This is a genomic window from Yoonia vestfoldensis SKA53, from assembly GCF_000152785.1.
GTDB classification, from domain to species: Bacteria; Pseudomonadota; Alphaproteobacteria; order Rhodobacterales; family Rhodobacteraceae; genus Yoonia; species Yoonia vestfoldensis_A.
On record NZ_CH672414.1, the window covers coordinates 771,472 to 886,814 of the forward strand.

The window sequence follows — 115,343 nt, forward strand, 5'->3', positions numbered from 1 at the left end:
ACGCCAGCCTATGGCGCGGCCTTGCAAACAGGGGCTGCGCGCGCTGCGATTGTCTGGCCAGATGCGGATTGGCAGGCGCTTGGCCTGCAAGCCGCGATCATCGCGCCGCGCGCGCGGTTGGCGATGGCGCGTTTGACACAATTGATGGACCAGACACCTGCACAGACAGGGATCAGCGCGCAGGCGCTGGTCGATCCGACAGCGATGGTTGCGGCGGATGCCAGCATCGGCGCGTTTTGTGTCGTGGGTGCGGGTGCGGTGATCGGGGCAGGGACGTGGATTGCCGATCAGGTCAGTATCGCGCCCGGTGTGGTGATCGGGGCTGGTTGCCGGATATATGCCGGCGTGCGGTTGCAGGCCGGCGTGCGCTTGGGCGACAGGGTGATCCTGCAACCCAATGTGGTGATCGGCGGCGACGGGTTTTCCTTTGTCACCGCAGAGCCATCGAATGTCGAAATCGCCCGCGAAACGCTGGGCGACGCAGCTTTGCAGGCCCCCGATGACCCGACATGGCACCGGATTCATTCGCTGGGCGGCGTGCTGATCGGGGATGATGTCGAGATCGGTGCAAGCTCTACCGTGGATGCGGGAACAATCCGTGCCACACAGGTCGGGCAGGGTACCAAGGTCGATAACCTTGTGCAGATCGGGCATAACGTGATCGTGGGCGCGCATTGTCTGCTCTGCGCGCAGGCGGGGGTTGCTGGCTCTACCGTGATTGGTGACCGTGTTGTCGTCGGCGGCAAGGCGGGCATCGCGGACAACCTGAAGATCGGCAATGATGTGGTGCTGGGCGGCGGGTCCGTGGTGCTGTCACATGTGCCGGCAGGGCGCGTGATGATGGGCTATCCGGCGACGAAAATGCAGCTGCATATCGACAGCTACAAGGCGCTGCGCCGCCTGCCCAGGCTGTTACGCGACATTGCAACACGTCAATAAGTTGTTTCATTGACGCGCGACATTGCCTAAATGAGCAGCGACAGCCAGAAACGGAGTTCACCCCATGACGACCGATGACCGGATCATCGCCATCATCGCCGAACAGGCCATGCTGGAACCCGGAGATGTGACGCTGGATGCCTCGCTTGCCGATCTGGGGATCGATTCTCTGGGTTTGGTCGAATGTATCTTTGCGATCGAGGAAGGGTTCGACATCACGGTCCCGTTCAACGCCAATGACCCAACCGCCAGCGATTTTGACATCTCCTCGGTGGGGGCGATCATCGCGGCGGTCAAACAATTGCAAACAGACCAGGCAGGCTGATGGCGCGGGTCGTCATTACCGGCGCAGGGACGATCAACCCGATTGGCGGCGATGTGCCGTCCACCTTTGCCGCGATGCGCGAAGGGCGCTGCGGCATCGGCCCGCTGGACATTCCCGATGTGGAACGGCTGGCGATCCAGATCGGTGGGCAGATCAAGGGCTATGCCGAAACAGACCATTTCAACCGCCAGCAGATCGCGCTTTATGACCGGTTCACGCAATTTACCTTGCTCGCGGCTCGCCAAGCGGTGGGCCAATCGGGCCTGAAATTCACCGGCGCCTTGGCTGACCAATCTGGCGTGATCTTTGGCACTTCGGGTGGCGGGCTGAATACGCAGGACGAAAATTACCGCGCTGTTTACGAAGAAGGCAAAAACCGCGTGCATCCGTTCATCGTGCCCAAGCTGATGAACAATGCCGCCGCCAGCCATGTGTCGATGGAATGGAACCTGCGGGGGCCGACCTTTACCGTGGCCACGGCCTGTGCGTCATCCAACCATGCGATGGGGCAGGCGTTCAACATGATCCGCTGCGGTATGACCAAGGTCATGGTGACCGGCGGGTCAGAGGCGATGCTGTGTTTCGGCGGGATCAAGGCCTGGGAAGGGTTGCGCGTGATGTCCAAGGACGGGTGCCGTCCGTTTTCAGCCACGCGCAACGGCATGGTGCAGGGCGAAGGTGCGGGTGTTTTCGTATTCGAGGATTATGATCACGCCCGCGCGCGCGGTGCTGATATCCTGTGCGAAGTGATCGGTTTTGCGATGACATCGGATGCATCCGACATCGTGATGCCCAGCAAACAAGGGGCGGCGCGCGCCATTGCGGGGGCGGTCAGGGATGCGGGCGTGCCGCTGGATGCGGTGGGCTATATCAATGCGCATGGCACCGGCACCGCGGCCAATGACAAGACCGAATGTGCCGCTGTTGCCGATGTGTTTGGCGCGCATGCCGACAAGCTGATGATATCATCCACCAAATCCATGCACGGGCATCTGATCGGCGGGACAGGTGCGGTCGAACTGCTGGCCTGTATCATGGCGCTGCGCGACGGGGTGATTGCGCCGACCATCGGTTACGAAGAACCCGATCCCGAATGTGCGCTGGATGTGGTGCCAAATGTGGCGCGCGACGCCACAATCGACGTCGCGCTGTCCAATGCCTTTGCCTTTGGCGGGCTGAACGCGGTGATCGCGCTGCGCCGGTTCGCTTAGGGGATCACGGCCAGCGTGTCGAAACCGGCGGTAAAGCCTGCCAGCGACATGCTCAGCAAGAATTCCTCGTCCGGTGTTGCAGCCGGCACAAGGCGCAACGTGGCGGTTGATCCGGTTTTGAACGCATCAATATCGGTCTGGGTCAGGCCGATCCGCGCGACACAGCCGGCATCATTGCAAAAGCTGAACGGATAGCGGCGCGGTTCGCCTGCATCGACCGACAGCGTCAATTGCTGGGTCAATAGGGTCTCAAGTGGAGCGACGACATTTGCCCCTGCCACGGCCTGACCGCCTTCGGGCAGGCGGAACAGGTTGAATTCTGCCACGGGCGCGCCTTCGGCATTGGTCAGCAGCTGGTAAAGATTGCAGCGGTCATCCTGCCCTTCGGGCGCGCGAATACAGCGGACCTGCCAATCGCCCTGGGTGTCGGCGACATAAACCTCGCCCACCTGCGGGCCGACCGGTTCGCCCAGATCAAGCGCATCTGCGGCGGCTGGGGCGGTGGTATCATCCTGCGCCGTGGCCTGCGTGCCGATGGCCAGCAAGGCAACAAGGGTAAGGGCGGTGGTGGTCCTGCGCATGGGAATGATCCTGTTCTGTTTTGTCGCGATCTATCATGGCGCGCGGGGCGTGTCAGGGACAAAAACCGCATCAGTGGCGGGGTTCCGCCAGCGCCACCACGCGATACCACCGCATGAAAAAAGGGCCCGTTGCCGGACCCTTTATTTTTTCTCCCTGTCGGACTTGGCCGACGAATTGGACATACGCTACGCAATGGGCATGTCGCCGTCAACAGCTAATCCGACGCTTTTACATGGTGCTTGATTTGCAGGGGGGGGATGAAAAATGGCCGCACCCGAAGGCGCGGCCAGTCTAACAGGGAGAAGAGCAAGACCAGAAACCTGAGCTTGCCGATCCTCTATGGCAGGTAAAAGTTAACAATGTATTTTACCGACCACAAAATGCGACAGGCCGCGCACCACGGTCTGTTTGTCTAAAGCTTGCGGATCTTCAACGTAGCCAGCCGGTTTTCTTCTTTGGTCAGCACTTCGAAACGAAAGCCGTGAAAGGAAAACACCTGTCCGACCACGGGGATCATCTGTGCCTCGTGGATCACCAGACCCGCAACGGTGTTGGCCTCGTCGTCGGGCAATTGCCAGTCATGTGCGCGATTGAGATCGCGGATCGTGATGCCGCCATCGACGATATAAGCACCATCCGCCGTTGCCGCGATCTGGTCGGGTTCGTATTCGTCGAATTCATCCGCGATTTCGCCTACGATTTCCTCGAGAATGTCTTCGAGCGTGATCAAGCCCTCTAGGCCGCCATATTCATCAACCACCAGCGCGAAATGCGTTTTGCGCTTGAGGAAATTGCGCATCTGGTCGCCCAGCGTCGTCGTTTCGGGGACGAAATAGGGCGGCATCGCAACTTTCATCACGTCAAAGACCGCCAGACCCTGTCCGTCCACTTCGCCACCGCTGAGCAATTTATGCATCGCGCGCAACAGATCCTTGGCGTGGATCACGCCGACGATGTTTTCGGGGTTGTCCCGATAGAGCGGCAGACGGGTATGCTGGCTTTGCAAGATCTGCGCGAGAATATCTTGCGCGGGCAGAGCAGCATCGACCATTTCGATGCCAGAGCGGTGCAACATGACCTCTTCCACGGTGCGTTCGTTCAGGTCCAGTGCGCCCAGAATCCGGTCGCGGTCTTCTTTCTCGACCCAGCCTTCGGCATGGCCCAGATGCAAGGCGCCGGCGATTTCCTCGCGCACGGCAAGGATGTTGCTATCAGGATCTGTGCGCACGCCAAATAAATACAGAACACCGCGCACCAAAAACCGCACTGCGGTCACGGCAGGCGCAAAGACCAGCACGATCACGCCGATCGGGCGCGCCACGGCCGAGGCGACCTTTTCAGGGTTGGTGATGGCAAACGTCTTGGGCAGCACTTCGGCAAAGATCAGCACCAGCAGCGTCATGATCAGCGTGGCGGCGGCAACACCGTTCTGGCCAAAGACCTTGGTCAGGATCGCGGTCGCCAGCGATGTCGCCAGAATGTTGACGACGTTATTGCCCAAAAGGACCGACCCGATCAGACGTTCGTTATCCTCGGTCACCTTCAGCGCGCGTTGCGCACCCTTGGACCCTTTGTCGGCGGCGGATCGCAGCTTGCCGCGTGACGCGGCGGTGAGTGCGGTTTCAGAGCCGGAGAAAAAGCCGGACAGGATAAGCAAAACAACAATGGCCGCTGCCGTGGCCCAGAAAGTTGCGTCGAGTGTCGAGGGTTCCATTTCACGCTTTCAGATGGTTCAGCCCTATATTGCCTGCGCAAGCCGCCGCTTCAAGACTTGGTCGGCTTGGCAAGCGGATGGTGTTGCAAAACAAGATCAGTCAGGCGCTGGTCCAGCACATGGGTGTAAATCTCGGTCGTAGCGATATCGGCATGGCCCAGCATGGTCTGGATCGACCGCAGATCAGCGCCCCCCGCCAGTAAATGGGTGGCAAAAGCATGGCGCAGCACATGCGGCGTCACCCGTTCCGGCGACAGGCCCGCCGTTACGGCAAAGCCCTTGATCAGTCCGAAAAAGGCGTGGCGCGTCAGATGGCCCGCCTTGCCATGCGATGGAAACAGGAATTTCGACGCAGGCTTGCCCGCCTTTTGCGCGACCTCTTGGGCGGCATCACGTGCGGCCAGCCATGCGGCCATGGCGGCGCGGGCAGGCGGCGACAGCGGCACCAGCCGTTCCTTGCCGCCTTTGCCGCGCACCAGCAGCATCCGGGGATCGCCGCGCGCCGCGGAAACCGGCAGGCTGACCAATTCGCTCACCCGCATCCCCGTCGCATAAAGCAGTTCCATCAGGCAGCCATTGCGTAACCCGTCCCGCGGGCTGGCACGGGCGGCATCAAGCAGGCGGTCCACCTCGGCCAGATCCAGAGTTTTGGGCAGGCGTTGGGCGCGACCCGGGCCTTTGATTTGCAAGGCAGGATTGTCGGCGCGCCAGCCTTCGTCATAGGCAAAGCGGAACAATTGCTTGATCGCCGACAACCGGCGCGCGCGGGTGGATTTGGCCAGACCATCGGCCGCGCAATCAATCAGATAGCTTTCGATCTGGTCCTGCGTCACCTGCATGAAATGCAGGCCGCGGCTGGCCAGCCATTCGGCAAAGCCCTGCAGGTCGCGCGCATAGGCCAGCTGGGTGTTGGTGGCTGCGTCCAGCTCGGCGGCTTGGGCTTGCAAAAAGGTCTGCACCCAGCGTGCCATATTGCCGGGGCCTTGCGTCACGTCGCGCGGTCCAGGATCATCAGTTCCAGCGATGTGCGTCGCGCGACGTCATCCAGATCGAGCAGCAAGAACAGCGCCAATGCGTCGGTCAGCGACCGGGCTTCGCCTGCGAACCCTTCGTTGAACAAGGTGATGGCGCGCAGCATTGCCTCGCCGGTTTTGCCGTTGGCGACAAGGTTTTGCAATTCGACCGGGGCAGGCGCACCCGCGAATGCCGCCTGAATGGCCAGCGCGCGGGGGGCGCTTGTCGGCACGTCCTGCGGGCGGCCCAATGCAATGGCGATCAGAAATGGGTCAAAGCTGTCGCCCCCCGCTGCGGCCAACTTTTCGGCGACGGTGCGATACTGCTCGGACAAAAGCCCGGCGCGGTTGGCGATGTCATCAGCTTCGCCGCGCAGCTCCATATTTTGCAGGGCAGCGCTATAGAGCTTGGCAAAAGGCACTTCGGTGCGCGCCTGTTTCATCGCGTCCCACGCGGCAGGCAAGTGTTGTGAGACCGCCTGCGGATCGCCCGCGCTGATCGCGGCATCAAGCCGGATGATGGCAGCCGCCCGGTCCCAGATGCCGCCCGATGCAGCGGGCCTGCGCGCGGTATAGAAATTCTGCAACACGTTTTCTGGCACAGCGCCGTGGCGGGCCAGCCTTTCGGCGGCTTCCAGTTGGGCTTTCCATGCATTGTTGCCGCGCAGGTCCGCATGGGCAAAGGCCAAGGGCAGGCCGCGTGTGATCAAGGGCTCGCCGAAGGCTTCGAACAGGCGAAAGGTCAGCGGGGTGACATTGGACGGGGCGGCCAGCGGGGGCGCGCCTTCGAATAATTCTGGGTCAAGAAACCGTGCCAGCATATCGGCCTCTGACAAGGTGATATCGCCAAGCACGCGGTGCGTGTTCAGTGACAGGACCGCAACCGGCCATTGGCCACTGCGCGCAAGGCAAAAGATCCGCGCCGCATTCGTAGGGGATAGATCGGGTCTGGCGTTCATCACGCGACAGGCCGCATCTTCGGTGCCGGTCAAGAGCGACAGATCGAACCAGCGTTGAAATACCGGCGGCGTATCCGGCGTTGCCAGTTCGATCAGAGACTTGGCCTGTTCCACCGCCCCCAGCTCGACCAACCGGTCGACGCGGGCCAGAAACAGCGCCCCATCCGGCCCCGCACCCAGGGGCGGGTCGGCACGCGCTTGCATCAAGACTTTGACGAACGCCACGATCGCCGGCAACGAATCGCGCCGGTCGGCACGGAGCAGCGCGACAATGTCCTGCTCATTGCTGGCGGACCAGATATTATGCGGCAGGCCGGTGACATCCGATGGCAACAGGCCGACAGGGTCCTTGGACAGCCGGTCCAGCGGCATGACCGCGATATCGGGCGGCAACGCGCTTTGCACGACGGGTGGTTCATCGGGATTGACCGCGTTCACGGCCTCTTGCGACAGCCAGTCGATCGAGGACAGCGGATCGCGGGCAGCCGCCGGACCTGTCGTCAGCACCGCAAGGGCAAGAACCGCGCTAGTTTGCGTCAAGCGTGACAGGGCGCGTTACCTCCTGTGCCGGGGCTGCGAAATCCGACGGGAACACGACAGGGCCAATATAGGCATAGCCGACAAATCCGACCGCCAGAAGAATGATCAAAAAGATCAATAATTTCAAAAACCGCCACATTGCCCGCCCCGTTCTGCCATCGCTGATAAGTGGTCTGTGCGCCACATTCTGCGCTGTTTATATATGGTCTTTCGGGCAATATCACGCCATTCATTCACAAAACTTTTCAAGTCGGCAGGCGATGGCCGATCACAGCACGAAAGGAACGGCATGGCATCGGCGGCGGCATATCGGCTGAAGCGTTCCGTGGTGCTGGTGGGCATGATGGGGTCGGGCAAGACCGCGATTGGGCGGTCGCTTGCGTCGACATTGCATGTGCCATTCGTGGACAGCGACACCGCAATCGAAGAAGCCGCAGCGCTTAGCATCGCGGAAATCTTTGCCCGCGATGGCGAAGCGTTCTTTCGCCGCCGTGAAACCGAGGTGCTGCGCCGCTTGTTGGCGGGCGGCGCGCAGATCATTTCGACCGGTGGCGGCGCTTTTCTGGCGGCTGAAAACCGCGACATGATTGCGCGCGATGCCATTGCTGTCTGGCTCGATGCCGATCTGAACACATTGTGGGAACGTGTCCGGCACAAGGACACGCGCCCCTTGTTGCGGACGCCTGACCCCAAAGGAACATTGACACGCTTGCTGGACCAGCGCCGTGATGTCTATGCGCTGGCCGGGCTGCGGCTGCCTGTGGGCATTCACGCCTCGATCGACGACACGACGCAAGACGCGCTGCGTCTGCTGGCCACGCGCCCCGATTTTCTGGAGACGATCTGATGCAAACCAAAGTCCATGTCGATCTGCCCGGTCGGGCCTATGACATCCATATAGGCCCCGGCCTGATCGCGGATGCGGGCGCGCATATTGCGGCCTTTGGCGGGCGGCGGCATATCTGCATCGTGACGGATGAAAACGTGGCCAGCTTGCATCTGCCAGCCCTGCAAGGCGCGCTGGCAGCAGCGGGGCTGACATCGGATGCGCTGGTGCTGCCAGCGGGCGAGGCCACGAAATGCTGGGCGCAGCTGGAACGCGTGGTCGAATGGCTGCTGGCGCAAAAAGTCGAACGGCGCGATTGCATCATCGCCTTTGGCGGCGGGGTGATCGGCGATCTGGCGGGCTTTGCCGCTGCGATCCTGCGGCGCGGCGTGCGTTTCGTGCAGATGCCGACCAGCCTGCTGGCGCAGGTAGACAGTTCGGTTGGTGGCAAGACCGGCATCAATTCACCGCATGGCAAGAACCTTGTCGGTGCGTTTCACCAACCCGCGCTGGTGCTGGCTGATACCGATCTGTTAGGCACGCTGCCGCGCCGCGATTTTCTGGCGGGTTACGGCGAAGTGGTGAAATACGGGCTGTTGGGGGATGCGGATTTCTTTGACTGGCTGGAACAGGCCGCCCCCGGCATGGCGGCGGGTGATATGGCGGCGCGCGTGCGCGCTGTGACGCGGTCGTGCGAAATGAAGGCCGGGATCGTGCAGCGCGATGAAACCGAACAGGGCGAACGGGCTTTGCTGAACCTTGGCCATACGTTCTGTCATGCGCTGGAACAGGCGACCGGCTATTCCGACCGGCTGTTGCACGGCGAAGGCGTGGCCATCGGCTGCGTACTGGCGTTCGAACTGTCCGCGCGGCTGGGCCTGTGCAGCCAAGAGGACCCAAGTCGCGTGCGCGCGCATCTGCGCGACATGGGGATGAAGGTCGATATCGCCGATATTAAAGGCGATCTGCCCGATGCCGATGCGCTGCTGGACTTGATGGCGCAGGATAAAAAGGTGCAGGATGGCCAGCTGCGGTTCATTCTGGCGCGCGGGATCGGGCAGGCGTTCATCACCTCTGACGTGCCGCGCGATAAGGTGCGCGCGCTGTTGCAGGACGCGCTGTCGCCCCGCTGACGCCGCTATCTTCCAAGCAGAAATATCCCCGCCGGAGGCCGCGGCTCTGCCGCGTCAGCGATCCTCGCCGGTCAGAGAGATACCGTGCTTTTTGGCGAATACATAAAACAACGGCGCTTCCATGATCAACAGCGTGACAATGCTGAAAACCGCCCAATTGGCGGAAAACACCAGCATGTCAAAGGACAGGCCGCGCCCCCAGAACAGCGCGCCCGCGACCCCGACAGCCAGCACGCTCAGCACCAGATCGACGGTCATGATGCGCGCCAGTGTCTTTTCACGCAAGGACGGAAAAATCCCCAAATAGGCAACCCCAAGGATCGCGGCATTCAGGATCAGGATCTGTGTTTCCGGTGCAAATTGCATCAACGATCAGAACGGGATTTCGTCATCCATATCGCTGCCGCCCGATGGCGCGCCGCCGCCATAGCCACCGTCGTTATAGCTGCTACGCCCACCGCCGCCGCCACCGCTGCTGCCCGACCCGTAATCGCCGCCACCGGTGTTGCCGCCACCATCGCTGCGCCCGTCCAGCATGGTCAGCGTGCCACCCATCTGCACCACAACCTCGGTGGAATAGCGGTCGGCACCCGATTGGTCCTGCCATTTGCGGGTCTGCAACTTGCCCTCGATATAAACCTTGGAGCCTTTTTTCAGATATTGCTCGGCCACGCGCACAAGCCCTTCGGAAAAGAGCGCAACCGTGTGCCATTCGGTCTTTTCGCGGCGTTCACCGGTATTTTTGTCTTTCCACGTCTCGGATGTGGCGATGCGCAGGTTCGCCACCTTGCCGCCGTTTTGAAAGCTGCGGATTTCCGGGTCGGCGCCAAGATTGCCGATAAGAATGACTTTGTTGACTGATCCGGCCATGACGTGCCTCCTTCGATTCTATTGGCGCTTTTGTGACAGACACGGGGTGCCACAACAAGGTTAACGCTTGCTTGCGATCATTCATTCCGCCGCAATCTGGATCACCGGCTCCATCGCGGCCAGGGTGGCATCATCCAGATGGCATTTGATCTGGTGACCGGGGGCCAGCAGGCGCACAGGTGGGACCTGTGTGTCGCATAACCCCCCCGGCACCTGTGATTTCCAGCCACACCGGGTCTGGAACGGGCAACCGGGCGGCGGGTTCATCGCGGACGGAATTTCGCCTTCCAGCACGATATGCTTTTTGGTGACGCGCGTATCCGCGATCGGCACGGCTGATAGCAGCGCCTCTGTATAGGGGTGATAGGGGGGCGAAAACACCTGATCGGTGGTGCCAAGTTCGACCACATGGCCCAGATACATCACCATCACCCTATCGGCCAAATAGCGCACGATGGACAGATCGTGGCTGATGAACAGCAGCGTGGTGTTATGTTCGCGCTGAATATCCATCAACAGATCGGTGACCGCCGCCTGCACCGACACATCCAGCGCCGACACCGGTTCATCCGCCACCACGATCCGCGCATCCCCCGCAAAGGCACGCGCGATACCGACGCGCTGTTTTTGTCCGCCGGACAATTGGCGCGGCATCCGGTCGGCAAAGGCGCGCGGCAGTTTCACCAGATCCAGCAGCTCCAGCATCCGCGCGCGGCGCTCGGTATCGTTGGTGCCGATGCCAAAGATTTCCAGCGCGCGGATGATCTGGCGGCCCACGCTCATCGAGGGGTTCAGCGTGTCGAACGGGTTTTGAAACACCATCTGGATGTCGGCCACATTCTTGGTGCTGCGTTTTTCAATCGGCACATCGCCGATGGATATGTTGTCGAGCAGGATCTGCCCGTCGGTGGCGGTCTCCAACCCCATCAAGAGCTTGGCAAAGGTGGATTTGCCGCAGCCGGATTCCCCCACGATCGCCAGCGTTTCGCCCTCACGCGCCTCAAAGCTGAGGGTTTCATTGGCTTTCACAACCTTGCGGTCGCCGCCAAACAGGGCATTGGCAGCAACTTCGTAATATTTCTTGAGGTTTTCCATCTTCAACACGACCTGACCGGGGGCATGTTTGACCTTGGTCGCAGCGGCGGTGACAGGGGCGTTCCAGTCGATTTCGCGGTTGCGCAGACAGCGTGTCTGGTGCCGGTCGTCGCCGGCAACCCGCACCATCGGGATCATCTCCTGATCACAACGTCCGGGTTGAAAATAATCGCAGCGCGGGCCGAAATTACAGCCCTTGGGGCGTTCATGCGGCAGCGGGAAATTACCGGGGATCGCCACCAGCGGGCGGTCGTTCTTGTCGGCACCGGGCAGCGGGATCGACCGGAACAGCGCCTGCGTATAGGGGTGCTGCATGTCGTCGAACACATCCCCGATGCTGCCCCGCTCGACCGCCTCGCCCGAATACATCACGCAGATACGGTCGCAGGTTTCCAGCACGAGGCCAAGGTTGTGGCTGATGAACAGCATCGACGTGCCGTATTTGTGGCCAAGGTCCTTGACCAGCTGCACCACCGCCGCTTCGACCGTCACGTCAAGCGCTGTGGTCGGTTCATCAAGGATCAACAGCGACGGTTTCGACATCAGCGCCATGGCGATCACGATGCGCTGTTGCTGGCCGCCGGATAATTGGTGCGGATAACTGTTCAGGATGCGTTTGGGGTCGGGCAGCTTGACATCGGTCACAACCTCCAGCGCGCGGGCGTAAGCCTCTTTTTCGCTGACCTTGTCGTGGATCAGCGGGACCTCCATCAATTGCTTGCCGATCTTCATGGCGGGGTTCAGGGACGCCATCGGTTCTTGATAGATCATGGCAATCTTGCTGCCGCGGATCTCGCGCAGGCGGGCGGGGGACATGGTGTTCATCTCCTCGCCCTTGAACTTGATCGACCCGCCGACGATGCGCCCGTTGGCGCCAAGGTCCTGCATCACCCCCAAAGCCACGGTGGATTTGCCGCAACCGGATTCGCCGACCAACCCCAATGCCTCACCGGGCATGATGGTTGCCGAAAAATCCATCACCGCCGGAATCTCGCGCAGGCGGGTGAAAAAAGAGATCGACAAGCGGTCGATTTCAAGGATGGGTTCGGCTGTGGTCAGGTTGGCCAAATGTTTGGTCCTTTCGGTGGTGCCGTCCCGGGCTTGACCCGGGACCTCGTCTGAATTGTAGAGGTCCCGGGTCAGGCCCGGGACGGTGTCAGTCCTTCAGGCTTTCCTCGCGCAATCCATCCGCTAGCAGGTTCAACCCCAGAACAAGGCTCAACAGCGCCATGGCGGGTGGCAGGGCAGGGTGGATATAGATCAACAGCAATTTGCGGCCTTCGTTGATTGTCGTGCCCCAATCGGGGCTTTCGGATGACAGGCCCAGACCAAAGAAACCCAATGTCCCCAGCAGGATCGTGGTATACCCGATCCGCAGGCAGAAATCGACGATCAGCGGCCCGCGCGCATTGGGCAGGATTTCCCACAGCATGATATACCATGCCCCTTCGCCACGGGTCTGGGCGGCGGCGACATAATCGCGCGTGCGCAAATCCAGCGTCAGCCCCCGCACGATACGGAACACGGTGGGCGCGTTGACAAAGACGACCGAGACGAAGACCACCAGCACGGAAATATCGAATAAATCCGCCCATGCGGGCAAAAAGTCGATCACGGTGCCGCTTGCGTTGATCGCGGACAGATAAAGCCAACCTAGGCTACCCAGCACCGGCAGCATGATCGCGTTGCGCTTGGCCGGTTGCGTGTAATAGCGGGTATTGACCAGCACGCCGATAAAGATCAGCGGAAAAGCAAACAGGAACGCTGCCATATAAGACGGAATACCGGTCTGCACGATTTCCGGCGTGACCAGCAGGTAAAACAGCAAGATCACTGGAAAAGCCAGGATCAGGTTCGCCGCAAATGACAGCGCGGTGTCAAACTTGCCGCCGTAATAGCCCGCAGGCAGACCCAAAGTGATGCCAACCATAAAGGCAAAGATCGTCGCCAGCGGCGCGATAGCGATCACAAAGACTGACCCTGCCATGACACGGCTGAAAATATCGCGTGCAAGGTTGTCACCGCCTAGCAAGTAATGCGGGATCGCCCCTTCGGTTCCATCGGGGGCCACGACGCCGGGCAGGGCGTTTTTCAGCCCCGACACCTGGCGCAGATAATCATGCGTCACGATCATGTCGAAAATCCCGACGAAAACCGCGACATAGACCCAGAACAGCACCAGCGCGAGCCCGATCATCCCCACGGTGCTGTCAAACAGCTTGCCATAAAGCCCCAGCCGCCGCTTGAACCGGATCGACAGCGCAAAGGTCGCAACCAGCGCGATCCAGACCGGAAGCAGGCGGCGCGTGATCTCGCCCAAGATCCCCGCACTGCCATAGGGCATGACCAGCGGCACGGTGACATAGGCCAGCAGCAGCGCGACCAACGCCCAGACCAGATAGATCAGCGCAGTGTCCAGCGCGCCCAGTACCCCGCCGCGCCCTTGCAAGGTGCCATCAGGATTGGATTGCAAGGTGACAGCGGCGCTGCCCATCCGCAGGCCGGTCTGGACCACCAGCACGATGCCGCACAAGGCCGCCGTGATCGCCAGCGCCGGGTTCAGAAAAGCGCCAAGGCCGCCGGTCCATGATAAGGGGTCCATCAATGTCTTCCTTTAGGCAATACGGATGCGCGGGTTCAAAAACACATAGCCGATGTCGGAAATCAGCTGTGTGGTCAGCACCACGAATACCGAAACAATAGAGACACCCAGCAGCAGCTCGATGTCGTTGTTGCTGGCCGCCTGCACCAGCGTCCAGCCGAACCCTTTGTAATTGAACAGGGTCTCGACAATCACGACACCGTTCAGAAGGAACGGGAATTGCAGCATGATCACCGTAAAAGGGGCGATCAGCGCGTTGCGCAGCGCATGGCGCAGCACGATCTGCGAAAAGGCCACGCCTTTCAGGCGGGCGGTACGGATATATTGCGCGGTCATCACCTCGGTCATGCTGGCGCGTGTCATTCGCGCAATGTACCCCATGCCGTAAAGCGCGATGGTCAGGACCGGCAGAAAGAAATTCTCGAAATTGGCATCATCCATCGCGGCTGTCGCCGTGCCTTTGAACCATTGCATCCCAAAAGTCGCTGTCCCGAATACCGAGATGAACACGACGCCCGACACATATTCCGGTGTCGCGGTGGACAGGATCGACACGGTCGACAGGCTGCGGTCGGTGCGTGAGCCTTCGTTCATCCCCGCCATCACACCGATGATCAAAGCACCCGGCACCATCACCAGCATGACCCAGAACATCAGCTTGCCGGTCAGGCCCAGACGGGTGGCGATGATGCTGCCTGCATCTTCGCGGAAGACAGTGGAATAGCCCCAATTGCCTTGCAAGATGCCGCAGAAACGGGCCGCATCCACGATGTCCTGCCCGCCTGTGGCGCAGCGCGCGCGCATTTGCCCGTCAGTGCCTGCGATCACATAGCCCGGCAATACGCCCAGCCATTGGCCGTATTTCACCGGCAAGGGCTGCAGATAGCCGTTATTGCCCAGATAGCTCAGCACGGCATCGTCGGACATGCGGAAATTGCCTTGGGTTTTGGCCAGCTTTTCCAGATTGGGGAAAAGGTTGGTCAGCCAGAACACAATGAATGTCAGGCAAAGCGCCGTCAGGACCATGATCCCGATGCGCCGCAAGATGAAAGATACCATATAGGTCCCTGTCGCTGAATGTGATCAAGGCTGCGCGTTGCAAAAAGAGCCACCCCTGTCAGGGTGGCCCCTTTGTCAGATCACGCCGCGATGCCGATCTTGTAGATATGCGGCAGGTAGGCGATGTTCATGTCCCAGCCGACGAAACCGGGCTTGGCATGCCGATAGATCGTGCGCCAATAAGGCTGCAAGGTCACACCCTCATCGGTCATGATTTCCTGTAGCCGTTGCATCACGACGCGGCGGCTGTCGGCATCGGGGATCGCGTTAGCCTCGGCCAGCAGGGCATCGAATTCGGCATTGGCAAAGCCGCTTTCGTTCCATGCTTCGCCCGACCGGTAAGCCAGACCCAATGTCTGCGTGTCGATGGGCCGGTGGTTCCAGTCGGTCGAGGAAAACGGATATTCCGTCCAGTCACCCCAGAATGTCGCCCCCGGAATGACCGTGCGCTTGACGTTGAAACCTGCATCGCGCAGCTGGGCGGCCACGGCATCGGTGGTGTTCTTGCGCCAATCATCGTCGATGGAAATCAGGTCCATCTCGAAATCGGCCATGCCGGCCTCTTGCAGCAGTTCGAGCGCGCGGGCGGGATCATGCGGCATCGCCGGCACATCGGCCCAGGCGGGGTGCATCGGGCCGACATGCTGGTTGCGCGCGACTTCACCGCGACCGGCATAGCCCAGTTCCAGACAGACCGCATTATCCACCGCCATGGCAATGGCTTGGCGGACGCGTTTGTCGGCATAGGGGCGCACACCGTCAATTTCGGCGCGCTGGTTGGGACGGATGCAGATCGTCGAAGACGACGCGACCGAGGATTCCTCGAACCCGATGCTGTTGAAGATATCGACGAAATCGCCGACCGTCTCATAGATGATATCAACCTCGTCAGCCGCCGCTGCTGCCACCCAAGCCGATGGGTCGGTGCCGTAATCGATATATTCGATCCGGTCGAGATAGGCGCCCTTGCCTGCGGCATAGCCCCACCAATCGTGGTTTTCATTGCGCACCAGCGTGGCCTTGATCCCGACTTCGACGGTTTCTGGCAGGTATGGCCCGGTGCCGACAGGATTTTCCAGCATCGTATCGGGGTTGAAACCGGCTGGCGTGATCGCGGCCGGATAATCCGACATGCCCGCAATCAGCGTGATGTCGGGGGCGGGCAGGTTGAGCTGCACGGTGTGATCGTCGATCACCTCGATCGCGCCGTCGAGTGCTTGACCGGTTTCTGGATTGATGATCGCGGAAAAACGCGCGGCCATGGAATTGCCTTCGACGGTGGTATCGCACCAGCCGGCGATATTGCGCGCCACATCCTGTGCGGTAAACGGCGTGCCGTCATTCCATGTCACGCCTTGCCGGACGTTCAGCACATAGGTGGTGGCATTGTCGTTCACATCCCAGCTTTCCAACAGCATCGGCTGGAAGGTGCCGTCATTGTTGTATTCCACCAGATATTCGAGCCAGCCTGCCGTCACATAGGTGATCTGCGGCCAGTCAAAGGCGCGCGGTTCCTTGACGGCGCGTACTTCCATCTGCATGCGCACGGTGCCGCCTTGCTGCATATGAGCGTTGGCGCGGGCAGGGGCCGCCAGCCCCAACAGGCCATAGGCAGCAGTGACGCTGACGCCAATGGCGGTCGTGCGCGCCATGAATTCACGGCGGCTGAGCTTGCCTGCCTTTTCGTCCTGGGCGTATTGCAACGCGATTGGATGCAGCGACTGATCGTGCTTGGTCATGGATCTCTCCTTGTGAAAGCGAGCGTGATTTAATTGGCACCGGCATGGACCGTGCCTGCTTTGTGCAAACCCCAATAAGGCGGGTTGGCGCCATAGCGCCGCATTTGACCCCGCGCGTCAACAGTGGCGTGGCAAATAAATTGACAAAAGCGACATTAATCGGTCACAAAAACGACATATGCCGCGTTTGACACTGCAGGATCAAGCTGTTAACGCGCCATGCTGCGTTCGTTGGCGCGCCGAAAATCTGTCGGCGTTTGCCCCGATTTTTCCTGAAAACTGCGGGTGAAATAGGCCGCGGAATGGAATCCGAGCGTTTCCGCGATCTGGTTGATCGGGATTTGCGTGTCGCGCAACAGCACGCAAGCCTCGTAATGGATGCGGTCATGCAGCAAGGCCAGCGCGGATCGCCCAGCGACCTGTTGGCAACAGCGTGCCAGATGCGTGGGCGTCACCCCCAGTTCGGCGGCATAGCTGCCAACCCCGCGATCAAGCTGGAAATCCCGCGCGATCAGTTGGGTATATCGCGCCACCAGCTTGGCTGCGGCACTGTCGCGGCGGCTGTCGTTGGGTGTGGCCACCTGCGCGCGCGCCTGCCTGTCCACAAAGATCGCCAGCAAGCCCAGCCACAAGGCCGCAGCCCGCGGGTGTCCGGCCGGTTGCAATTCGCGTTCGATCTGGTCGAAATATTGCGCTGCTTCCTTTTGCAACCAGACATCAAGCAGCCGCAGATGCACCGGATCAGCTGGCCAATTGGCGGTATCGGGCAGGGTCAGGACATGGCCATGCACGGTTGGGCCGACCTCGATGCCATACATGGTCTGTGGCGGCAGATAGATCAGGTTGTTGGGGCCATAACCATTGGTCAGGCCCGCGACTGTCACACGACCTTGCCCCTTGGTGATCAGGATCAGCCGCGCGGTCGGATGGCTGCGCATCGCCTCGGTCCGCCAGCGCATGGCGGGGCCTGCATGGGACAAAGACGTCAGCGCCAACGCTGACGGGACGTTTTGCATCAAGCTCATGAACGTTGCCTTAGGGTTGTATTTTAACCCAGAATGTCGCCACATAGACTACCGATCAATTGGTTAAGATTGTGATAATTTTACTGTTGCAAAAATATCGGCATGATCCGCGTCCAAATGATGCCAGGCTTTGTGCCTTGCGCGGAACCATGTGCGCTGGCGCTTGGCATATTGCCGTGAGGCGATAATTGCAGCGTCGCGGGCCTGTGGCAGTGATATCTGGCCTTGCAGATGGGCGATCAGGTCTGGCGCGCCGATCGCCTTGGCGGATTGATGCGCGGGGTTCCAGTGCGCCAGCATGGCACGCGCCTCGTCCAGCGCGCCGGTGTCCAGCATCGCATCGAACCGCCGCGCGATGCGGGCATCCAGCCAGTCCTTGGGCGCATCCAGCGTGATGGCGACCGTCCGGTCCAGCGCCAACAGCGGCGCAGGTGTCGCATCCTGCCAATCCGCAAGGCTGCGCCCGGTGGCACGCCACACCTCCCAAGCGCGCTGCACCCGCGCCCGGTTTTGCAGATCAATCCGGTCGCGGGTCGCGTCATCCAGTGCCGCGATCAGATCGGGCAGGGCGATCTGGTCCGCCTCGGCGCGGATCACGTCAGGCGTGGCGGGAATATCGGCCAGACCGCAAGTGAGCGCGTGAAAATTCAACCCCGTGCCACCCACGATAATCGGGCGCAGCGCACCTTGCAGCAATGGCGCCAGATCGCGCAGCCAATGCCCTACCGAATAGGGCGCATCAAAAGGAACATGGCCATAAAGCGCATGTGGCGCGCGCGCCAGATCATCGGCGGATGGCCGCGCTGTCAGCACCTGCCAGCCTGCGAAAACCTGCAAGGCATCGGCATTGATGATCACCCCGCCTTGCTGCGTGGCAATCTGCAGCGCCAAGGCGGATTTGCCGGATGCGGTCGGCCCCGCGATCAAAACGGGTGTATCGGGTGCGATGGTGATCATCTGCATCCTATACCGTCCTGACGCGACAAGCGCCATTGAACCCCGCCACGTTTTACGACATTTTGCGCCAAACCGGCGCGACAGGGGAATTGCATGACCGATACACCGAAAACCACCTATAAACGCGTCATGCTGAAAATCTCGGGCGAGGCGCTGATGGGCGACACCGCCTTTGGCCTGCATCCGCCCACCGTCCAGCGCATCGCACGCGAAGTCAAATCCGTGCATGACCTTGGGGTTGAAATTTGCATGGTCATTGGCGGCGGCAATATCTTTCGCGGGCTGCAAGGCTCTGCGCAGGGGATGGAACGCACCACCGCCGATTACATGGGCATGATCGCCACCGTGATGAACGCGCTGGCGATGCAATCGGCACTGGAAGAACTGGGCATCCATACCCGCGTGATTTCGGCCATCACAATGAACGAGGTGGCTGAACCCTATATCCGCCGCCGCGCGGTGCGGCATCTGGAAAAGAAACGCGTCTGCATCTTTGCCGCAGGCACCGGCAATCCGTATTTCACCACCGACACGGCGGCGACACTTCGCGCCAATGAAATGAATTGCGAGGCGATTTTCAAAGGCACCAAGGTTGATGGCGTCTATGACAAGGACCCTGTCAAACATGCCGATGCGGTGCGTTACGATGTCGTCAGCTATGACGAAGTCTTGCAAAAGCATCTGGGCGTGATGGATGCCAGCGCGATCGCACTTGCGCGCGACAACAACCTGCCTATCATCGTGTTTTCACTGGATGAACCGGGTGGTTTCAAGGGTATTCTGGCGGGCGAAGGCACCTATACTACCGTGCGCGATTAACGGCTGTCTATACAATCGGGCGGCATTGGCTTAGATGAAAACAACGCCCCCGCGTGACGAAGGAAGAACACGAGCATGTCTGACGATTTTGAACTTGATACCGACGATCTGGCCCGCCGCATGGACGGGGCCATCGCCAATTTGCGGGTGGAACTGGCGTCCCTGCGCACGGGGCGCGCGTCAGGCTCGATGCTGGAACCGATCATGGTCGATGCTTACGGATCGCCCACGCCGATCAATCAGGTCGGCACCGTCAACGTCCCCGAACCACGGATGGTCACCATCAACGTCTGGGACAAGGCTTTGGTCGGCAAGGTGGAAAAAGCTATTCGTGACAGCGGTTTGGGGATCAATCCTCAGTTGAATGGCACGATCATCATGCTGCCGATCCCCGAATTGAACGAAGAACGGCGCCGCGAATTGACCAAGGTTGCAGGCAATTATGCCGAACAGGCCCGCGTTTCCATTCGCAACCTGCGCCGCGATGGCATGGACCAGATCAAAAAGGCCAAGTCCGACGGTCTGTCCGAGGATGACCAGAAATTCTGGGAAACCACCGTGCAGGAAATCACCGACGCCCATACCAAACTGGTCGATGAAACGCTTGAAACCAAGCAAGCGGAAATCATGCAGGTCTAAGGACCACGCAGAAGGGGCCGGAATGCGCCACGACATGGACCAGACCACCAAAACCGGCCCCGCGCATGTCGCGATCATCATGGATGGCAATGGCCGCTGGGCGCAGCAACGCGGCAGGCCGCGTCTGTTTGGTCATCACGCAGGTGCGCGCCGTGTGCGCGAGGTTTTGCAATCCTGCCCTGAACACGGGGTCAAATACCTGACCTTGTTCGTTTTTTCGACCGAGAACTGGAAACGCACCCAGACCGAGGTTGCGGGCCTGATGCTGATGTTCCGCAAATATATCCAGCGTGAGGCGCGCGCCCTTGTGGATAACGGCGTGCGGGTACGGTTCATTGGCGACAGGATCAGGCTGGACGACAAGCTGGTCAGCCTGATGGATGAACTGGAACTGCTGACCGCGGGCAATGACCTGATACATCTGACGATCGCGCTGAATTACGGCGGCCGCGACGAGGTGACCCGCGCCGCAAAGCGCCTTGCCTACGAGATCGAAATGGGCCGGCTGAGCCATAAGGATGTCGATGCCGAAACGCTGTCGCGGTTTTTGGACACGCATGTCCTGCCCGACCCCGATCTTGTGATCCGCACCAGCGGCGAGGCGCGGATTTCCAATTTCCTGCTCTGGCAATCGGCCTATGCCGAATATGAATTCGTCGATACACTTTGGCCCGATTTCACGGCGGCCGAATTCGGCCGGGTGCTTGCAAGATACGGACAACGCGAACGCCGTTTCGGCGCAGTGCAGGCCTGAACATGACCGGCCAGCCGCCAAATCCCACGAAATGGGACGATCTGAGCATCCGCATCGCATCCAGCGTCGCGATGACATTTATCGGCGCTATCGGCGTGATCTTGGGCGATGTCTGGTTCCAGATGCTGGTCGTTTTCGTCAGCGCGGTCATGGTCTGGGAACTCTGGATGATGATCCGCCCCACCGAGCCGACCACGGGGATGTTGCTCGCGGCGCTTGTCGCATCGGTCATGTCGGGGCATTTGGCCTATGACAGCCAATGGGGGCTGCTGTTGTTTCTGGTGGCACCGCTGATCGGTGCCACGCAATTGCGCACCGAGATCAAGACATTCTTTGTTTTTGCATTGGGCATTCAGCTTGCGGGCTGGGGGCTGGTGCATTTCCGCGCTGATTACGGCTTTATCTGGTTGTTGTGGCTGATGTCGGTTGTGATCGTGACCGATGTCTTTGGCTATTTCGCGGGCAAGGCATTCGGCGGGCCGAAATTCTGGCCGCGCTACAGCCCCAAGAAAACATGGTCCGGCACCGCCGCTGGCTGGATCGGGGCGGCGCTGGTTGGTGCGGTCTTCATGATATTCACCGATGTCGGGCTGGTCATCGTGCCGATTTCCATGGCGCTGAGTTTTGCAGGACAAATGGGCGATATCGCCGAAAGTGCGTTGAAACGGCGGATGGGGGTCAAGGACAGTTCCACCCTGATCCCCGGCCATGGCGGCTTGTTCGACCGGTTCGATGCGCTGCTGGGCGGGGCCTTGTTCATGCTGCTGGTCGCTGATGTGTTCGATATCCCCGGAGTCGCGTTTTGAGGCGGATCACCCTGTTTGGTGCCACCGGATCGGTCGGCCAAAGCGCGGTTGATCTGATCGCGCGTGATCTTGATGCCTATCAGGTCGTGGCCTTGACAGGTGGGCGCAATATCCAAAAATTAGCAAGTGATGCCATTGCCTTGCGCGCCGAACTTGCAGTGACGTGCCATGACGATTGTTATGCCGCGCTGAAAGATGCGCTGGCGGGCACCGGCATCGCCGTGGCCGCAGGTGACGCTGCGATCAAACAGGCCGCGATGCGCCCCGTCGATTGGGCGCTGTCCGCGATTATCGGATCGGCAGGGCTGGTGCCGGGGATGATTGCGCTGGATCATGGCACGACGCTGGCCTTGGCGAACAAGGAATCCCTTGTTACGGCCGGGCCTGTGCTGATGGCGCGCGCGCGCGCTGCAGGGGCGACGATCCTGCCCGTGGACAGCGAACATTCTGCCGTGTTTCAGGCGCTGGTGGGCGAAGATATGGCTGCCGTTGAACGCATCATCATCACCGCCAGCGGTGGCGCATTCCGCGATTGGCCCAAGGACAAGCTGGCAAGCGCCACATTGGCGCAGGCGTCAAGCCACCCCAATTGGGACATGGGCCAGCGGATCACGATCGATTCCGCATCCATGTTCAATAAGGCGATGGAACTGATTGAAACAAAAGAATTCTTTGGCGTGCCCTCCAGCATGATCGAAGTGCTGGTGCACCGTGAAAGCCTGATCCACGCGCTGGTGGGCTTCAACGATGGCGCGCTGATGGCCCATGTCGGCCCGCCCGATATGCGCCATGCCATCGGTTACGCGCTGCATTGGCCAGACCGGCGGCATCTGCCGGTGGAACGGCTCGATCTGGCCAAGATCGGCTCGCTGAGCTTTCAGGCCCCCGATGAGGACCGCTATCCCGCGCTCGCGCTGGCGCGGCAGGTGATGGATACGGGCGGTCTGGCGGGGGCGGTGTTCAATGCGGCAAAGGAACGCGCGCTGGATGCTTTCATCGCAGGCCAGATCGGTTTCTTGCAAATGTCCGCTGTCGTTTCTGGCACGCTCGACAAAATGTCATCGGGTGGTGGGCTGCAAATCCAGGAGATGACCCTAGATGATGTGTTAGAGGCCGACAGGCTGGCCCGCATTTACGCGGGCGAAATCACGACACAGATAGGATGACGTTTTGGACCTGACGCAATTCATGCCGGTTTTCGGCAATTTTGCCTTTATGATAATGGCGTTCGTCGTGGCCTTGTCGGTGATCGTGGCGATCCATGAATACGGCCATTACATTGTGGCGCGCTGGTGCGGCATCCATGCGGATGTTTTCTCGCTCGGGTTCGGGCCGGTGATCTATAGCCGGACCGATGCGCGTGGCACGGTCTGGCAGATCGCGGCGCTGCCCTTGGGCGGTTATGTCAAGTTTCTGGGCGATACCAATGCCGCCAGCGTCGGGTCGGATGGCAGCGTGGACGCGGCCGATGCGCGCCGCTCGATGGCGGGTGCGCCGCTCTGGGCACGCACATTGACGGTGGCGGCGGGGCCTGTGTTCAATTTCATTCTGGCCATCGCGATCTTTACCGGATCGATCATGTATCAGGGCCGGGTGGCGGACCCGTTCACTATTGGTGATATCCGGCCCTTGCCTGCGCAATTCCAATCCGATTTGCGGGCAGGCGATGTCTTGTTGTCGGTTGCGAATGTTGCATTTTCTGTTCCTGAACGGCAGATGTCGCTGCTGGATCTGCTGCCGGTGCAGGAACGGCTGACCTATCAGATCACGCGCGAGGGGCGCGCGCTGGCGGTTGAAGGGCCTTATCCGATGCCGCCGCTGATTTCTGCACTGGCGCCACGGTCGGCGGCAGATAATGCGGGGCTGCGCATTGGCGATGTGATCACGGCAGTCGATGGTGATCCGATCTTTGGCTTTCCGCAATTGCAGGACAAGGTGATCAGCGCCCAAGGCGCGCCTTTGAACCTGACAATCTGGCGGGGCGGGCAGGATCTGGACGTGACCCTATCGCCGCGCATCACGGATGAGCCGCAGCCTGATGGCAGTTTTACCCAAAGCTACCGGATCGGGATTGTCGGAGATCTGATGTTCACGCCGCAGACTGAATCTGTCGGGCTGATCGCGGCGGGCAGGCTGGGCGTCGAAGGCTTGTGGAACACCGCCACCACATCGCTGTCGGCCTTGCGCCATATCATCATCGGGCAGATTTCAACCTGCAACCTGTCAGGCCCCGTGGGGATCGCGGAAACCAGCGGGTCGATGGCGCGCCAAGGCACACAAAGTTTCATCTGGTTCATTGGCGCATTGTCGGCAGCGGTGGGGCTGATCAATCTGTTTCCGATCCCCGTGCTGGATGGCGGGCATCTGATGTTTTACGCCTACGAGGCCGTAACCCGCCGCAAGCCAAGTGACCGTGCGGTGCAGGTGTTCATGTTCATCGGTCTGGCGCTGATCCTGACGATGATGTCCTTTACCATCCTGAACGATACGATCCTTTGCCGCTGACCCTGTGACATAGACCGGCAAAGCGGCGCTTTGGTGGGCTTTGTCGTTTTGACATCGGGCTTTATAGCGGCTACTCCCTTTGCAAACGGGATGTCAGGACAGGCGGACGAAATGCAGGGATTTGGTGAGCGCAGAATGGCGCAGGGCGCAGCAACAATACGGATGGTTGCGACGGTGACAGGTCTGGCGGTTCTGTCCGCCGGTGCTGCGGGCGCGCAGGACTTTGCGTTTAACGTCGTGACGATCGAAGGCAACCAGCGCGTGGCCGATGGCACAATCCTGTCCTTTGCCGGGATCAGCGCGGGTGCGACCCTGTCGGCGGCCGACCTAAACACCGCGGCCCAGCAGATACGGGAATCTGGCTTGTTCGAGACAGTTGACGTGGTGCCGCAGGGTGGCACCCTGGTGATCCGCGTTGTCGAATTTCCCACGATCAACCGGATCAGCATCGAAGGCAACACACGCATCCGCGATGCCCAGTTGCTGCCCCTGCTGCAAAGCGAACCGCGCCGTGCCTTTAACCCTGTACAGGCCGAGGCCGATACCAATGCGATCACGCAAGTCTATGCGAGCGAAGGCCGGATCAATGCCGTGGTCACCCCGCGTATCATCCGGCTGGCCGAGAACCGCGTCGATCTGGTGTTCGAAGTCGCCGAATCCGGTGTGACCGAGATCGAGCGGATTTCCTTCCTTGGTAACCGAACCTATTCCGAAGGGCGGCTGCGCCGGGTGCTGGACACCAAACAGGCCGGTTTGTTGCGCGCCTTGGTGGCGCGCGATACATTCTCGCCCGACCGTGTCGCGCAGGACCGCCAGTTGTTGACAGACTTTTACATGTCGCGCGGCTATGCCGATTTCGAGGTGTTGAATGTCGATGTCACGCTGACGTCTGAACGCGATGCCTATCTGGTGACCTATAATATCCGCGAAGGTCAGCAGTTCAATTTTGGTACTGTCACCGTCAGCAGCACGATCCCCGGCGTCGATCCTGCCGTGTTTCAGGATGCGATCCGCACGCGTGACGGCGCGGTCTATTCGCCGGTGACGATCGAAACCGACATCACGCGGCTGGAACGGCTGGCAGTGCAGCGCAATGTCAATTTCGTCCGTGTTGAACCGCGCATCACCCGAAATGAGCGCGCGCTGACGCTGGATCTGGAATATGTGCTGGTCGAAGGGCCGCGGGTTTTTGTTGAACGGATTGATATTCAGGGCAATGGCACCACGCTGGACCGTGTGATCCGCAATCAGGTTGGCGTGGTCGAAGGCGACCCGTTCAACCCCCGCGAAATCCGCGATTCCGCGCGCCGTATTCGCGCGCTGGGGTTCTTTGAAAACGCGACTGTCGATACGCGGCAGGGGTCATCTGCCAATCAGGTGATCGTCGATGTCGGCGTCACCGAAGGGCCGACCGGCACGCTCAGCTTTGGTGCCAATTACAACACCGACACCGGCGTTGGCTTGCTGGCATCTTATGGGCAAAGCAATTTTCAAGGCCGTGGCCAGCAGCTTGATTTCGATCTCTCGACAGCCGAGACGAACCAGCGGCTCAGCTTTCGGTTTGCCGAACCGCAGCTTTTGGGCCGCGATCTGCGCGGCGGGCTAGAGTTTTCCTATCGCCAGACCAACAACGAAAACGCAAGCTATGACACGCAGAACGGCCGGTTCAGCCCTTCGCTTGCCTTTCCGGTCAGCGACAACGGGCGTTTGTCGGTGTTCTATGCGTTCAACTATGCCGACCTGACCAATGTTGCCACGACCAGCAGCCAGATCCTGCGCGACGAGGAAACAATCGGCGCGGTGGCGACCAATTCGCTGGGCTATGCCTATAGCTGGGATTCGCGCCGCGCGGGGATTGACCCCAATACCGGTTATATCCTGCGGTTCGGGCAGGAATTCGGTTTTGGTGACAGCCAGTTCATCCAGACCACCGCCTTTGCCGGTGCCGAAACCAAGGTCTTGAACGAAGAACTGACGCTGCGCGCCACCGTCGAAGGCGGCTATCTGGATTATACAGATGGTCAAAGCCGCGTGACCGACCGGTTTTTCCTTGGCAGCCGCCTGATGCGGGGCTTTGATGCCGGCGGGATCGGCCCGCGTGCGCGGGACGGCGATGATGCTATCGGCGGCAATGCCTTTGCCGTGGCGCGGCTCGAGGCGGAATTTCCGCTGGGCCTGCCCAGCGAATACGGCATATCAGGTGGTCTGTTTTACGATTACGGGTCGGTCTGGGATTCAGGCTATGCCGGTCAGGTCGATTACGATGACTTTACCGCACGCTCGGTGATTGGGGCCGCGATTTTCTGGACCACGCCGATTGGGCCATTGCGGTTCAACTTTACCGAACCGCTTGACGTGCAGGCCCGTGACAAAACCCGCGCCTTCGACGTCACGATCTCGACCAATTTCTGATGCGCCTGTGGTCGGCGATTGCGGTCTGGCTGTTGCTGGCGTTGCCTTTGGCGGCCCAGCAATCGGGGCCGCAGGTTCTGATTGTTGACAGCGACCGGTTGTTTCTTGAAACGCAATACGGGCGGCAGATCGCCAGCGATCTTGCCGCACGCACCGCTGCTGTGCAGGCTGAAAACGACGCCATTGTCGCTGCGCTAACCGAAGAAGAACGCAGCCTGACCCAGCGCCGGCCCGGCATGGACCCCGCCGCATTCCGGATCGAGGCCGCAGCCTTTGACTCCAAGGTCCAAGAGGTTCGGCGCGCCCGCGATGCCATGAATGGTGAACTGGCGGCCGAGGCAGCAAAGGCGCGCGACATGTTCGAAGAACGCGCGCAGGCCGTGATTGCAAATCTGATGCTGGAACGCGGCGCCACCTTGGTGATGGAACAGCGCAATGTCATTTTGTCGGTGCGCACGGCCAATATCACCGATCAGGCAATCACCCGCATTGACCAGGTCCTGGGTCAAGGCACGCCCTAGCCACGCTTGCCGTGCGCGCTGCCGCTTGCTAGTCAGGGCCAGCCCCGTTGTTCGGGACCCGCCAAGACAAGGAACCCTAAATGTCCGACCCCATCACCACCGCCGATATCCAGCTGATCCAAAAGATCCTGCCGCATCGCTACCCGTTTTTGCTGGTGGACAAGGTGCATAGCATCGATGGCACATCCTCGGCCGTTGGCATCAAGAATGTCACCATGAACGAGCCGCATTTTCAGGGCCATTTTCCCGGCAACCCGATCATGCCCGGTGTCACCATCATCGAGGCGATGGCGCAGACATCTGCCGTGATGGTCGGTGCGTCGCTCGGGCTGATCAACGGCGATCTTTTGGTTTATTTCATGGCGATTGACGGCTGCAAATTCCGCCGCAAGGTGGTGCCGGGCGATGTGCTGGAAATGCGGGTCGAAACCACGCGCGGCAAGCCCGGCGGCAAGGTCTGGCGCTTCAAGGGTGTGGCGACGGTCGATGGCGAACTGGCCGCCGAGGCAGAGTTTACCGCGATGATGGATCTGCAAGGCTGATGGCGGGCATTCACCCTAGTGCGGTTATTGCAGATGGCGCGCAGATCGGTGCCGATTGCAGTATCGGCCCGTTTTGCGTGATCGGTGCGGATGTGGTGCTGGGCGATGGCGTGACGCTCAAAAGCCATGTCGTTGTTGATGGCGACACACAGATCGGCGCTGGCACCGTTGTTTTCCCGTTTTCGGTGATCGGCGAAATCCCGCAGGATTTGAAATTTGCGGGAGAAAAGACCCAATTGCGCATCGGCGCGCGCAACCGGATCCGCGAACATGTCACCATCAATACCGGCACCGCCCAAGGCGGCGGGATTACCCGCGTCGGCGATGACGGCTTGTTCATGGCAGGCTGCCATATCGCGCATGACGCGCAGATCGGCAACCGGGTGATCATCGTCAACAGTTCCGCCGTGGCGGGCCATTGCGTGATTGAGGATGATGTCATCATCGGTGGTCTGTGCGGTGTGCATCAATGGGTGCGGATCGGGCAGGGCGCCATTATCGGGGCTGTCACCATGGTTACCGCCGATGTCGTGCCGCACGGCCTGGTACAGGGGCCGCGCGGGGTGCTCGACGGGCTGAACCTTGTCGGGCTGAAACGCAAAGGTGTGGACCGCGCCGATATCACCGCGCTGCGCGCCGCGTTCCAGATGCTCAAAGACGGCGAAGGCAATTTTCAGGACCGCGCGCGCAAGCTGGGCGATGAAACCGATAGCGCTTATGTGCAGGATATGGTGCGCTTTATCCTTGGCCCGTCTGACCGCAATTTCCTGACGCCCGGCTGATGCTGGCGCTGATCGCAGGTACCGGCGATCTGCCGCCCGCGCTGTTGGTGCGGTTGCCGGAACGGCCATTGGTTTGCGCCTTGCAGGGCTTTGCGCCGCAGATCACGCCCGACATCACCTTTCGCCTCGAACATCTGGGGTCGTTTCTGGCGGATCTGGCCGCGCGCGGTGTCACGCGCATCTGCATGGCGGGGGCGGTCAAGCGGCCTGCGATTGACCCTGCGCAGATTGATGCGGCGACTTTGCCACTGGTCGCAGGTCTACAAGCCGCGCTGGCCAAGGGCGACGATGGCACCCTGCGCGGCGTGATCGCGATCTTGGAAAACGCAGGCTTTGCCGTCGTTGCAGCACATGACCTCGCGCCCGATCTTTTGCCTGCCGCTGGTGTGCTGGCGGGCCGTGTGACGCCGCAATTGCGGCTGGATGCGGTGCTGGGCGAGCAGACGATTGCCGCAATGGGGCAGGCAGATATCGGGCAGGCCTGTCTGGTGCGCCTAGGCCACGTGATCGCGCGCGAGGATCAGGCCGGCACTGATGCGATGATCGCACGCTTTGCCCCTGCGGGTGATCCGCTGTGGGGCAGTGTCGATCTGGTGGGTGACCTGCTTGGCACCGCCGCCGAATGGCTGAGCGGGGCGGATGGCGTGCCTGTCGATGCGCGCGGCGCGGTGCTGTTCAAGGCCCCCAAACCCGCGCAGGACCGCCGCGCAGACCTGCCGGTGATCGGGCCAGATACAGCGCGCGGGGCAGTTGCCGCGGGTCTGTCGGCCATCGTAGTCGAGGCGGGGGGCGTCATCGTGCTGGACCTGCCGCAGGTCATCGCCACGCTGGACCGCGCCGGGGTCTGTTTCTGGGTCCGCCCCAAAGGTGGCGCATGAGGGTGTTCGTGATCGCGGGCGAGGCGTCGGGCGACAAGCTGGGCGCCGCCTTGATGGCAGGGCTGCGCCAGCTGCGCCCCGATGTGACGTTTGACGGTGTCGGCGGGCCGCTGATGCAGGCCGAAGGGCTGGTCAGCCGCTTTCCCATGGATGAACTCAGCGTCATGGGGCTGGCGGAAATCCTGCCCAAATACCGCGCGCTGAAGCGGCGCATCGCGCAGATGGCCGAGGCGGTCGTGCATACCCAGCCCGATGTGCTGATCACCATCGACAGCCCCGATTTCTGCCTGCGCGTGGCAAAGCTGGTCAAGGCGCGCAGCACGATCCGCACCGTGCATTATGTTGCGCCCACTGTCTGGGCATGGCGGCCCAAACGCGCAGGCCATATGGCGCATCATATCGACCATGTGCTGGCGCTGTTCCCGTTCGAGCCGCCCTTGATGCAGGCCGCAGGCATGGCGTGTGATTTCGTCGGCCATCCGGTGGTGACCGATCCGATTGCCAACGCCGATGACGCCGCCGCCCTTGGCGATGGCACCGTCGTGCTGGTCCTGCCCGGCAGCCGCAAAGGCGAGGTGAGCCGCCTTGCCCCCCGTTTCGGGCAGGCCGTGGCGCGGATCGCGGCGCAGGTGCCGGATGCGCGGTTCGTCATTCCCACGACGGCCAATGTGCATGATCTGGTGCAGGCGCAGGTGGCGGGCTGGCCTGTGCCGGTCACTGTGTTGCCGCCTGCCAGCCCTGACAAACCTGCGTGGTTTCGCCGCGCGGATGTGGCCCTTGCAGCCTCTGGCACGGTGTCGCTGGAACTGGCCGCCAATGGCACGCCGATGGTCATTGCCTATGACATGGCTTGGCTTAGCCGGATCATTATCAGCCGCATGTTGCTGGTCGATACCGTGACGCTGGTCAATCTGGTCAGCGACACCCGCGTGGTGCCGGAATTCATCGGTCAGGCGTGCCAGCCTGCGCCGATTGCCGATGCCGTGCTGGCGGTGCTGGCCAACCCGACCGCACAGCAGGCGGCGATGGACCTGACCATGGACAGGCTGGGTCGCGGGGGCGGGGCACCGGGGCTACGCGCGGCGCGCGCGGTGCTGGATCGCATGGCCACGACGCGCGCAAAATAAAGGCCCCACCACGGGGGCGGGGCCTTTGTTTTTGCCAAATGGCAGAATTTAAAAGCTATAGGCCAGTTTCAGCCCAACAGCGACGACGCTATTATCGGTGAATTCGGGGCTAAACGAACCAATTGCTGTGGTTGCATCGCCAACATTCACATAGCGCACGCCACCTGACACCTCGACCCCGTTGCCCATATCATAGGCACCGCCGATCTGAACGCTGGTATAACCATCGGTTGGACCAAGGTTGCTGACGACTTCGCCGGTGGATACTTCGTGGCCAATCGAAACAGATGCAGAGAACTGATCGCTCAGGCGTCTCCCGATGCCGATGTTGTACGTGTAAACATCATCTGTGTATGAAACCAGATTACCTGCCAGACTGTCAGTCAGGGCAAACCCATTCCAACCAACCCACCGCACAGAGCCGAACAACAATGTATCGGCGGCGATCCCTGTCTGGAAATCCAGATTATAGGATTCGGGCAAGGTCGTTGTCAGATTGCCCGCAGTACCATCCAGCGCAAGGTCGATTTCGCTGCTGTAGGTCAGCGCCACCCGCAGCGCGATATTCTCGCGTTCATAGGCGACACCGGCGACATAACCGCTGCCCGATCCGCTGGAATAAGTCGAAGCATATGCGGTTGGCAGCACCAATGCGACAGAACCTTCGGCGGAAACATTGCGCAGACCGACATGGACACTGTAGATCGGATCCAGCTCATAACGCACGAGCGCCGTGAACCCTTGGCTATCGACTATCGCCTTGGACCCAACGACCGGATATGGTGTCGTGTCATAATTCACATCGGCGCCAAAGGGCTGGTCGGAAATCAGTGCAAGCGATATCTGATCGTTGACCTGCATCTTCACGCCAAAGCCGAACTGCGTGTAATCAGGCGCCATATTTCCCGATTGTTGTGTCGTGGCGCCAAGCGCGACGCTGCCTGACACGCTGGGCCGCACTGACCCAAAGCTCAGCTCGACGCTGTTTCCATCTTCAAAAATAACGCCAATTCCTTGGCCCGAGCGGTCAAGCCCAGCAGCCTGCGCCATGGATGTTGTCAGCAATAAAGCTGCGCCAACGGTAAGTGCCTGTTTCATGGTGTCTCCCCCCTCATGAACAAATATTGTGCGAAAATCTTAGGGAGTGCCTCAAAGCTGCGCAATTTATGACGCTACGTCAACTTGAGCGTATGTCGTAGCGTCACGTGTTTGTGATTTGCTACGCTGTGGCGCGCCGAGCGCACCAAACGGACTATTTTTGTGCAACCGCGCCTGCGTGCCGGATATTGATGAAATTGCCTAGAAAAATGAGCGCCGCACCAGCAAAGACTAGCAATTCCAACGGTTCATCATACAGGATCATCCCCACAACCGCGATGGCGGGCAGGCGCACGAAATCCAGCGGCATGACGGTGCTGGCGGGGGCGATGCTCAGCGCCTTGGTCAGGCAGAAATGCGCGACCAGCCCTGCGATGCTGATCACCACGACCCAGGGCAGGGTCAGCGCCGATGGCACCGCGATGTCGCCGTCATAGCCGGCACTGAGCAGCCCGAAAATCGCCTGCGTGAGCGTCAGGAAAAACAGGATCGAGGTGATGCCTTCGGTCCGCGTCAGCTTGCGCGTGAAAATCGCGGTCAGCGCAAAGAACACCGCACACCCCGCCGCCGCCAGCAATCCGGGGCTCATATTGCCCGGATCGGGGCGCGCCACGATCAGGATGCCGGCAAAGCCGATCAGCGCCGCGATCAGCCCGATGCCGGTGAGCCGTTCTTGCAAGATCAGCGGCGACAACAGCAGCACCCAGATCGGCGTGGTGAATTCCAATGCGAAAACCTGCGCCAGCGGGATCGTGATGATGGCGTAAAACCACAGGTTCTGCCCGGTGAAATGACAGATATTGCGCATCAGATGCAGGCGCAGCTTGCGGAACCTGATCTGGCGAATGGCACCGGTATAAGCCGCGATGGCCAGAACGATGATGATGCCGATCAGGCTGCGGAACAGCATGATCTCGAACGTGTCAAGTTCCACGCTGACGCTGCGCCCCGCGATGGCCATGGTGGTAAAGGCGATAATCGCGCCGATCATCCAAACGGCGGCCTGTGTCGTGTTGCTCATCTTGAACCCTGACAGGGATATTTGCGCCTTGCGCGCCGCCCCCTTTTGACAGGGTCGGATGATTTTGCAAGCGCATGCATTGTGCGAAACGGCGCGGTGCAGGGGCGGTGATGGCTTTGAACCGTCCGGCGCGCCGGTTTCGCGCGATCATGATCTGCCAGGCTGGCTGCTTTCGTTGGATGGCTGTCATGTGTTGCATGACATCTCAGCGGCTTAAGCGGTTCTTAATCGCTGTGCGCGATAACACCCGAAATCTGATTGTTCGGTGTTAGAGGTATTTATGCGCAAACTCAGTTCTATTCCCCTGTCCCGCAAGCTGCCTGTCATCATCGCGGGCATCGGCCTTTCGGCTGCGATCGCGGTGTCTGCGCTCAGTTATTTTGACTTTCGCGATACGATGTTGAGGTCTGCCAAGGCCAATTTCGAAGTCCTTGCCGATGAACGCGGTCTGGCCGTAGAAAGCTGGTTGGGAGAGGTAAGGCGAAACATGCTGTCCTACGCGCGCACGCCAATGGTCGTTGACACGCTGCCGGCGCTGTCATCCTCTTTCGGGATGATGGGCACTGCGGACGATCTGCAAGCCTCCTACATCGCGAACAACCCCAACCCCGTTGGGCAAAAATCCTTGCTTGACCGGGCCCCCGAAGTAGTTCCCTACAATTTCCAACATGGTGTGTTGCACCCGTTCTTTCGCAATGTGGTGTCATCGGCGGGATATTCCGATGTGTATCTGCTGAATACGGAAGGTGACGTTGTCTATTCCTACGCCAAAAATCCCGATTTTGCGACCAGCGTTGAAACAGGCCCCTACAGGAACACCGGGCTTGGTCAGGTGTTCCGGGCCGCCCGCGACGGCAATGCCGGACAGGTCTATTTTACTGATTACACCGCCTATGGGCCCGGCGGTGGCGTTGTTGCGGCCTTTATGGCGACACCGGTGCAGAACAGCGATGGTGTGACGGTTGGCGTCTATGCGTCCCAGCTATTGACCGCCAATCTTGATGAAATTGTGAACCGCGAAGTCGGGTTGGGGGCCACGGGTCAGATCTATATCGTTGGCCCCGACATGAAGACGCGCAGCACGTCACGTTTTGCCGGCGGGCACAGACCTTTGTCTGACGTCAGTGGCCTCGATCAGGTCGCGGCTGGTGCGGCTGGCGCGGCAGAGGTGTTTAGCGGTGTGACCGGGATTAATGGGCGCCCGGTTATTGCCAAGGTGGTGAATATTGAAATCCTTGGCACGCCTTGGCGGGTTATCGGCGAACTGGACATGGCAGAGGTGCTGATCCCCGTGAATGATATCCGTGCGCAAATGGGTATTCTTGCGGTGGTCGTCATGGTGCTGGCCGCATTGCTTGGCTATCTGACGGCACGCTCGGTGTTAAACCCGCTGTCACGCCTGCGCGACGGTATGGGCCGTGTCGCGCAGCGCCAGTATGATTTCGTTGTGGCCGATACGGGCCGCAGCGATGAATTGGGCGTGCTGGCCACGGCGCTGGTCGAGTTCCGCGACAAGCTGCAGGCTTTCGATGCGGCCGATGAGGAACGCAAGAAAATCCAGGCAGAACAAGCACGCGTCGTTCAGGAACTCAGCAAGGCGATGGTGGCGCTGGCCGAGGGCGATCTGACGGCGGTCATTCATATGCCCTTTGATGAAAGCTATGAACAGCTGCGGCTTGACTATAACCGCACCGTCACCAACCTCAGCACGACCGTTGGATCGGTTGTCACCAGTGCCGTTGGTATTCGTGAACGCTCCTTGGAGATGAGCAGCGCATCTGACGACCTTTCGCGCCGGACCGAAAATCAGGCTGCGACGCTGGAACAGACTGCTGCCGCGCTTGACGAACTGACGGCCAGCGTGCGGTCCGCTGCCGATGGCGCGCGTGAGGTGGAATCTATCGTCGGTAACGCCCAAGATGACGCCATTGCCAGCGAACCCGTGGTCCAAAAGGCGGTTGCCGCGATGACCGCCATCGAAAAGTCATCTGATGAAATCTCGCAGATTGTCGGCGTGATTGATGACATCGCCTTTCAGACCAATCTACTCGCGCTCAATGCGGGGGTCGAGGCGGCACGTGCGGGCGATGCCGGGCGGGGTTTCGCTGTCGTGGCATCAGAAGTGCGCGCTCTGGCGCAACGCTCCTCTGAAGCGGCCAAGCAGATCAAGACGTTGATCGCCGGCAGTTCTGATCAGGTCGCCAATGGCGTCAGCCTGGTTGGCGAGGCTGGCGAAGTCCTGACGCGCATCGCCAAACATATCAGCCATATCTCTGGCCTGATTTCGGAAATTGCGGCGGGTGCCGTGGAACAATCGACAGGGCTGGCTGAGATCAACATCGGGGTCACACAGTTGGACAAGGTGACACAACAAAACGCCGCCATGGTCGAACAAGCCACAGCAAGCAGCCATGCCCTGAACGCGGAGGCTGGCAATCTTGGCGAACTTGTTGCGCGGTTCCAGCTGGACAACAATTCCAGCCACTCTGCCGCGCCGATGCCGCATCCGGCAGAAAATGTCATGATGTTCCAATCTCCACGCAGCCAACAGAAATCCGCCAAAGCGGTCCCTGCGGCGATGAACGGGACGCATGGTAGGACCAACAGCATGGGTCCCGACGACTGGCAGGACTTTTAGGTTGGAATTGGCGGGCGGCATCGCGGGCCGCCTCTGCCTAAATCAGCCGCGCCCCACAGCGCGGACCAGCGATATTGTCACTGCAAGGGTGTCGTTGGCGCCGCGCTGCCGCAAAAAATGATCTTTCGGAATATCGCCCGTACGGGCGTGCGATCAAATCTGATTGGCTGGCATTGGCGATGAAATCGAAAGCCTCATGCGCTTTTGCAAATTGGTCATGCAGGCGTGCGCGCCGGTATGCTGGCGCGCAGTATCTTTACGCCGCCTGACGTATGTCCGCAGGCACCATTGGCCTGATTGCGGGGCGTGGCGTCACCTTTGGTGGCTTGGTGCATGTGTTTTGTCGTGCGGTCAACCGGCCAACGGCGACTGTACCGCCCGCCGCCAATAAGGTGTGCTATTCAAACCTGTGTCACCGCCGGCTTTGCAACAGCGCCAGATTTCATTGCGCTCATGAGAATGCGGCCGCCCACAAGATTGAGCCTTGGCCGCGCTGGATTTGCCATGCCAACCATTGCTGACTGCGGCCGCGATTTGACAAAGCGTCGCTTTCGACGCTTAACCGTTTGACAGCACGGTCCGGACCGCTATTTTCGCACGACGAAACGCTGACGGGTGTCGTTTGTACGACATGCGGCATCTTTGTCTTATCATCCGGGAGGAATTCGATGATCAAATCTATTCTTGGCACATCTGCCATCGCACTTGTGGCGGCCTTGCCAGCATTGGCACAAGAGGTTGACCGCACGGACTGGCCCACCAGCTTTACCGTTGGTACCGCATCGCAGGGCGGCACGTTTTTCGTCTATGGTTCGGGCTATGCCAACCTGATTTCCGAAGAGCTGGGCGTGACCGGCGGCGCCGAAGTCACCGGCGGACCCATGCAGAACATGGCATTGGTCCACACCGGTGAAGCCGCGATGGGCATGACCACGATGGGCCCGGCACAGGTCAGCATCCAGGGCAAAAGCCCGCTGGCACCCGGTCTGGAAATGACCAATGTCTGCGCGCATTTCCCGATGTATGAAACACCGTTCCATGCAGTGGCTCTGTCCAGTTCCGGCATCACCGCGCTGAGCGAGATCCCTGCAGGATCGCGCATCGGCTTTGGCCCAGCTGGCTCGACTGGCGATACCTACTTCCCTGAAATGATGACTGCGCTTGGCATCGAGTACGAGCGTCGCAACGGGGGCTGGAACGATCTGGGCGGCCAGTTGCAAGATGGCTTGATCGACGTTATCGGCTTTGCCGCCGGTGTGCCGATCCCTCAGGTTGCCGAGCTTGAGGCGTCCAACGATGTCAACATCATCGAATTCACCGCCGAAGAACAGGCGCTGATGACCTCGCTGTTCCCTGTGTCGAATTTCGACATTCCGGCCGGCACCTATGCCAGCCTGACCGAACCCGCGCGTGCGGTGTCGATGTGGAACTTTGCCATCGTCAATTGTGATCTGCCCGAAAGCTTTGTCTACGAAGCAACGCGGGTCATCATGGAAGACAACGCACGGATGATGCAGATCCATTCGTCAGCGGCAACGACCGTATTCGAAAACTGGGATAAAAACACGGTCATCCCTTGGCACCCCGGTGCTGCACGTTGGTTCACCGAAAACGGTGCAACCATTTCTGCGGACATGATCAAGTAATAAACACATCAGGGCCGGCGCAAACAGCACCGGCCCTAATTTGACAGGCGTTGTGCCTGCCATGCCGGGGCCTTGCCCCGAATTTCATGAGGGAAACTGGGTAATGGCCAAGGCCGATATTTCGAAATTTGATGATGACACCGGCCCGCTGGTTGCCGAAGGTGCGGACGAAGAAGTCATTGAATACAACCGCCGCCTTTACGAAGGCTGGGTGCGTTGGGCCATGGCTGCCGCGCTTGCGATCTATGCGTTTTTTCATATTGCCGCACTGAACGGCCTATCGATCCGCGACATGACAGGCGGGGTGGTCAACCTGCCGTTCCTGCCGCGTCTTCCGATGGAATCCTGGACTTACCGGACCGTGCATATCGCGGGGGCCACGGCGCTTGGGTTCTTGATGTTTTCGGGTACGTCCTTTAGCGAGCGGACCGGCACGGGCCGTGACCGGTTGTTCAGCTATCTGGCCTATGCGCTGATGATCCCGGCCTTGTTTTCATTGGGCGTGACCTTCTGGTTCCAAAGCTTGATCGCGGCTGGCACATCTTGGAACGGGATGGACCCGACGATCCAGTTCAACGAACGCTGGCTGTTCGGTATCCCGTTGATCGGGGCGACCTTTGGCGCGATTGCGCTGTCTTGGGTGCATCAGCGCCCGCGCACGCGGGTCAATCCTGCCGATTTGGTGTTGGTTGTCGCGGCACTGGCGGTGGCCAGCTATCTCGTCACGATTTACAACACACCGATACGGGCCACGACCGGCACATCCTTTGCGCCATTGGGCATATCACTGGCGGGGATCGCAGGCACAGCGCTGATCCTGGAATTGACACGGCGGGTAACGGGGTTGGCGCTGCCGATCATCGCGGGGATTTTCCTGATCTATGTCTGGCTGGGGCATCTGGCACCTGGCGTGCTGAATTCGCCACAGATCGCGTTGCAGCGGTTTTTTAGCCAAGTTTACACCGATGTCGGCATTCTGGGCCAGACGACCTCTGTATCCTCGACCTATATCATTCTGTTCATTATCTTTGCGGCGTTTTTGCAGGCGTCCAAGGTGGGTGAATATTTCATCAACTTTGCCTTCGCCCTGACCGGCCGGCAGCGCGGCGGGCCTGCCAAAGTGGCCATCTTCGCCTCGGGGCTGATGGGTATGATCAATGGCACGTCCGCGGGCAATGTCGTGGCCACCGGCAGCCTGACGATCCCGCTGATGCACAAGGTCGGATATGATAAAAAGACATCCGGCGCGATCGAGGCTGCGGCATCGACCGGCGGACAGATCATGCCGCCGATCATGGGGGCAGGGGCCTTTATCATGGCCGAGATCACGGGCATTCCCTATCAGGAAATCGCCATCGCGGCGATCATCCCGTCGATCCTGTATTTCGCATCGGTCTATTTCATGGTCGATCTGTCAGCCGCGCGCATCGGCATGACGGGCATGCGGGCAGAGGAATTGCCCAAGGTCAAAGCGATGATGAAACAGGTGTTCCTGTTCTTGCCGATCATCATCCTGATCGCGGCGTTGTTCGCGGGGTATTCGGTGATCCGTGCGGGCACTTATGCCACGGCGGCGGCGGCGGTGGTTAGCTGGCTGACACCTTACCGGATGGGGGTGCGGTCGGTTGCCTATGCGTTCCAGATCGCGGGCAGCATGTCGATCCAGATCATCGCGGTCTGCGCATGTGCCGGCATTATCGTTGGGGTGATTTCGTTGACAGGGGTCGGCGCGCGGTTTTCCAACCTGCTGCTGGGCCTTGCAGGCGTCAGTCAGTTGCTGGCGATGTTCTTTGCCATGGTGATCGCGATCCTTTTGGGGATGGGGATGCCGACGACAGCGGCCTATGCGGTTGCGGCCTCGGTGGTGGCACCGGGCCTGATCCGGCTGGGGATTGACCCGCTGACGGCGCATTTCTTTGTGTTCTACTTTGCCGTTGTCTCGGCCATCACACCACCCGTGGCACTTGCCAGCTATGCCGCCGCAGGCATTTCCGGGGCAGACCCGATGGCCACATCCTTTGCGTCGTTCAAGATCGGGTTGGCGGCGTTCATCGTGCCGTTCATGTTCTTTTACAACGGCGCCTTGTTGATGAATGCCCCATGGCTGGAAATCCTGCAGGCGCTGACGACGGCGCTGGTCGGGGTGTACTTTCTGGCTGCTGCTGTGCAGGCTTGGCTTTGGGGCAAAGCTGCAGGGCCGCTGACCAGGGTCGGTCTATTGGTCGCGTCCTTGTTCATGATCTCGGGAGGGTTGTTGACGGACATCTTGGGCCTTGGCATTGCGGTTGGCCTGATCTTGATCAACCGCACGTTCGGACCTGACAGCAAGACACCGCTTGTGCAGGGCCGGGCGGACTGACCCATCAAAAGGGCGCGGATTGCCGCGCCCTTTTTATTTGGCATGACGATCAAGCTGGCGGTTGGCGTGATGCCACGCCAGACAGGACAATCAGCCGCGTCCCCTTGGTTTGTGGTTAAGGTATTTGCCCACAGATCGCGACAGAAGCTGAGTTGCCAGCGCCTGCGATACTGCCCAGAACACTTGCTGCAAGCAGCCCGTTGCCTGACAAATAGCCGCTGTCGGATGTGCCTGATACGCCCACCGCAGCCCCGCCTGTCGCATATAGGTTTTCAAACAATGCGCCCGATGTTGTTTTGACGCGTGCGGTTTCGGGGTCGATGTCCAAGCCGCCTTGGGTGTGGAACAACGCGCCGGTAACTTTGACGGCGCAAAACGGACCGCAAAGCGTTTGGCCCGACCATGTGCGCCCAAAGGTATCTTGGCCCTGTGCAGGGCGTGTGGCGTTGGCGTGGGCAAGGCTGCCTTTGGCAAAGCCGCATTTTGCGTCAAGCGCATCCAATGTATCGGCCCAGATCACCGCGCCTTGGCTTTCGGCATTTTTGAAATCGGCAAACTGGCGGGCGATGTTTGCAATACGGGCGTCAAAGATCGACCATGCATAGCCGCCATCTTGGCCCAAGACGGCGCGCGCGGCTTCGGAATAGCCCTGCGCTTCGTTCCAAAAGCGCTGGCCGGTCTTGTTAACTTGAAATCCGCCTTCGGTAATGACCGCCCATGTGATCAAAATACCATGTGGATGGGCGACATTGCCGTGGCCTTGATACGCGCCCAAATGCTGGGTGGCCGCGCCAAGCTGTTCGCCCCATAAAATCGCATCGCCGTTATTGCCGTCATGGCCAAACCACAGGCCCTTGTCGATCTCGGGCATGTAGCGGCTGACCATCGCGCGATTGCCGCCAAAGCCGTTACAGGCCAGAATGATCCGCTGTGCGCCAATCGTTTCGGTTGCGCCATCGGGGCGCATGACTTGGGCGCCAGACATCCGCGCGCCTTGCGCATAAAGCGTGACTGCGCGGCGTTCGCAGATCAGCGGGATGCCAAGATGTTCGATCCGCCCGCGCAGGGCGTTGACCAGTTCTTCGCCCGATCTGCTGGGCAGGCCATGCATCCGGCGGCGCGCATGTCCGGGATAGTCGAAATCAGTGACCACCGAAAACGGCAGGCCGTGGGTGTGGCAAAGCCAGTCAATGACGGATGCAGCATTTTGCGTCAGCACATCGACCAGCGCTTGGGCGTTTTCGCCATGCGCCTTTTTCTGGATGTCTTGGGCGAACAGGCGGGCGTCATCGGCGATCCCTGCCTGTTGTTGCAGCTGTGTTCCGGCGGCGGGGATCAAACCGGCGCTCAGCGCGGTTGAACCTGACGGCAAAGCGTCTGCCTCGATCACAAGCACGTCTTGGCCTGCTTCATGCGCGCGCAAGGCGGCGATCATCCCCGCAGCACCGGCCCCGATCACCAGCGTGCCGACGTCGATGTCGTATTCCGCCAGCGGCGCTGCGATATCAGGATGTGCCATCAAAGCGTTTTCCCATCGCCAGCATATCGGGCGTGCCAAGCACGGCGTTCAGCCCGTCAAAATCATACATCCGGTCGGCAAAGGGTGTGTTTGATCCGGCATCTTTCAGGCTGCGGTAATAATCATGGGCGGTGCGCGCCAAGGACCGCACAATACCGCCGGGAAAGATGACGATATCAAAGCCTAGATCCTGCAAGGCCTGTGCAGAAGAAATCGGCGTGGCACCGCCTTCGACCATATTGGCCAGCAATGGGACCTGACCTTTGAATGTGGTGGCGATATGGCCCAATTCGGCATGATTGCGCGGGGCTTCGATGAACAAGACATCGGCCCCTGCATCAATATAGCGACCCGCACGGTCAATCGCGGCGTCAATGCCTTCAACGGCGATGGCATCGGTGCGGGCGATGATCAGCGTATCATGGCGGCGCGCATCGGCCATGGCCGCGATTTTCCCCGCCATTTCTGCCGCCGAGATCAGGGATTTATCCGACAGATGCCCGCAGCGTTTGGGATAGGTCTGGTCTTCGACCTGAACGGCGGCAGCACCTGCGCGTTCATAGGTCAAGATCGTGCGGCGCGCATTCAGCGCGTTCCCGAAACCGGTATCGGCATCCATGATGACCGGCAAATCGGTGCGATCCGCGATCAAGGCCATGGTGTCGGCCATTTCGCTGGCGGTGCTTAGCCCGATATCGGGGCGGCCCAAGCGGGTATAGGCAACGGCAGCGCCCGACAGATACAGCGCCTCGAAACCGGCATCTGTTGCGATGGCGGCGGTCAGCCCGTCATAGACGCCTGGTGCGATCAGGATGTCCGGCTGGCTTAGGCGCGCGCGCAGGGTCATTGGGGGGCTCCGATTTCGGCTGTGGCTTGGGCGCAGGTCAGAATGCGCGTCACCGTGCCAAGCGACACCAGCGTGGCGTCATGCACGTCACTGTTGAATGCCGCACAACCATCCGACAGCATCACTGTGTGAATGTCGCGCAGATGGGCATCGCGCAGCGTGCTGGCCACGCCGCCATTTGTGACAATACCGCCCACGATCAAGGTTTCGATCTGCATGGCGCGCAAGATATATTCCAGCCGCGTCTGGTAAAAGGCGGAATAGGCGACCTTTTCAATGGTGAAATCGGCTGGTTTCAGCGTCTCGACCAGATCGTGGCCAAAACTACCGGGGGTAAAATCGCCTTTGGTCAAAAAAGGCCGCAACTTTTGCAAATGGGCCGAAATCAGCGGCGCGCCGTCGCGCCCGGGGACCAAGGTGAATTGCGCCGAAATATAAATGCCACCCGCTGCGACAAGCGCGTCGCGCAAGGGCGCAATCCGTGCAGGCAGGGCGGTGATGGCTTCGGCTGTTTGGCCCGCGCGGCCATAGGCACCTTTGGGGTGCAAAAAATCGTTCTGCAAATCAATCGTTAACAGGGCGGTGCGCTGCGGGTTCATGGGGTTTTCCTTTCGATCAAGGTATTGCCGAACTGATCCACCGTGCCTGTCAGGTCTGGTTCAATCAAGACTGTGGTGTCGGGCTGTTCCAAAATGGCGGGGCCGGAAATGACCGCCCCAATTGGCAGCGCAAGGCGGGCGTAAATCTGGGTTTCGTGCCATTGCCCGCCGAAATAGACCTGCCGCGTGCCGCGCAAAGCTTCGGCGACAGATCCGTCTTTGGGGGCCAGCGTGGACAGATCAAAGCGCGGACGCTTACCTGTTACCGCCGAGCGCAGATTGATCACGCGCCGCACACCACCGGCAAGCAAACGCCCATAGGTCGCGCGATACGCGGCATCAAAGGCATCGCCAATCGCGGCTTGGGTGGATGCTATCACGACACCATCTTGCACGGTGACCGCCAGTGGCACGCTGACCGTATGGGTCTGGCCCAGATACGCCATATCGAGGGTGAATGATGTCTCGCGGGCTTGAAATGTCGTGCGTGACGCGTCCAGCATCGCAAGCCCATCGGTCACATGGCGCTGCATATGGGCGGTGACAGCGGCAATATCGATCCCGTCCAGCATCGCGTTCAGCGTTTGCACGAAATCCTGACGCATGTCGGCGATGACACAGCCCATGGCCGATGTCACACCGGGGTAACGCGGCACGATGGCGCGGGCCAATCCGACCTCGTGTAGCATCGCGCCGGCATGTAAGGCCCCACCGCCTCCAAAGGGCATAAAAGCAAAGTGTTTGGGATCAAAGCCGCGTTCAACCGAGACCAACCGCAGTGCGCCCGCCATACGGCTATTGGCAACGCGCAAGATCGCCTCGGCGGCGGTCAGCGCGTCAAGGCCAAGTGGTTTGCCGACATGTTCGGCAATCGCTGCCTTTGCGGCATCGACATCAAGGCGCGTCAGCTTGCCACCAATCGGGTTATCAGGATCAATCCGGCCCAACACGACATTGGCGTCAGTGACGGTGGGGCGGGTATTGCCTTGGCCATAAGCCACAGGTCCGGGGGTGGAGCCTGCGCTTTCGGGGCCGATATTGAGCAAGCCGCCTTTATCCACCCAAGCGATTGATCCGCCGCCTGCGCCAATTGTCGTGATCTCGATCATGGGTGAGCGCACGACCATGCCAAAATCAATCGCGGTTTGCTGGCTTAGCATGCTTTGGCCTTGCGCGATCAGTGATACGTCAAAAGACGTGCCGCCCATATCGCCGGTAATCACATCGGGAAAACCCGCCGCCTGCGCGATATAGCCTGCGGCGACCACACCCGCCGCCGGACCTGACAGCGCGGTGCGCACCGGCAATCTGGTCGCGGTGTCCACATCCATCACGCCGCCGTTTGACTGCACGATCAGGAATTCGCCAGCAAAGCCGCTGCTTTTGAGCGCGGTTTCAAGGCGCGCCAGATAGCCCGACACTTCGGGTTGCAGATAGGCATTCAGGGCGGTGGTTGAAAAACGTTCGAATTCGCGGATTTCGGGTAAAATCTCGGACGAACAAGACACATGCGCATTGGGCCAGATGTCGCGCACCGCAGCCACGGCCAGCGTTTCATTTTCGGGGTTGGCATAGGCATTGGCAAAAAGCACGGCAACAGCGATGCAGCCGTCATCAAGCAGCTGTTGCGCGGCGGCCCTGACCGCATCCAGATCAACCGGCACACGGATCGTGCCATCCGCCAGCGTGCGTTCAGGCACTTCAAGGCGGTGGGCGCGGTCAACGATGGGGGTGAAATCGCCGCGCAAACCCCATGTGCGCGGACGGTCACGGCGGCGCATTTCCAAAACATCGCGCAGACCGGTGGTGGTGATGACGCCGATCTTGGCACCTTTGCGTTCCAGCAGCGCATTTGTGCCTGCCGTCGTGCCATGCACAACCACAGACACTGTGGCCAGATCGTCCACGCGCGCGCCAATCCCGCTCAGGAACCCTGCGGATTGATCGGGGCGCGAGGTTGGCACTTTGGCGACTTCGGCCAGCCCGCTTGCTTCGTCCAGCACAAAGATATCGGTGAATGTGCCGCCGACATCGACGCCGATCATTTTATGGGTGGGTGTCTTGGTCATTGGGTCACCTCTCGCCATGCGGTCCCATAGGCTGCGTCCGCTTTTTCTGCGCTGACCAATCCGGCAGCGACATCGCGCGCCACGGCAGCGGGCGTGCGCTGCGATGCAGGGCCATAGCCGCCACCACCGGGTGTTTCCAAACGCACGGATTGACCTTTTTTCAGTTGGATACCGACCATTTTTGACGCCATGGGCGGGCTGTGCCAGCCATCGTCTTGTTCATAATGAAACACATTCAGCGCCGCATCACCGCCACCGGCCACACCGGCAGGGGCATGACGGCCGCGTTCGCCAAACAAGAACGCCTTTGCGCCATTACCTTCGAGGACTTCGATTTCATAGATCGCGCCAAGGCCGCCGCGATGGGTGCCAACGCCCGCGCTATCAGGGCGCAAGGCCCATTGTTTGAACATCACCGGATAGGCGGCTTCGAGGATTTCCATTGGCGGGATTGTTGCTGTCGAAATCGGCGCATTGCCGTGGTTCAGCCCGTCGCCGTCCAATGATCCGCCATGGCCGCCGCCGTAAAAGCTGAACATGACCCAAGGTTTGCCGTTATCGCGGGTGCCGGAAATCGACAGCGCGTTGATCGTGCCATAGGCATTCGCCACCACGCGGTCAGGGGCGGCACCGGCGGCGGCGGTAAAGATCACGTCGATCATGCGCAAAATCGTTTCGGTATAACCGCCAACGGGCGCGGGGAAGGGCGCAGATAACAGCGATCCTTGCGGTATTTTCACCGTAATCGGGCGCATCACGCCTGCGTTTGCGGGCAGCGCGGGAAAGATATGCTTGATCGCCACATAGGCGGTGGCCACTGCTGTGGGCAGGGCAATATTCACTGGCCCTGCACAACGCGGCGCTGTGCCTTCAAAATCAAGCGTCATCGTATCGCCCGAAATTTCAAGCGTCACGGTGATTGGCAGCGGTGTGTCGGTGATACCGTCATTATCAAGGTAATCGGTTGCGGTCCAACGCCCGTCGGGCAGCGCGGTCAATTCGGCGCGCATCAAGGTTTCGGCGCTGTTTTGCAGCGCGTCCAAGGCTGCGCGCACGGTGGCTGCGCCATATTCGGCCAGCAATTCATCCATCCGGCGCACACCAAGATCAAGCGCGCCCAGCTGGCCATTCAAATCACCCTGCGCCGATTGCGGCAGGCGTGTATTGCGCATCAAAATGTCGATAATATCAGTCTGGACCACACCAGCCTTGGCCAAGCGCACGGGCGGCAGAATGAACGCTTCTTGAAACGCATCGGTAGCAGCGGGGTTGTAATTGCCCGGAACAGCGCCGCCGACATCATGCCAGTGACCCACCGACGCCAGATAGCAGAACAATTTGCCGTCGTAATAATAAGGCCGCACAAGGCGCATATCGCTGAGGTGTGTGCCGCCCAGATGGGCATCGTTAAAGATATAGATATCACCATCGGCCAGATCGCCATTTTCGGCGGCTTTGTCGATCACGGCTTTGACTGCAAAGCTCATGACGCCGACAAAGATCGGCAGGCCCGATTTACCTTGCACCAAAGTGTCACCCGATACCGCGTGATACAGGCCATGGCTTGCGTCATGGGCTTCTGCGATGATCGGGTTAAAGGCGGCGCGAAACAGGGTCGCGTCCATTTCATCGGCAATTTGTTCCATCCGGCCTGCCAGCACGGCCAATGTGATGGGATCAATATCTGTGGTCATGTCGTCTTTGCCTTATGCTCGGATATATCGTTCCAGACGTCTTGGCGCGTTAGCAGCCCGTTTGTGACCTCAAACCGGTCGATGAAACGGATGCCCGCAAAGGCGGTCCCATCGGGCCATTCCCCGCTCAGCGTGCCGTGGCAATACACAACGGCATGGGCGTCCGCTGATTGCAGTGCTTCAAATCCGGCATAGGTTTTGGTCACAAAGCGGTAACGCGGTGCGGCCCAGGCGACCAGATCCTCAAGCTTGTGCATCTGTTTGTTGCCCGGAAAGGTCATGGTGAAATCGACACCAAGAAAGCCGCGCGCGGCGTCGAGATCACGCATTTCCATCGCAGTCAGAAACTGGCGTACGATGCTGATCTGGTCGGGCTGTGCAGGGGCAGGGGTGCGGTGGGTGCGCCCGCGCATGTAATCGGCGCGCGGCATCTCGTGGATCATCACGGTGACAGCGTCGGGTGTCGCTGGCACAACGATTCGCACCGCATCTGTCAGGGCTTGGCCCAAACGGGTTTTGTCATCGTCACTATATCCTTCAAGGATATGAAGTTCGATTATTGGCATGCCATCCTCCCTCAAACCTGTATTTTTATAATACAGATACGACTATCTGAACAGAACAAATATAATCATGAAATGCGTACAGGTTTCTTGCATTTGTAGAAATCGTCGCTAGGCTCGGCACGAAGAGGGACCAATCAGCAATGTGTGCAAAGCCTGTCGATACAGCCGCAAAAAGCCTTCCAGAGGGGGGTAAAGCGCGTCGGGTGTATTTGCAGTTGCTTGATGGGATTACGCGCGGGACATACCCCGATGGCGCGGCACTGCCCGCAGAACAGCGGCTTTGTGTGGAATTGGGTGTCTCGCGGGTGACGCTGCGCCGCGCTTTGGATGCATTAGAGGCCGAAGGGCTGATTGACCGCCGCGCAGGGGCTGGCACACGGGTGCGCACCCCGCAGCAAAAGCCCAAGATGTCGGCGGATTTTTCAACGTTGATGCCGCAGCTGGTGCAGATGGGCCATGAAACAACCGCGCGGTTGTTGTCGTTCAGCTATGGCGTGCCGCCTGCCGCGGTGGCCAATGCGATGCGGATATCGCCAACGGCGCTTGTGCAAACGGCAACGCGGCTGCGCTTGATCGACGGGCAGCCGTTTTCGCATCTGACGACCTATGTGCCGGAACATATTGCGCGGAATTATTCGGAATCCGAACTGGCGACATCGCCCCTGTTTCGCTTGCTTGAACGCTCCGGTGTCGAGGTTGAAACCGCCGATCAAAGTGTCAGTGCCACATTGGCTGGTCCCGAAGTGGCGGGCCATCTGGGGTTAAGTGTCGGTGCGCCGCTGTTGACGCTGAACCGTGTTGTGCGCGACGCCGAAGGGCGCGGTGTGGAATATCTGGCCGCGCTTTACCGGCCTGACATGTTCAAGCTGCAAATGACGCTGAGCCGTGTTGGCGCAGGCGATGCGCGCCATTGGGAACCGGTGGTCAACCCCACCCGTGCGGAGGCCGCAGAATGACCCTTGCGCGCAGTTTGATGGACAAGCTGTGGGATGCGCATGAAGTGCTGCGCCGCGCTGATGGCACGTCTTTGCTGTGGGTCGACCGGCATCTGGTGCATGAAGGATCGCATCACGGCTTTGCCAAACTGGCGGCGCGCAATATGGCGCTGGCCGCACCGGAATTGACCTTTGGCGTTGTCGATCATTATGCGCCGACCCGTGCGGGCGATGTGGCCCCTGATATTCGCCGGATGATCCAGACTTTGGGCGATAATGCCCGCGCGGCAGGGATCAGATTGTTTGATCTGCACGACCCCGAACAAGGCATTGTGCATGTCATCGGACCCGAACAGGGCCTGACCTTGCCCGGTTTGCTGATCAATTGCGGCGATAGCCATACATCGACGCATGGCGCGTTCGGGGCGCTGGCCTTTGGCGTTGGTGCGACGGAAGTGACCCATATCCTTGCCACGCAAACGGTGTGGCAAAAGCGGCCAAAGACGCTGCAAATCACCTTTGACGGGGCTTTGGGTGCAGGGGTAACGGCCAAGGATATGGCGCTGCATTGGATCGCTGCATTGGGCGCGGATGGCGCGCAGGGGTTTGCGGTGGAATATGCCGGTGCCGCCGTGCGCGCGCTGAGCATGGAAGGGCGCATGACCTTGTGCAACCTGAGCATCGAAGGCGGCGCGCGCATGGGCATGATCGCGCCTGATGATGTGACATTCGCCTATCTCAAGGGCCGCCCCTTTGCGCCTGTGGGGGCCGCATGGGATGCAGCGGTCGCAGATTGGCGGCAGTTGCATTCGGATGGGGACGCGGTCTTTGACCGCCATGTCAGCATTGATGCATCCACCATTGCCCCCACCGTGACTTGGGGCACATCGCCCGAGGATGCTTTGCCCATCACCGGCCATGTGCCGCGCGCTGATGGGGGCAAAGATATCGGCGCAACGCTGGATTATATGGGGCTGGATGCAGGCATGGCCTTGACGCAGATCGCGATTGATCAGGTCTTTATCGGGTCTTGCACCAATGGCCGGATCGAAGATTTGCGCATGGCGGCCAAGGTGCTGGCAGGCCGGCAGGCGGTTGTGCCGGGTCTGGTGTCGCCAGGATCGGCATTGGTGAAAAAACAGGCCGAAGACGAAGGGCTTGCGCAGATTTTCGTGCAGGCCGGTCTGGAATGGGCCGGTGCTGGCTGTTCGATGTGTGTCGGCATGAACGGTGATCTGGTTGATGCGGGCAAGCGTTGCGCATCCTCGACAAACCGTAATTTCAAAGGGCGGCAAGGGCGCGGGGCGCGCACCCATCTGATGAGCCCTGCAATGGTCGCCGCCGCCGCGCTTACTGGACATTTGACCGATGTGCGCCCCTTGCTCGAGGGCCGGATATGAGCGGCTGGCAAACCCTGACAGGCAGCGCCATTACCCTGCCCGAGGCCAATATCGACACCGATCAATTGATCCCCGCGCGGTTCATGTCACAGCCGCGCAGCGCGGGTTATGGCGGGTTTTTGCTGTATGACGCGCGCCAAGCGAACCCCGACCACCCGCTGGACCGGTATGCCGCCAAAGTGTTGGTGGCGGGGCGGAATTTTGGCAGCGGCAGCAGCCGTGAAGCGGCGGTTTATGCGCTGGTCGATTATGGCATCAGGGCGGTCTTTGCACCCAGCTTTGGCGATATCTTTGCGGGCAATGCGGTGAACAACGGCTTGCTGACCGCGCAGATCGACGATGATGTGGCCGCATTTTTGGTGGCCACAATGGCGGGAAATGCCGCGGCAGCGCAGATTGATCTTGGCACAGGGCGCGCCACGATTGCGGGGCAAGACATTGGCTTTGATCTTGATCCGGTGCGCCGCCAGAAATTGATAAATGGCTGGGATGATATTGATATGACCGCGCAATATTCCGACCAGATAACGACGTTTCGCGCAGCACATTTTGCCGCGCATCCATGGGCAATGCCCGCCACGTAAATCACCACCAAAGGCGTAAATGCGCCACTCAACAGGGAGAAAGACCAAATGAAACACACATTATTCGGCGGTATCTTTGCCGCAACAGCACTGGCCAGTTCGGTCTATGCGCAAGAAACGATCACCGCCGTTCATGCGTTTCCTGAATCGCTGATCTATACGCAATCGTTTCTGGAATTCGTCGAAAAGCTAAACGTTGCAGGCGAAGGCGTGATCCAGATCGAAGTGCGCGGCGGACCCGAAGCGATCGGCATGTTCCAACAGCCTGATGCTGTGCGCTCTGGCGTGGTTGACATGGTCTATACGCCCGGCAGCTTTTATGCCGGTGCTTTGCCAGAAAAAGACGCGCTTGTGACATCAAACAGGGTTGCATCGGAAGTGCGCGAAAATGGCGGGATCGCCCTGATCGACGAAATTCACCAAGAAAAGATGGGCGTCAAATACCTTGGTTGGTTTGATTCCGGCGTTTGCTATAACTTGTGGACGCGTGAAGCCCCGACACTGGACGCGGGCGGCAATCTGGATGTTTCGGGCCTAAAGCTGCGCGGGAATGCGGTTTATAACGCCTTCTTTACCGATTATCTGGGTGCGCAGGTGATCGATTTGCCAACCACCGAAGTCTATTCCGCGCTGGAACGCGGTGTGGTTGATGCGACAGGCTGGACCCAGATCGGTCTGATCGATCTGAAGTGGAACGAATTCCTGAACTACCGCATCGAGCCTTGCTTTTTCTCGACCGATCTTGGTGTGATCGTGAACCTTGAAAAGTGGAACAGCCTGTCCGACGAGGCACGCACCATTCTGCAAGATGTCGCCATCGCGCATGAGGCGGAATCAGCCGCAAAACTGGGCGCATTGCGCGATTCCGATTTTGCAGCGCTTGACGCGGCCGGCATGCAAGTTGTCACCCTCGAAGGCGAAGCCGCCGAGGCCTATCTGGCGGCTGCTGTGTCCAGCACATGGGACCGCATGAAAACGCTGATGGCAGAAAGCCCACAAGGTGCGGACAACTTTGATCGGCTGATCGAATTGTTCTACGCCAACTAAAAACAAAGCGCGTCGGGGATCATCCCCGGCGCGCACTGCATATCGGGGGGCGCAATGAACACGGTCAACAAGCTTTATCTGTGGGTGTTATACACGATGGCGGGTATCGCGGGGGCGATGCTGGTCTGGCTGATGATTTCGGTTGTGACCTCGGTTGTGATGCGCAATCTGGCGCTGCAACCTTTTGCATGGCTGTTCACCTCGTCTGAATATGCGATCCTTTACATGACCATGCTGGGCGCGCCGTGGTTGGTGCGTGAAAAAGGGCATGTGCATATCGAATTGGTCACTGCGGCCTTGCCTGCTCCGACGCGCCGTATCGTCAGCCGCAGTGTTGCGGCGGCTTGTGTCGCGGTCTGTGCCTTGCTGGCATGGAAGGGCGGTGAATTGATGCTGACCAATATTGCGCAAAACGATCTGGATGTGCGCGCCTATTATTTTCCCAAATGGATCCTGACTGCGGCTTTTCCGATCAGCTTTGGGCTGATGGCGATTGAGTTCGGCCGGTTTGTTTTTGGCACTGAACTGATGCACTCTGGCGAAGCAGGAATTCACGAATAATGGAATGGTTTGAAGCGCTTGGCCTGCTGATCGGCTCTATTTTGGTGTTGATGGCAATCGGGATGCCGGTTGCGCTGGCGTTTTTGGCGGCCAATATCATTGGTGCATGGCTGTTTATGGGTGGTGCGCGCGGTGTCACCTTGATGCTGAACAATGGCTTTGGCAGTTTGACGAATTTCGCGCTGGTGCCGATCCCGTTGTTTTTGCTGATGGGCGAGATTTTCTTTCATACCGGCCTTGGCGCGCGAATGTTCAATGCGATTGACAAGCTGCTGGGCCGATTGTCGGGGCGTTTAAGCTATGTCACCGTGCTGGGCGGTACGGCGTTTTCGACGCTGTCAGGGTCATCGATGGGCTCGACCGCGCTGTTGGGGTCGCTGATGGTCCCTGAAATGACCGCGCGTGGCTATAAAAAGAAAATGTCGATCGGTCCGATCCTTGGCACTGGCGGCTTGGCGATTATCATTCCGCCTTCGGCGCTTGCGGTGTTGCTGGCGACACTGGCGCGGGTTGATGTGGGGGCCTTGTTGATCGCGGGCATTATTCCGGGCCTTATTCTGGCGTGTTTTTACATTGCCACGATCTATATCCAGACCAAGCTGGACCCCGATGCAGCGCCTGCTTACGACGTTGAAACCTACAGTTTGGGGCAAAAACTGGGGCTGTTGTTCAAAGATATCTTGCCGATGTTGTCGGTCATGGTGCTGATCGTGTTCGGCATGGTGGGCGGCTTGATCACCCCGTCCGAGGCGGCCGCCTTTGGCGCGCTGGGTGTGTTGTTGCTGGCGGTGGTGTTTCGTTGCCTGACATGGGTGGCGCTCAAACGGTCGATCATCGGGGCGCTGCGCGTGAGCTTGATGGCCTATCTGATCGTGTTCGGGTCTGCGACATTCAGCCAGTTGCTGGCGTTTTCGGGGGCCAGTTCGGGGCTGGTGCGATGGGCGACATCCTTTGATCTGGCACCGATTGCGATGCTGTTGGTGATGTTTGGTGTGCTGTTGCTGCTGGGCATGTTCATGGAACAAATCTCGATGATGTTGCTGACCGTGCCGATCTTTTTTCCGCTGGCGCTGACGCTGGGGTTTGATCCGGTCTGGTTCGCGCTGATCATTCTTTTGGCGCTTGAAATCAGTTTTACAACGCCGCCGTTCGGGTTGTTGTTATTCGTGATGAAAGGGGTCGCACCCAAAGACACCACGATGCGCGAAATTTATGCCGCAGCATTCCCGTATATCGGGTGTTCAATGCTATTGGTCTTCTTGCTGATCTTGTTTCCGCAATTGGCGTTGTGGCTGCCCAGTTTATAGCGGCGCTGTTCAGGTGGTTTGCACCAAAGCCTGCAGCCACGTTGCAAAAGCATCCATGGTTGCACTTTGTGCGCGCGCCTTGGGACGGATCAGGGCGTAATAAGCGTTGCTTTGCAAGATACGCGGGTGGACTTTGTGCAGCGTGCCATTGGCCAATGCTTGTTCGGCGAAAATTGTCGGCAACAGCGCAATACCCAGCCCCGCCTGTGCGGCAGAAATCACCATGTCAAAATGTTGCACCCGTGGGCCTTGGGTGCGTTCAATCGGTGTGGCATCGGCACCGATAAACCAATCGTTCCACAATTCGGGCCGCGTTGCCAATTGGATCAGCGGATAGGTCGCCAGATCGGCGGTTGACAGAATAGTGCCGCTCGCGACCAGCCGTGGCGCGGCAACCATGATCAGCTGTTCATCAAGCAAATGCGCGACATCGGTGTCTTTGCGTGCCAGTGCCGCGCGCTGGATCGCGCCGTCAAACGGGCTGTCGGTAAAGTCGATCGGATGCAGCGTTGACGCCAGATCGATCGACACGTCAGGATGCGCATCCAAAAAGCTGGGCAAACGCGGGATCAGCCATGTCGCGGCAAAAGTGGGCAGAACCGCCAGCCGCAAGACATCGCCGCCTTTGCCAAAGGCCATCGCCATTTTTGCCGACCTTTCCAGCACGGCCAGAATATCGCGGGCATCATGCACCAAGGCGCGCCCTGCATCCGACAGGATCAGCCGTTTGCGCACACGGTGAAACAGCAACACGCCCAAACGGTCTTCGAGGGTGCGAATGGACCGGCTGACTGCACTTTGGGTCAGGTTCAGCGCATCCGCCGCCTGTGAAACAGACCCAAGATCGCTGCAATAGACCAATGCGCGCAACTCTTGGATGCTGGGGGTGTGATTAGACCGGTTTGCCATAATATGCGTGAAACTCATCAAGTGTGGAATATCTATCGTTACCAAAGATCGCGCAGGCTTGCTAGTGTCGCGCAAAATTCAAAGGAAGCCGAAATGTCGCTGAAAGCCAAAGACGCCCCCGATCTGAACCGGTTCAATTGGGAAGACCCATTTTCATTCGACGCGCAGCTCAGCGAAGAAGAGCGCATGATGCGCGACGCGGCAAAGGCCTATGCGCAGGATAAATTGCAGCCACGGGTGATCGCCGCCTACCGCGATGAACAAACCGATGCGGACATCTTTCGCGAAATGGGTGCGATGGGGCTGTTGGGGGTGACGATCCCCGAAGAATACGGCGGTCTGGGCGGGTCTTATGTGTCTTATGGGCTAGTCGCGCGCGAAGTCGAACGTGTCGACAGCGGCTATCGCTCGATGATGTCGGTGCAAAGTTCGTTGGTGATGTATCCGATCTATGCCTACGGTTCCGAAGAACAGCGCCAGAAATATCTGCCCAAACTTGCGTCTGGGGAATGGATCGGGTGTTTTGGTCTGACCGAACCGGATGCCGGCAGTGATCCATCCGCGATGAAAACAACGGCGAAAAAAACTGCCACCGGCTATATGATTTCGGGCGCAAAAATGTGGATCTCCAACAGCCCGATTGCGGATGTTTTCGTGGTCTGGGCGAAATCAGAGGCGCATGGCGGCAAGATTCGTGGCTTTGTGCTGGAAAAGGGCATGAAGGGTCTGTCTGCCCCAAAGGTGGGTGGCAAATTATCGCTGCGCGCCAGTATCACTGGTGAAATCGTCATGGACGGTGTCGAAGTCGGCGAAGACGCGTTGCTGCCAAATGTCGAAGGGTTGAAAGGGCCGTTTGGCTGTTTGAACCGTGCGCGTTACGGGATCAGCTGGGGTGTTCTGGGCGCGGCTGAGTTTTGCATGCATGCGGCCCGCCAATACGGGCTTGACCGCAAGCAATTTGGCAAACCTTTGGCGCAAACACAGTTGCAACAGGTCAAGCTGGCAAACATGTTGACCGAAATCAGCCTGGGCCTGCAAGCCAGCCTGCGGGTGGGGCGTTTGCTGGACGAAGCCCAAGCCGCGCCTGAAATGATTTCGATCATCAAGCGCAACAATTGCGGCAAAGCGCTCGATATTGCGCGCATGTCACGCGACATGCATGGCGGCAACGGCATTTCTGAAGAATACCAGATCATGCGCCATATGGTGAACCTTGAAACCGTGAATACCTATGAAGGCACCCATGATGTTCACGCCCTGATCATCGGGCGCGCGATCACGGGCCTACAGGCGTTTTTCTAAAACCGGCGCGTCAGGAAATCTATGATGTCACCATTGCACGGGCTGAAAGTTGTTGAATTGGCCCGTATCCTTGCGGGGCCATGGATCGGGCAGACGCTGGCTGATCTTGGCGCCGAGGTGACAAAAGTCGAAAGCCCCGGTGGCGACGATACCCGCACTTGGGGGCCGCCGTTTGTGGACCAAAACGGCCAACAGACGGCGGCGTATTTTTACAGCTGCAATCGCGGGAAAATCGGCCTGCGCGCTGATCTCAAAACGCCCGAAGGCATCGCCGCCGTCAAAGCGCTGGTGATGGATGCCGATATTTTTATCGAGAATTTCAAGGTTGGCGGGCTTGCGCAATACGGGTTGGATTATGCCAGTCTTTGCGCGCTGAACCCGCGCTTGATCTATTGTTCGGTCACGGGCTTTGGGCAAACAGGGCCTTTGGCGCATCTGCCCGGATATGATTTTTTGTTGCAAGGCATGTCGGGGCTGATGTCGGTGACAGGCGCGCCGGATGGTCCGCCGCAAAAGGTGGGTGTGGCTGTCACCGATATTGTGACAGGGCTTTATGGCACGATCGGTATTCTGGCTGCGGTCGAACAACGCCACACGACAGGCAAAGGCCAGCATATTGATATGTCCTTGCTGGATTGTGCCACAGCGCTTTTGGCCAATCAAAACATGAATTATCTGGTGTCGGGGCAATCGCCCACGCGCATGGGCAATGCGCATCCCAATATCTGCCCTTATGATGTTTTTGAAACTGCCGATGGGCATATCATTCTGGCGGTGGGCAATGACGGCCAATTCCGGCGCTGCTGCGATGTGCTGGGCTTGGGCGCAATCGGGCAAGACCCGCGGTTTGTGACAAATCAACTGCGCGTCAAACACCGCGACGATCTGTTGCCGATCTTGGCAAAGGCCGCCTTGGCGCGGCAATCGGGTGATCTGCTTACGGCCTTTTCGGCGCAAAATGTCCCCGCAGGGCCGATCAATTCGGTGGGCGATAACCTGTCAAGCGCCCACGCCAAGGCACGCGGTCTTGTCGTTGACCCCCAAGGCGTGAAGGGCGTGCGCACGCCGATCGTCTTTTCAGACGCAACCCTGACATTGGATCGCAGCGTCCCCGAATAGCGATTTTCGGGTGGCGCTCCCATGACGAACTTGTCCCATAATGCTGCCCTCCATTCCTGAGATAAGATCGCACCATCAAGCCATCGGATCGACCACCTAGGCGATAAATGTAAAGTCAGCCGTTGCCAAATCCACGACACCCGTCAATGTGGCAATCACAATCGCCGCGCCATCACCTGTACCGTCGGCGTCAAAGCTCAAGTCGCCCGTTGTCTGGTTGAACAGAAATGCCGCCTGAGCTGCGGTTGCCGACTGAGCCCCCGTGCCAGAGACAAATGCCACAAGCACAGACCCGGCAGCATCACCGTCGATGTCAAGGCTCACGCCACCAGCAGAATAAGCAACAAAGCCTGCAACACTCGCCAAGTCTGCAGCCGAGAATTGCAATTTGTCCGTGCCAGCACCAAAAGCCGCGCCATCAGCAATCGTGGTGAAGTTGGTGATGATGTCACGGGCTTCGTTTGCCACATCAGTGTAGACAATGGTATCTAGACCGGTTCCGGGTGTAACGGTGTCAGCGCCGCTCCCGCTTGTGATTATGTCGTTGCCCGCACCAGCCGTGATTGTGTCGTCGTCAGCACCGCCCATGATTGTGTCGTTGCCAGCACCGGCGGTGATGGTGTCGTTACCGGCGCCGCCCATAATGATGTCATCACCAGTACCGCTCGTAATGGTGTCGTTACCGGCGCCAGCTAGGATGATGTTGGTACCCGAACCGCCGGTGATTGTGTCATTGCCAGCGTCGGCCGTGACAATATAGCTGGCGGCACCGCCCGTGAATGTGCCATTCACGCTCTGCTCTACGTTTCCCGCAGCCAGCGTATAGCTGAGATTGCCCAGCGTCAGACCAGTCCCAACCAGTGCCGTGATCTGTGCAATCGTCGTGGCCGTGCCGCTCAGCGACACGGTCACATCTGTTGAGCCGAAATTGGCCGATCCCGCAACGATTGCCACAAGGCCGGCAACATCGGCCAGGTCTTGCGCGCCAAGCGCCTGCTGACCGTCAGCCAGCGTATAGCTGAGATTGCCCAGCGTCAGGCCAGTCCCAACGAGTGCCGTGATCTGTGCAATCGTCATGGCGGTGTCGCTCAGCGACACGGTCACATCTGTTGAGCCGAAATTGGCCGATCCCGCAACGATTGCCACAAAACCCGCAACATCGGCCAAGTTCTGCGCGCCAAGCGCCTGCTGACCGTCAGCCAGCGTGTAGGTCACCACACCGCTTGTGGCTGGTCCGATCAGCGTGAAATCGGCGATGGAAATGGCATCACCCGTGATGTCTAGGTCGCCAGACAAAGTGTTCGCCGCAAAGCCAGCCAAAGCCGCTGTCAGGTCGGATGCAGACCCGCTCAAAGCACCGGCCGTGGTATTGGCCCCTAGCGTGATCATGCCCGACGTCGCATTGTTGATGGCGATGAGCTGTGCCAGCGTTGCAGCCGCTCCGCCTGCTGTCAGCGTCACGGTGTAATTGCCATTAATTGCGAGAGTGCTTTCGCTCGCAATATTTGCCGCAATAACGGCCACAAGCTCGGCGCCGGTCCCGCTGATTGCGGTCACCTCGTTCGCATCAACCGCGATCCGGGTTTTCGCGGCAAGACCCGTCAAATCGGTCGCCGCAGCGACGCCTGCATCCAGAGTGATTGTAATCGCATCAGTCACCAGCGTCGTCAGGCCACCATCGGCCGCGTTCAACGCAGCCGCCGTCCCAGTGATCGTCGCGGTCACGACACCGCTTGTCGCGGCAGCAATTGCGTTCAAGCCATGCGCAGTGGTCGTGCCAGTTACCGCAATCGTCGCTGCCTGTGCAGTAACCTTGGTTCCATCGGTGACCAGCGCAGCTGTGACTTGCGATTCACTCCCGGTGATTACGACAGCGTTCGCGACTGTCACCGTGCCAGTCGTGGCTGCGCCAATCGCCGACAAATCCGTGACCGTGACAGCCACCCCGTCAGCATCTCTCAATTCAGCAGTGAAAGCCGCCGGCGCCGTATTAAAAGCAGCGAGCGCTTGGACGACGTTTGCCGCTGTTCCATTGATGGCGGTGAGGTCCGTACCGACGATGGTTCCATTTGCGTTACCAGCGGCAATCTGGGCAATTTGATCTGCACAGGCTACACCGGCAAGCGTTGTGACGCCCGTTACACCAAGACCGGTAACCACAGTGTCCTCGGCAAGACCGGTCATGATCAGATGACCAGCGCCCGTCACCGCCATGCTGCTCAATACGTCCGCAGAGGCGGTGAGCGTCAGACCGTCGACCTGAATGCCCGATACGTCAGTGTTGACCGCGGTGACGCTATTGGATGCAGCCGTTGTGAAACGCAGAACACCGTCCTGCATCGTCATGGCGACATCTCCATAACCTTCGGCAAGCTTGAAAACCTGGCTTGACTGCGCGATCAAACGAAAGCCCGGATCAGCGGTGCCGCCCCCATCAGTAACGCCAGTACCGCCGCCACTGGCAGCACCACTACCTGCATCGCCAGTATCAGTTGCCGGACGCGCGCCAGCGGCAACGCCCGCACCCGTATCAGTTTCACCCGATGATGCGGCCGGGGCTTCGCTTGCGGGGCGCACATTCGATGTCACAATCGACATCTGAGCAGTAATTTGGTCAGTCGTGACAGATGCGCCTGCGGCAGCAGTCACGGTGATATTCCCAGCAGCGCCAAAGAACTGTATCGTCTGGTTCTGCACCAAGGTCGCCAGCTCTGTTGCTTCTGCAATCGAGTTCACGACAATCTCGATCCGGCCTGTCACGTCATTGCTCACAAGAACGGGGATTTCGCGCACCTGTACCAGCGTCAGCTTTACGCCAGAGGCAACTTCGACGCGGGTCACACCTGTGATGCTCGCCAACGTCGCATCAAGGGTGCCGGACGTTACTTTCAAAGTTCCAAAGTCGTCAATCGTACTGCCAGCCTGCAGCGTGACCACGTCATTGGCGTCTGTGAATTTAAACTCCAAGATCCCCGCGCCATCAGCGTCGAGCAGAATGCTGTAAGCATTATTCGCGGCGTCCGCCACGCTCAATGTCGCGACTGCTGCGCTTGGAAGGACAAAACCATCCACCGAGGTTGCCGAATAAACACCGTCCGCGCGGGATATAATGAGGCTTGCTCCTCCGCTCTGCGCCGACGCATCATCATCCTCACCACATGCAGCCAGTAGCAGAGTTGATACCGCCAGCGATGACCCCTTGGCTGTCTTTTTGACAACATTGGATTTCAGCACCGCGTGGACCCGCGCTTGCGCGGACGCATTGTTTGCCACCTTGGCCTTGGATATCGCTGTGTCGGTTACATAAATTTTCGCGTCGTTTCTCATGATAACTTTCGGTCTTTAAATTTTTTTGCTGTTATTATCGGACCAAACTGACTGCCGCGTGCATCAACGACGTGCTGGAATGTCAGCACGTTTTGTTCAGCACCGCGCTGCCCATCACGCGGCGGCCAGGGGGATAGATTTTATATCGGCAACACCCGCAATCAGCGCTCGCAGCAAGCCACCCTTGCAAACGCAGAAAAAATGCTGAATAGTGTAAATCTGGCTGTTAGAACGTCAGCCACATCGCATTAAAATGATGCGATATGTCTTTTCCGTTTTATTTTAAATGCACATTAGGATCTGCCTTTGCTTGTTCCCTGGCAGGGCCTGACGCGGTCAACTTTGGTTGCTATGCTGATCATGGTGTAGAACCTCGTTATATACAGACGGTGTGAAAGCCTTGGAAAGGCAGTTAATTTAGAAACACCGATCGGTTATTAAGACAGATAAATCAGAATTCCTGATTGCCCGGCCTCCATCAGCATTTGTGGTAACAAAACCGCGCAGATGTGGAAAAGTGACCGATAAACCGTCACATTCGATCTGGTTTCCGGCAATGCCCTGCTCGCCGACAAAGGAAATAAAGTAATAGCTCAAAATTGATTCACATTTTTTATTCTACTCATAATTGAGGTAATTTTATTTACGATACTTTCTTTTGCTGAAATTTATGAATGAAATATTGAGGGTTTTATGAAGAATTCAGAAATTAGCGGAACCCAACTTATCGAGCAGCTTCGTTTCGCGTTTCATGCCCGACTACGCAGCCAAATATTAAAGAAAAATATCTCTTTATCGCAATTGGCCAGATCGAGCGGTATCAGCCGTTCGGTTTTATCAGGATATATGAGAGATGACCCTGCGCTTCCAAATACGGCTAACCTGATGCGACTAGCGCAAGCACTGGATTGTGAACCAGGTGCATTCTTTCCGATGACGTCTGCAAGCGAGCAGCGCAATTCAGTTTCGGACATTGTCAACATCAGCCTTGCCATGGTTGATGATAACCAATTGAAAGAAACACTAAGCAAGATCGCCGCCGCTACGGGCGAGTTTATCTATTATGTGCCCAACACGCTGCCAGATGCTCTCAAGACTGATGAGATATTTTCTTTTGAAGATCATGCAAACCCGAAAAGTGATAATCGGACATATATCGAAAAAATACGTTTGATGATTAGCCCGACGTTGAACGGGGTTATATTGATATCAGAGGAAACATTACTGGACCTTATACACCTACGCGGCATTTATGCCGGATTGTCAAAAAAGGTGTCTGATCAGCAGATGAACAGCCTTGTTGATGCATGCCATGAACAGTTTCCAAGTTGGCAAATCAAGGTATTCAGTCATCGAGATTTTAGAGTAAGTCCTTGCTTTCTAATTGGAAATTCTTTTCTGGTTCAGGAGTTCTTTAAGTACAATATTCAGATCGAAAGCGTACCCACCATTTTGGGGGTGCAGGCCAGTTTAAACACAATTCACCGCCTTGCGACCGATTTCCTGCACTGGGTGGAGCAGAATACACTCCCGCAAACCGATATCCAAAAGGTTTGAAAGCCTAAAATAGTTCGGATCATTTCTGTTCACGACTTTACGGCGCCAGCTCAACATCGGCGCGGGTCATTCGCCTGTGCGATGCAGATGTGATTGCAAGTGGCACATCCCGCCGTGGCCCTGGCACGAGATGAACGCACTCCATTCGCCCGCCTATTGCCCAAACTCGATCTTGCTATTGTCGGCACCGATGCAGATGCGTCGGGTCCGCCTTCACTTCGATCAAGCCGGGAGGGGAAACCAATAATACCAAGCAAACGAAAATATGCGCCATTGAAAAGAGCCATAATTTCAGCCCAAGCAGTAGTGCTGCGGGGCGACATCCGCCCAATTGCTGCCCACGTAGGCGGAAACTGCGGAGCCATTATTCAATAAAGTGCTGGCCGTCGCATTGGGCATCTGGACTTTACTTTGCACGCTCGAAGCAGGTGAGGCTTTTGACTGGCAGTTAGTCGTGCCGGTGAGGTCAAAGATCATGCCGCTATTTTAGGTTTTGCGCCCAAAATCAGACACGGCCTTTATAGACGATCCGCATATGCTTTGCATCGCGGCGCTGGCTGCATGATCCGCGCCGCGCTGAAGCTTTGAGCTGATCGACTATTGTTGCGCCCGGTAGCCGGACCAGCAAAGCAGCCACCGGCAGGCTTGTGTGATGGCCGTAGCGCAAAGCTGTGTCAGCACATTTTCTCTGACAAATCAGATGACACACCCAAAAACAGCAAGCAAACCCCTTGCGGGGATCTTGCCTAAAACCTTGATGATATGGGGTTTTTGGCTCCGACGGTAGGGATCGAACCTACGACCAATTGATTAACAGTCAACTGCTCTACCGCTGAGCTACGTCGGAACATGCGGTGCGTATAGCAATGTGATTCCGCCCCGTCCAGAGCGATTTGGCCGGTTTTTCAAATTCCTGTTACGGGGGGCAAACCACCTGGATGCAGGTGGAAAACGGCCCCTTCGCAAATACCGGGCGTGGCGGCAACGATGCTTTTGCCATGCAGGTCGATCAAATGCGCCAGCACGTTGCGTTCGGCAGCTTTGGCCAGAAGCGGCGACAGATCTTCATAGACAAATGCGGTCACATCCCGCGCTGTTGCAGGACCGGCGGCAAGGGCCGCCAGAATCTGCGCCTCGCGCTGCAAACGATGACCGATCAGCCACGCCAGCCGCGCCTGCGGGTCGAGGACAGGCGCGCCATGGCCGGGATACAAACAGGTGGCTGGCACGCCTTGCAGCTTGAGGCAGGAGGCCATGAAATCGGTCAGATCGCCATCGGGCGGCGAGACGAGAGAGCTGGCCCAACCCATGACATGATCGCCCGAAAACAACACATCACCCCATGCAAAGCATAAATGATTGCCGATATGGCCAGGTGTGTGGATCGCCGTTATCCGGCCCCAATCGCCGTGCAACCCATCACCATCGGCCAGCGTCCGGTCGGGCGCGAAATCGGGGTCGATACCTTCCCCGCCGCCGGTCAGCCCGCGCGCAGCAAGCATGGACATCACTGCACTGCGCCCCGCTGCCGGCCCACCAAAGCCGCAGATCGCAGCACCGGTTGCGGCGGCAAGGGCAGGGGCCAGCGCGCTATGATCCAGATGGCTATGCGTGACAAGGATATGATCAACCACGCGTCCACCGATGGCCTGCAGCACCGCGTCCAGATGCGCAGGGATCGCGGGGCCGGGGTCGATCACGACAATCCGGTCATGGCCCAGCAGATAGGTATTGGTCCCCGGTCCCGTCATGGCCGACGGGTTGGGCGCCAGCACCAGCGCCAGATCATCGCGCAAAGCCAGAACCGCCCCCGGCTGCGGCGCAAATTCTGCGGCGGTCTGTGTCATCGGGACTTTCCGGCGGGATCAATGCCCGATACCGTCGCATCATGACATTTCGCTGGATCAAAAACGCAATGCCGCGCGGGATTTACGCCCGTGCCGCGCTGATCCTTGTGTTTCCGGTGCTGTTTTTGCAATTGCTTGTGTCCGTGGTGTTTATTCAACGCCATTTTGACGGTGTGACGCGGCTGATGACAAGTGCAGTCAACATCGACCTGCAGTTTCTGATCGATACCGCCAATGAAGCAGAGACGGCACAGCAGGCGCGCGCCGCACTTGCGCCTTTGGGGTTGGCATTGCAAATCCGCACCGCTTTGCCCGCCACCCCGCCGCCCGACGCCGATATCAACCCTTTCGTTGATCTGACAGGCGCGACGGTGATCGACACTTTGCGCAGCGGGATCGATGATTTGCAGGTCGCGTCGCTCGAAGACCGCGGGCGCGTGGTGTTGTGGGTCGGCACACGCCATGGCCTGCTGGAAATGGATCTGTCGCGCAGGCGCATGTCTGCGTCCAATCCGCATCAATTGCTGGTGATCATGGTGGTGATGGGCGCGCTGATGACGGTGGTGGCCTATATCTTTCTGCGCAACCAATTGCGCCCGATCAAGCGGATGGCGCAGGCTGCCGCCGATTACGGCAAAGGCCGGATCACGCCCTTTACCCCCACCGGGGCGGTCGAGGTGCGCGCCGCCGGCATGGCCTTTCTGGACATGCGCAACCGGCTGGAACGCCAGACCCAAAGCCGCACGATGATGCTGTCAGGCGTGAGCCATGATCTGCGCACGCCGTTGACCCGTCTGCGGTTGGGCCTGTCGATGCTGGACGAGGCCGAGGCGGCTGATCTGTTGCGCGATGTCGATGATATGCAAAAGCTGCTGGATGCGTTTCTGGATTTCGCGCGCGATGATGCGGCCGATAATCTGGAACAGGTGGTGCCTGCCGCGATCCTGCGCGAGGTGCTGCATGATGCCGCGCGTATGGGCCAGAATGTCGGGCTTGCCGCGATCGAAGGGCCGGAACGCGCGATCAACCTGCGCCCCTTGGCGATCCGGCGCGCGCTCGACAATCTGGTGGGCAATGCGCTGCGCTATGGCAACCATGCGCTGGTCGGTGTCAGCGTGACCGAACGCGCTGTGCGGTTCTGGGTCGAAGATGACGGGCCGGGGATTCCGCCTGAATTGCACGAAGACGCGGTCAACCCATTCGTCCGGCTTGATCCCGCGCGCAACCAAGACAAGGGCAGCGGCGTCGGGCTGGGCCTTGCCATCGTGTCGGACGTGGCGCGCAGCCATGGCGGCGTCCTGCGGTTGGGCAAAAGCACGGTGCTGGGCGGGCTGAAGGCGGAACTGGTCATCAGTCGCTAGGATTGTTTGCCTAAAAAAGTGGCAGTTGCACATATCAGTGGTATTTCTGCGTGGTGTAATCCTTGCAGTCTGATCAGAACCCCGTAGGCTTTTGCTATGGATAACGATCAAGCACATTTCGACGAAATGCTGGGGGCCACCGGCGCCCGCCCACCCTATGCCGGCTATGACGCGTGGTTCAACGCACAGGACCGTGCGCGATTGGCCAAGAAAGCCGCCGAGGCAGAGGCGTTTTTTCGCCGCACCGGCATTACCTTTAACGTCTATGGCCAGTCGGATGCCGAAGAACGGCTGATCCCGTTCGATCTGGTGCCGCGCATCGTGTCGAGCAGTGAATGGGCGCGCCTGTCGCGTGGCATTGAACAGCGTGTCCGCGCGATCAATGCGTTTTTGTATGACATCTATAACCGGCAAGAGATCCTCAAGGCGGGGATCGTGCCGATTGACCTGATCGCCAAGAACGCGGCCTTTCTGCCCCAGATGATGGATTTCAACCCGCCGGGCGGCGTTTATACCCATATCGTCGGCACTGATATCGTACGCACTGGCGAGAATGATTTTTATGTCCTCGAAGACAATGCGCGCACGCCTTCCGGTGTCAGCTATATGCTGGAAAACCGCGAAACCATGCTGCAAATGTTCCCCGAGCTTTTCAGCAAGATCAAGGTCAAGCCGGTCAGTGATTACCCCAAATCCCTGCGCCGGTCGCTGGAAGCCTCTGCGCCATCCACCTGTGAAGGGCGGCCTTGCGTCGCGGTTCTGACCCCGGGCATTCACAATTCGGCCTATTTCGAGCATAGCTTTCTGGCCGACCAGATGGGTGTGGAATTGGTCGAAGGCCATGATCTGCGCGTGATCGACGGCCATATTGCGATGCGCACGACGCGCGGCTACCGGCAGATCGACGTGCTGTATCGCCGTGTCGATGATGATTTTCTGGACCCGATGACGTTTAACCCGTCGTCGATGCTGGGCGTGCCGGGGATCATGGATGTTTACCGCGCGGGCAATATCACCATTGCCAACGCACCCGGCACAGGCGTGGCCGACGACAAGGCGATTTACAGCTATATGCCGGAAATCGTTGAATTCTACACCGGCGAACGCGCGATTTTGAAAAATGTAGAAACGCATCGCTGTTCCGAACCCGATGCATTGAAATATGTGCTGGAAAACCTTGCCGATCTTGTCGTGAAAGAGGTGCATGGGTCGGGCGGTTACGGCATGTTGGTGGGGCCCGCCGCCAGCAAAAAGGAAATCATGGCTTTCGCGGCCAAGCTAAAATCAAACCCCGGCAATTACATCGCGCAGCCCACGCTGTCGCTGTCCACAGTGCCGATCTTTACCAAAAAGGGCCTTGCGCCGCGCCATGTCGATCTGCGCCCCTTTGCGCTGGTGTCGCCCGGTGGCGTGAATATCACGCCGGGCGGGCTGACGCGGGTCGCGCTCAAGGCTGGGTCGCTGGTTGTCAATTCCAGCCAAGGCGGCGGCACCAAAGACACATGGATATTGGAAGACTGACATGTTGGGAAAAACGGCAGGCGGTCTTTACTGGATGTTCCGGTTTCTGGAACGGGCGGAAAATACCGCACGATTGATCGAGGCGGGGTTTCGCATCGCGCTGACGCGATCGAACGACGCGGAATCGGAATGGAAATCCGTCATCATCACATCCGCCGCGCAACAGGCGTTCGAGGCGCGTCATGATAAATATTCCAGCGCGAATGTCGTCAATTTCCTGCTGCGCGATCCTGAACACCCCAGTTCGGTCCTGTCGGTCACCAAATCGGCGCGTGACAATGCACGGCTGGTGCGCACCGCCCTGACGACCGAGGTTTGGGCGGCGGTCAATGAAACATGGATGGTGCTGACCGAAACGCTCAAGCGGCCAATCCCCGAAACCGAACTGCCCGCAGTATTGGCCACGATCCGGCAACAATCGGCGCTGGTGCGCGGGGCGCTGGTCGGTACGATGCTGCGCAATGATATTTTTGATTTCTGCCGTTTGGGCACCTTTGTCGAACGGATCGACAGCACGGCGCGGATCATCGACGTGAAATATTATGCGCTGCTACCTGCGCCATCGTTCGTCGGCAGCCGGATGGATAACGTGCAATGGGAAACAATCCTGCGGTCTGTTTCGGCGCATCGGTCGTTTCGTTGGGCGGTCGAGGATGATTTCACCGCGCCCGCCATCGCCGATTTTTTGATCCTTGACGACCGGATGCCCCGATCTCTCAGCCATTGTGCGGCGCAGTTGGTGAACAATCTGGGCCATCTGGCCAAGGATTACGGCGAGGCCATGCCATCGCATGCTTTGGCCGACCGGATGAATGCACGGTTGAAAGACCGCGATATCGGGTCGATCTTTGACGAAGGGTTGCACGAATTTGTCGGATCAATCCTGCGCGAAAATGCGGCGATCGGCATGCAGATCGAAATTGATTACAGGTTCAACTACTGATGCAGCTGACGATCACCCACAAAACCAGCTATGCCTATGATATGCCAGTGGATTTCGCGCTGCAAAAGCTGCGCCTGCGACCCTTGTCGAACCCGATGCAGCAGGTCGATGACTGGCAGATCGACATCAGCGGCGGGCGGATCGAGGCCAGCTATCTGGACCATTACGGCAATCACACCGATCTGGTCAGCGTGACACCGGGGGCCACGGCGGTGGACATCACCGCGCGCGGGCAGGTCACGACCCATGACAAGGCGGGCGTTTTGGGCATGGTCTATGGCCGTGCGCCATTGTGGCATTTCGCGCAGCCCACGCCATTGACAGCATCCGGGGCAGGGGTGCGCGATTTCGCGCGGTCCTTGGGCAAGATGAAAGACCCGCTGACATCGCTGCACGATCTGTCCAATGCCATCCGCGATGCGCTGCCGTATCGCACTGGTGTCACGGGGGCCGATACCAGTGCCGAACAGGCGATCAAGATCGGTGCCGGTGTGTGTCAGGACCATGCGCAGATTTTCATCGCAGCATTGCGCACGCGCGGCGTGGCGGCGCGTTACGTCAGCGGCTATCTGATGATCAACGACATCACCGATCAGGATGCCGCCCATGCCTGGGCCGAGGCGCATGTAGACGGGCTGGGCTGGGTCGGTTTCGATATTTCCAACGGTGTCGCACCCGATGAAAAATATGTCCGTGTCGCCATTGGCCCGGATGCCAGCTGTGCTGCCCCTGTCAAGGGGATGCGCAAAGGCCCCTCCAGCGAGACGCTCATTGTATCTTTACAAGTTCAACAATAGTGCTGTGATTATATCCCGCTAAGGACACTTTCAGATGACTTATTGCATCGGAATGCAGCTCGACCATGGGCTTGTATTCATGTCTGACACCCGCACCAATGCAGGCGTCGATAATTTCTCGACCAGCAAAAAAATGTTCCACTGGCATGTGCCGGGCGAACGGATGATCACCATCATGACCGCAGGCAATCTGGCTACGACACAGGCCATGGTCAGCCTGCTGCGCGAACGGTCGATCACCACCCAGGACCGCGACCCCAGCATCCTGCGCGAAGCCACCATGTTCCAGATCGCCCGTCTGGTCGGGGCGACCTTGAAAGAGGTGATTGCCGAAAGCAGCCTGAGCGGGCAATCGGCCGAACAATTCGCAGCCTCTGCCATTGTCGGCGGCCAGATCAAGGGCGGCTTGCCCACGATTTTCCTGATCTATCCGCAAGGCAATTTCATCGAGATCACGCCCGATACCCCGTTTTTCCAGATTGGCGAGACGAAATACGGCAAGCCGATCCTCGTGCGCGCCTATGACCCGGCAATGAGTTTCGAGGATGCGGTCAAATTGCTGTTGGTGTCGTTTGATTCCACAGTCAAATCCAACCTGTCGGTCGGTTTGCCCTTTGATTTGCAAATCTATGAAAAGGACACATTCGCTCAAGGCCGGGTGATCCGCATCGATGAACATGATACGGTTTACCAAGCAATTTCAAGTGGTTGGGGTGATGCCTTGAAAGAGGCGTTCCAGCATCTGCCATCCTATAAGGTGTGAGCGCAGGGGGGGGCTTAAGCCCACCTTACAAATCCTTGACCAAGCGCAGCGCATCATAGATCGCGGCATGGATGTTGCGCGCACTGACCGCATCCCCGATGCGGAACAATTGGAACGCCCCGTCAGGATTGGTCGCCACCGCCTGTATGCGCCCCGCGATCAGCGCGTCCTGATCCACCGCGCCCAGATTGCGCGACAGGGGTTTGAGTGCGAAATACAGATCATCCAAAGGCATTGTCCCGTAATTCACCACGATCTGGTCATAGGTCTTTTGCTTGGTGAAATCGCTGTAATCGGTGCCGATCACCGCCCGCAGACGGTTGCCGTCGCGGGTGACATCCAGCAGGCGGCGGGTGACGGTAAAGGTCACATCCTTGTCCTGCAGCGCGCGCATATAGGGCACAAGGTTCATCCCCATGATGTCCGGCGCAAAGGTCCGGTCGGGTGTCATCACCTCGACGCTGGCACCTGCATTGGCCGCAACCTCTGCTGCCATCAATCCGGGGTGATCGCCGCTTTCGTCATAGATCAGCACATCCTGCCCCGGTTTCACATCGCCCGAGATGATATCCCAGGCGCTGACCACCAGCGGATTGTCATGTTTTTGTTCAAATAGCTGCGTATTGGGCAGACCGCCCGTCGCCACGATCACCACATCGGGGGCAAGGGCGGTGACATCCTCTGCCTCGGCCCAGCTGTTGAAATGAAAGGTCACGTCGCGCGCGGCGCATTGCGCCATGCGCCAGTCGATGATCCCGATCATCTCGCGCCGGCGCGGGTTCTGTGCGGTCAGCCGGATCTGGCCGCCGGGATCGGGTTGCGCCTCGAACACGGTAACGGCGTGCCCGCGTGCGGCGGCAACGCGCGCCGCCTCCAGCCCTGCCGGACCCGCGCCGATGATGACGACCTTGCGCGCCACAGGGGCAGGGGCGATGTCATGCGGCATCGTCAATTCGCGCCCCGTGGCGGCGTTATGAATGCACAGCGCCTCGCCCGCCTGATAGATCCGGTCAAGGCAATAGGTGGCCCCGACACAGGGGCGGATGTCATCCTCGCGCCCTTCCATGATCTTGCGCAGGATATGCGGATCGGCCATATGCGCCCGCGTCATCCCGACCATATCCAGCAACCCCGCCTGAATGGCATGACGTGCAGTCGCCACATCGGGGATGCGCGCGGCGTGAAAGGTCGGCAATCCTGTGGCCTGTTTCACGGCACCCGCGAAATCCAGATGTGGTGCGCTTTTCATGCCCTGCACGGGGATCACATCGGTCATCGCAGGGTCGGTATGAATGCGGCCTTTAATCACGTTGAGGAAATCGACCATCCCAGTTTCGGCAAGGCGTTTGGAGATGGTGATGCCTTCTTCGGGGGTGATGCCGCCTGCCGCCGCCTCGTCCGCCGTATAGCGTAGGCCGATGATGAAATCATCGCCCACTCGTTTGCGACAGGCCGTCAGCACATCGCGCAGCATTTGCATCCTTGTATCAAGGCTTTGCCCGCCATACGGCCCGTCCAGATCATTGGTCAGCGGCGACCAGAACTGATCAAGCAGATGGCCGTAGACCTGCAACTCGATCCCGTCCATGCCGCCTGCCTGCATCCGTTCGGCAGCATCGGCGAAATCGGTGATGATCCGCGCGATATCCCAATCTTCGGCCAGTTTCGGAAAGGCCCTGTGCGCCGGTTCGCGGTGCCGCGAGGAAGAGACAGAGGGCAGCCAATCGCCCTTGGCCCAACCCGTGCGCCGCCCCAGATGCGTCAGCTGGATCATCACCGCGCAACCATGGTCATGGCAGGCATCGGTCAGGTTCTTGATCCACGGCACGACCTCGTCCTTATAGGCAAGGATGTTGTTGAACACCGGCGGGCTGTCGCGCGAAACGGCGGCTGACCCGGCGGTCATGGTCAGCGCCACCCCCGCCTTGGCCCGTTCGGCGTGATAGGCGGCATACCGTGCCTTGGGCATCCCGTCTTCGGGATAGGCGGGTTCATGGCTGGTGGTCATGATCCGGTTGCGCAAGGTCAGATGCTTGAGCTGGTAGGGCTGCAACAGGGGATCGGTGGACATGAGCTGGCTCCGGGCTGGTTGGTTCCATACTGCCCCAAGCCGCGCGGATGTATAGCGGGTTTGCGGCAGCACAGAGGGTGGCACCGACAGCGCGCCCGATAGACCGACCCCAGACCTTTCGGGCTGATGTGCATGCCCTGCAGCAGTCGATCATGTGTATATTGTTAATTGGCGGAGAGACAGGGAATAGAGAATCTCTCCGAAAGCACCATTAAAATAAAGGATTTTAGTGGGGCGTATACTCCCATTCAACGGCTCCATACCCTCCAATTTCAGGCAAAAAGGACGCTGCAGGTGTGAGCCGCAACGTCGATATTGGTGATAATGTGATGGGCCTAAGTGCACCAGCCGCAAGTTTCCCAGCTCGCCACTGGTGTCCATCCTCCCTTCGGCGAAGGTGTGAGCGTCAGCTTTGCGCAGGAAGCGGAGTTTGCAAAGTGCGGGCTGGTTTCCCAACAGCGGCCTTTCGTGTAGCGTGCAGCGAAAGCTTGGTAAGCGCTCCTTTTGAAAAGGCTGCGTTAAACTCGAACGGCAGCGATGTAAAAGTAGACTTGGTAGTATACCGCCGCCAGAGTAACATGAAGTAAGTCTCAAATAAAAACTCCGATCGTGTGTGATGTTACCCTCACAAACGTGATCCGAAAAAGAGGTCTCCACCATTGAAGTTATTTATTGTGGGAAATGGTTTTGATCTGAATTTTGGGCTGCCAACGAAGCTGGCCGATTTTGGAGAATATTTGCAATCAAATGATCAAGACGTTTTCTACACGCTAAGAGACCTGCATGGACTGAGCGCCGAAAATGGGGACGCAAGCGACCTCAGGCAATGGAACCATTTGGAAACAAGGATGGCAAATTTTGATAAAAAATTCATAATCGATGAGGCCAAGTATAGCTTTGATCGGCAAGAGGATTACCCACCGCCCAGCGATGATTTTTGGGCATATGCGCCGGATCATTTCGAGGACATGGTAAATCCGATAATCCACGAGTTACCTCGGCTTGTTCGAGAGTGGGCATGTAACATAGACATTTCTGACACGTCAGGCAAAAGTATAGAGGCATATGAAAAATTTGGCCGACGGCACCAAGCTGCGGCGTTTCTAACGTTCAATTATACAAGGGTTTTAGAGGATATTTGTCAGTCAAAGCACATCCACCACGTTCATGGCGAAGCCGATGCTGGTGATGTCGTTGTTGGCCACAGCACTGAGTTTGTTCGACATGTTGTTAAGCCCGGAGACATAGATGAGGTTAGCGATCTTTATCCCGGATTTGAAACCTATAACAACCACTTCAGAAAGCGTCAGGACGAGCTATTCAAGGGGGTTTCTGATTTCGCTTCCAGACTTGAGCTTGATCGCCGTGTTGACGAGGTAATTGTGTGCGGCCACTCCATAGGCGAGGCCGACCGAGAATATTTCCTAAGGGTCGCTAACCTTATTCCCGCTGCTACTTGGACATTCACTCCGCACGATGGAAGCGGAGGTCAGGATCATGAAAATATTGTACGCTTAACTTCCAATCCAAATTTTCTTTCGAGCGATTATCGCCTAAGAAGCCTTACAGGCGTCATAGGCGAGTAATTTTTTAAACTTCCACTTGAGCTAGTGCTTTGCAAGATTTCCATCTTGAAGTAGACATTGCGGAGCTTACCATCAACGGCAGCTTCGTCCCGATCTTACCAGTTCGTGACCCGTGCAACGAAGGTCAGCTATCACATATTGACGCCCGGAACCTTGGGTCCGCTTCGGGCTGACAGCCGTCAGACGACTTTTGCACTGCCGTTCTCAGTTGTGAGGCCATTCGGCACTTGCGTGCGCTATCATCATGAAAGCTTACTGACCTGTTGTGAGGACGATATCCCTCGAAAAAACCCAACCAAGAAATCAATCACAAATGCAAACGGAAGCCAAAGCATCCAAGCAAGGAAAACTAGCAGCCTCACGCCGAAGGCTGCCAGGAAAACCGCTGCCATCATGCTCATGTAGACGAGCTGGATCTGGGCAGCTTTCTTTCCTCTCAGCTGGACGCCTGCAATTTTAAACGATGAATACTTGGGCTTGATGAAGTTGAATGTACCAGCACTGTTTTTCACAGATGCACTCACACCGGTCTTCGACAGGTTGAACCCTAAAGGGCCTGCATTCCAGCGCCCAATCAAACGAAACTTGCCGTTATGAAGGGCAACACGTGTGCGTTGCGCAACACGAGATGACAGACGAATGCCTTCAGAAGTGTTCGCCGTTGCATTAATTGGGCCCAGCTTCTTTTCAGCACGCAAGTCAACGCCACTACTCCTCGAAGCACGGGTATACTTGCCCCGATGCTCTATGCGGACTTGTTTGCCGTCACTATCTTTGCATCCTAGGCCTAACATGTGCTCTTTTCCAGTTTAGTTTCTGATTTTAACAAAAATTGTCAAGGCGACCCATATTGAGTAATTTCATTACATTCATCCCATTTCCCTTCTATAATTAAATTAAGAAATTCCAAAAACGTCTCTAGCTCTTCAGGCTTCGCTTTTTCATGCCTATAAATTGTGTATTTATTTTTGTCAATTTTTAGGTTAAGTCCTGAAAACATATTTTTTAATATGTTTCGAAGCGATTTTTTAACGGCATGTTTATTCTTTACTGATATTTGGTTAGATGCTCCAGAAAATGACGCAGTTATAAGAACGTAAAGGGGGAGATTATTTTTGTGACACCACTGGATGCTTGAATATAGAAAATATTTCAAAAAGTCTTCATGATCTTTAATCTCACGAATGGGTCGCGCAAGAGTATATTCTATTTTATGTTTCTTGTCGGATATAAACTTTCTAAAAGTTATCTCGTCCGCTTCGGATGATATTGGGCCGGTTTTTATTTTGACGGTTATGTTATTTGATGCGGTAGCAGGGCTTGGGTTGTCCGCCCAAGGTTCAATGGTATTTTGCCACTGTCGGAGGTTTATAAGCGTCGAACCTCCTAAATAAGAATTAGTGGACATAATATTTCCCTCGTTCGTCTAAAACCGCCCTTTATTCCACTCATACTCTTCAGCACGGGAGAGAGGCTGGGATGACCCTTCCTTGCGCACGAAGAATTCGTCTTTGCCCTCATGGGTCACATAAACAGGCTTGCTCGCTCGTGTGACCTGCACGTGGCAGAGCTGCTTGTCGTCATAAAGGGGCCAATCAAGCCTCCAGAGCTTCATCACATCCTTACCGAGGTATGAATCCAAGATGTTGCCAAGGTGAAGCTGCAAGCCATCACGGTCGGCTTTCTTCAGCGTTCCGTAGTCAAGATCGAGCCCAACGGCATTGCCGTGATCATCCACGCCGATGAATAAGCTGCCCCCTTCGGAATTCATGAAGGCGGCCACCGTCTTGGCAATCACATGTTCGAGCTTCTTGTTCACTTCTCCCGTGCGCATGTCGTAGCGCAAGGTGGACTTGAACTCGACCAGCTGACCTTCACCTTGCAGGATCATCTCATGGACAGGATCAATCTTTGTGGATGCCTCTGAGGGCTCAATCCGCTTCAGGATCTCGGCATGGAGAGCTTCCGAGCGCTTCTTGAGGAAAGCGGTGAAGTCGTTCTGGATGATGGAGGCATCATCGAGGTCGATGAGATGGCTCTTCAGGGCATGTTTCAGCTCAGAATTCTCGTCTGCGAAATCTTCGAGATATACAGAGGGTGCTTTGGCCCCGATGCGCTTCTTGTTCAGCTCGGCGCTCACCAGCGTGATGTTCACGATAGAGTTGGCGTAGGGCGTCTCAGCATCGCTTCCGTTCTTGCGGACATAGGCCCTTGGGAAGAAGTGATGGTAGTTCTTGCTGCTGGCTATTTTCAGGTAGGAGTTATCCAGGAGCACCTTGCCATTGCTGTCGAAGTCTTTCGGCTCGTGATAGGCGAGGATGCAGAGGATCGATTTGCAGATGGCGTTGCCGGTCGAGAAATCTGTTGTTCTCAGATCCTCCGGTGAGTTGATGTAGAGCTTGAACTCTTGATAGGGTGGTCGTTGTCCCTCGATGATGAGGTCCACCTTCTTGATGTCTGCCGCCAGCTTTGACTCTGTGGCCGATGAGTAGCGCAGAGACAGGCTCGACCGCCAGAACAGCTCTTCCAGATACTTGCGCTGCTGCCCGCTGGGAGACTTACCTGTTTTCAGGAAGAAGTATGCAAAGGGCACGATCAGCGTGTCATATGGCAGAAGCTGGGACACGGGGATGCGCAAAACGGTGCGGAAGTAGTCAATTGTTTTCTCGATGGCGGAAATAGCGTCATCCCATTTTTCTAGGATATCAGCCTTCTCCAGCCCCAGGATGGTCTTGCGCTTGCACTCCTTGGTTTCACTGATGATGAGGCTCAGGATCTGCAAGATAACGGATGGCGAGATGTTCTCGTACTTACTGTCATTCAGCTTTTTCTGGAACTGTTCCCAACGAGCCTGCATGTCGAAGTTGTTGGCCTCGTCATAGGTCTTGGCCGACATGATCTCGAAGAGCGTCAGAACCTTGCCACCCGTGTTGATGCGGGTGAAAACCTCGATGGCGGATTCAATGTCGTTCTGACGAAGGGTAACCGTGGAGAAGGCATAGGTCTTGAAGGCACTGGAGTAGTTATTGATTTTACTTATATTCCCACCGCTGAAACCCTGTTCCTTAAGTTTTTCGCCCATATCCCAGTTGAAGTTCAGAACGTCATGCAGTGGAATATAAATCTCTGCTTCGTCTCTGACCGTGACGATATCTTTTTCTTTTTCCTCAAGGTTTTCCTCAAGATTTACGACTATATCGTTATAGTCTGTGAACTTCTTTTCGCCAGATTTTCTAATTTTCTCGCCTAAATAGGCCGCAAAAAGCGAGGTGATACGCTGCTGCCCATCGAGGACATATTGGACATTGCGTCCAAGTGGAGTTTCTGGGAGGTCAAATCCACCGATATTCTTGATATCGTTGATGCGCTGATCGGTTTCCCAAAGGATAAATGTCCCGATAGGATAGCCCTTCAGGATTGAGTCAAGAAGCTTGGCAGTCGCTTTCAAATCCCAAACAAAATCCCGTTGAAACTTCGGAACCTTAATAATCCCCTTTTTAACATCAGCGATAAGGTCGTCATAGGTTTTGGAATCTGGTTTGGGCTGATTATTCATGGTCTATCCGGTTGATTACTAGTTATTATCGGATGCGTTAGTCATTTCGATGACTTGGACACGGATATCTTCATCCCTGAGGGCGAAGGTCACGATGTCGTCCACCTGCGCCCCTTCCAGAGCCTCTCCGAGCGGGCTGTCCGTTCCTACGGACTTGTATCCGTTCACCTCAAACTTCCGGTCATTGGTGGTCTTCTGGAACCAGAACTTGGCAACGACACCTGCTCTGGGTCCGTTCAGGTAGCGGATGGAGAGTTTCGTTCCTATCCGAATACCATCAGCTTCAGTCTGGGGTGCTGGTGCTGCACGCCGGACTTCTGTCCTAGTTGGAGCGGTTATAGTAGCCGTTGCTGTAGGAGCGGAACCATTTGGCGCAGTACCAATGACTGGTCTGCGTTCAGGCTGACGAGGTGGTAGTTCAATCCGTCTCGGCTCAACTGGCTTGGGTTGAACGATTTTCGGCATATTTTTGACCACAGTTTCCAAGCGATCATCGAGATAGCCTCTGAGGACTTCTCGGCACCCCAAGGGGTCACGGAACCAATCCGTGGACCAGATCCGATAGAGTTCCCATCCCAGACGGTTCAGGACTTCCTCCCTCAAGCGATCACGGTCACGGGCACTCTTCGAGCTGTGATAGGCGGCCCCATCACATTCAATACCGCAGATATATCCCAGCGGATATTTCGGGTGTTTGACACCGATATCGATGAAATAGGAGGACACGCCAACCTGTGGGACAGCCTCATATCCAAGCGACCTGACCGCCTCGATGACGTGATCCTCGAAGGGACTATCGGTATGGCCGGCACGGTCATGGTTGTGGGCGACTTCACCAAGCCGCTTTGTTGCTGAGAACTCAAGCCACCGCCGCAGCAGGGTAGCTCCCTCGTTGGATGGGGTCGGATTGAACTCTCCGAGCGGTATCGAGGAAAAGGTAACAATCTGTTCCTTCGCACGTGTGAAGAGAACGTTCAGACGGCGCTTGCCTGCAGGCCCGTTGATAGGACCAAAGCGCTGGTAGAACTTGCCCAAGGGGTCTCGCCCGTAAACGGTACCCACGAAGATGACATCACGTTCATCGCCCTGCACGTTTTCGAGGTTCTTGACAAAAAATCGCTCAAGCCCCTGGCGGGCAGTTGCCCAATGATCGAGATATTTTGAGACAGTCTTGTTGGAATCCGCTTCTCTCAAGACCAGAGCTTCGAGCTGTTCCATCTGACTTTGGTTCATGACCGCTACACCCAAGGAGCGGTTTGGCGTGTCCTTCATGAACTGAACGATGGCGTCCAACATCACTTGTGCTTCCGCAGGGTTCACACCCCGCTGGAACGTTCCGTTCACTTCCACAAGGCTGATACCCATGCCGTGCACTGTGGGAGTGGGAGAAGGGAATATTACCAGCTGTCTGTCATATACATAGTGGTTTGAGAAGGCGATCAGGTCTTCATGCTTGGAGCGATAGTGCCAGCGCAAACGGTGCTTCGGATGAAACTGCACGTTTGCCAGCTCAAGGATGGACTCCTCCGTTGTGGTCACATCCTCATCTTCATCCTCATCGACCGACAGTCCCTTGAAGAAACTGGTCGGCGGCAGCTGGTTCGTATCCCCTGCGATGAAAGCGTTCTTGGCACGCATCAGCGCACTGATAGAATTCTCCGGTGTCATCTGTGAGGCTTCATCGATGATAACCAGATCGAAATCTGTGTTCTTGGGAAGATGCTGAGCCACGGCAGAAGGCACCATCATCCAGCAAGGGAAGAGCTCCATCAGGGCGTTTTGCGCACGCTTCAGGATCTTCCGAGGAGGTGTTCTGCGTTGTTTCTGAAGTTCATGGGCCAGCAGGGCGAGTTCGGTATATTCTGACTTCTTCCCGTAAGCGTTGCCGTAGGGCGGCTTTGCCCGTGCGATGGCGTTATTGGCGATCTCATACCGTGAGATTTCGATGATCTTGCGGTCAAGACTTTGAATGCGAGAGCGGGCGGCACTGAGGGATGTGCCGTCGAACTGCATCAGGACCGAACCGAACTCATGCTGAATCTGGTCTTGCAGGGATGCAGCCAAGGCGCCTTTCGCAACACCCTTGTAGTCTTCAGAAACCCCAGCCTCTTCCATCTTTTCGACGAGATTTTCGAGACCTGCCTTTTCGGCTTCGGCAAACACAGAACGTCTGGCGATCAGGTTGTTCAAACCTGTCTGGTCAGCTCTGTGTTGCTCAAGAACCTCTAGGCTCTTCCTTAAGCCGATGGATTGGGCAACGACATGTTTGCCCTTTACATGCATGAGCGAATGAAAGCTTTGCTGGATCTTCTCAAAGCTTGGAAGCAGTTTCGCCAGAGTATCGAAGGCAAGTTCGCCTTCTTCATTAAAGAGAACACTTACCACAGATTCCGATAGCTCAGCATAATCCAGATGGGCTTCAAGTATTTTCTTGGCGACCCCATTATCTTCGAATTCCGGGTCCAGCTCTGCGATAAGCTCGGCTCGTTTATCCAGAAGTTTCTCGATAGTCTCGCTGTTTGATATGAGAACCATCAGTTTGATAGGGGATACGTTCCCAAGGCTGACGAAGACACTTTCCGCTTCGGTCAGTGCATTCAGAGAATTCTGGATTTTCGTGATCTGCGCATTAGTGGATAAAGCGTCGGTTGAGATATCGCTCCAGGAGAGGCTGGTTGCCTCAAGCTCCCTGATCAGACCGATCAGGTCTTCAAGGTTTTCCAACGTGAGAAGCTGGAGGGCAGAGAAGAGGGTTGCACCCGATCTGCTATTGATGACCTCCAACTCATCCAGGATAGAGAGCAGTCCCGAAAGGTTATCCGAGAGAGATGGGGCAGCAATGTTGACATGGTTTGAGAGTTCGAGACTTGTCCAGTCTTTGATAAAACTCTGTGCCTCATCGAGTTTACTCAAGATGGCTGGTTTTGTCTTTGCAGTGACCAGTATCCGACCTGCTTCCTGCATGGCGGATTTATAGGTGCTGGACATGAAGTAGAATATGCCAGCATTTTGAATAGCGGTCTGCCAGCCCGTCAACTCACGAGAGGAGGGCAACTCATCCACGGAAAAGATTTGGGTGCGGTTCCGCAAGAGTTGCTTTGTTTTACGAAGCTCATTTCTTGCGCCCTCGATACCCATCTCCCGAAGGTGAGATTTCGCAGTCTGAAGATCTTCACGATATTTCAGGAGGGGCTCATAGGCCAAAATCTGTTGGATGGTTATCCCAGGGGATATCTGGTCGATAATCTCCGCCTTGAAGGACTGTAGTTTCTGTAAGCGTGATTTACGCTCTGAAAGATCGTCCTTAGTGGCGATTATGGTTCCTGCATTGATTTTCTGGATTTTGAACTCTGAAACAAAATCCTTGAGCAGAACGAACTTGGATTTGTTCTTGCCGACAATGGGCAGTTTCTCGGCTGTGAGACCAAGCTGGGACTGCAAGTCTGTCAGCTTGTTGTTGGTCTCCACAAGGTCATACAGAACACGTCCTGCTTCATCCTTACCCATATCCGTGGAAAGGTCATGCGCTCTGATGAGATCTTCGTCCTCAGCCAGACATTCAATCTGGTTTTTGATAGTGTTAAGCGGATTGTTGAGGAAGTCCTCGAAGAGCTTCTTCGAAAGGGTGTCCAGTTTTGATAGGGCTGTCTGGATCTCGATACTGGCCCGCCCGGTATCAACCATGGCTTTGTTGACGAGATCTGTATCGAGGGTCTCCGCAGGGGCATCTGCCCATGGGCTGGAGTTGGATATCCTGCTCTTTTCAAGACGGGCGCACCAATCTGCCACCTGTGATGCCATCGCATCGATGTTAGAGGGTCCAAAGTCCTTCACAAGTCTGTCCGGGTAGATCCGGATACTTTGCAGTTCAAGGGGGAGTTTCCTGATGACTTCACTATTGGCAACAGCAACACCAAGCACCTGGTGGACGGTCATGCCCGTTCCTGTGACCGGCCGTGTCAGGATGTCGATATAGTCTGACAATGTGTCCCGGTGGTTTTCGTACTGGCTCTTGAGATTATCTAGGTCTCTGGACGAAGATGACGACTGCATCGCCAGCCGCTCTTCAACGGCCTCGTAGAATTCATCAGTGCTGCTGTGCCCACCCATGAGTGGCAGCACAAACTGATGAAGTCCAAGGGATTGTAAGCGAGAGAGAACGACCTCAAGTGCCGTAACTTTCTGCGCAACGAAGAGCACCTTTTTTCCGGAATAGATCGCATTTGCGATGGCGTTCACAATCGTCTGACTTTTTCCGGAACCAGGAGGGCCTTCGAGCGCCACGTTTTCGTTATTGGCGACCTTCAGTAGCGAGATGAACTGAGAAGAGTCTGCATCCAGAACGATATGGGGAACGAGACTTTGCCCCACCTGTGACTCCACGTCTTCCTCAGAGAAGCCTGATGTTCCGGTGCCGGGTTCTTGCCCCTTACCGACCATAAGCTCTGATACGATGGGGAACTCGGAGAAGTCCGCACGTTGCGTGTCGAGGTCGTGGTAGAGTTCAATCCCTTGGAAGGGGTAGATCCCGAAGGATGCCTCTCTCTGAACAACCCATTGCATGTTCTTGGGCTTGAGGTCTGCGATGGCTTCGAAAAGCTCTTCGACATTAATGTGGTCTGTGTCCACGAGTGCCTTCACCCGTGCCAGATCAAGTTTGGCCTCAACGGTGAGCTTATGATCCAGAGATGGGTTCAGCAGGGGGTCAGAGAGCTTGGTGACGGAATAAATTTCCCCTTCAGAGGACTTCTGCTTGGTCAGGGTGACGGGCAGCAGCAAGATAGGGGATTTGAATTCATCAAGCTTTTCAGCGTTGGGGAGCGTCCACTTTAGATACCCCAAAACGATATAGACAACATCCAAGCCTCGCTCTTCCTGATACATCCGAGCTTTGCTGAGTATGCGAGAAAGCCGGGACTGGAAAGTTTTTGGCAAGAGCAGTGTTTGTAGCTCGTTGTCATCGAACCGGCCATCACCGGATGCTGCAGAGGGCAGGGGAAGCGTGCTGGAGGGATTAATCCCATGTGATTCTGCATGGTTGATGAGATCAGAGAACTGTTCGGATTTCGGACGGGGAGGCATTTCCAACGCCTCACGCACCCTGTCCTTCAGGGCTCTGTCTGCATCTTCTTGCTTGTCGAGAGCCTTCTCGTCATATTCAAAATCAATCTTCTCGATGACCTTCAGATAGGCTTCATCAGTTGACTGTGCATTGAAGAATGCGTTCTTGAACTCTGTCGTGTCCTCATCAGGCGGATCAATGTCCACGGGAGGAAGCGGTGCCAGAACCATTTTCCGTTCGTTTACGACGACGTGATCGAAAATGCTCTGAGGCTTTTCATCAACAATTCGGAGAAATGATGCTGACTTGGCATTCAGCACATTATTGATGAGAGGGTTCCTGCGGGACGTATCCTGCAGTTTCCGCCGCATAGCCTCAATGCGTTCATTGATCAGGTTCGAAAACTGGTTCACTCAAAACTCCTTACGCTTAGAGTGTTGGCAGGCGTGTACGCCGTTAATTGAGGGCGCATATATATTTTGAACCATCGGTCTAATATTATTCATAAGTATTCACTTGGCTGCTGATTAATGACTTCTCGATAGACTCTATTTCACTGAGTGCAGTGCGGAACGCAGAACGATCATAGCGAATATGCTCTATTGCATCCCGAATGCTGTCCAGAGCTATCACCTTGCGACGTATTTTACCCTTAACTCCACTTCTTGGGGTTTCATACTTATGCACTCTCAGAAAGGTGCCTGCGTCATTGGTGTAAGTCAGGTCGATATTGCCATGAACGAGATCATTACGAAAATCTTTGGTGCGTTTTAGGTTTTCAAACCATTCATCGACATCAATTTTACCTGATGCGTCATGCAGTTTCGACAGTTCGGTGATATTTTTGAAGAAATGGCATGCGATATCCAGACGCTCTGCCGCATTCATTGGAGGACGGCTAGACCTCTTTTCCCCATGCTTGTAATGAAAACTTTCCATGATTTCAGGATGGGTACGTGAGGCCATCCAGACGAATTCATCCATGGCATATTCAGTGCGCCCCATATCAAGGAAGAATTGCCCGACAATTTCATGAACTTCTCGTGTGATTTGTTCAGACATTCACTCACCCCTCAAACAAATGCATGCGATGCCAAGCCAGACGTTTTCTGACTTCATCGTTCATGCGGGTTAGGTGCATGTGGGAACTAATCCCGGATGAAATCTGGTCACCTTCGCTCAGCTTTCCAGAAATCAGAATTCTGCCGTCATCCTCAAAGGTGATGAGCCCCGCATCGAAGGCTGCATCCAGTGTAGCAACCAGCAGCAGCCCGTTATGGACATTCAGGCGCTCCTCATCACTCTCACAGGTGGCCCATGGAATGATGTGGCTGGCACGCAGAAGAGTTGGGTTCTGGACGCCCGTCACTGCACAAGATTTTTCCCAGTAGGTCATCAAAGCGGAGCGAAACACATTTTGCCCAATCCGCTCTTTGCGCAGCCGCTCAACTTCGGTGGTTGAGGGTGCTTCTCGCATCAACCGCTCGAACTCAGCCAAGGGTTCATTGGGCAGAGAGCGTGCCAAGGCCCAAATGCGTCCGATAATCCTGAACAGTTCACCAGAACTAGGGGCTATGAAGCAATCAAAGCCGCCGTGGTTCTGGGGTGCTATCTCAAGCTCTTCAGCCAGTTCACTGCCAACGCCAGGGTGAGATGTACCCACCATGAACACACCATCATCGCTTCCTGACAACACCAGCCTTGTCGGGACCGCATGGGCCTGAAACACAAGCCAGCCATCGCTTTCACCAAGCGAAATCGAGAACCCCTGATCGAGGGCAGACTTCTCCAGACGGTTACGAAGGCTGAGATCCATCATCAGTGTCCTGTCAGCTTATCGAATGCTTCCAGAACAAGGCGTTGGGTGCGGTATTCACCAAACTGGTTGATTTCCTTGTTCTTCAGGCCACGGAAGGTCTCTGACGGATAATCGACGCCTTTGATGTCATGAGGGTCAAGCACATAGCGCAGCTCATCTCGTGTCAGGCCATATTTCTTGGCGAAGAATGCATCCAGCTCTGCACGTAATTGTGCCCGCCTGTCAGGGTCAAAGGCAAAGGGTGCGCCAGTATAGCCAAGGTCTTCAGCCCACGGGCGCATGGAGTGGCTGGTATAGGTGAGTTCAAGTATGCGAGGATCAATAAAATCAAAATCAAAAACATCAAAGTCATAAGGTTGAACGAAAGCAAACTGTTTGACGTATGTATACGTCATGGATGTACCACCCAGTTTTTGCCGAGTAATAAAATCAAAAGTTAAACACGAGAAGCCTGCCAGTAATACTTTCGTCCTCTGAACACCTTCTGGAAGAAAAATTAATGGTAATTTATGCCCGACGGCTGATAGCGGTAGAATGCTTGAGATCATCGTGCGCTCGTTAGTAGAGTTTGAAATGTCACGAAAACCCATCAGCCAACGTGGCTTTTTTCGATCAATCAAATCCCCGGCCAGTTCCAACCAGCGCCCGCCATAATCCTTGATGAATGCTAGATCATCGTGGTCGAGCGGCGTATATCTCTGCATGTCCATTCCACGAGGAGCAGATGCGCTCAACCAGTTTTGTAGGCTTCTACCAATAACATTTGAGGAGGTGGCCTGTGAGCCAAGAGTATTTGAAAGATGCTCCTGGATATCTCGTAGGGACGACACAGGGTTCAGCGGATACAGGCCAGGTGTTGATCCAAGAACCCATTCAGCGAGGATTTTGAGGCAACCTTCAGCGTCGTCTTTTTTGAAGGCTGTCTTCAGCCGTGTCGGCACACGAGATGCCCGCATATCGACTTCATCTTCAGGCACCCAGTAGCGTGGCGTGGGCTCAAAATTGGGGTCCTGCTTTTCCTCAAGGGTTACGTCTCGAACGCCTTGTTCCTCGTCTTCACCTTCATAGGTCGCCCAACGATGATCGTAATGATGGATCATCTTAGCTTCATAAAGAGGCACATAAAGCCGACTGTCTGGGTGCTCCCAGTCTGTGCCTTTGCGTGAGAAGCCTATCTTCTCCAGCTCTTCGACATTTTTGAACTGATCAGAAGCAGTGGTCATGTTAAACAGACCCTGCTGAAAACTGATCCCCCAAGGGTTTATGTCGCCTTCAGGATTATCAGAACGCTCTTCTATCAGAACTGGAGCCTTGGAATAAAGCTTTGCTGTTAGTTCGGCATCAGCACGTGAACGAAACACTGGTGCCGTTTTCGTATTCGGGTTGATGGCTGCGATTTGGTCAGGGGACAGCGTGAAGCGGCGCTCTTTCTCCTCATACATCGTGGTATTTTGAAGGAAGAATGCAAAATCAGCCTTATCGGAGGGGCCAATAGCAAGGATGGAGAACTTCATTCGGCTATCGACGGCAGGGAAAAGTTTTTCTCTGTTTTCGAAGTCAATGATTGCTCGAAGGCGTTTTGTAGACACCAAGTCCCCAAAGAAGCCGCTGTTCGAGCTGTCAGTTGCTATACCCGTTGGCACAATCATGCCTGCACGGCCTGCGGGTGCTTCACGCACGCCGCCTGTATCCGCAATGGCTTGCAATAACGAGCTTTGTGGAGACTTTTCCAGCGGGGTTCCCCGCCTAGCCAGCTTTGAAAAATGCTCTGCAAAGAGTGAATACGTGTTCAGTTTGCCAACAGCCGTTTTCTCAAATCGTTTTGAGGCACGGATGAAAGTGTTGTTCGCTTCAAAACCCCGTTTGGACATTTGGAACTCATTCCACAGCGCCGGGTTTTCAGCTTCAAGCCTTGTTATTGCTCTTTTGCGCTTGTCCCCAGGAAGTGCGGCAATTGCTGCGTCTTTTGCGGCAAAAAACTCAGTTTCGTTCAGCTGCGAGACTTCCCAAGGCGGGTTCCCCAAAACAGCATCAAACCCACCCCGTGCCATGACAGCGGGGAAGGCCAGAGGCCAGTGAAGGGCACTATTGGCCTCGGAGATGGTCGTTGCATTCTCTTGCAAGATGTCCGAGCGGATCTTCCCGCTGACGGCTTCCCACATGGCCCCCGTTGTTGGCACTGGCATATCGACCAAGGTGCGTGCTGTTGGGGCCTCACCCACTTTCGGGGTGAAGAACGCTGCCACATACATATCACATGCAAGCTTGAGGCGTTGCCACTGGTCAGAGGCTTCATAGCGGGCAAAGGCCCGTGCCTTGCTCTTGACCTCTTGTAGGGTTTCTTCTGGCATGGCCGCAATTCGCCGTGCGCCATCCACAATCTCTGCAGGTGCTGCAAGCGAGCGGATGAAACCTGACGCAGCCTTTCCGTCTCGTTCATCCTTATTCAGGCGCTCAAAGGCTTTTGCCACGGCTTTGTCGTCACCTGACATGACCGAGTAGGCATCATCAGGGATGCCGGCCTTTAGCATTTCATAGTCAAAGATCCCGATCAGGCTGTCCCCACATTTGATGCGGGCATCAAGGAACGAGAGAGGTTTGCCGGGTTCGAGAGCTTCAATCCACAAGGCCACCTTACACAGCTCAACCGCCATCGGGTTGCGGTCAGACCCGAAGATACAGCTACTGACCACTTCTCTCAGGGCATGCTGGAAGACTTCTTTGCTGATGGCCCCAGGCATGCGGTGTTGGGCAATACGGGCAGCAGCACGCCGAGCAGCACCCAGCAGGAAGTGGCCGGAACCACATGCAGGGTCGATGATTGATAGTTTGAGCAGCTCTGCGGCCGGATCGTTTGGATTCCGGCTTTCAGCGGCATCCAGAACCGGATCAAGCGTGGTATCGAGGAGAAGTTTAACCAATGAATCGGGCGTATAGTAGGAACCGGACACTTTGCGGGCGTTGCCTTTGGTCGCATCCCCTTCTGCAAAAGTGAAATCCCGTGCCTCAAGGTTCAGCTCTGGTGTGAGTTCCAGCAGGCTTTCATAGACCGAACCAAGTTCTTCGGTCTGCATATCCCGCCAGTTCACCTTGGTCATCGGCTGACCTTCAGGGCGGAACCATGCGATGTGCCAGATCGCTTTCAAAAAGCGCTTATTCTCAACCTTGCAGGCCGTCAGGTTCGAAAGCTTTTCAGGCTCGAACAATCCCCCCAAGGCGACAAGTCCCAAGGCACTCTGGCCGTCTGCCAATGCATTGAAGAGGGATTTCATACCCTCCCAGGCATCGATGTTCTTGTCCAATGAGCCGTTGCGGACACAGCGTTCACGCAAGCGGTGCAGGGAATAGCCCCCAATATATGCCTTGCGAGCATTATCGGGTGTGTTGGGTGCATGAAGAAGGTCTCTGTCTTCAGCCGCAAAGAGGAAGATGAGGCGGTAGACCAAGCGGAGCAGTTCTTCATAAAACGCTTGGCGCTTTAGCTCGCCGGTCTGAAACTTCTCCCTGAGATTGGTGTTGTTAGGATGCTGGATAAATCCTCGGCCCAACTCGATCAGTGCGGCTTCCACACCAAGTCGCAGATTGTCCTTGGCTGCTGCACCATCAAGACGGCTGCGTTCTTTCCACCGCTCAAGCGGGCAGTCGGATGGGCTGGTGCCATCGCCGCCAAAACGGGATGCATGCAACAAAAGCCAAAGCGCAGAAAAATCCGGAAACAGGCCCTCCGAGAAGATTTTCTCAAGGTTGATCTCAATCCAAGCCGGACGTGTCAGGCTGGCATTATCACGCAAGATTCGCAGGATGCTTCCGTCACATGTGATGCCCCAGAGTGCATCCTCATCTGCGTTCAGATACTCCTGCAGAAGTTGGGTTGCAGATCGCTTGCGGGTGTCGTCCCCGAACTGTGAGAGTGCTTCATCGATCCCGGGTTTGCGGCTCTCAGCAGGTGAGGAAGGTGCAATGATTAGCGGGATACGTCCGTTTTCGGCGGAAAAGTTAATCGGAAACTGGCGCTCTGAAATGACCTTACCAGAGGACTTGGAAAGCGTCTTGAAGCCAAAACACTCACTCAGCAGGCTCTGGACGAAGCCAATAGGCGCACTGGCGTTGGATCCTCGTGAGACTTCGAAGCTTTCCCAATGGGCATGGGCGATTTGGTAATATCGGGCAATCTCGTCCCTGAGCTTGAGACCTTTGGGGACACCATAGCTTTCATCCGATTGCTCGCTGGCATCACCGGCTGCGATTTGTGCAATCACTTCACTTGGGAGCAGACCACCCACTACCTCGATGGCGGCGAAATCCAGACGTGCGGAACGGCGGGATTGCTTACGTCTTTTTGTCATTCTTGCCATAATATTACCCTCACAGCCCCGGCATCAGCACGTAGAACCCGATGATATCAACGGGTGTGATAGCGGTGACCTTCACCTGTCCTTTTGAACCCAAAGCCTGACGGACCCTGATGTGATCACGGGCCAGTATTTCAGAACGATCACGGGCAAATTGTGACAAGGCAGGCTGAAGACTATCGAGGCTGTTTATTGCTCGCTCAATCTGGGAGCGTCTGCTGGCCTCATCGAGATTTTCTCCATCTCGGTCGAGCAGGGCAAAAGCTTCGACGTTCCACAAAAGGGGCTGCTTGGAGCTGGCGCTGAAGGCAATCGCTGAGGATTCCTCTGCCATGGCAAACTTGGGCCCCAGCTTCCCTCTGGAGTCGATACGGTGGCGCACACGCAACAAGGCAAGCCATGTCACCTCTTCAACAGCGTCTGTTTCCCATGCACCCAAGCGGGGCAAAGTGGACAAGGCGTTTTCATCGGCAAACTCATCCAGTGCCTGTTCAAGAAAGGTCTCAGCCAGCACCGATGGAAGAGCGTGCGCACGATGGACGGAAATGGTGCCTATGGGGGGTCTTGCAGAAAAGCCAACTTTGAGCGGCTTGATATCTGCATCTTCAATCAGGCTTTCAGAGATGAAGCGTTCTTTTATGTGGTCAGGAACCAGATGAAGGGAGGCTTTATAGGCCCCTGATTTTAGCTGCTCCAAAGGTTGCCCAAGACGCTTCATTGCCTGGAAAACAAAACGTTCCGTATCCTCATAGCCACCAAGTGCTGTTTGCGTGGCCTCCCACTCAACCGCAACCTCTTCGGGTTTGAGAGAGTTTTGGGCAAAGATTGTGCGGGTTTTCTTCTCCTGCTCGGATGCATTCACCCAAGCCATCTCAATCTGACGTGCTTCTTCAGAGGTACTGAAATCGAGGTCCAGCGTCATCTGGGCATGACCCCTTGCTCTGAGCATGACCGCAGACAGAAGGGCCTTGGTAAGGCTTCCCTGATCGTCTGGCATGGGAACACGCACACCAGTTTGTTTGGCGATAGCTTCCGCTTTGCGGATGATGACTTCGAGCACAGCCCCATCAACTGGGTTATTTTCGCCATACATCAAAATGGAGCGCACCACGGGGGCTTTTTGACCAAAACGGTCAATACGGCCTTCCCGCTGTTGGTGACGGGTCGGGTTCCAAGACAAGTCGTAATGGATGACCGCATCAAACCAGCCTTGAAGGTTTATACCTTCTGACAGGCAGTCTGTAGCCACCAGAATGCGGTTTTCATGGCCACCCAGTTCCTCAACACGGATTTCACGCTCTTCAGAGGGAATGGATCCTGTGATGACTTCAACCGTGTGCTTGGTGGCAAACTTTTGAAGAGCAGCCCCGATCTGTTCTGCAGTGGCGATGTAACGACAGAAGATGACGGGCGCATGCCCCTTGGCCAGCAGATCCTTAAGGGCAGAAATGAGAGCTTTAAACTTTGGGTCTTTTTCGACCTCTCCTGACAATCTGTCAGCAGTCTCGATCAATGATTTCAGGCTGGCATCCTCGATACCTATACCTGGTTCGAGATCGTTTTCGGAGAGTTCCTCATCATCCAGAGTTTGTGCGGTCAGTTCACTCTCGGAGACGGATGTTGGATCCAGTTGCGCTCTGGTTTTCAGCGCACGGGCAGCGGCAGCGGGGCTGGACCCCACACAACGCATCAAAGCAAGCGTTCCCCAAAATGCGAGACGCTTTCTTGTCTCGCCTTCCACGGATTCAATCACTTCAGCGCAATAATCGAGGATTCTGCCATAGAACTCTTCATATTCGCCCGTCAGCCGGTATTTCAGCTCAGAGCTTTCATGTTGTGGAAAGAGACCAGGTTCTTTCCAAGCATCGATGTCACGACGACGACGCTGGATGAAATGTGACGCCAACCGTTCCCGAAGCTGGCGTTGTTTGTCACCTGATGCATCCTGCAGAGCTGCAAAATCCCTGTCCAGCAGGCCAAGCAGATTGTGGAAAGCTGTCTCGTCACCTGAGTGGGGTGTAGCGGTCAGCAACAGAAGGTTGCGTTCGGGATCATCTGCCAGCGAGCGCACCAGCTCATAACGTCTCTGGCGTCCACGACCGGCACTGACGGCAGAGTGGGCTTCATCGACCACCACCATGTTTGGGCAAGCACGTTTGAAATCAAAAAACCGCCGTTCGCTTTTGATGAAATCCATCGAAACAACGGTGAAGGGGTAGGCTTCAAAAATGGATACTGTGTTGGGAAGATTGCGTTCAAGACGGGCAGCTTCTGATGCGGTCACGGGTGTGGCAGGGATAGAGAACTTGCTTTCAAGCTCTCCTGTCCACTGTTCCACAAGATGAGGTGGGCAAAGGACGGTGAAGCGGTCAATCTCGCCACGATCCAGCATTTCCCGCAAGATGAGGCCAGCTTCGATGGTCTTACCGATACCCACGTCATCAGCGATCAGTAGACGGATGACATCTTGTCTGAGGGCCATCATCAAGGGTGCCAGCTGGTACGCCCTTGGCTCGAAATTAATGCGACCAGCGGCACGGAAAGGGCCAGCCCCTCTGCGTAGTGACAGACGCAGTGCATCCCGCAAAAGCTGTGCTGCATCCCGTCCACCGATCTTTTCAAAAGCGGTTGGCGGCTCAAAACTGGCATAAGAAACGGGTTCCGCTTCCAGTTCCGGAATAATGGTTTCCAGGTCGGATTCAGACCCAGAAAGTGGTCGCAATGTCAGGGCGTTGGATGCGTCCACGACAACCCATTCACGGCCTCTTGCACGCACCAGCTCACCAGGAGAAAACTGTTCTGAAATACCCATGTTTTACTCCTTAAGAGCCGCTTTAAGCTGATCCATGACGACAGCTCTTTGATTGGGGTCCGGCGGCAAACTGAACAGCGTGACACCTTTTGCGGTTAGCGCCGATTGCAGTTCATCAGTGATGTGTTCATCATCCAGCGCCACAATCCGCTTTTTGCGCCAGACCAGCTTGATGCTTTGGCCTGCAATAATCAGTGGATCATTATCCCCTTGGGGCAGAACGAAATCATCGGGCACCATGATTGCCGATGTCACGGAGACGCCATCCATTGGGGCAGGATCACGTCTTGTCTCTTGGGGTGGGGAGGTGGTGCTGAAGGCAAGACGCAACAGCATTTTTTGCATGTCCTCATCACGACGCTCGATATGTTCGTGATCGGGTTGATTGAAATACGACAGGACGCAACGGTAGCAGCCTGCCACACATTCAACCTGGGGCTTCTGGACAAGAGCACTGACATCCTTCTTAGCCGCATCAAAACTGGAGGCTTCAAAGTGCATGATTTCGAGTGCTTTGCGTGCAACCAGCGCAATGCTGTCTTTTTCAGAGATCATCTGGCCCAAGGCACCGGCACCACCTTCGGCAGCTTCATAAAATAGAAGCGCACGGCGGTCCTGACGTGATGGAGTGGGTTCCACGAGGATTTCACCCTCTTCAAGCTGGAATACCGCCTCAATACCTCTGGCCAGTGCATGTTGAAGCGTTGTCAGGGTCTTGTCTGACTCCTTGCCAAGCTCGGCAAACCATTCCTCATCAAAGCGGATGAGCAGGGCGTTCTTGCGGTCTTCGACCAAGGGCACAATCAACTGGGTCAGCTTGTCCGGACGCTCTTCATCGCTTCCGTCATCTTTCGGCTGACCGACCCAGACCCCTGTCTTGGGGTTGATAAAGAAACCGATCTGGGACTTGTCCTTGCGTCTGCGCAGCCCCTTGTTGATGCGGCTGATATAGGCTGCTTGGGCGTAATCCACGGTGATGATATCACCATCATCATCGGTGACAGCCATGGATGCGGTATAGCTGGACGCATCAAATGCAAATGTTGTCTGGATCTCGAAACCTTGCCGTTTACGCTCCTCATCATTTGACGTGATGCGCTCTGCAGGACGGGTTCCTACGTTTTCAATCTTGTAAAGATTGGTCAGTGGGACTGACTTACTCAGGGCCGTGTTGCAGACATGGCATCTTTCCGGATGCTCTCCATCATGGCTGGCCCCACAGGATGGGCAAAGCGCACGAGCTTTGGTGGAAAGATAACCATCATCACGATCACCGGCTTCCTTGAGTAGCGCACGGTCCACTCTGAACGCACGGCCTTCGTGATAGACAAGGCTTTGTGGCCCGAACTCGGAGATTGCCAGAAAACGGGCCCGCTGGATGTAGCGCTGATTGCGCCCATCATTGCCGCCCTGCACATAAGCCATCAGGGGCAAGCGGGGGAAGTTGTAACCAGGCAGGAAGCCTTCTGTCGCCAGATAGCGATACAAGTAGAAATCATTATCCTTGTTGGATTGGTTCGAGAGCAAAATTGATCGCTGGAACTCACCCATACGGCGGCGCTCTTCTGCAGCTTTCCGTTCAGGGGGCGAGATCGTGTAGTCTTTGAGTGCCTGATCGGCCAGCTCAATGGAGCGTTCTGCTGCCTTGAGAAGATCACGCCAGCGATTGAAGGTCTCGTTGAAGCGGGCAGGTGCCTGCGCAACGATGTTTTGGGTGACCTGCTGGCGGGTTTTAAACCAGCGAGGATAATCTCCCGCATAGTCTTTTTCGAGTGCTTTCAGGACGCCATCGATGAGGGGGCTTGCCCGTTCCGCTGTGCGTTTGGCTGAGGCGACATCCCTGATTTCCGGCAAGAGAGCCTTGGCAGGATCTGTCAGGTCGAGGTTGGACTTGATGTTCTTGTCCAGCTCGATGCTGTCAGTTTTCAGCTCCATACCCAGTGATGCCAGCCATTCGGCATTCAGGTGGCTTTCGACCAGATCACGGTTTTTGAGATCGATGGAGGGTGGAACCACGACACCATCCACAAGATCCGTTTTGCGCTCGAAGAAATACTGGTCATGCGGGCTTTGTGCGGCACAGTAGGTCAAAATGAGAGCAGCTTGCCCGCTTCGACCGGCACGGCCACTGCGTTGCGCATAGTTTGCTGCCGTGGGCGGGGCATTTCTCAGATAGACCACGTTCATGGCAGAGATATCGACGCCAAGCTCCATAGTCGGTGAACAGAACAGTGTCGGCAGGAAGCGGCTGTCTTCTTTAAAGTTTTTGAGCTTTTCTTCTGCTTCGATCAAGGATTTGCGGTCATCGCTGCCATAGCGGAAACGCATTTCTCTGAGTTCACGCAAATCGCCTTCAACTTGGGCTGTATGCTCCCGGCCTTCAAAGCCGAACAGGGTCTCACCTCCCGCTTCCAGCATTTCTGCAATCTTGAGATAGACGCCGACGAAGTATTCATTTTGCAGCTCGGCGTTCTCATGGGCTTCATCAAGTGCGAATTGAACAGTGGATCCAGCAAGACGCCATCCCATACCGCCAAAGGGTCCAGCTTCCTTGACCACGGAGCCATAGTTTTCCGAAGCCTTTAGAAGCCCTTCCATCACTTCGGGGACCTCTTTGAGCTCAATCCTGCGGCCCGCAAAGGTCATGTCACGGATTTTGCGCCCAATGGTGCTGGTCGGGCTCCCACGAAGAAGCTTGTCCTCATCCTTGTTCTTCATTTCCTTGCGCTTAGGCGGGTCAGTCATGAAGATTGTTGAGGTTACAATGCGGTCTTCCTCGATATTCCAAGGCGACTTGATGAGGTTGTGGTTCTTGCCTGATAGCTCTTCGAGTTTGAGACGGTTCAGTGCGCCACTATCAACAGCAAGACCTTTACGCATGTGGTCGTAAACGGCCTTTAGCGCCCGCTTGCGCTCTTCCGGAGATGCATTGCTCAAAATCGGAGAGGCTACGAACTCGCCCTCATCCGAGGCGATGTCATCAAGGTATTTGTATCGGGCAACAAGCAATCCCAACTGTTCCAGATTTGGGTTCGTGTAGCGCCAGCCTCTGCGCTGATCGACCCAGAAAAGATGTTGGAGGTTTTGACGTAAGATGGCTTCAGCATCATTGCGGCGCTCGCCTTTTACGCCTGTGTTGACGAGCCATTCATCTGCACGGTTACTGAACTCCGAAGCTGCAAGAAACTGTAGTGACCTTTGAACTTCCTGGCCAATATTGGCTTCTTCAAGCACTCCCCCAGGAGCCTGCCTCAGGGCATTGATGATCGCCCCACGCAACATTGTGACAAACACAAAGTCGTTGAAATGACCCGCCTGCAACGCTGCATCCTGGCGGTTGTCGGTGAAGGCCAGAAGCTTGCGTGAATGCTTTTGGATTGTGGAATCCGGACTATTCATCCAGCGCAGGACAGTAGACAGCAGAATTGTGGTGGCTGAACTTCTGCTTTCAGCACTCAAAGATGCCAGTTTGTTCATATCCCGTGCAGAGGAGATATTCACATCACGACATGATGGGCAAAAACGATATTTCCCTGGAAGGAACCAAGCTTGTCTCATTCCGGAATGTGCTGTGCCATCAGGACGAACTGAGTATTGTTGCGCCCGTTTTTTCCGGTAAGTGGGCTTCAGACGCTTTTCGCCGTTGGGCTTTTCGTCCAGCCATGCATCCGGATAATCTTCATCTTTTCCGGAAAATGTGAACTCGTCATCATTCGGCTGCGGCATCAAAAAGCCCCAGTCAGCTCCCTCATCATCCTCGTCGCCGTCTACAGGGATGTCATCGATTTCCCGCTTTTCGAAGACTTCCATGCCGTCATAGTTGCGCAGTGTGACCGGATGGAACTCCTGACCACAGCTTCGGCAGAAGTGGGTTGGATAGAGGCGCTCTTCATCATTGATGGGGTTAAAGATCTGACCGCTGAAGGTCACGTCACGATGTCCCTCAGGACGCAGGGTCATATAAAGGCGTCCAGCACCCGCAACGAACTGGTGTAGCTTGAACGCAAAAAGCGGCGAATGTTCCTGACTGCCTGCAACACGGTCTTTTTCAGGAATGCTGTAGCCAATGAGCGTTTCACGCAAAGCGCTGGCACAAAGCTCCGCTGGGAGACCAGAATCCTGCGAAAGGGAGTTGGCCGCATCTTCCAAAGAGATCGGTTTTGCCCGCTCTGGCTTGGTTTCTACATTCTTGAGGCCGATCTTGGTCTCAACCCAGATTGCGAGCGGGTCATCGAAGAAGTCGCTGTTCTTGAGGCCGATGGCGACCTCACCTTGAGCAGCCTGCTGAACGGCTTCTTTAAGCCCTGGTAGACCAGAGCTACCGATTTTAATCGGGTTGGTAACCCTTTTCAGAGTTTCGGTAACGACAGCATCCGGCCCGATATCTGCACCAAAGATTTGACCTGCAATACGGGCAACAGCTTCGTTTTTCTCATGCTGTGCGCCTTCGGATGCCATTGTCGCAGAGGTGCCAATACACAAAGGTGGATTTTGTGGATCCCCGATACGAGAACGCAGGCGGCGCATCAGCATAGCGACATCTGCACCCTGACGGCCACGGTAGGTGTGCAACTCGTCAAGAACGATAAACTGAAGCCCTTCGCAATTCTGCAAAACCTTGCGATCCAGATCGCTCTGGCGTGTCATCAGCAGTTCAAGCATCATGAAGTTGGTCAGCAGAATATCTGGCGGATTAGCCTTGATGAGTTCCCTGTCCTCAGCGCTCTCTTGACCAGTATAGCGGGCATAGGTGACCAAGCCGCCCGTGGCGGAACCCAGATAACCCTCAAGTTCCTTGGCCTGACTGTTGGCCAGTGCGTTCATCGGATAGACGATGATAGCCCGTGTTTTGGCTCCGCCTCCGGCTTTTTTTGCACGAATGGCCGCATCTATGATCGGAATAAAAAAGCATAATGATTTACCGGAGCCAGTGCCTGTTGTGACCACATAGCTCTGGCGGTCTTTAGCAAAGCTGATCGCCTGTTCCTGATGCTTTCTGAGCTTCAGGGTTGGGTCTTCTTGATTGGCAGGCCCCCATTTGTCAGTAAAGATATCCAGACATTCCGGTTCAAGGATACCGCCCTTAACGAAATCCCTGATGGACCCGCCGGAAGCGTAGTGTGGGTTAATCTGTAGAAGTGGCTCTGGCCAGAACCGCTTGTCATCATAAAGTGCATCGACTTTGGATGCGATCTCAGGTGAGCGGATTTTGGTGAAGGAGCGAGAAAACGCCTTGTATTGTTCGATAACAAAATGATCGAGATTGAATACGTCCATTAAATACGCTCCTTCGTGCCCAAAACCTCATCGCGGTTCAAAAGCACAATCTGCTGATCTTGTGGTCTGCGTGCAGCTGGGTCTGTATCCAGCCCCAGGCGTTTGAGTGCATAAAACAGCATCGCTCTACGCAGTGTGATTTCACTCATGCCATCATTCATCCCATAATCCAGTGCGATGACATATTTCTGGGTCGCTGAAAGCTCTGGATGCGGCCCAATTTTAAGGGTCACTTCCGTGTTCCAGTCACTGTCATCAGTGGGGCTGGAAACTGGTTCCTGCGTGCCTGTCACTTCAAGAATCCGGCTCAGCAAGAAGTCTTTGAACACATTATCGTTCAAACAGAATGCCCGTGCATGCCAGCGGAAGCCGTCAAAAGCGAGACTATGCGGCTCTATCCAGCGCAAAGCCGGGTCTGGCCTACTGAATGACTGGTAGAGCACATGGATACCGTGATGTTCACGTATGGCTAAGACCACATCCCGCAGCACATCAGGCTTCACACCCCTGACTGGGGTGGGGGGTGCGCCATAGCCAGGAAGGGGCAGGATCCAGCTCCGACTTGCCTCCAGAAGCCCTTGGTCTACAGCTTGCAGCTGAGCGAAGAACTCGGATGCATCAGGCTGCATGAAGCGGGGGCGGAAGTTCTTGCCCCGAACATAGGTGCGCAGGCTCTTGTCGTAGGAAAGGTTACTTTTGCGGCCTTCGATGTAGCTTGCGAGGTCGTTGGACGCCTGCTGCTTTGATATCCCGAAGACTTCCATAAGGTCGCTTCGGTTGATGTGACCCGACCAGTAGAGACGGAACTCGATGAACTGATACCGCTGTTCAACGGTCCAATTGGTCTTGCGTCTTGAAGCTGCTCGTGTCCCTACCATCGCTGCACCCTAGACGGGAAAATATCGCACGTCTATTTATTAGAACGTAACATAAGCTGTTTTGTCGATGTTTTCTGTGTAAGGGTGGTCAGAACAACGATCTAGCAGGGGGCGGGTAGGGGTATGGGACAGCAAGTGAAAAGATTGGTTGCTGGAACTACGCAAGACTTGCCCATCACCATACATCCTCTGACGGCGCCGCTTCAGCTTGGTTTCTTCTTGATCTTGGTTCTCCTAGTCTCGGTGTTCTGGTCGGTCCCGGTTCGAGCTCAAATGCCAAAGGACATGCAATCTGATCGAGCAAGCAGATGCTTTCTAAAAATCGATGGCGTCATCTACGACACCGGCTCTTGTGCAATGAATGACGAAGATGAAGGCGTTATCCGGTTTGGTCAGCTCGATGAGTCCCCGCAGTCCGGCTATTGGGTTCATATCCAGAAAAATGACGATGGCAGTTTTGATGCCTCATGGAACGCTGAATATGGCGCAAGGCATGCCCACGTATCCATAGGTGAAGTCACCTATTCAAAGCAGGGAACAGCTGACTGCTGGTCAAATACGCACGCCATGCTCTGCAGGAATGTTTTGGAACACGAACCCCTTTACGACATCGGGTATTACCCAGAGCGTGAGCCAAGCCGTGTTCTGTTGGCTTATGTGGACGGTGTTGAGCATGAAATCGTTCACCCTGCCTGGGATGTTCTCTATCCGTTGCAGCTTGCGGAAAGACTTCAGTTGGACGGACATGAAGGTATGGAACAGATCGTGCTTCTGACCCATGGCGGTAATTGTTGCCCGCCATCACTGTCGGTTGTTTCTTATCGTGGAGACGGGTTTTTCAGCTTTCTGGATCCTGAACCAATAGATGGTGGCTGGGATGGTTATGACATCCTGTTGGAGGGCGGTCGGACGGTCATAAGGGTCAAGCATTCACCCTATGGGTATGGCAACGATCAGACACAGCGAAGCCAGGATGATTATGTCGTTGTTGATGGCGCATTGAGATTGGTTACCGAGCGGATCGAGACTTCAAGAGCAGCATCTGTGGCACGACTAAACCTGGTTGATGTCATACAGGCTGAGGGAAAACGGGACACTTTGGCGTTCGACATCAATAATGATGGAACAACGGATACCGTTGCCTGCACTTACTGGGAGCGGTGGGGGGTGTTGAACTGTGAAGCACAGATATCAGGCGTTTCTGAACCAATCAGTATGCAGTGCAAGGACGTATCGATCAGTCGTTTTGTTTCGGGTTTGAACCGGCAACATCAGCTACTTTGTGATCGGGAAATAGTCGAGTATTAATCAAGCCGATCAGATAGCTGTCTTCGTATTCTTAAACATGTCCCTCCCTCTCACCATCCCAGCAATGACCATCTTCCCGATCTGGTCTTCGTTCGCGTGGTCTTTCATCAATAAGCCTGACAACACAATATGACGAAGCCCCGCCAGCGAAACGGTCACCTTGGAAGCTGAGGGTTCATCAGAACTTTTCGCAACCAAGTGGTCGAGAGACTTCAAAGAATCATCAAGAGCAGATGACGCAAGGATCGTATTCATCTTCAACTTGTCTCTGACAGCGGGTGCCGCCACAAGTAAGGGGCAGACCACAAAAGGCCTAAACAGACAGATGCTTGTGAACGAGATATCGGTCGTGCTTTGATAGTGTGAAGGACGGCGTCGCTGTGAGCAAGTCTATCACTCCAAGATTCTGCGGGGTGTCCACTGCCGCGTAACATCCTGATAGCGGATATTTTTAAGTCTGGTAGTTGCTCTATTCATATGGGGTCCCTAATTAACGCCACGATTAAAAAGGGCTTTATAGGGTGGATCAAAGTGCCGTTTCTGCCCCCACCAGCTATTAAGGGCTGAACGCAGTTGGCTGAGCCTCTTGCGCTGCTGGTAGGGCCTGATCGAGGGGGCATGGGCGGTAGCGGTTATGCAGCTAGGTCAACTCGATTACTTAGGTCGGGCGAACCACTGCGTTTAGCCACGCATGGGCGTCCAGAGAACACTCGGCGTGTACCCCAGGGTGAACCACCCGGGTCGTGGCGCTGGGATGCTGTTTGTTGCCACTGGTGTGGGCCATGCGTTGGATGCTCCACTGGCGGGCGGCTTGGCTGACTTGGCCTTTCGAGGATGCAAGGGGATGCCCTCTGGCTCCCCATCCGCCATGACCGCCTTGATGTAAGGCTGAATCGATAGACCGAAGAACTTACGGACGTAGGCGTGTGCAGCCTTGGCTAAGTTCATCCGGTTGTCTGGACGGGGTGGCTCACGGAGCAGCTCAGGGTCGGTCAGGATGTTTCTGAGACCAGCATCGTGGGGGATTGCATCCAAGATTTCTTTCATAACCCCGAGGCGTTCATTGGGTGGCGCTGAGTAGATCATCTGCTTGAGACGTGATGCACGTTCATAGTGCTTTTGAGTGCGCTTGCGGTTCGCGGCGCTGCGATTACCCCTTGAGGCGTTCATCTGGCAGCACCTTGAGCAGTAGAGTTGGTTCGACCGCTTGGGTGTGAACTCAACTTCACAGGCTTGGCAGTTTGCAGGGGAGCTGCCGCTTCGCTGGTCGTTGTGCTGGTCATTGTCATTGGGCATGGCTGTGGGTTCGATAAAATCGATCATGGGGTGTTTTCCTTGAGGATGCTTTGGGTGGGTGGCTGCTAAACCGCGTACGCACATGTAATGTATGACTGGGAGTGTGGTGCTTGCGTGGTACTCTGAGCGGACCCGAGGTCACCGCCTCGGGCTGGGCACAGAGGTGTCCTTGAGGTGAGACCGATTACGACCAACCCAACAAAATCAGCTGAGTTGTTGGTCATTGTGATATTGGGTGTACCTCAGGTGATCGCCTGAGGCGGTCCAAATGTAGATGCTTGAGTGTTGTTATTGGTTGGGACCACCTACCTGCACATACTAAGATCAGAGTTGGTCTTCATCACTGAGTTGGCCTCAGGCGATGGTCCTGAGGATGGTCTCAGTGTAGCCGCTCAAGTGTTTGTATTGGGTTGGTTGTGGTGGTCATTAACTCAAGACACCTGACGAATACTCATTTGTACAGGCCTACCATTACGGATTTGAAGAGATCGTGGTCCTTGACCATTGCCTTGAGGAGCCACTCAGCGAGGAAGTCAGACCCCTTCCGCATCAGCGCGGTCCTGATCTGCTGAACCTGCGTGTCGTTTGGGGCTTCTTCCCGCTCTCTCTCAGCGGCCTCAGCGGCACGTTCGATGACCTCTTCCTTCTGGTCACCGAAGGCACTCGAGTACGCCTCGAGCTTGGCCTTGGCGCTCTCGCGTTCACCTTCGGTGGACCCGCGTTCAGCTAGGGTCTGGAGCTTACCGATGGTCTTGAGGTCATCCTCAGTAGGCTCGAGGACAGGCTTGGGTGCCTTGTCGTTGTCCTTGAACTTGGCATGTAGGCCGCGAACAGTGCGGACACGGGGGTGGGCTTGGCGTGTCTCTCGGTATTCTGAGAGGTTACCTGAGGCCCACATGGCTGCTGCTCGTTCATTGGACTGATCCGCAAAACCAAGTTGGTTGTGCGCAAGCCATTCTCCAAACTCACGGTCACCGGTGAACATCTCACGGCCTTCGTTGAGTGCTGCCCCGTACATGAGCCAACCCTCCATCGTTTGGGTTTCCCCAGAGTGTACCAGCGACAGACCCTTGCGGGCCTTGGCGACGATACGCTGCTCCGTACATGGTTGCCTGATCGGTCGTGTTCATGCGTTCCGCCAAGTTGTCGGCAGCGGGTGCTGCTCAGTTACACGTTGAGGATGTTCCTGATTTGTTTGAGTTGATCTTCCGTGGCACTGTTGAGATGTAGCCGGATGACCCTCAGGTGTACCCCAAGATACTTCGCGTTGATATCTTCGGCTTCCTTGACGACGCAGGGTGCTCGGGGCTTTGGCTGGGGTTGGGGCGAGGCGGTTTCCGACTGAGTTTCCGCTCGAGCGGAATTTCGCGGCTCCTCTCGTTCCTCTCGATATGAACGATGCCGTTCAGCTTCTTCGACCGGGGACTTCCGCCCGTCAGCTATAGCGATGATATCGTAGGCTCGTGACTTCCCGATAGGGCAGTGGTTCAAGAGGAACTCAGCGAAGTTCATTGGCGCTCTTGGGTTTTGCAGGGTGTTAAGCTGTTCTTTCGCTTCCTTGAGGTACAGACCCGAAGACGTGTACTGTTCAGCGGCTTTACCTTCTGCTTTCTGTCCTGCCTTATAGTGGCCGTAAGCGTTGGCCCCGAGCTGTTCGAGTGGCATGTCTTTGAGGTTCATGTGTTTAGCCTTTCTGATGGGCACTGCGCTGGTAGCTGGTCGCCTTTCCGGACGCCCTGCTGGACCACTTTGGTTCTTACATGTGGGGTCCCTAATGGATTGCCCCTCAGCGTCACTGTGCGGCGCACACAGCGCACCCTACAGCGTTGGCCAGCAAGTGGCCTGATTGGCTTAAGGTGACTCAAAGTGACTTAGGATTACTGTACGGCGCTACGGCCCCTATCGATCAAACAGGGCATCGTACACTGTGAGGATGAACCAGATGCCGACCCAGATAGCACCCAGCGTAAGTATAAAGATTGCCATGGGGGTCACGAACCCACCTGAGTGGCCATACGCCCCTGACCGGCGGACCACCGCTCCAACGTAGCATAGGCTGCTGGAAGATCACTCTTGATCCTGATTACTGTTGCCCGTGACAGGCCTATCTCCCTTGCGATGGCACTTGCCCCCATTTCCCTCGCTAAGAGGCACTCGGTGGCTTCGAGTTGATCTCTGGTGAAGCTAGGCTTGCGCCCTCGGTACTTGGCTTGATCAGCCTTAGCATGTTCAATGCCTGCCCGCTGCGCCTCCCTCGTGGCCTCAGCCTGAGCCTGAGCCATAGCTGCCATGAAGCCGATAAGGGCGTCCCTGACAGCCTCTGACATCGCGTCTGTGGTGGCCCCATCAAAGGTTAGGCCGTTGATCACCGTCTTAATGATCACGCCCCGTCTCATGAACTCTCGGATGGTATCGGTCACATCTTGGTAGTTGCGGCCTAGGCGGTCCACCCAGCGTACCAACAGTGTATCACCACGACGCAGTAGGTCGAACAGGCGCTTGCCCTGTGGCCTCTCTGCCAACGGTACGGCCACGCCTGATACCCCTGCATCTGATACGACCAGATCGATGTTGAAACCCGCTGCTCGGGCCTGAGCTTCTTGATGACCGATAGTCTGCTCTGTCGTGCTGACCCTTGCGTAGAGAATGGTCTTCGTTTGGTGATTACTGGTCGCAGGACTGCTCGCACTGCTGGTCGCCTTGCTGGTCATGTCTGATCCCATCGGTGATGTGTACGTAAGCGTACTGTTTGATGAGATAGGTGTTCGTATGGCTGGGGTCAACCCTTACGAACACTTAAAGCAGCACCCCCAGCTTGTTCGCTACGGCATACCCTATCGTACATGAGGGCCGTGATCCTTCCCCGACCATCTGGCCCTGAGTGTTCCTAGGGCGGGTAGGTAGGCAGTAGCCTGAAATGGAACTCACCGTGGCAGATAGTATGGGTGGGCAGGCACAGGTGCCCCCTCGGTGGGCAATGATGATTATACAAAACTGATGGCACCCCACGGGGGGTCGATCAGGAACATTCACATATTATAGACCCAACAGATATTTCTGGCAAAATGAGGGTCGCCTCAGGCACACCCTGTCCGTCGTCATATAAATTGGGACATAGTCGTTTTTTGAGCATTGGAGGCTCTGGCTTGTTTGTTTGCAAGCATCCGCCGAGGGCCGTCTGGCTATTCAGCAGGCTAATTGTTTATCGTGTCTCCTTATGGACGCACACGAAGACACCCGCCGTATTCAAGTTTCTAAGTCTCTGATACCGGCCGTCGTCATTGGACGGATGATGAGAAGGTCCAGATCATTGAGGAAAGCCATTGCGATTGTCAGACATTCGCGGAGGTCGCACGGCGCCATGACATTTCTCGATCACGACTTTACGATTGGCGATATAAGCACAAGATTGGGCTGCTTGGGGCTGGCGCGCAATTTTTGCGTGTTTTCAGCTCGAAGACGGCTCTAGCCGTGATGATGTTCCAACGTCGCCAGCGCCAGTGTGGACGACCGACCTTGGCACTCGGTGTGGCGTTACGATGCCATCCGGCTTTGACATGGCGGCTGCTTCGCGTCTGCTGAATGGCCTGATGTTGCGGCCATGATCGCGTTTCTGGCAGGCACGAAGGATTGGATTGAAGGAGGTGTGACTGATATATGACGCGAGATAAACACCTTGGCCTTGCCGGTGCAACAGGACCTTAGATCGGCAAAGCATTCCGTTAATGCAAGCGATGCGGAAAGCAGCTCCTTCGCTTCGGATGAGGTAACCTGTCATGCCGTGTCGTCATATAACCGGCGCTTGCCAGCTTCAAAAATTCTTTCGGCCAGCTGTAATACAGGCTCTGGGCAACCCCCTCGCGGCGGCAGATTACCGAAATACTTTCTTTGCCACATAGGCCCGCCAGGACGTTGCGGATATTATCTTCAGCTTAATAGGTTTTCAGCGTCTTGGGTCGGATGTTTCTAACAACCTTGTCGGTGGTGTCTTTCTGTGGATGGGGCTTATTCGTCATCTCGATCTGCTAATCTATAAGATGAACCAAAAATCTGCCATTACTGAAATCCTCAAATCTGACCAAAGGGTGCTGACGTCAGAACGGTTTTATAGTTTATCTATGAGTTTTGCTTTCGCTTTGGAAAACTCATCTGCAGTGAATACTCCTTTAATGTATAAATCATTAAGTTTTGAAATTTCATCAGCTATTGATAAATTCGATACCGAAGGTGAAGCTGCTTCATCGTCTTTCTGACGGATCAATTGATTTGCTAAGTCTGCAAAAATCTTAACATGTGACTTTTCGCAGTTATCAATCACGATTAGCCGTGCTCCAATATCAATTGTGACCTTTCCAAAAATCCAACCTTGGGAGGCTGAAACACCTTGTATACGATTTAATCTAATACTTTGAGTATCAACGGATGATGACATCATTGCATGATCAAGGCAAAGCACACGTTCACTCGTCAGAGCTGCAATCCATGTATTTGCTCCAAAGTCAAAGTCGTTGGAAGTTACTGATTGCGACATTACTCCTGAAACTAGCGCAAATACAACTTCATCCTTTTGTAAATAATCACCAAGCACACTTAATTCTTTTTTTGTCCCAAAAGAGTCTATCTTAACACCATTAAGCTCGAATATCCCAGACCAGTTACGCTTTTGCGTAAGCTCTTTGCGCTTTTCCATATTGTTCATGGAAGGTTTTTCTTTCAAAATATGGGGCGTTGGCTGCCTATTTTGCTGTGCAGGATTTGATGCCATACCCTTGCCACATCTTATGCAATAACTAGCCAATGGCGAATTCGGTTCGGCACAGTATTCACATAATGGCATTGGTTGCTTCCAGATCAGGGTAAACTTCAAGTTCAGGTAACACTTGTTTTCGTCCCTAGTAAAGACAAGCTGTCACGAAACATAATAAAACAACTTTATAGTGTTATCTTTAGGATTACTGCTCGACGTCACCCAAAGGGCAATTTGCTAAGTTGATGTGCGAAAACGATAAGCTCTCTAAAGCATCCTTACGAACTTTCAGGCTCGGCCCTGAGCCATAGTTGCCGGCGACATCGCCAGAGGCATGCCCAGTGATGAAGTCGTTCACTTCCTTGGAGACCCCCGCGTCTCTCAGCATATCCTTGAAGTTCCCCCTTAACGAATGCACCACTTTGGCCTTATCATCCGTCACCCTCCTGATCAGCGGCATGAGAGCTTTTGAGGCGGACGCCTGAGCCTTCCCATCCTTGTCGCGGGTGAACTCGGGGAACATCTGACCGACCTTGCCAGTGGTTGCTTCGCTGGTCCTGCCGCTGGTCACCCACGAAAGGCTTGAGTGAACTGGCACCCGCCGCTGTGAGCCTTTGTTCTTTACCAGCTTGTCGCTCAGGTCGTAGTAGACCACGCCTTGTTCTTCCTTGATGTCCTCCCAGTCCAGTAGGGCTGCTTCGTCCAGCCGCATTCCTGTGGTGATCAGGATCGTCAGCAGCTTGCGCTGGTGGTCTGGCATGGATTGCTTGAAGATTGCTTCGAGTTCACTTGAGGTAAACGGGCGATAGCTTTCCTTGGCACGTCCTACTTTCTTGTCGAGAACGATGCCTACGAACACGTTTTGTGGAACCCAGCCCTTGCGCACCGCATGATCAAACAGGCGTTTGACATAGCTGATTTTCTTGGCAATCGTCTTTCGGCTCTTTGTAGCCCCGAGATGGTCTGCGTACTGGTGGATCAGCACTGCTGTTAGGTCGGTAAGGACCATGTCACCTGTGAAGTCCTGAAATTGGCTCAGAGACAACTCGCAGTCGCGCGTCGTCTTTGCTGGGCCATAGGGGTGGGTCTCCAGATACTCGCGAACTGCGACAGACAGAAGGACCGCATCAGCGGCCACGTGCCCCTTGGCGGTCTTAGCTTTCCACTCACGGTACACCTCGAGTGCCTTCGCGCCTTGCTCGTTGACCACGTCAGTCGCTAGGTCGTTCTCAGGGTCTTCCACGTACTCGAGGTTCTTGTTGTACTGGATCAAGCCCTCAAGATGCCCTTCGTCCTCCATTCGCTGAACTTCATCGGCCTCTCCGATGTAGCCAAGCAGGTGGCTTATTATATCGCGTATGTCCGGTTTGCAGGCATCAAGCTGTCCATAAAGTTCTGTGGCAATGCCGTGCTGACGACGTTTGGCATCTCGTTCGTCGCTGGTGCCTGTGGAACGCTTTAGCTGCTTGCGGTCACCGAAGTGTACTCTGAGGTCCTGAGGAATGGTCAGGTAAACGTACCATTTGCCTTTGTTCATCGACAGTGTTGTGGCGGGATACTCAGACATCGATATACTCCTCGAATACCCTCCATGGGATGCTCCAAGGCTATATAATCAATGTAAAAAGGGCAATAGGGGGCATTGGCGGAGAGACAGGGATTCGAACCCTGGGTGGGCTTGCACCCACAACGGTTTTCGAGACCGCCCCGTTCGACCACTCCGGCACCTCTCCGCGGTGCGGGCGGAATAATGTGCCATGCAGCGCAGCGCAAGGGGCAAAACGCTCTCACCAAGAATTGCGTGGGCTTTGCGGCAAAAATCGTGTTTGTCGGTGCCGATACCTTCCATGCCCTGAAAGGACCCGCCATGTTCCGCCGCCTGTTTTTATCGCTTGTTGCCGCGCTCGGTTTCACGGGGGCCATCACGGGGGCCATCACCGGGGCCGCTCTGGCCCAGACCAGCGATGCCGACGCCCTGTTCGATCTGGTCGGCCTGCCGCAGATCGTTGCGATCATGCGCGACGAAGGGCTTGATTACGGCGAAACCATCGCGCGCGACATGTTTCCCGCAGGCATGACCCCCCGCTGGGCCGCGCAACTGGACCGGATCTATGCCACCGACACGATGGTCGCGCAGATGCGCCGGGCTTTTGTTGCGGCGTTGGACGGGCAGGACGTGTCAGGGGCGCTCGATTTCTACGGCTCTGATCTGGGGCGGCGGATCGTCACGCTGGAAATCGCCGCGCGCGCGGCGATGCTGGACCCGACAATTGATGCCACCAGCAAGGAATTTGCCGTCGAACAGGCACAGGCCGACACGCCACGCTACCGGCTGATCAGCGATTTCATCGTGGCAAATGACCTGATCGAGGCCAATGTTGTGGGTGGGCTGAATTCCAATTTCGCCTTCATCGACGCGCTGGTGTCAGGTGGCGCCACGCTGCCCGGTGTGACCGCCGACAGTCTGTTGGCCGATGTCTGGGCGCAAGAGGATGCAATCCGTGCCAGCACGGCGGAATGGATCACTGCGTTTTTGCTGCTGGCCTATGCCCCGCTCGAGGATGCCGAGATCGCGGAACTGACATCATTCAGCCAGACGCCCGCAGGCCGGATCATGACGCAGGCTGTGTTTACGGCCTTTGACGAGATCTTTGTGCTTGTGGCGCGCGATCTGGGATCGGCGGCTTCTGGCTTCATCATCAGTCAGGATCTGTGACCGGCCTTGGCACGCGGGTGCAACGCGGTATGGTGCGGGTCCAAGACATAGAAGGATCAAGACCTTGCAAATCAAACTCATCGCAGCCTGCATCCTGGGGCTTTTGGCGGGCTGTGCGGGGCAGGGCGTGCTGGTCTCGGGCGATCCGAGTTTGCCAACCGGTGATCCGCGTCAGGAACGGTTGGTTTTCAGCGAATGCGCGATCTATTTTGCCGCCGTACAGACATTGCGCGCCGATGGCCGCAGGCCCAGTGGCAACCCGACCCGTGGATGTCCGGCCAAGGCCGCGGCGCGCCCCGCCGACATCAACCCGATGGTCAGCGTGCCATCCGTATCGCCCGGCTTTCCACAAGAATTATACAGCCGCATGATCGCGCGCGGCGTGCCGTCCGATCTGGCCGATGATATTGCGCGGTCCAAGGCGTTTTGGGATCTTGTGGCGCTCCGCGACAGCGTCATCAGCGGTTTCTAACTGCCATAGATTAGTAGCGCCGTAATCAGCGCGCTGGGGTTGGCCGCGTAAAGCCGGCTATTCGATTGCAGCTGGATCATGCGGGTCGGGCGGTCTTGATATGGCACACCCGCCGCATCCATCGCCGCGATCAGCGCCGGCCCGCCGCCAGCGATGATATCGCGGCGGATCGCGTCGTAATTGGATTTGACGATGATTTCGACCTGCCCGCGGTTTTGCGCCTGCGCAGGATCGCTTAGCGCGGCCAGCGGCGCAAAGACCGGCTGGCCCGGATTGGTCGGATCGGTGGTGCAGGCCGCTAATAGCAAGGGCAGGATAAGGGCAGGGCGCATGGGGGTTTTTCACCTTCTTATCGCTTGACTTACAGGGGCATTGGACGGATAAGCCGCCATCCTGACAAGGGTTTTGTCGGGCTATTTGCGAAATGACGCCTACGGGCGCGCAGTCCACAGGCACCAAACGCCGGGTAACACCGGGGCCTCAGTGACGCGGAAAATGAAGGAATAACATATGTTTGCGGTTCTCAAAACCGGCGGCAAGCAGTATAAGGTCGCCTCTGGCGATGTGCTGCGCGTCGAAAAGCTGGCAGCAAAAGCTGGCGACAAGATTCAGTTCAACGAGATTCTGATGGTCGGTTCGACTGTTGGTGCTCCTTTGGTTGCAGGCGCAGGCGTGCAGGCCGATGTGATCGACCAGATCAAAGGCGAAAAGACAATCAACTACGTCAAGCGCCGTCGTAAGCACGGCAGCCAGCGCAAGAAAGGCCACCGTCAGCAACTGACGCTGGTGCGGATTGCCGACATTCTGGAAACAGGTGCGGACACATCCGGCGTCATGGCCGCTGTTTCGGGTGCGGGCATCAAGATGGTAATCACGCCCCGCGTGAACCCCAAAGGTATCGCCAAGCCAAAGGCCGGCGCAGCACCAAAAGCTGCCGCCGCCGCAACAGGTGGCGATGACCTGAAAAAGCTGTCGGGCGTCGGCCCCGCGCTGGAAAAGAAATTGCATGCCGCTGGCGTGACATCTTACGCGCAGATCGCAGCATGGTCCGAAGACGACGTGGCTGCATTTGACGAAAAGCTGTCGTTCAAGGGCCGCATCGCACGTGAAGGCTGGGTCGCACAAGCGGCCGAGCTGTCCAAAGCTTAAGGAGAGACGAGATGGCACATAAAAAAGCAGGCGGTTCATCCCGTAACGGACGCGACTCTGCGGGTCGTCGTCTTGGTGTAAAGAAATTCGGCGGCGAAGCCGTTATTCCCGGCAACATCATCATGCGCCAGCGTGGCACCAAGATGTGGCCAGGCATGGGCGTCGGCATGGGTAAGGATCACACGATCTTTGCAACTGCCGAAGGTGCCGTGAAGTTTCACAAGGGCCTGAAAGGCCGCACCTTTATTTCGGTTCTCCCTGTGGCGGAGGCCGCAGAGTAAGCCGAATTTCTCAACCAAAAGATTTGAGGGGATCGGTTTTCGCCGGTCCCCTTTTTTATTCATAAATTTGCTACCATATCCGTTTAGGTAGCACCAAAATGGCTTGTTTTTCGAGGAGGGAAAGCATGATCCACGAGGAAATCACCGTGCAGCAGACGATCCAATCGGATCGCTTCTTGCTGCGTCCGTGCCGCAAATCGGATGCAGGGCTGATCGCCATGTATGCCAGCGACGACCGCGTTGCGCGCGGCACACGGTCGGTGCCGCATCCGTTGCCCCCCGGCACGGTCGAGGCGATGATCGAACGCGCTCTACTGTCGGACCGGACAGAGGATGTCTGGATCATCGACGGTTCCGCCAATGCCCATGCAGAGGCTTTGGGCCTGATCAGCCTGGAACGGATGGACCGCGCGCAATCAGAAATCTTTTACTGGATCGCGCCCGCCTTTTGGAACACCGGTTACGCGTCAGAGGCCGTGCGCGCCCTGATCGCCGCGAACCCGCATCAATCCGAACGCATCTTTGCCGAGGTGTTTCAAGACAACCCCGGGTCCGCCCGCGTGCTGACCAATTGTGGGTTCGACTATCTGGGTGATGCAGAGGCGTTTTCCGTTTCGCGCGGTGCGACGGTGCCGACATGGACCTATACGCTGAAAACCGGCGCATGACCCGGCCCATGGCTTGAGAAGCGCAGCACAATAGACTATCGCCTGCGCTGAACAGCCCAGAAAGCCCGAACCTATGAAGTTTCTCGATCTTGCCAAGGTCTATATCCGGTCCGGTGCCGGTGGCGCGGGCTGTATTTCATTTCGCCGTGAAAAGTTCATCGAATATGGCGGCCCCGATGGCGGCGACGGCGGCGATGGCGGCGATGTGATCGTCGAGGCTGTCGACGGTCTGAACACGCTGATCGATTTCCGCTATCAGCAGCATTTTTTCGCGGGCAGCGGCCAGCACGGCATGGGCAGCCAGCGCACTGGCAAGGATGGCGAGGATAAAATCCTGCGCGTCCCCGTTGGCACCGAAATCATCGACGAAGACGAAGAAACCGTCATCGCCGACCTGACTGAGATTGGCCAGCGCGTCATCATCGCCAAGGGTGGTAATGGCGGCTGGGGCAATCTTCATTTCAAGACCGCCACCAATCAGGCTCCCCGCCGCGCCAACCCCGGGCAAGAGGCGATTGAACGCACGATCTGGCTGCGGCTGAAACTGATCGCGGATGTGGGTCTGCTGGGGATGCCGAATGCGGGTAAATCCACCTTTCTGGCTGCCACATCCAATGCGCGGCCCAAGGTTGCGGATTATCCGTTTACCACGCTGGTGCCCAATCTGGGTGTCGTCGGCGTCGATGACGTCGAATTCGTGGTCGCCGATATCCCCGGCCTGATCGCGGGCGCCAGCGAAGGGCGCGGCCTTGGCGATATGTTCCTTGGCCATGTCGAACGCTGCGCCGTGCTGTTGCACCTGATTGATGGCACATCGGGTGATCCGGCGGGCGATCTGGTCACGATCATCCACGAATTGGAACAATATGGTGGCGAGCTTGCCGATAAACCGCGCATCACCGTGCTGAACAAGATCGATGCGTTGGACGCCGAAGAACGCGCCTTTTTGCGCGACGAACTGGCCGAGGTCGCAACCGGCCCCGTGATGCTGATGTCCGGCGTCAGCCGCGAAGGCATTACCGAGGTGCTGCGCGCCCTGCGCGGCGAAATCGACGACAACCGCCTGCGCCACCGCGTGGCAGAGGCCGCCACGGATGACCCCGAATGGCGGCCCTGAATGATGCCAAACGGCTCGTCGTCAAGATCGGGTCGGCCTTGCTGGTCGATGCCGCGACGGGGGCTTTGCGACAGGATTGGCTGACATCGCTGGCCGCTGATGTGGCCCAGATCAAGGCGCGCGGGGCGGATGTTATTCTTGTGTCATCTGGGTCCATCGCGCTTGGGCGCGGTGTGCTGGGTCTGCCGCAGGCCGCACTTGCGCTGGAACAATCACAGGCCGCCGCTGCCGTGGGCCAGATCCGGCTGGCGCGCGCCTATGAACAAGCACTCGCCCCGCATGGCATTATCGCGGGCCAAGTCCTTGTTACACTAGAAGATTCCCAAGACAGGCGGCGGTATCTGAACAGCCGCGCCACGATGGAAACCATGCTGGGCTTCGGGGTGGTCCCGATTGTGAACGAAAACGACACGATCGCCACCGATGAAATCCGTTATGGCGATAATGACCGGCTTGCCGCCCAAGTCGCGGTGACCATCGGGGCAGATCAACTGGTGCTTTTGTCCGATGTCGACGGGCTTTATACCGGCAACCCCAAGATTGATAGCGCCGCGCAACACCTTGTCATTGTTGATAAAATAACGCCAGAGATTGAAAACATGGCTGGTGATGTCGGATCAACCCTGTCCAAGGGCGGGATGATCACGAAAATCATGGCCGCGAAAATCGCGACTGACGGTGGCTGCGCCATGGCCATCGCCCTTGGCACCGGCCTGCATCCGCTGGCGGCCTTGGCGCAGGGCGCACGCAGCACGTGGTTCACCGCACAGGTCGACCCGCAAGCCGCGCGCAAACGCTGGATCGCTGCGATGAAACCACGCGGTACGGTCACAGTGGATGACGGGGCGGGCAAGGCATTGCTGTCCGGCAAAAGCCTGCTGCCCGCCGGTGTGACCGGCATCATCGGCAGCTTCGGGCGGGGCGAGGTGATCACGATCTCCGATGCGGCAGGCGCGCCGCTGGGCCAAGGCCTGACCCGCTACACCAGCGCCGAGGCGCGCCAGATCATGGGCCGCAGATCAACCGAAATCGCGGCGATTTTGGGCTATGAGGGCCGCGCCGCCTTGGTGCATCGTGACGATATGGTGCTGTAAGGACAGATCATGACAGATATCCAAACCCTGATGGCAAAAATCGGCGTAGATGCGCGCGCCGCCGCCATTGTTCTGGCCACCACCGGATCGGAACGCAAACATGCCGCCCTGATCGGGGCTGCCGATGCGATCTGCGCCAATGTCATGCAGATCCTGGACGCCAATGCCGAAGATCAGGTTTACGGCGCACAAAAGGGCCTCAGCCCCGCAATGATGGACCGGCTGGTCCTGACCGAACCGCGCATCCGCGCCATGGCCGAAGGTCTGCGCAATGTCGCGGCGCAACATGACCCCGTGGGTGCAGTGATCGCCGAATGGGACATGCCCAGTGGCCTGCATATCCGCCGCGTGCGCACACCTTTGGGCGTGGTCGGCGTGATCTATGAAAGCCGCCCCAATGTCACGGCAGACGCAGGCGCATTGTGCCTGCAATCGGGCAATGCGGTGATCCTGCGGGGCGGGTCTGAAAGTTTCCATTCCTCCACCGCGATCCACAAATGCCTGCAAACAGGCCTGCAACAGGCGGGTCTGCCCGCCACCGCGATCCAGCTTGTGCCAACCCGCGACCGTGCCGCCGTCTCTGCCATGCTGACCGCCACCGACCATATCGACGTGATCGTGCCGCGCGGTGGCAAGGGGCTGGTCGGGCTGGTCCAGCGCGAAGCCCGCGTGCCGGTCTTTGCCCATCTCGAAGGGATCTGCCATATCTATGTCGGTGCTCACGCCGATCCGGCGATGGCGCTGGAGATTGTGCTGAACGCCAAAACCCGCCGCACGGGTATCTGTGGTGCCATGGAATGTTTGCTAATCGATTGGCGGTTCTACACGCAGCACGGATCGCTGTTGATCGACGCACTGATCAAAGCCGGGGTCGAGGTGCGCGCCGATGGCGATCTGGCCAAAATCAAAGGCACTACGATTGCGCAACCCGATGATTTCGGACACGAATTCCTTGACATGATCTGTGCGGCCAAACTGGTCGACGGGGTGGATGCCGCTATCGCGCATATCCGCGAATTCGGGTCCAACCACACAGATGCGATCATCACCGAAGACGCGCAGGCCGCCGCCCATTTCTTTGCCCAGCTCGACAGCGCGATCCTGATGCATAATGCCTCAACCCAATTTGCCGATGGGGGTGAATTCGGCATGGGCGCGGAAATCGGCATCGCCACCGGCAAGATGCATGCGCGCGGGCCAGTGGGTGCCGAACAGCTGACCAGTTTCAAATACCTTGTCAGCGGCAATGGCGCGGTGCGCGGCTGACGCCCCCAGCTTCTTATTTCCAAAAATACTCATCTTTTTTCGGCTTGAGGCCGGGGAGGTCCCGGATCAGGTCCGGGACGGGTCGGTCTACACGTTTTCAGAAACTCACGACGATCCGGTCGCTGCTCATCTTGACCTTCAACGCGCGCCCCGCCTCTTGCAACATGCAGGGCAAGAGCGCGAATTGCACCTGTGCTGCGGAATAGGTAAAAGCGGTATCGCCGGTGGCGAGCCTGTCCCACAGACAGGGATCGATATTGAACCGCAGACATTCCGCGCTCAGCACCCAACGGCCATCGATGACGCTGACATGGATGTCGCCACCCACGGGCATTGCCGCCTCAAAACATTGCAGCAGCAACAGCGCGCACCTCACCTCGCGACGGGGGCGATCCTCGGCCACTTGCCAGAAATATGTAAACCGGCCCCCGCGGGCCAGCACTGATATGAACGACAGCACATCAGCACTGCCCAGCATCTGTTCCGTACTGGCCGCGCCATAGGCGATGCGGTAAAACCTGATCCGCGCATTGGCGTTCTGGACAGAATCGGCGATCAGGTTCATCTCTGCGCCGGGATTGCCATCCGTCAGCGCCAAAAGTTCCAGCCCATTGCCGATCGCCCCAATTGGGCTGATAAGGTCATGACAAATTCGAGAGCCGACAAGAGTGGCAAGATCAGGCCGCATGACAAAAACTCCGGTATAGGGACATCGAGATGACAGGCATCAATGCAATTCTGGAACCAGGAATGCTTGTCCGCCATCCTGCGCAGCCAGATTGGGGGATTGGCCAGGTGCAATCCAATATCGCAGGCCGGATCACTGTAAATTTCCGAGAGGCAGGCAAGATTGTCATCGAAGGGCACCACATTTCTTTAGAGATTGTCACGGATAACTAGATACAACTTAAGGTTGAACATTTTCGCTCACATCCGTCAACTGTGTGAAACAACTGGTTTAATTTGAACGCGAACAGGTTAACGATTCATTAATGAACGAAATGCAGGACCCTCCGCCTGATCTGGAAACAGGCCATCGCATGCCGCCGCATTTTGCAGTGTCAATTGCGCAAAATATTTGTGACGTGCAGGCGGCGCAGCGCTTGCGGTATTTGGTTTTCGTTTCCGAATTGGGGGGCGACGGCCCGTTGGTTGACCATGATGCACAGTTGGAACAAGACCGATTCGATGCGCATGCCGTTCATTTATTGCTGCGCGATACAACCCGCGCAGAAAATGATCAGGTGGTGGGTGTTTATCGTCTGTTAACCGAAAAGGCCGCGGTGGCCGCGGGGCGGTTCTATTGCGAATCCGAATATGACCTGTCGCGGCTGAAAACATCGGGGTTGCGATTGTTGGAGCTTGGCCGGTCCTGCCTGCACCCCGATTATCGCGGCGGCATGGCGATGATGCATCTGTGGCAGGCACTGGCTGCTTATGTTCAGGCGCAAAAGATCGACGTGCTGTTCGGTGTTGCGTCCTTTCACGGCACCGACCTGAAGCATCTTGGCGGACCGCTCAGCCTTTTGTTCCATCGCCACCTGGCACCAGAACCCTTTCTGGTGCAGGCCAAAGGTGCCGGCGCGGTCGACTTTGCGCCACTGCCTGCCGACCAGATCGACCGCGTGGCCGCGATGCGCGACACGCCCCCCCTGATCAAGGCCTATCTGCGGATTGGCGGTGTTGTCGGGCAGGGGGTGTATGTCGATCATGCGTTCAACACCACGGATGTCTGCCTGATCCTGCCCACAGCCTGCATCAGCACGCGACAAAAACAGATCTACAGCCGGCCCCTGTCCGATGGTTGAGACATGGCAAGGGACCCCACCACCGGACCATCCGCCGCTGGGTTTGCGCGACTGGATGCGCGTGCTGCGCCGTGGCGCGCCTTTGGCGCTGCTGGTCTTTGGCGGGCTGCTGGTGTTGGTGCTGATCCGCTTGGTCGAAAAGCCGTTTTTCGGGCAGCGGCGTCCTGTGACGCCTTTTGTGACCCAGGCGGTCTGTCGCGCGGCATTCGTGCTGTTGGGGATCGGTTATCACACGCAGGGCACGCCCATGCGCGGCCCCGGTGCGGTGGTTGCCAATCATGTCAGCTGGCTCGATATTTTTGCGCTGAATGCGCGCAAGCGGATCTATTTTGTTTCGAAATCGGAGGTGGCGCGCTGGCCCGGTATCGGCTGGCTGGCGCGCGCGACCGGCACCGTGTTCATCCGGCGCGACCGGCGTGATGCGCTGAGCCAGATCGCGCTGTTCCGCAACAGGTTGCAGGCGGGGCACAAACTGTTGTTTTTTCCCGAAGGCACATCGACCGATGGCTTGCAGGTGCTGCCATTCAAACCGACATTGTTTGCCGCCTTTCTTGACCCCGCCCTGCGGGCTGATCTGCAGATGCAGCCGGTGACATTGCGCTATTGCGCGCCCACAGGGGCGGATGCGCGGTTCTATGGCTGGTGGGGTGATATGGGGTTTGGACCGCATCTGCTGCGCACTTTGGCCGCAAAGCAGCAAGGCCGCGTGCGCGTGATTTATCACTTGCCGGTGCAGGTGCGTGATTATACCGATCGCAAGATGCTCGCGCGGGCGTTGGAGGACCGGGTGCGCGCAGGGTTGGCAGGCTAGGGGCGCTGCCCCTCGTCGCTGCGCGCCTCACCCCGGAGTATTTTTGGAAAAGAGAAGTCTTAAGAGGTCATCGCCTTGAGGAGCGTGCCAAGAGCCGCTGCCGCGTCATCCTCGCGCCAGATTTCATCGCCGAAGCCAAAGAAATCGGTATGTGGTGTCAATAGCCGGATCAGGGCGGCATCCAGCGCGCCTTCGGCGACGACTGGGACTTCGATCATTTCCGACCACCAGGTGAAAAGTTCCAGATCGGCGGTGCGCCCGTCGCCCAGCGCCGAGGCCCCGACCGGGCCAAAGCTGACGTAATCGGCGCCAAGTTCGCCCGCCGTCATGCCGTCATGGCGCGAATTGCCACAAAAGGCGCCGATGATGGCGTCATCGCCCAGGTCTTTGCGGATTTTATTGACTGATCGGGCTGCGTCGAGCAGATGCACGCCGTCAAGCCCCAGCCTGTCTACCATCAACACATGGCTTTCGATGACCAAGGCCACATCCCGCGCATGGGTCACGGCGCGCAAGGCGTCGGCTGCGCGCGCGATCTTGCTGTCGTCCTTGGTGGCCAGCGCCAGCCGGACACAGCCGATATCGTTGCTATCAAGGCAGGCGGCCAAACGGTCAGGGAAGCTCGTCAGATCAAAATCTGATGGCGTGATCAAGTAGATTTGCGGTGTGTCTGCGGCGTCCGACATCTGGGCTGTTCCGGTCTTGGAAAGGGTTCGCCTGTATCTAGCGGGGATCAACCGCTTTGGCCATGCCTTGCTTGCCTTGGGGCGGGGTGCGGCGTAACAGGGCGCAGTTTCATGCAAGGAAAGCCGATGCCCATGACCAATCCGCAGCCCGCCTTTGTGCTGATCCGCCCGCAGATGGGTGAAAACATCGGGGCGGCCGCGCGCGGCATGTGGAATTTCGGTCTGGACCGGATGCGCGTGATCGCGCCCCGCGACGGCTGGCCCAACCAGCGCGCGGTTGCCATGGCCAGCGGGGCGGGCCGGTTGCTTGATGAGGCGCAATTGTTCGAGGATACTGCCGCGGCGATTGCCGATTGCGATTTCGTTTATGCCACAACGGCACGCCCGCGCGGATTGACCAAGCCGGTCCTGTCGCCCGAGGCCGCGATGCAGGACGCCTATGCGCGTATCGCCGCAGGGGGCAAGGTGGCGGTCATGTTCGGCCCCGAACGCGCGGGCATGGAAAACGACGATATCGCGCGCGCCAATGCCATCATCTCTGTGCCGGTGAACCCGGATTTCCCATCGCTGAACCTTGCGCAATGCGTTTTGTTGCTGGGCTATGAATGGCGCCGTGTGACGGGCGAGGTGGTGGCGTTGCGCCATGATGCGCCGGGCGATTGGGCGACGCAGCTCGAGGTTGAAAAACTGGCCGATCATTATCAAGACCGGCTGGACGAGGCGGGGTTCTTTTTCCCCGATCACAAGGCAGCGAATATGCAGATGAACCTGCGCAACCTGTGGTCGCGGTTGCCGCTGACA

The 115,343-nt window shown here is 57.1% G+C and carries 93 protein-coding genes, 2 tRNA genes and 1 pseudogene (1 of these 96 running past the window's edge); 49 read left to right on the plus strand and 47 right to left on the minus strand.

Annotated elements, in window-relative coordinates:
* From SKA53_RS03850 to SKA53_RS03860, 3 genes are all read left to right on the plus strand, one after another.
* Nucleotides 1-939, plus strand: a 939-nt coding sequence (locus SKA53_RS03850; protein ID WP_007204743.1) for a UDP-3-O-(3-hydroxymyristoyl)glucosamine N-acyltransferase, incomplete at its 5' end; no start/stop codon positions are given.
* A gap of 64 nt (nt 940-1,003) precedes the next feature.
* Entirely contained in the window at nt 1,004-1,264 is a 261-nt protein-coding gene (locus SKA53_RS03855) for an acyl carrier protein (protein WP_007204744.1), read from the plus strand.
* A complete protein-coding gene (locus SKA53_RS03860) occupies nt 1,264-2,475 on the plus strand; it encodes a beta-ketoacyl-[acyl-carrier-protein] synthase family protein (RefSeq protein WP_007204745.1) in 1,212 nt (403 codons plus the stop codon). Before SKA53_RS03855 ends, SKA53_RS03860 begins: the two co-directional genes overlap by 1 nt.
* Here the strand turns inward: SKA53_RS03860 and SKA53_RS03865 are convergent.
* The 5 genes from SKA53_RS03865 to SKA53_RS15645 form a co-directional block, all read right to left on the minus strand.
* Nucleotides 2,472-3,056, minus strand: coding sequence for an invasion associated locus B family protein (locus SKA53_RS03865; protein ID WP_007204746.1), 585 nt, complete (start codon nt 3,054-3,056; stop codon nt 2,472-2,474). The two genes, SKA53_RS03860 and SKA53_RS03865, sit on opposite strands and share 4 nt — an antisense overlap.
* Before the next feature lie 413 nt (nt 3,057-3,469).
* Nucleotides 3,470-4,771, minus strand: coding sequence for an HlyC/CorC family transporter (locus SKA53_RS03875; RefSeq protein ID WP_007204747.1), 1,302 nt, complete (start codon nt 4,769-4,771; stop codon nt 3,470-3,472).
* A 50-nt stretch (nt 4,772-4,821) separates the two neighbouring features.
* Nucleotides 4,822-5,742 (minus strand): site-specific tyrosine recombinase XerD, encoded by a 921-nt coding sequence (locus SKA53_RS03880; protein WP_007204748.1) that lies wholly within the window; start codon nt 5,740-5,742, stop codon nt 4,822-4,824.
* Nucleotides 5,743-5,759: 17 nt separating this feature from the next.
* Nucleotides 5,760-7,283: a hypothetical protein gene (locus SKA53_RS03885; protein ID WP_007204749.1), complete on the minus strand. Its 1,524-nt coding sequence runs from the start codon at nt 7,281-7,283 to the stop codon at nt 5,760-5,762.
* Entirely contained in the window at nt 7,270-7,410 is a 141-nt protein-coding gene (locus SKA53_RS15645; protein WP_207327978.1) for a hypothetical protein, read from the minus strand. The genes SKA53_RS03885 and SKA53_RS15645 overlap by 14 nt, the downstream gene beginning before the upstream one ends.
* 162 nt (nt 7,411-7,572) lie before the next feature.
* On the opposite strand from SKA53_RS15645, the gene SKA53_RS03890 reads away from it, so the two are divergent.
* Together SKA53_RS03890 and aroB are read left to right on the plus strand one after the other, a co-directional pair.
* A complete protein-coding gene (locus SKA53_RS03890) occupies nt 7,573-8,130 on the plus strand; it encodes a shikimate kinase (RefSeq protein ID WP_007204751.1) in 558 nt (185 codons plus the stop codon).
* Nucleotides 8,130-9,242, plus strand: coding sequence for a 3-dehydroquinate synthase (aroB, locus tag SKA53_RS03895; protein WP_007204752.1), 1,113 nt, complete (start codon nt 8,130-8,132; stop codon nt 9,240-9,242). The genes SKA53_RS03890 and aroB overlap by 1 nt, the downstream gene beginning before the upstream one ends.
* Nucleotides 9,243-9,296: 54 nt before the next feature.
* On the opposite strand, the gene SKA53_RS03900 is transcribed toward aroB, so the two are convergent.
* The 8 genes from SKA53_RS03900 to miaA all read right to left on the minus strand — a co-directional run bounded on the left by SKA53_RS03900 (nt 9,297) and on the right by miaA (nt 18,625).
* On the minus strand, nt 9,297-9,608 hold the full coding sequence (locus tag SKA53_RS03900; RefSeq protein WP_007204753.1) for a hypothetical protein: 312 nt from the start codon (nt 9,606-9,608) through the stop codon (nt 9,297-9,299).
* A gap of 6 nt (nt 9,609-9,614) precedes the next feature.
* Nucleotides 9,615-10,112, minus strand: a complete 498-nt coding sequence (gene ssb, locus SKA53_RS03905; protein ID WP_007204754.1) for a single-stranded DNA-binding protein — start codon at nt 10,110-10,112, stop codon at nt 9,615-9,617.
* 81 nt (nt 10,113-10,193) lie between these two features.
* Nucleotides 10,194-12,275 (minus strand): dipeptide ABC transporter ATP-binding protein, encoded by a 2,082-nt coding sequence (locus SKA53_RS03910; protein WP_007204755.1) that lies wholly within the window; start codon nt 12,273-12,275, stop codon nt 10,194-10,196.
* 88 nt (nt 12,276-12,363) lie between these two features.
* Nucleotides 12,364-13,809: an ABC transporter permease gene (locus SKA53_RS03915; protein ID WP_007204756.1), complete on the minus strand. Its 1,446-nt coding sequence runs from the start codon at nt 13,807-13,809 to the stop codon at nt 12,364-12,366.
* Nucleotides 13,810-13,821: 12 nt separating this feature from the next.
* Nucleotides 13,822-14,868 carry an ABC transporter permease gene (locus tag SKA53_RS03920; protein ID WP_007204757.1) on the minus strand — a complete coding sequence of 349 codons (1,047 nt, stop codon included), beginning with the start codon at nt 14,866-14,868 and terminating at the stop codon, nt 13,822-13,824.
* Nucleotides 14,869-14,948: 80 nt separating this feature from the next.
* Nucleotides 14,949-16,607 (minus strand): ABC transporter substrate-binding protein, encoded by a 1,659-nt coding sequence (locus tag SKA53_RS03925; RefSeq protein WP_007204758.1) that lies wholly within the window; start codon nt 16,605-16,607, stop codon nt 14,949-14,951.
* A gap of 209 nt (nt 16,608-16,816) precedes the next feature.
* Nucleotides 16,817-17,632, minus strand: coding sequence for an AraC family transcriptional regulator (locus SKA53_RS03930; RefSeq protein WP_007204760.1), 816 nt, complete (start codon nt 17,630-17,632; stop codon nt 16,817-16,819).
* A 63-nt stretch (nt 17,633-17,695) separates the two neighbouring features.
* Nucleotides 17,696-18,625, minus strand: coding sequence for a tRNA (adenosine(37)-N6)-dimethylallyltransferase MiaA (gene miaA / locus SKA53_RS03935; protein ID WP_007204761.1), 930 nt, complete (start codon nt 18,623-18,625; stop codon nt 17,696-17,698).
* A 57-nt stretch (nt 18,626-18,682) separates the two neighbouring features.
* On the opposite strand from miaA, the gene pyrH reads away from it, so the two are divergent.
* The 12 genes from pyrH (at nt 18,683) to lpxB (ending at nt 30,374) form a co-directional block, all read left to right on the plus strand.
* A complete protein-coding gene (gene pyrH, locus SKA53_RS03940; protein ID WP_007204762.1) occupies nt 18,683-19,408 on the plus strand; it encodes a UMP kinase in 726 nt (241 codons plus the stop codon).
* 75 nt (nt 19,409-19,483) lie between these two features.
* On the plus strand, nt 19,484-20,047 hold the full coding sequence (gene frr / locus SKA53_RS03945) for a ribosome recycling factor (protein ID WP_007204763.1): 564 nt from the start codon (nt 19,484-19,486) through the stop codon (nt 20,045-20,047).
* Between the two features lie 22 nt (nt 20,048-20,069).
* Nucleotides 20,070-20,801, plus strand: a complete 732-nt coding sequence (uppS, locus tag SKA53_RS03950) for a polyprenyl diphosphate synthase (RefSeq protein WP_007204764.1) — start codon at nt 20,070-20,072, stop codon at nt 20,799-20,801.
* Nucleotides 20,802-20,803: 2 nt separating this feature from the next.
* Nucleotides 20,804-21,607 carry a phosphatidate cytidylyltransferase gene (locus SKA53_RS03955; protein WP_007204765.1) on the plus strand — a complete coding sequence of 268 codons (804 nt, stop codon included), beginning with the start codon at nt 20,804-20,806 and terminating at the stop codon, nt 21,605-21,607.
* A complete protein-coding gene (dxr, locus tag SKA53_RS03960; protein WP_007204766.1) occupies nt 21,604-22,773 on the plus strand; it encodes a 1-deoxy-D-xylulose-5-phosphate reductoisomerase in 1,170 nt (389 codons plus the stop codon). The genes SKA53_RS03955 and dxr overlap by 4 nt, the downstream gene beginning before the upstream one ends.
* 4 nt (nt 22,774-22,777) lie before the next feature.
* Entirely contained in the window at nt 22,778-24,112 is a 1,335-nt protein-coding gene (rseP, locus tag SKA53_RS03965; protein WP_007204767.1) for an RIP metalloprotease RseP, read from the plus strand.
* A 111-nt stretch (nt 24,113-24,223) separates the two neighbouring features.
* Nucleotides 24,224-26,524, plus strand: a complete 2,301-nt coding sequence (gene bamA / locus SKA53_RS03970; protein ID WP_040483115.1) for an outer membrane protein assembly factor BamA — start codon at nt 24,224-24,226, stop codon at nt 26,522-26,524.
* Complete coding sequence (locus SKA53_RS03975) at nt 26,524-27,045, plus strand: OmpH family outer membrane protein (RefSeq protein ID WP_007204769.1); 522 nt, start codon at nt 26,524-26,526, stop codon at nt 27,043-27,045. Before bamA ends, SKA53_RS03975 begins: the two co-directional genes overlap by 1 nt.
* 80 nt (nt 27,046-27,125) lie before the next feature.
* Complete coding sequence (gene fabZ / locus SKA53_RS03980) at nt 27,126-27,587, plus strand: 3-hydroxyacyl-ACP dehydratase FabZ (protein ID WP_007204770.1); 462 nt, start codon at nt 27,126-27,128, stop codon at nt 27,585-27,587.
* On the plus strand, nt 27,587-28,369 hold the full coding sequence (gene lpxA, locus SKA53_RS03985) for an acyl-ACP--UDP-N-acetylglucosamine O-acyltransferase (protein WP_007204771.1): 783 nt from the start codon (nt 27,587-27,589) through the stop codon (nt 28,367-28,369). The genes fabZ and lpxA overlap by 1 nt, the downstream gene beginning before the upstream one ends.
* Nucleotides 28,369-29,247 (plus strand): LpxI family protein, encoded by an 879-nt coding sequence (locus SKA53_RS03990; protein WP_007204772.1) that lies wholly within the window; start codon nt 28,369-28,371, stop codon nt 29,245-29,247. Before lpxA ends, SKA53_RS03990 begins: the two co-directional genes overlap by 1 nt.
* Nucleotides 29,244-30,374 (plus strand): lipid-A-disaccharide synthase, encoded by a 1,131-nt coding sequence (gene lpxB, locus SKA53_RS03995; protein WP_007204773.1) that lies wholly within the window; start codon nt 29,244-29,246, stop codon nt 30,372-30,374. The genes SKA53_RS03990 and lpxB overlap by 4 nt, the downstream gene beginning before the upstream one ends.
* A 48-nt stretch (nt 30,375-30,422) precedes the next feature.
* Here the strand turns inward: lpxB and SKA53_RS04000 are convergent, their stop codons facing one another.
* Both SKA53_RS04000 and SKA53_RS04005 read right to left on the minus strand, forming a co-directional pair.
* The gene (locus SKA53_RS04000; protein ID WP_007204774.1) at nt 30,423-31,472 is read right to left on the minus strand and encodes a hypothetical protein; all 1,050 of its coding nucleotides are present in this window, start codon (nt 31,470-31,472) and stop codon (nt 30,423-30,425) included.
* 154 nt (nt 31,473-31,626) lie between these two features.
* Nucleotides 31,627-32,493 carry a DMT family transporter gene (locus SKA53_RS04005; RefSeq protein WP_007204775.1) on the minus strand — a complete coding sequence of 289 codons (867 nt, stop codon included), beginning with the start codon at nt 32,491-32,493 and terminating at the stop codon, nt 31,627-31,629.
* 280 nt (nt 32,494-32,773) lie between these two features.
* On the opposite strand from SKA53_RS04005, the gene SKA53_RS04010 reads away from it, so the two are divergent.
* The 3 genes from SKA53_RS04010 (at nt 32,774) to SKA53_RS04020 (ending at nt 39,136) form a co-directional block, all read left to right on the plus strand.
* Nucleotides 32,774-35,131, plus strand: a complete 2,358-nt coding sequence (locus SKA53_RS04010; RefSeq protein WP_007204777.1) for a methyl-accepting chemotaxis protein — start codon at nt 32,774-32,776, stop codon at nt 35,129-35,131.
* A 668-nt stretch (nt 35,132-35,799) separates the two neighbouring features.
* Nucleotides 35,800-36,777, plus strand: a complete 978-nt coding sequence (locus SKA53_RS04015) for a TAXI family TRAP transporter solute-binding subunit (protein ID WP_007204779.1) — start codon at nt 35,800-35,802, stop codon at nt 36,775-36,777.
* A gap of 103 nt (nt 36,778-36,880) precedes the next feature.
* The gene (locus tag SKA53_RS04020; protein WP_007204780.1) at nt 36,881-39,136 is read left to right on the plus strand and encodes a TRAP transporter permease; all 2,256 of its coding nucleotides are present in this window, start codon (nt 36,881-36,883) and stop codon (nt 39,134-39,136) included.
* Between the two features lie 115 nt (nt 39,137-39,251).
* Here the strand turns inward: SKA53_RS04020 and SKA53_RS04025 are convergent, their stop codons facing one another.
* The 6 genes from SKA53_RS04025 to SKA53_RS04050 are packed head-to-tail and all read right to left on the minus strand — an operon-like array spanning nt 39,252 to nt 46,430.
* Nucleotides 39,252-40,655: an FAD-dependent oxidoreductase gene (locus tag SKA53_RS04025; protein WP_007204781.1), complete on the minus strand. Its 1,404-nt coding sequence runs from the start codon at nt 40,653-40,655 to the stop codon at nt 39,252-39,254.
* The gene (locus SKA53_RS04030; protein WP_007204782.1) at nt 40,642-41,502 is read right to left on the minus strand and encodes an isocitrate lyase/PEP mutase family protein; all 861 of its coding nucleotides are present in this window, start codon (nt 41,500-41,502) and stop codon (nt 40,642-40,644) included. Before SKA53_RS04030 ends, SKA53_RS04025 begins: the two co-directional genes overlap by 14 nt.
* Nucleotides 41,499-42,101, minus strand: coding sequence for a cysteine hydrolase family protein (locus SKA53_RS04035; protein ID WP_007204783.1), 603 nt, complete (start codon nt 42,099-42,101; stop codon nt 41,499-41,501). Before SKA53_RS04035 ends, SKA53_RS04030 begins: the two co-directional genes overlap by 4 nt.
* On the minus strand, nt 42,098-44,170 hold the full coding sequence (locus SKA53_RS04040; protein ID WP_007204784.1) for a hydantoinase/oxoprolinase family protein: 2,073 nt from the start codon (nt 44,168-44,170) through the stop codon (nt 42,098-42,100). Before SKA53_RS04040 ends, SKA53_RS04035 begins: the two co-directional genes overlap by 4 nt.
* Nucleotides 44,167-45,864, minus strand: a complete 1,698-nt coding sequence (locus SKA53_RS04045) for a hydantoinase B/oxoprolinase family protein (protein ID WP_007204785.1) — start codon at nt 45,862-45,864, stop codon at nt 44,167-44,169. Before SKA53_RS04045 ends, SKA53_RS04040 begins: the two co-directional genes overlap by 4 nt.
* Nucleotides 45,861-46,430 (minus strand): tautomerase family protein, encoded by a 570-nt coding sequence (locus tag SKA53_RS04050; RefSeq protein ID WP_007204786.1) that lies wholly within the window; start codon nt 46,428-46,430, stop codon nt 45,861-45,863. Before SKA53_RS04050 ends, SKA53_RS04045 begins: the two co-directional genes overlap by 4 nt.
* Nucleotides 46,431-46,570: 140 nt before the next feature.
* Here SKA53_RS04050 and SKA53_RS04055 point away from each other — a divergent pair, with 140 nt between their 5' ends.
* From SKA53_RS04055 to SKA53_RS04080, 6 genes are read left to right on the plus strand one after another with little or no spacing between them, the layout of a single operon-like run.
* On the plus strand, nt 46,571-47,386 hold the full coding sequence (locus SKA53_RS04055) for a GntR family transcriptional regulator (protein ID WP_007204787.1): 816 nt from the start codon (nt 46,571-46,573) through the stop codon (nt 47,384-47,386).
* Complete coding sequence (gene leuC, locus SKA53_RS04060) at nt 47,383-48,765, plus strand: 3-isopropylmalate dehydratase large subunit (protein ID WP_007204788.1); 1,383 nt, start codon at nt 47,383-47,385, stop codon at nt 48,763-48,765. Before SKA53_RS04055 ends, leuC begins: the two co-directional genes overlap by 4 nt.
* Nucleotides 48,762-49,349 carry a 3-isopropylmalate dehydratase small subunit gene (gene leuD, locus SKA53_RS04065; RefSeq protein ID WP_007204789.1) on the plus strand — a complete coding sequence of 196 codons (588 nt, stop codon included), beginning with the start codon at nt 48,762-48,764 and terminating at the stop codon, nt 49,347-49,349. Before leuC ends, leuD begins: the two co-directional genes overlap by 4 nt.
* 48 nt (nt 49,350-49,397) lie before the next feature.
* Nucleotides 49,398-50,396, plus strand: a complete 999-nt coding sequence (gene dctP, locus SKA53_RS04070) for a TRAP transporter substrate-binding protein DctP (protein ID WP_007204790.1) — start codon at nt 49,398-49,400, stop codon at nt 50,394-50,396.
* Nucleotides 50,397-50,450: 54 nt separating this feature from the next.
* The gene (locus SKA53_RS04075; RefSeq protein WP_007204791.1) at nt 50,451-50,957 is read left to right on the plus strand and encodes a TRAP transporter small permease; all 507 of its coding nucleotides are present in this window, start codon (nt 50,451-50,453) and stop codon (nt 50,955-50,957) included.
* Complete coding sequence (locus tag SKA53_RS04080; protein WP_007204792.1) at nt 50,957-52,264, plus strand: TRAP transporter large permease; 1,308 nt, start codon at nt 50,957-50,959, stop codon at nt 52,262-52,264. The genes SKA53_RS04075 and SKA53_RS04080 overlap by 1 nt, the downstream gene beginning before the upstream one ends.
* Before the next feature lie 9 nt (nt 52,265-52,273).
* Here SKA53_RS04080 and SKA53_RS04085 read toward each other — a convergent pair whose 3' ends face one another.
* Nucleotides 52,274-53,173: a LysR family transcriptional regulator gene (locus SKA53_RS04085; protein ID WP_007204793.1), complete on the minus strand. Its 900-nt coding sequence runs from the start codon at nt 53,171-53,173 to the stop codon at nt 52,274-52,276.
* A 93-nt stretch (nt 53,174-53,266) separates the two neighbouring features.
* Here SKA53_RS04085 and SKA53_RS04090 point away from each other — a divergent pair, with 93 nt between their 5' ends.
* Together SKA53_RS04090 and SKA53_RS04095 are read left to right on the plus strand one after the other, a co-directional pair.
* Nucleotides 53,267-54,475 (plus strand): acyl-CoA dehydrogenase, encoded by a 1,209-nt coding sequence (locus SKA53_RS04090; RefSeq protein WP_007204794.1) that lies wholly within the window; start codon nt 53,267-53,269, stop codon nt 54,473-54,475.
* A gap of 24 nt (nt 54,476-54,499) precedes the next feature.
* Nucleotides 54,500-55,594, plus strand: coding sequence for a CaiB/BaiF CoA transferase family protein (locus SKA53_RS04095; protein ID WP_040483116.1), 1,095 nt, complete (start codon nt 54,500-54,502; stop codon nt 55,592-55,594).
* Nucleotides 55,595-55,690: 96 nt separating this feature from the next.
* Here the strand turns inward: SKA53_RS04095 and SKA53_RS04100 are convergent, their stop codons facing one another.
* Nucleotides 55,691-58,621, minus strand: coding sequence for a beta strand repeat-containing protein (locus SKA53_RS04100; RefSeq protein WP_207327917.1), 2,931 nt, complete (start codon nt 58,619-58,621; stop codon nt 55,691-55,693).
* 993 nt (nt 58,622-59,614) lie between these two features.
* On the opposite strand from SKA53_RS04100, the gene SKA53_RS04105 reads away from it, so the two are divergent.
* Nucleotides 59,615-60,478, plus strand: coding sequence for a helix-turn-helix domain-containing protein (locus tag SKA53_RS04105; protein ID WP_081440114.1), 864 nt, complete (start codon nt 59,615-59,617; stop codon nt 60,476-60,478).
* Between the two features lie 772 nt (nt 60,479-61,250).
* Here SKA53_RS04105 and SKA53_RS04110 read toward each other — a convergent pair.
* Both SKA53_RS04110 and SKA53_RS04115 read right to left on the minus strand, forming a co-directional pair.
* Nucleotides 61,251-61,325 (minus strand) — tRNA-Asn (locus SKA53_RS04110).
* A gap of 58 nt (nt 61,326-61,383) precedes the next feature.
* Nucleotides 61,384-62,325 (minus strand): MBL fold metallo-hydrolase, encoded by a 942-nt coding sequence (locus SKA53_RS04115; RefSeq protein ID WP_007204798.1) that lies wholly within the window; start codon nt 62,323-62,325, stop codon nt 61,384-61,386.
* Between the two features lie 41 nt (nt 62,326-62,366).
* Between SKA53_RS04115 and SKA53_RS04120 the strand changes: the two genes are divergently transcribed.
* The 5 genes from SKA53_RS04120 (at nt 62,367) to SKA53_RS04140 (ending at nt 67,710) form a co-directional block, all read left to right on the plus strand.
* Complete coding sequence (locus SKA53_RS04120; RefSeq protein ID WP_007204799.1) at nt 62,367-63,686, plus strand: ATP-binding protein; 1,320 nt, start codon at nt 62,367-62,369, stop codon at nt 63,684-63,686.
* Nucleotides 63,687-63,782: 96 nt separating this feature from the next.
* Complete coding sequence (locus tag SKA53_RS04125; protein ID WP_007204800.1) at nt 63,783-65,207, plus strand: circularly permuted type 2 ATP-grasp protein; 1,425 nt, start codon at nt 63,783-63,785, stop codon at nt 65,205-65,207.
* Between the two features lies 1 nt (nt 65,208).
* Nucleotides 65,209-66,150 (plus strand): alpha-E domain-containing protein, encoded by a 942-nt coding sequence (locus SKA53_RS04130; protein WP_007204801.1) that lies wholly within the window; start codon nt 65,209-65,211, stop codon nt 66,148-66,150.
* A complete protein-coding gene (locus SKA53_RS04135; RefSeq protein ID WP_007204802.1) occupies nt 66,150-66,947 on the plus strand; it encodes a transglutaminase family protein in 798 nt (265 codons plus the stop codon). The genes SKA53_RS04130 and SKA53_RS04135 overlap by 1 nt, the downstream gene beginning before the upstream one ends.
* Nucleotides 66,948-66,981: 34 nt before the next feature.
* Complete coding sequence (locus SKA53_RS04140) at nt 66,982-67,710, plus strand: peptidase (protein ID WP_040482783.1); 729 nt, start codon at nt 66,982-66,984, stop codon at nt 67,708-67,710.
* A gap of 25 nt (nt 67,711-67,735) precedes the next feature.
* Here SKA53_RS04140 and SKA53_RS04145 read toward each other — a convergent pair whose 3' ends face one another.
* Nucleotides 67,736-69,781, minus strand: coding sequence for an NADH:flavin oxidoreductase (locus SKA53_RS04145; protein ID WP_007204804.1), 2,046 nt, complete (start codon nt 69,779-69,781; stop codon nt 67,736-67,738).
* A gap of 659 nt (nt 69,782-70,440) precedes the next feature.
* Here SKA53_RS04145 and SKA53_RS04150 point away from each other — a divergent pair.
* A complete protein-coding gene (locus SKA53_RS04150) occupies nt 70,441-71,367 on the plus strand; it encodes an AbiH family protein (RefSeq protein ID WP_007204805.1) in 927 nt (308 codons plus the stop codon).
* 242 nt (nt 71,368-71,609) lie between these two features.
* On the opposite strand, the gene SKA53_RS04155 is transcribed toward SKA53_RS04150, so the two are convergent.
* From SKA53_RS04155 to SKA53_RS04195, 10 genes are all read right to left on the minus strand, one after another.
* On the minus strand, nt 71,610-72,065 hold the full coding sequence (locus tag SKA53_RS04155; RefSeq protein ID WP_242601242.1) for a hypothetical protein: 456 nt from the start codon (nt 72,063-72,065) through the stop codon (nt 71,610-71,612).
* Between the two features lie 137 nt (nt 72,066-72,202).
* Complete coding sequence (locus SKA53_RS15390; protein WP_131494569.1) at nt 72,203-72,775, minus strand: hypothetical protein; 573 nt, start codon at nt 72,773-72,775, stop codon at nt 72,203-72,205.
* An 18-nt stretch (nt 72,776-72,793) separates the two neighbouring features.
* Entirely contained in the window at nt 72,794-74,923 is a 2,130-nt protein-coding gene (locus SKA53_RS04160; protein WP_007204807.1) for a GmrSD restriction endonuclease domain-containing protein, read from the minus strand.
* Between the two features lie 18 nt (nt 74,924-74,941).
* Nucleotides 74,942-80,398, minus strand: a complete 5,457-nt coding sequence (locus SKA53_RS04165) for a DUF4011 domain-containing protein (protein WP_040482784.1) — start codon at nt 80,396-80,398, stop codon at nt 74,942-74,944.
* An 85-nt stretch (nt 80,399-80,483) separates the two neighbouring features.
* A complete protein-coding gene (locus tag SKA53_RS04170) occupies nt 80,484-81,047 on the minus strand; it encodes a hypothetical protein (protein ID WP_007204809.1) in 564 nt (187 codons plus the stop codon).
* Between the two features lie 4 nt (nt 81,048-81,051).
* Nucleotides 81,052-81,804 (minus strand): HNH endonuclease, encoded by a 753-nt coding sequence (locus tag SKA53_RS04175; RefSeq protein ID WP_007204810.1) that lies wholly within the window; start codon nt 81,802-81,804, stop codon nt 81,052-81,054.
* Nucleotides 81,804-86,159: an Eco57I restriction-modification methylase domain-containing protein gene (locus SKA53_RS04180; protein WP_081440115.1), complete on the minus strand. Its 4,356-nt coding sequence runs from the start codon at nt 86,157-86,159 to the stop codon at nt 81,804-81,806. The genes SKA53_RS04175 and SKA53_RS04180 overlap by 1 nt, the downstream gene beginning before the upstream one ends.
* A gap of 10 nt (nt 86,160-86,169) precedes the next feature.
* Nucleotides 86,170-88,968, minus strand: coding sequence for a DEAD/DEAH box helicase (locus SKA53_RS04185; RefSeq protein ID WP_050752658.1), 2,799 nt, complete (start codon nt 88,966-88,968; stop codon nt 86,170-86,172).
* A gap of 3 nt (nt 88,969-88,971) precedes the next feature.
* A complete protein-coding gene (locus SKA53_RS04190) occupies nt 88,972-94,245 on the minus strand; it encodes a DEAD/DEAH box helicase (RefSeq protein WP_007204813.1) in 5,274 nt (1,757 codons plus the stop codon).
* A complete protein-coding gene (locus SKA53_RS04195) occupies nt 94,245-95,123 on the minus strand; it encodes a WYL domain-containing protein (RefSeq protein ID WP_007204814.1) in 879 nt (292 codons plus the stop codon). The genes SKA53_RS04190 and SKA53_RS04195 overlap by 1 nt, the downstream gene beginning before the upstream one ends.
* Before the next feature lie 123 nt (nt 95,124-95,246).
* Here SKA53_RS04195 and SKA53_RS04200 point away from each other — a divergent pair, with 123 nt between their 5' ends.
* A complete protein-coding gene (locus tag SKA53_RS04200; protein WP_007204815.1) occupies nt 95,247-96,431 on the plus strand; it encodes a hypothetical protein in 1,185 nt (394 codons plus the stop codon).
* A 9-nt stretch (nt 96,432-96,440) separates the two neighbouring features.
* On the opposite strand, the gene SKA53_RS04205 is transcribed toward SKA53_RS04200, so the two are convergent.
* The 5 genes from SKA53_RS04205 to SKA53_RS04225 all read right to left on the minus strand — a co-directional run bounded on the left by SKA53_RS04205 (nt 96,441) and on the right by SKA53_RS04225 (nt 100,438).
* The gene (locus SKA53_RS04205) at nt 96,441-96,686 is read right to left on the minus strand and encodes a hypothetical protein (protein ID WP_040482787.1); all 246 of its coding nucleotides are present in this window, start codon (nt 96,684-96,686) and stop codon (nt 96,441-96,443) included.
* A 426-nt stretch (nt 96,687-97,112) separates the two neighbouring features.
* A complete protein-coding gene (locus SKA53_RS04210) occupies nt 97,113-97,754 on the minus strand; it encodes a hypothetical protein (protein ID WP_007204817.1) in 642 nt (213 codons plus the stop codon).
* Nucleotides 97,755-98,178: 424 nt separating this feature from the next.
* The gene (locus tag SKA53_RS04215; RefSeq protein ID WP_131494571.1) at nt 98,179-98,712 is read right to left on the minus strand and encodes a hypothetical protein; all 534 of its coding nucleotides are present in this window, start codon (nt 98,710-98,712) and stop codon (nt 98,179-98,181) included.
* Nucleotides 98,713-98,894: 182 nt separating this feature from the next.
* Complete coding sequence (locus tag SKA53_RS04220) at nt 98,895-99,407, minus strand: hypothetical protein (protein WP_007204819.1); 513 nt, start codon at nt 99,405-99,407, stop codon at nt 98,895-98,897.
* Between the two features lie 311 nt (nt 99,408-99,718).
* A complete protein-coding gene (locus tag SKA53_RS04225; RefSeq protein ID WP_050752663.1) occupies nt 99,719-100,438 on the minus strand; it encodes a recombinase family protein in 720 nt (239 codons plus the stop codon).
* 571 nt (nt 100,439-101,009) lie between these two features.
* Here SKA53_RS04225 and SKA53_RS15820 point away from each other — a divergent pair.
* Nucleotides 101,010-101,309, plus strand: a pseudogene (locus SKA53_RS15820) (transposase); the annotation flags it as partial.
* Between the two features lie 523 nt (nt 101,310-101,832).
* On the opposite strand, the gene SKA53_RS15150 reads toward SKA53_RS15820, so the two are convergent.
* The 3 genes from SKA53_RS15150 to SKA53_RS04235 all read right to left on the minus strand — a co-directional run bounded on the left by SKA53_RS15150 (nt 101,833) and on the right by SKA53_RS04235 (nt 104,207).
* A complete protein-coding gene (locus SKA53_RS15150) occupies nt 101,833-102,594 on the minus strand; it encodes an SHOCT domain-containing protein (protein ID WP_081440116.1) in 762 nt (253 codons plus the stop codon).
* A gap of 85 nt (nt 102,595-102,679) precedes the next feature.
* A complete protein-coding gene (locus SKA53_RS04230) occupies nt 102,680-104,041 on the minus strand; it encodes a DUF6538 domain-containing protein (protein WP_007204822.1) in 1,362 nt (453 codons plus the stop codon).
* A 76-nt stretch (nt 104,042-104,117) separates the two neighbouring features.
* Nucleotides 104,118-104,207: transfer RNA gene (locus tag SKA53_RS04235), tRNA-Ser, on the minus strand.
* A 134-nt stretch (nt 104,208-104,341) separates the two neighbouring features.
* Here SKA53_RS04235 and SKA53_RS04240 point away from each other — a divergent pair.
* Both SKA53_RS04240 and SKA53_RS04245 read left to right on the plus strand, forming a co-directional pair.
* Entirely contained in the window at nt 104,342-105,190 is an 849-nt protein-coding gene (locus SKA53_RS04240) for a DUF2059 domain-containing protein (protein WP_040483120.1), read from the plus strand.
* A gap of 64 nt (nt 105,191-105,254) precedes the next feature.
* On the plus strand, nt 105,255-105,662 hold the full coding sequence (locus SKA53_RS04245) for a hypothetical protein (protein ID WP_007204824.1): 408 nt from the start codon (nt 105,255-105,257) through the stop codon (nt 105,660-105,662).
* Here the strand turns inward: SKA53_RS04245 and SKA53_RS04250 are convergent.
* On the minus strand, nt 105,659-105,994 hold the full coding sequence (locus SKA53_RS04250) for a hypothetical protein (protein ID WP_007204825.1): 336 nt from the start codon (nt 105,992-105,994) through the stop codon (nt 105,659-105,661). The two genes, SKA53_RS04245 and SKA53_RS04250, sit on opposite strands and share 4 nt — an antisense overlap.
* 178 nt (nt 105,995-106,172) lie before the next feature.
* Here SKA53_RS04250 and SKA53_RS04255 point away from each other — a divergent pair, with 178 nt between their 5' ends.
* The 6 genes from SKA53_RS04255 (at nt 106,173) to SKA53_RS04280 (ending at nt 111,237) form a co-directional block, all read left to right on the plus strand.
* Nucleotides 106,173-106,811 carry a 50S ribosomal protein L21 gene (locus SKA53_RS04255; RefSeq protein WP_007204826.1) on the plus strand — a complete coding sequence of 213 codons (639 nt, stop codon included), beginning with the start codon at nt 106,173-106,175 and terminating at the stop codon, nt 106,809-106,811.
* 11 nt (nt 106,812-106,822) lie between these two features.
* Nucleotides 106,823-107,092: a 50S ribosomal protein L27 gene (gene rpmA / locus SKA53_RS04260; RefSeq protein WP_026352164.1), complete on the plus strand. Its 270-nt coding sequence runs from the start codon at nt 106,823-106,825 to the stop codon at nt 107,090-107,092.
* 125 nt (nt 107,093-107,217) lie between these two features.
* On the plus strand, nt 107,218-107,760 hold the full coding sequence (locus SKA53_RS04265; RefSeq protein WP_007204828.1) for a GNAT family N-acetyltransferase: 543 nt from the start codon (nt 107,218-107,220) through the stop codon (nt 107,758-107,760).
* 73 nt (nt 107,761-107,833) lie between these two features.
* A complete protein-coding gene (gene obgE / locus SKA53_RS04270) occupies nt 107,834-108,877 on the plus strand; it encodes a GTPase ObgE (protein ID WP_007204829.1) in 1,044 nt (347 codons plus the stop codon).
* Nucleotides 108,865-109,971, plus strand: a complete 1,107-nt coding sequence (gene proB / locus SKA53_RS04275) for a glutamate 5-kinase (RefSeq protein ID WP_007204830.1) — start codon at nt 108,865-108,867, stop codon at nt 109,969-109,971. Before obgE ends, proB begins: the two co-directional genes overlap by 13 nt.
* Before the next feature lie 9 nt (nt 109,972-109,980).
* Entirely contained in the window at nt 109,981-111,237 is a 1,257-nt protein-coding gene (locus SKA53_RS04280) for a glutamate-5-semialdehyde dehydrogenase (RefSeq protein ID WP_007204831.1), read from the plus strand.
* Nucleotides 111,238-111,334: 97 nt separating this feature from the next.
* On the opposite strand, the gene SKA53_RS04285 is transcribed toward SKA53_RS04280, so the two are convergent.
* Complete coding sequence (locus SKA53_RS04285; RefSeq protein ID WP_007204832.1) at nt 111,335-111,925, minus strand: histidine phosphotransferase family protein; 591 nt, start codon at nt 111,923-111,925, stop codon at nt 111,335-111,337.
* 29 nt (nt 111,926-111,954) lie between these two features.
* Between SKA53_RS04285 and SKA53_RS04290 the strand changes: the two genes are divergently transcribed.
* From SKA53_RS04290 to SKA53_RS04300, 3 genes are all read left to right on the plus strand, one after another.
* A complete protein-coding gene (locus SKA53_RS04290) occupies nt 111,955-112,137 on the plus strand; it encodes a DUF3553 domain-containing protein (RefSeq protein ID WP_007204833.1) in 183 nt (60 codons plus the stop codon).
* Between the two features lie 92 nt (nt 112,138-112,229).
* Nucleotides 112,230-113,045 (plus strand): GNAT family N-acetyltransferase, encoded by an 816-nt coding sequence (locus tag SKA53_RS04295; RefSeq protein WP_007204834.1) that lies wholly within the window; start codon nt 112,230-112,232, stop codon nt 113,043-113,045.
* Nucleotides 113,038-113,856 (plus strand): lysophospholipid acyltransferase family protein, encoded by an 819-nt coding sequence (locus tag SKA53_RS04300; protein WP_007204835.1) that lies wholly within the window; start codon nt 113,038-113,040, stop codon nt 113,854-113,856. The genes SKA53_RS04295 and SKA53_RS04300 overlap by 8 nt, the downstream gene beginning before the upstream one ends.
* A gap of 59 nt (nt 113,857-113,915) precedes the next feature.
* Here the strand turns inward: SKA53_RS04300 and SKA53_RS04305 are convergent, their stop codons facing one another.
* A complete protein-coding gene (locus tag SKA53_RS04305) occupies nt 113,916-114,542 on the minus strand; it encodes a thiamine phosphate synthase (protein ID WP_007204836.1) in 627 nt (208 codons plus the stop codon).
* A gap of 126 nt (nt 114,543-114,668) precedes the next feature.
* Between SKA53_RS04305 and SKA53_RS04310 the strand changes: the two genes are divergently transcribed.
* Nucleotides 114,669-115,343 carry the 5' portion of an RNA methyltransferase gene (locus tag SKA53_RS04310; protein WP_007204837.1) on the plus strand. The gene runs 66 nt beyond the window's last position, so the window shows 675 of its 741 coding nt (coding positions 1-675); its start codon is at nt 114,669-114,671; the stop codon falls past the right edge of the window.

Coding starts and splice junctions, on each gene's coding strand:
- SKA53_RS04205 (WP_040482787.1), bottom strand. CDS start 96,686: ATGAATACGATCCTTGCGTCATCTGCTCTTGATGATTCTTTGAAGTCT.
- SKA53_RS04265 (WP_007204828.1), top strand. CDS start 107,218: ATGATCCACGAGGAAATCACCGTGCAGCAGACGATCCAATCGGATCGC.
- SKA53_RS04175 (WP_007204810.1), bottom strand. CDS start 81,804: ATGATGGATCTCAGCCTTCGTAACCGTCTGGAGAAGTCTGCCCTCGAT.
- SKA53_RS04020 (WP_007204780.1), top strand. CDS start 36,881: ATGGCCAAGGCCGATATTTCGAAATTTGATGATGACACCGGCCCGCTG.
- SKA53_RS04085 (WP_007204793.1), bottom strand. CDS start 53,173: ATGGCAAACCGGTCTAATCACACCCCCAGCATCCAAGAGTTGCGCGCA.
- SKA53_RS04215 (WP_131494571.1), bottom strand. CDS start 98,712: ATGTTCACCGGTGACCGTGAGTTTGGAGAATGGCTTGCGCACAACCAA.
- SKA53_RS04145 (WP_007204804.1), bottom strand. CDS start 69,781: ATGTCCACCGATCCCCTGTTGCAGCCCTACCAGCTCAAGCATCTGACC.
- SKA53_RS03890 (WP_007204751.1), top strand. CDS start 7,573: ATGGCATCGGCGGCGGCATATCGGCTGAAGCGTTCCGTGGTGCTGGTG.
- SKA53_RS03930 (WP_007204760.1), bottom strand. CDS start 17,632: ATGAGCTTGATGCAAAACGTCCCGTCAGCGTTGGCGCTGACGTCTTTG.
- SKA53_RS04285 (WP_007204832.1), bottom strand. CDS start 111,925: ATGCGGCCTGATCTTGCCACTCTTGTCGGCTCTCGAATTTGTCATGAC.
- SKA53_RS04015 (WP_007204779.1), top strand. CDS start 35,800: ATGATCAAATCTATTCTTGGCACATCTGCCATCGCACTTGTGGCGGCC.
- leuC (WP_007204788.1), top strand. CDS start 47,383: ATGACCCTTGCGCGCAGTTTGATGGACAAGCTGTGGGATGCGCATGAA.
- miaA (WP_007204761.1), bottom strand. CDS start 18,625: ATGGCGCTTGTCGCGTCAGGACGGTATAGGATGCAGATGATCACCATC.
- rpmA (WP_026352164.1), top strand. CDS start 106,823: ATGGCACATAAAAAAGCAGGCGGTTCATCCCGTAACGGACGCGACTCT.
- SKA53_RS04010 (WP_007204777.1), top strand. CDS start 32,774: ATGCGCAAACTCAGTTCTATTCCCCTGTCCCGCAAGCTGCCTGTCATC.
- pyrH (WP_007204762.1), top strand. CDS start 18,683: ATGACCGATACACCGAAAACCACCTATAAACGCGTCATGCTGAAAATC.
- SKA53_RS04160 (WP_007204807.1), bottom strand. CDS start 74,923: ATGAATAATCAGCCCAAACCAGATTCCAAAACCTATGACGACCTTATC.
- bamA (WP_040483115.1), top strand. CDS start 24,224: ATGCAGGGATTTGGTGAGCGCAGAATGGCGCAGGGCGCAGCAACAATA.
- SKA53_RS04170 (WP_007204809.1), bottom strand. CDS start 81,047: ATGTCTGAACAAATCACACGAGAAGTTCATGAAATTGTCGGGCAATTC.
- SKA53_RS04220 (WP_007204819.1), bottom strand. CDS start 99,407: ATGAACCTCAAAGACATGCCACTCGAACAGCTCGGGGCCAACGCTTAC.
- SKA53_RS04000 (WP_007204774.1), bottom strand. CDS start 31,472: ATGAAACAGGCACTTACCGTTGGCGCAGCTTTATTGCTGACAACATCC.
- SKA53_RS04040 (WP_007204784.1), bottom strand. CDS start 44,170: ATGACCAAGACACCCACCCATAAAATGATCGGCGTCGATGTCGGCGGC.
- SKA53_RS03875 (WP_007204747.1), bottom strand. CDS start 4,771: ATGGAACCCTCGACACTCGACGCAACTTTCTGGGCCACGGCAGCGGCC.
- proB (WP_007204830.1), top strand. CDS start 108,865: ATGGCGGCCCTGAATGATGCCAAACGGCTCGTCGTCAAGATCGGGTCG.
- SKA53_RS03865 (WP_007204746.1), bottom strand. CDS start 3,056: ATGCGCAGGACCACCACCGCCCTTACCCTTGTTGCCTTGCTGGCCATC.
- SKA53_RS04255 (WP_007204826.1), top strand. CDS start 106,173: ATGTTTGCGGTTCTCAAAACCGGCGGCAAGCAGTATAAGGTCGCCTCT.
- SKA53_RS04080 (WP_007204792.1), top strand. CDS start 50,957: ATGGAATGGTTTGAAGCGCTTGGCCTGCTGATCGGCTCTATTTTGGTG.
- SKA53_RS04120 (WP_007204799.1), top strand. CDS start 62,367: ATGACATTTCGCTGGATCAAAAACGCAATGCCGCGCGGGATTTACGCC.
- SKA53_RS04300 (WP_007204835.1), top strand. CDS start 113,038: ATGGTTGAGACATGGCAAGGGACCCCACCACCGGACCATCCGCCGCTG.
- SKA53_RS04180 (WP_081440115.1), bottom strand. CDS start 86,159: ATGGCAAGAATGACAAAAAGACGTAAGCAATCCCGCCGTTCCGCACGT.
- SKA53_RS15390 (WP_131494569.1), bottom strand. CDS start 72,775: ATGTCCACTAATTCTTATTTAGGAGGTTCGACGCTTATAAACCTCCGA.
- SKA53_RS04250 (WP_007204825.1), bottom strand. CDS start 105,994: ATGCGCCCTGCCCTTATCCTGCCCTTGCTATTAGCGGCCTGCACCACC.
- dctP (WP_007204790.1), top strand. CDS start 49,398: ATGAAACACACATTATTCGGCGGTATCTTTGCCGCAACAGCACTGGCC.
- SKA53_RS04075 (WP_007204791.1), top strand. CDS start 50,451: ATGAACACGGTCAACAAGCTTTATCTGTGGGTGTTATACACGATGGCG.
- SKA53_RS03955 (WP_007204765.1), top strand. CDS start 20,804: ATGACCGGCCAGCCGCCAAATCCCACGAAATGGGACGATCTGAGCATC.
- aroB (WP_007204752.1), top strand. CDS start 8,130: ATGCAAACCAAAGTCCATGTCGATCTGCCCGGTCGGGCCTATGACATC.
- SKA53_RS04210 (WP_007204817.1), bottom strand. CDS start 97,754: ATGATCGATTTTATCGAACCCACAGCCATGCCCAATGACAATGACCAG.
- SKA53_RS04005 (WP_007204775.1), bottom strand. CDS start 32,493: ATGAGCAACACGACACAGGCCGCCGTTTGGATGATCGGCGCGATTATC.
- SKA53_RS04095 (WP_040483116.1), top strand. CDS start 54,500: ATGTCACCATTGCACGGGCTGAAAGTTGTTGAATTGGCCCGTATCCTT.
- leuD (WP_007204789.1), top strand. CDS start 48,762: ATGAGCGGCTGGCAAACCCTGACAGGCAGCGCCATTACCCTGCCCGAG.
- SKA53_RS04090 (WP_007204794.1), top strand. CDS start 53,267: ATGTCGCTGAAAGCCAAAGACGCCCCCGATCTGAACCGGTTCAATTGG.
- SKA53_RS04135 (WP_007204802.1), top strand. CDS start 66,150: ATGCAGCTGACGATCACCCACAAAACCAGCTATGCCTATGATATGCCA.
- SKA53_RS04140 (WP_040482783.1), top strand. CDS start 66,982: ATGACTTATTGCATCGGAATGCAGCTCGACCATGGGCTTGTATTCATG.
- SKA53_RS04045 (WP_007204785.1), bottom strand. CDS start 45,864: ATGACCACAGATATTGATCCCATCACATTGGCCGTGCTGGCAGGCCGG.
- SKA53_RS03855 (WP_007204744.1), top strand. CDS start 1,004: ATGACGACCGATGACCGGATCATCGCCATCATCGCCGAACAGGCCATG.
- SKA53_RS04290 (WP_007204833.1), top strand. CDS start 111,955: ATGACAGGCATCAATGCAATTCTGGAACCAGGAATGCTTGTCCGCCAT.
- SKA53_RS04035 (WP_007204783.1), bottom strand. CDS start 42,101: ATGAACCCGCAGCGCACCGCCCTGTTAACGATTGATTTGCAGAACGAT.
- SKA53_RS03900 (WP_007204753.1), bottom strand. CDS start 9,608: ATGCAATTTGCACCGGAAACACAGATCCTGATCCTGAATGCCGCGATC.
- lpxA (WP_007204771.1), top strand. CDS start 27,587: ATGGCGGGCATTCACCCTAGTGCGGTTATTGCAGATGGCGCGCAGATC.
- obgE (WP_007204829.1), top strand. CDS start 107,834: ATGAAGTTTCTCGATCTTGCCAAGGTCTATATCCGGTCCGGTGCCGGT.
- SKA53_RS04195 (WP_007204814.1), bottom strand. CDS start 95,123: ATGGTAGGGACACGAGCAGCTTCAAGACGCAAGACCAATTGGACCGTT.
- fabZ (WP_007204770.1), top strand. CDS start 27,126: ATGTCCGACCCCATCACCACCGCCGATATCCAGCTGATCCAAAAGATC.
- SKA53_RS04115 (WP_007204798.1), bottom strand. CDS start 62,325: ATGACACAGACCGCCGCAGAATTTGCGCCGCAGCCGGGGGCGGTTCTG.
- SKA53_RS04105 (WP_081440114.1), top strand. CDS start 59,615: ATGAAGAATTCAGAAATTAGCGGAACCCAACTTATCGAGCAGCTTCGT.
- SKA53_RS04200 (WP_007204815.1), top strand. CDS start 95,247: ATGGGACAGCAAGTGAAAAGATTGGTTGCTGGAACTACGCAAGACTTG.
- frr (WP_007204763.1), top strand. CDS start 19,484: ATGTCTGACGATTTTGAACTTGATACCGACGATCTGGCCCGCCGCATG.
- SKA53_RS04295 (WP_007204834.1), top strand. CDS start 112,230: ATGAACGAAATGCAGGACCCTCCGCCTGATCTGGAAACAGGCCATCGC.
- lpxB (WP_007204773.1), top strand. CDS start 29,244: ATGAGGGTGTTCGTGATCGCGGGCGAGGCGTCGGGCGACAAGCTGGGC.
- SKA53_RS04050 (WP_007204786.1), bottom strand. CDS start 46,430: ATGCCAATAATCGAACTTCATATCCTTGAAGGATATAGTGACGATGAC.
- SKA53_RS04025 (WP_007204781.1), bottom strand. CDS start 40,655: ATGGCACATCCTGATATCGCAGCGCCGCTGGCGGAATACGACATCGAC.
- SKA53_RS04280 (WP_007204831.1), top strand. CDS start 109,981: ATGACAGATATCCAAACCCTGATGGCAAAAATCGGCGTAGATGCGCGC.
- SKA53_RS03920 (WP_007204757.1), bottom strand. CDS start 14,868: ATGGTATCTTTCATCTTGCGGCGCATCGGGATCATGGTCCTGACGGCG.
- SKA53_RS04130 (WP_007204801.1), top strand. CDS start 65,209: ATGTTGGGAAAAACGGCAGGCGGTCTTTACTGGATGTTCCGGTTTCTG.
- ssb (WP_007204754.1), bottom strand. CDS start 10,112: ATGGCCGGATCAGTCAACAAAGTCATTCTTATCGGCAATCTTGGCGCC.
- SKA53_RS03990 (WP_007204772.1), top strand. CDS start 28,369: ATGCTGGCGCTGATCGCAGGTACCGGCGATCTGCCGCCCGCGCTGTTG.
- SKA53_RS04305 (WP_007204836.1), bottom strand. CDS start 114,542: ATGTCGGACGCCGCAGACACACCGCAAATCTACTTGATCACGCCATCA.
- SKA53_RS04225 (WP_050752663.1), bottom strand. CDS start 100,438: ATGACCAGCAAGGCGACCAGCAGTGCGAGCAGTCCTGCGACCAGTAAT.
- uppS (WP_007204764.1), top strand. CDS start 20,070: ATGCGCCACGACATGGACCAGACCACCAAAACCGGCCCCGCGCATGTC.
- SKA53_RS04055 (WP_007204787.1), top strand. CDS start 46,571: ATGTGTGCAAAGCCTGTCGATACAGCCGCAAAAAGCCTTCCAGAGGGG.
- SKA53_RS04185 (WP_050752658.1), bottom strand. CDS start 88,968: ATGGGTATTTCAGAACAGTTTTCTCCTGGTGAGCTGGTGCGTGCAAGA.
- SKA53_RS03860 (WP_007204745.1), top strand. CDS start 1,264: ATGGCGCGGGTCGTCATTACCGGCGCAGGGACGATCAACCCGATTGGC.
- SKA53_RS04240 (WP_040483120.1), top strand. CDS start 104,342: ATGTTCCGCCGCCTGTTTTTATCGCTTGTTGCCGCGCTCGGTTTCACG.
- SKA53_RS03880 (WP_007204748.1), bottom strand. CDS start 5,742: ATGGCACGCTGGGTGCAGACCTTTTTGCAAGCCCAAGCCGCCGAGCTG.
- SKA53_RS04125 (WP_007204800.1), top strand. CDS start 63,783: ATGGATAACGATCAAGCACATTTCGACGAAATGCTGGGGGCCACCGGC.
- SKA53_RS04030 (WP_007204782.1), bottom strand. CDS start 41,502: ATGACCCTGCGCGCGCGCCTAAGCCAGCCGGACATCCTGATCGCACCA.
- SKA53_RS03925 (WP_007204758.1), bottom strand. CDS start 16,607: ATGACCAAGCACGATCAGTCGCTGCATCCAATCGCGTTGCAATACGCC.
- SKA53_RS03975 (WP_007204769.1), top strand. CDS start 26,524: ATGCGCCTGTGGTCGGCGATTGCGGTCTGGCTGTTGCTGGCGTTGCCT.
- SKA53_RS04190 (WP_007204813.1), bottom strand. CDS start 94,245: ATGGACGTATTCAATCTCGATCATTTTGTTATCGAACAATACAAGGCG.
- SKA53_RS03915 (WP_007204756.1), bottom strand. CDS start 13,809: ATGGACCCCTTATCATGGACCGGCGGCCTTGGCGCTTTTCTGAACCCG.
- SKA53_RS04230 (WP_007204822.1), bottom strand. CDS start 104,041: ATGTCTGAGTATCCCGCCACAACACTGTCGATGAACAAAGGCAAATGG.